Raw genomic sequence first — 115,343 nt, 5'->3', positions numbered from 1 at the left:
CGATCATCTTGACTATCACGGCACGTTTGAGGCCTACCGCGACGCCAAGGCGCTGCTTTTCAGCCGCCTTGTCCGCGAAGGTGGGGCAGCAGTCATCAATCTGGATGATCCGAACGGCGCGCATTTTCTCAAGGTCGCGCAGGATCGCGGCCTGACCTGCTATACGCTTGGCCATGCCGATGATGCGGATCTGGTGATCCGGTCAATTGATGTCCATGGATTTAGTCAGCATGTGTCCCTGTCGGGTGTTTGGGGCGATGTGACGTGTCATGTGCCTCTGGTTGGGGAATTTCAGGTCTCCAACGTGCTGGTGGCCGGCCTGATGGCCTATTCGGGCGGCCTGATGCCTGAGCCCATCCTTGCTGCCATCGGCCAGATCACGGGTGCATGCGGTCGGATGGAGCTGGTCGGGACTGCCGGTCCCGATACTGCTGTCTATATTGACTATTCCCACACACCGGACTCTCTTGAAGTGGCGCTGAAGGCCCTTCGACCCTTTGCCAAGGGGCGGTTGATTTCGGTCTTTGGCGCTGGCGGAGACAGGGACCCCGGAAAGCGTCCAATGATGGGCAAGGCGAGCAATGATTTTGCTGATTATTCTATCGTGACCGACGATAATCCACGTTCGGAAGATCCCGCCACTATTCGCGCCGCTGTCATGGAAGCCGTGACCAATGGCATGGAAGTGGCTGGCCGTCAGGAGGCCATCACGCTTGGGATTGAAATGCTGGCCCCTGGCGACGTTCTTCTTGTCGCGGGCAAAGGACATGAAAGAGGCCAGACCGTTGGTGATACTGTGCTGCCTTTCTCCGACCATGAAGCTGTGGCCAAGGCGCTGTCGCAAACGGGCAAGGGAGGTGTGGTGTGACCGCTCTCTGGACCGCTGCTGATTTTTCTCAAGCGATCGTACCGTCCCTGCAACCCGGCGGGATAGGAGATGTGTTCGGTATCTCCATCGACAGTCGCACGGTCGCAACCGGTGATGCCTTCTTTGCCATCGCAGGTGAGCGTTTTGACGGCCATGACTTTGCGCGTGTCGCGCTCGATGCTGGTGCCTCTGTCGTGGTGCTGGAGCAATCCCGGCAGCCCGACTTTTCCGATCTAACCGAGCGGGTGGTGTTCGTCGATGACCCGTTGAAAGGCCTTGAGCTGCTTGGGGTCGCGGCGCGCAGACGTGTGGCGGGCAAGGTCATTGCGGTGACCGGCTCTGTCGGCAAGACCAGCACCAAGGATGCCTTGCGAGCCGCCCTTGCTCCAAGCGGCAAGGTCCATGCAGCTGTTTCCTCGTTCAACAATCATTGGGGCGTGCCGTTGACGCTGGCGCGTATGCCGCGCGAGACGGATTTCGGTGTTTTCGAGATCGGCATGAACCATCCCGGAGAAATCCGCCATCTCGTCGGCATGGTCGCACCTGATCTTGCGATCATCACCACGGTGGTTGCGGCACACATCGGCAATTTCGAGAGCCTTGATCAGATTGCTGCGGCCAAGGCAGAGATTTTTGAAGGGGTTGTCGAGGGTGGTGCGGCCCTGATCAATGCAGACAATCCCTATGCTGATTATCTCTCAGGTGTGGCCCGGGAAAACGGCATCAAGACGGTGATGCGCTTCGGTCGGGCTGATGACGCCGACATCCATCTGGACGGGCTGACGCTCGGTGCAAATGGTTCAGACCTTTCGGTCTCGCTCATGGGAGACCGTCTCAAATGTCACCTTTCCGCTCCGGGTGAGCATCTTGCCCAGAATGCACTTGCTGTGCTTGGTGCGATCCGGTTTGTTGGCGGCGACATTGCTAAGGCGTGCGCGGTACTTGGTTCGCATGGGGCGACCAAGGGACGCGGCGCGCAGCATCGGCTCTCGATTAATGGCGGTTCGGTGCTTCTGACGGATGAGAGCTACAATGCCAATCCGTCATCGGTTGCCGCTGCGCTGGCTGTGCTCGGCCTTCACGAGGGGGGCGGGCGTAAAATAGCCGTATTGGGCGACATGTTGGAGCTAGGCGACGACAGCGCCGATCAGCACAAAGCGCTTCTTGGTCCCCTTGAAGCCGCAGGGATAGATATGGTCTATCTTTGCGGACCAATGATGGCGCACCTGTGGGAAATTCTGCCTATCGCGATGCGAGGCACCTATGCTAAGGCTTCCGCCGATCTTATAACACCCCTCAAAGCCAGTTTGCGCGATGGGGACACAGTGATGATAAAGGGATCTCACGGGTCCAAAATGGGCCCTGTGGTGATGGCGCTGCTGAAGAACTGATTGGGGCAGCGAGAGAAAGTCTTGCTGCCAGCTTGAAAGGTGATGAAACCAGATGTTGATGTATCTAGTTGAATTTTCAGATCAAATATCTGGATTTAACGTTTTCCGCTATCTCACCTTCCGCACCGCAGGGGCGATCATCACCGCCATGCTGATGGTGTTTCTGTTCGGTCCCGCGATCATTCGGGCCTTGCGTGTGCGACAGGGCAAGGGTCAGCCGATCCGCGAAGATGGGCCGCAAAGCCACCTTCTGACCAAGAAGGGGACGCCGACCATGGGCGGGCTGATGATCCTGACCGGTCTCATCCTTGCCACCCTATTGTGGGCGAACCTCGCCAACCCCTATGTCTGGATCGTTCTGTTCGTCACGGTCGGCTTCGGGCTGATCGGCTTTTATGACGATTATCTCAAGGTGTCCCGCTCGTCGCATCAGGGGTTTTCCGGGCGTGTCCGTCTCGCCATCGAAGCCCTGATCGCAGGGATGGCCTGTTTTGCTGTGGCACAGCTTGGTGAAACGTCCTTCTCCACCTCTGTCACATTCCCTTTCTTCAAGGATATCCTGCTTGACCTTGGCTGGTTCTTCATCCCCTTCGGCCTGTTTGTGATCGTCGGGTCCGGCAATGCGGTCAACCTGACGGACGGCCTTGATGGTCTGGCCATCGTGCCGGTAATGATTGCAAGCGCCACATTCGGGCTGATTGCCTATCTCTCCGGGAACGAGATCTTTGCCGACTATCTGCAGATCCACTATGTGCCCGGCACTGGTGAATTGCTGGTGCTGTGCGGCGCGCTGGTGGGCGCAGGTCTCGGCTTTCTTTGGTTCAACGTTCCACCTGCCGCTATTTTTATGGGCGACACGGGGTCGTTGGCGCTGGGCGGCATGCTTGGGTCCGTTGCCGTTGCGACCAAGCACGAGCTTGTGCTGGCGATCGTCGGCGGCTTGTTCGTGCTCGAAGCGGTTTCGGTGATCATTCAGGTCGCATCCTTCAAGCTGACAGGGCGGCGCGTGTTCCGGATGGCGCCCATTCATCACCATTTCGAGCACAAGGGCTGGACCGAGTCGCAAGTCGTGATCCGTTTCTGGATCATCGCTGTCATTCTGGCCTTGATCGGGCTTGCAACGCTGAAACTTCGCTAGACGCCTATATCTCCCTTGATGCCTTTAGCTGCATCCGCCCTATTTCACGGCCCGCTACGGGTTGCAATTGAGAGACTGACATGATCCCGATTACCATTTTCAAGGACCAGACGATTGCGGTTTTCGGGCTTGGTGGCAGTGGCATGGCGACGCTGGAGGCTCTGGCCGCTGGTGGTACCAAGGTGCTGGCCTATGATGACAATGAGGCCAGTCGCGAGAAGGCTGCCGCGATTGACGGGGTTGAGATCGCCGATCTTCATACTGCTGACTGGTCCGATATTGCTGCACTGGTGCTGGCCCCCGGTGTTCCGCTGACACACCCGGAGCCGCATTGGAGCGTTCAACGGGCCAGGGATGCCGGGGTTGAAATCATTGGCGATATCGAGCTCTTCTGCCGCCAGCGCCATGTAGATGGACCCAATTGCCCCTTCATCGCGATCACCGGCACCAATGGCAAATCCACAACAACCGCACTTGTGGCCCATCTTCTCAAAGAGGCGGGCATGGATGTGCAGATGGGCGGCAATATCGGAACGCCCATTCTTGCGCTTGAGCCGTTTGTCGATGACCGGATCTATGTCATCGAGGTGTCGTCCTATCAGATCGATCTGGCACCGGGCATCGATCCCAACATTGGCCTTCTGCTGAATATCTCGGCTGATCATCTCGACCGGCACGGCGATCTGTCCAACTATGCGCGCATCAAGGCGCGGCTTGTCGGTGCGTCCAATATGGCGGTTGTCGGTCTGGATGACCGTCTGACGGCCAACATCGCGTCGCAACTGCGGCTCAACGGACGGGCCGTTGCGACCATTTCGGGCTTTGGCAATGAGCGGGCGATGCTGTCGGCCCCGGATGGCGTGTTGCAGAGCATGGAAGGGGACTTCCTGTTCAATCTCGATCAGGCACGGGCCTTGCGTGGCACGCACAATGCGCAGAATGCTGCAGCCGCGGTGTCCGTCGTTCGCCAGTTGGATGTGCCGCCCGCCGTGCTGTCGCGCGGACTTATTTCCTTTGGTGGCCTTGAGCATCGCATGGAGGAAGTCGGCGAAAAAGACGGGCTTCTTTTTATCAACGATTCCAAGGCGACCAATGCGGATGCCGCATCGCGGGCGCTCAATTCCTTCCGTTCGATCCGATGGATCGCGGGTGGCCTTGCCAAGGAAGGCGGCATCGAGACGCTTGTCGACTATTTCGACCGCATCGAACATGCCTACCTTATCGGAGAGGCGGCGGCGGCCTTTGCCGATACGCTGAGCAAAGGCGGGGTGCCCTTCAGCCAGTGCGGTCATATGGATGTGGCGCTGGCCCGCGCCGTTGAAGATGCAAAAGAATCGAACAATGCTGGCAAGGAGCGGGTTATCCTCTTGTCGCCCGCCTGTGCCTCGTTCGACCAATTCCCCAATTTCATGCGTAGAGGCGATGTGTTCAGGGATGCTGTTCATGCCTACCTGAACAGCGGAACTGTGCCGGTCGACCCGGCGCATGCAAAGTGAGAGAGGCCTGAATGCGGCGCACGCGCAAGAACATGCTGACCGAATGGTGGTGGACAATCGACCGGCCCATGCTGCTGGCGCTTGCCCTGTTGCTGTTCACCGGTCTCGTGTTGTCGATGGCTGCGAGCCCAGCGGTTGCGGAGCGACTGGGGCTGGACTCCTTCCACTTCGTCAAACGGCATCTGTTTTTCATTCCCATCGCATTGGGGATCATGCTCGGCCTTACGTTTGTTGAGCCGCGAACGGTTCGCCGGATTGCGCTTTATGTGCTGATTGCTTCGATTGTCGGCATGGTGCTGACACTAGTGGTCGGGTTTTCGGCCAAGGGCGCACAGCGCTGGATCATCGTGGCCGGCTTTTCCATTCAGCCTTCGGAGTTCATGAAACCGGCCTTTGTGGTGCTTGCGGCATGGCTGTTTGCCGAAAATGACCGCAGACCGGAGATCCCGGGCAATCTCTTCTCGATCGTGCTGTTCATGATCATCATCGTGCTGCTCGTTGCCCAGCCCGATATCGGCCAGACCATTCTGATCAGCGTTGTTTGGGCGGGCCTGTTCTTCATGGCCGGGATGCCGCTGTTCTGGATCTTTTTGCTGGCCGGGTTGGGGGTCGGTGGGTTGACCGTTGCCTATTTCTTGGTGCCGCACGTGACGGGCCGTATCAACCGCTTTCTCGACCCCTCAACGGGCGACACTTTTCAGGTCGATACGGCGATGGATTCCATCGTTCGTGGTGGCTGGCTCGGTGTCGGGCCGGGCGAGGGCATGGTCAAACGGATCCTGCCCGACTCCCACACCGACTTTATTTTTGCGGTGCTGGCCGAGGAATTCGGGATTATCGTCTGCCTTCTGCTCGTGGGCGTCTACATGTTCATTGTCAGCCGGGCTCTTGCGCAGTCACTGAGGACGCAGGATCTGTTCAAAAGGCTCGCCATTGCCGGTCTTGCCCTGCTTTTCGGGCTTCAGGCGATCATCAATATCGCAGTGAACTTGCAACTGATGCCTGCCAAGGGTATGACGCTACCGTTTGTTTCCTATGGTGGGTCTTCACTTTTGTCCGTGGCGCTCGGAATGGGGTTCCTTCTGGCGTTGACGCGGCGTCGGCCCGAAGTGGGACTTGACCAGAGACCTTATTACGATCCGCACGCCTGAGAGCTGGCGGACGAGAAGAGGGAGACACCCTGATCAGGGGTGGAGTGCTCAATGTCAAAAGTTGCCTTGCTGACCGCCGGCGGAACCGGAGGCCATCTGTTTCCTGCGCAGGCTCTTGCCCATGCGCTGAATGAACGTGGCTGGGAAGTGCATCTGGCAACTGACGGCAGGGCCACGCAGTATGGCCATGACTTTCCGGCAGAGAGCATCCGGATCATTCCGTCCGCAACGCCTTCGGTCAAAAATCCGCTGCTGATGGTCAAGGCCGCGTTGAAACTGGCCAAGGGCTACTTCGTGGCGCGCAGCACGATCAAGGAACTCAAACCCGATGTCGTTGTCGGGTTTGGGGGCTATCCGACCGTGCCGCCGATGCTGGCTGCGCGGACGATGGGCGTGCCGTCGTGCCTTCATGAGCAGAATGGTGTGCTGGGTCGCGCCAACCGCTTTCTGGCCAAGGGTGCGAGTGCGATTGCTGCCAGTTTTCCCATTATCAAGGGCGCGGAAGGCCTCGAGAACAAGGTGACGCTCACGGGCAATCCCGTGCGTCCGATGGTCGAGCATGCAGCGAAACAGGCCTTCGAGCCCTTGCAAGATGAAGGTGAGATCCGGGTTGTGGTCTTTGGCGGATCGCAAGGGGCGCGCTTCTTCTCTGAATATATGCCCGGTGCGTTCGGGCGGCTGTCCAAAGAGTGGCGAGACCGTATTCGCCTTATCCAGCAGTGCCGCACCGAGGACCTGATGAAAGTCAAAGTCGGGTATCGCGAGCTGGGGCTTTCAGCGGAGCTGGCGCCGTTCTTTTCCGACATGCCGCAGAAGATCGCCAATGCGCACCTCGTGATTTGTCGATCTGGTGCCTCTTCGGTCAGCGAGTTGGCCGCCATCGGACGGCCCTCCATTCTGGTGCCCCTTCCCGGGGCTCTTGATCAGGACCAGAAGGCCAATGCCGATGTGCTCGTCAAGGCGGGCGGCGCCTGGGTGCTCGAGCAGCGCGGTCTCAAACCCAATGATATTTCCGACATCATGGAAGATTTGTTTGCCAATCCCGAAAAACTGACCTCTGCTGCCCAGGCCGCGCGCGCCGAAGGAAAGCTCGATGCCGCGGATCGTCTGGCCGATCTGGTCGTGGGACTGGCCAAAAATGCAGGAGACGTCTCATGAAGATGCCACAGAATATCGGTCCGGTGCATTTCGTCGGGATCGGCGGAATCGGGATGTCCGGCATTGCCGAGGTGCTTCTCAAGCTGGGCTATGAGGTGCAGGGCAGTGACATTTCCGAAAGCGCCAATGTTCAGCGCCTGCGCGACAAGGGCATCAAGGTCGCGATCGGCCATGCGGCGGAGAATATCGCAGGGGCCGAGGTGCTGGTGGTCTCCTCTGCCATCAAGTCGGACAATCCGGAACTGAAGGAAGCGCGGGCCAAGCTGTTGCCTGTCGTGCGGCGTGCCGAAATGCTGGCCGAGCTGATGCGGTTCAAATCTGCCATTGCGATTGGCGGTACGCACGGCAAAACCACCACGACGTCACTTGTGGCGGCGCTCTTGGATGCTGGTGGCAAGGACCCCACCGTGATCAATGGCGGCATCATCAATGCCTATGGCACCAATGCGCGCATGGGGGATGGCGACTGGATGGTCGTGGAGGCAGATGAGAGCGACGGCACTTTTGTCAAGCTTCCCGCCGACGTGGCCGTCGTTACCAATATCGATCCTGAGCATCTCGATCATTACGGTGATTTTGATGCGGTCAAGGCAGCCTTTGCCGCCTTTGTCGAGAATGTGCCCTTTTATGGGTTTGCCGCCATGTGTCTGGATCATCCCGAAGTGCAGGCGCTTGTCGGGCAAATCGAGGATCGCCGCATCATTACCTACGGCGCCAATCCGCAGGCCGATGTGCGCTACAAGGATTTGCGTTCCGAGGGCGGTATCAGCCGCTTCACCGTTGTGCTGCAAAATCGTCAGACCGGCGAGGTAGAGGAAATCTCCGGCCTGTCGCTGCCGATGCCGGGCGAGCACAATGTGGCGAACGCGACGGCTGCCATCACGGTGGCTTACGAGTTGGGCATTTCGGCTGATGACATCCGGCGCGGTCTGTCAGGGTTCGGCGGTGTCAAGCGTCGCTTCACGCGGGCGGGCAGCTGGAATGGCATTGAGATCATTGATGATTATGCGCATCACCCGGTTGAAATCGAAGCGGTCATGCGGGCTGCGCGGCAGGCCAGTCAGGGCAAGGTGATTGCCGTGATGCAGCCGCACCGCTACAGCCGGTTGCAGAATCACTTCGAGGATTTCTGCACCTGCATGAATGTCGCCGACACGGTTTTGGTGGCGGATGTCTACCCAGCAGGCGAGCAACCCATCGAGGGGATCGATTCACAGGCGCTCGTTGAGGGCTTGAAGAGCCATGGTCACCGCAATGCGGCAAGGCTTGGGCCTTCCGATGGGCTGGCCGCAAAGGTGCGCGAGATTGCCGAGCCGGGTGACTATGTGGTCTGCCTTGGTGCAGGCAGCATCACGACGTGGGCCAATTCTCTTGAAGCCAATCTCAAGGCGCTGGCAGGGGACTGATATGGCTTTTGGTGATCTTCTTGCCAAGCTTGGCGACTGGACGGGTAAGGTGCGCGGTCGCCTCCAGAGCAATTTCGACATTGCGCCCTACACGTGGTTTCGCGTTGGCGGGCCGGCCCAGCTCTTCTTCAATCCTGCGGATGAAGCCGATCTGGCATTCTTCCTTTCACATTTGCCAGCCGAGGTGCCGGTGACGGTCATCGGGCTAGGCTCGAACATGCTGGTGCGTGACGGCGGTGTCGAAGGTGTCGTCATTCGCCTGTCGGGCAAGGGATTCAGTGAGGTCACTGTGGCAGACGATCTAACGGTCACGGTAGGCAGCGCGATGCCGGATATGCGCTTTGCGACCCAGATGGCCAAGCAGGGGATTGCCGGTTTTGCTTTTTATAAGGGCATTCCGGGTGCCATCGGCGGCGCCTTGCGGATGAATGCGGGCGCCCATGGTGCTGAGACCAAAGACCGGCTCATCGGCGCGCGGGCGGTAGACCGTCAGGGCAAAATTCATGATCTCACGCCCGAAGCTCTTGGCCACGCCTATCGTTTCTGTGCAGCCCCTAACGACTTTATCTTTACCAAGGCGATCTATCGCGGCGAGCGGGGGGACCCCGATGCTCTGAAGGCGGAGATGAATGAAGTGTCTGCCTATCGCGAGGAAAATCAGCCCACCAAGGAACGCACGGGCGGCTCGACGTTTAAGAACCCCGACGGCATGAGCGCTTGGAAGCTGGTTGATGAAGCGGGACTTCGCGGCTTCAAGGTTGGCGGGGCGCAGGTGTCTGAGAAACACACCAACTTCCTGATCAACACAGGCGACGCCACGGCAGAAGACATCGAGCGGCTTGGCGAGACTGTGCGCGGTAAAGTGCGGGCTCAAACGGGTATTGAGCTCCATTGGGAAATCAAGCGCATCGGGCATTTCCCAGACGGGGTTGATGTGCCGCCGTTTCTTGATGTGTGATTTGTTCCTTTTTTGTTCCAATCCTTCTTTGCTTTTGCTAAAAAGCGTAGCGTTAAGCTGCTCGGGTTGCCTATGCTCCCGAACTGTTGAATGCGTAAAGACGTTTGCAAAGGGGGAACAGGATGCGCCAATCACTGCGTGAAAAGGCCATCGCTATTTGCGATGACAAGATTGCCAAAAAGGGGGAGGGTGTCGGTCTTTCCTTTTACGCCTTTTTTTCCAACAGGAATGATCAGCCGGATGTGCTGATGGAAGCCGCTGAATGGTGGATCAAGACCCATCAACTCGATCATTTCGAGAAAGCGGTTAAGGTTCGCGCATTGATCAGCTCCGGAAAATGACATTCTTCTGCCCGATGCGTTGGCAAAGTCTTTTCTTGAGGACTGAGACAGCCCTAATTTCTGTCGTTTTTTAGCCGCTTTTCCGCTTGGGTGAGTGGCTTTTTGTTTTCTTCAGTCCAAAAAAATCATTACTCCACAGCATGATTTCTCTCCGGACGCTTATGATTTGTTAGTCTTTTTTAACCATAAATAGAGGCACACTATGCAAATTGCATGACCTGCGAGAGCTGCCTCATCGAGGCCTTCGTGGCATGTGATTCTGCCCCGGATAGAGGGTTGAGGTTCGCAAAACCAACCCTTCCTCCGGACTGAAAGGTTGAATGAATGACAAAGCATGTCGCGGTTCTGATGGGGGGATGGTCGTCCGAACGACCCGTTTCCCTGAGCACAGGGGAAGAGTGCGCCAAGGCTCTTGAGACGTCCGGTTTCAAGGTGACGCGGGTCGACGTGAAGCGCGATGTGGCGACTGTTTTGATGGATTTGAAGCCTGATGTGGCCTTCAACGCGCTGCACGGTCCGTTCGGTGAGGATGGCTGTGTGCAAGGCGTGCTTGAGTTTCTGGGTATTCCCTACACCCACAGTGGCGTGCTTGCCTCTTCGCTTGCGATGAACAAAGAAAAAGCCAAGGAAATCATGAGGGCAGCGGGAATACCGGTGGCCGAATCCAGAGTTATGCACCGTCTGGATGCTGCGAAACAGCATCCCCTTCCGCCGCCTTATGTGGTCAAGCCTGTCAATGAAGGATCAAGCTTTGGGGTGTTGATCGTCAAGGAGGGGCAGGCGCACCCGCCGCAGGAGCTTTATGCTGCGGACTGGCCCTATGGGGATATGGTCATGGTGGAGCGCTATGCGCCCGGCCACGAATTGACTTGTGCAGCCATGGGTGATCGTGCGCTCGACATTATCGATATCGTTTCCAACAAGCCCGGTTTTTATGATTTTGATGCAAAATACGCGCAAGGCGGCTCAACTCACATTTTACCGGCGGCTCTTAAACCGAATGTTTACGAATATATACAATCGTTAACCCTAACAGCTCATTGCGCGCTTGGGTGTCGAGGCGTTTCCCGTGCCGACTTCCGATACGATGAAAGTGCAGGAGACGATGGGGAAGTCATCTGTCTGGAAGTGAATACACAGCCGGGCATGACACCAACCTCTCTGGTGCCGGATATGGCGGCGCGCATGGGTATGAGCTTTGAAGATTTGGTAACCTGGATGGTGGAGGACGCTTCGTGCGACCGATAATGGGCAAGTGGCTTAAACAAAAGGATGCAAAGGTTGGTGTGGCGGGACTGCCGGATCCGCTGGCGCCCCGTGCCTATGCCTATGAACAGCGTCGTTTGCCATTCTACCGCCGCATCATCCCCTTTGCGGAGACCTATTTGCCGCGCGGAACCGGGTGGGGCCTCAGTGTCGCCTTTCTTGCTGCAACATGCATGTATGGAGCGACCCTTGGTGGGGAAAACCAGACCGCTCTCGAGCGGGCTTCGTCTGTTTTTGGTCTCAAGGTCGATGCGGTGCTGATCACCGGTCAGAAAGAAGTGAGCGAAGCGGAGATCCTTCAGGTTCTGGGGATCAATGAAGACAGCTCCCTGCTGACCTTTGACGCCTATAAGGCGCGCAAGAGCCTTGAAGCCGTCAGCTGGATTTCCAAGGCTTCGGTGCAGAAGCTCTATCCGAACAAAATTCAGGTTTCGATCAAGGAGCAGGAGCCCTTTGCTCTGTGGCAGCGCGGCAACCTCATTTCGCTGATCTCCTATGACGGATCGATCCTGTCTGATCGCATTGATCCCGAATTCAGCGGACTGCCGCTCGTGGTGGGTAACGGAGCACAGCGCAAGGCGGCGCATCTGTTCGAAGTTCTGGCGCAATATCCTTCTCTGGCGCGCAAGACACGGGCTGTGGTCTATGTTTCGGAGCGGCGCTGGGATCTCTATTTCAAGAATGGCGTACAGGCCAAGTTGCCCGAAGTGGATGTCGAGGACTCGCTCGATAAGCTGTTGGCCTTTGATGAGGATGGGTCTTTGTCGCGCAAGGATATCACGATTGTCGACATGCGTTTGTCGGATCGCATCTTCGTTCGCATGAGCAAGGATGCTGCCCTTAGGCGCCGTGAGGCACTCAGAAATCTTGGTGCGGATGTCCCGAAAGAGGTGGAAACCTGATGAATTCACCTTTTAGCAAGCGGGAACGACGCATTCGCACGCTGACGCAGCGGCGGTCTTCTGTGATTACCATTCTCGATGTCGGCTCTACAAAAGTCTGCTGCGTGATCGCGCGTCTCGTGCCGCGTGCGCCAGGCGAGGCCCTTCGGCATCGCACCCACACCATTCAGGTGCTCGGTTTTGGCCTGCATCAGGCGCGTGGCATCAAGTCTGGCGTGGTCGTTGACCTTGATCAGGCGGAGAATTCCATTCGACTTGCGGTTGACGCAGCGGAGCGTCAGGCAGACATCACAGTGGAATCTCTGATCGTGAATGTCTCTTGCGGGCGCATCCACAGTGACACGCTCAGTGCCTCGGTGTCTCTCAATGGGCATGAGGTGGATCAGCAGGATATCCGGCGGGTTCTGCAGGCTGGTGCAAGTCATTTGCTAACAATGGATCGCACCGTCGTTCATTCGATGCCGATCGGCTATTCGCTGGATGGCGGAAACGGCATTCGCGATCCTCGCGGCATGCTGGGTGATGAACTGGCGGTCGACATGCATGTTGTCACTGCCCAGAGTGCGCCGATGAAGAATCTCGAGTTGTGCATCAAGCGGTGCCACCTCGATGTTGAGATGATGGTTGCGACCCCATATGCCTCCGGGCTGTCCTGTCTGGTTGATGATGAGGCCGAGCTCGGTGTTGCCTGTGTTGATCTGGGCGGCGGGACAACGTCGATTTCGATTTTTGTCGAGGGACAGTTTGTTCATTCCGATGCCATCGCCATGGGGGGGCATCATGTCACCATGGATCTGGCACGCGGATTGTCGACACGCCTTGCGGATGCCGAGCGCATCAAGACGCTTTATGGCAGTGCGCTTCTGTCTCTGTCGGACGATCAGGAACTGGTCGCTATTCCGCCCGTCGGAGATGACGATCGCGATCTGCTCAATCAGGTGCCTCAGGCATCGCTGACGCGGATCATTCGGCCTCGGGTCGAAGAAATTCTGGAAGTGGTTCGGGATCGCATCGTCGAGTCCGGCTTTTCCAATCATGTTGGCAAACGTGTGGTTTTGACCGGTGGAGGTAGCCAGCTCACCGGAATGGCGGAAACCGCGCGGCGGATTCTGAGCCGCAACGTGCGCCTTGGACGTCCTCTGGGCGTTGCTGGCATGCCGGAGGTGGGCAAAGGGCCTGCTTTTGCAACAGCAGTGGGCCTCCTGATCTATCCTCAGGTCGCCCAAATTGAGCAATTTGAACATGTAGCGGTCAAGCCAAGACTGACCGGTACGGATGGCTATCTGTCCCGAACGGTGCAGTGGCTAAAGGAGAGTTTCTGATCCCGATCAGATTTGTCGCGTGAAACATTTGTGAATCGTTGATCGGAATCAAGGGGTTGAGTTATATTGCTGAGAAGTGATTCGACTGCACCCCGATCAGAATGATGAGTGTAACTGGGCCGCCTGTGTGTTGACGCCCAAAGATGCGGATTGAGATCGGTAACAATTCGATCCATGCAGTGAAATGAGGGTACTATGTCCATCAATTTGAAGATGCCCGATATTACCGAATTGAAGCCGAGAATTACGGTATTCGGTGTCGGCGGTGCTGGCGGCAACGCCGTAAACAATATGATCGAAACCGGTCTGCTGGGTGTTGACTTTGTGGTCGCCAACACGGACGCTCAGGCCCTTTCGTTGTCACGGGCCGAGCGCATCGTTCAGATGGGCATCGCAGTGACCGAAGGACTCGGGGCCGGGTCCCAGCCAGAGGTTGGCCGTGCAGCAGCCGAAGAGGTGATCGATGAAATCAACGATCACCTGAGCGGCTCGCACATGGTCTTCATCACCGCGGGCATGGGCGGTGGTACCGGGACCGGTGCTGCTCCTGTGATTGCCCGAACGGCCCGGGATCAGGGAATACTTACGGTAGGTGTGGTCACCAAGCCGTTTCACTTCGAAGGACAGCGTCGCATGCGCCTCGCTGAATCCGGTATCGAAGAGCTGCAGAAGAATGTTGATACTCTGATCGTCATTCCGAACCAGAATCTGTTCCGCATCGCCAACGAGAAGACCACCTTCGCAGATGCCTTCTCCATGGCTGACGAAGTGCTTTACTCCGGTGTTGCCTGCATCACCGATCTGATGGTCAAGGAAGGTCTCATCAACCTCGACTTTGCTGATGTGCGCTCGGTCATGCGCGCCATGGGCAAAGCGATGATGGGAACGGGCGAAGCGTCCGGCGAAGGCCGCGCTCTGGCTGCTGCCGAAGCGGCGATTGCCAACCCGCTGCTTGATGATATCTCGATGAAAGGCGCTCAGGGTCTACTCATCTCCATCACTGGTGGTCAGGATCTGACCCTGTTTGAAGTTGACGAAGCTGCCACCCGGATCCGTGAAGAAGTCGATCCGGATGCCAACATCATTCTTGGTGCCACGTTTGATGAGAGCCTTGAAGGTGTGATCCGCGTGTCTGTCGTTGCCACCGGCATCGACCAGATCCTGACGGAAACCGTCGTGCCTGCCGAACAGCGCATGAAGGAACTGACCGAACGGCTTCGTACTGTCGCGGCTCCGACCTATGAAGACGAGCAGTCTTCCGAACCGATGGTTGCCAATGCCGAGCAGGATGGCCCGGCAGATCAGGCTGCAACGGAAGCGGTGGCTAATGCTCTTGGATCTGTTGAGCGGGAAATGGAAATTCCGGCTTTCAAGCAAGGGCGTCCTTCCGAACAGGATCCTGATGTCTCCATCGCTCCGTTCAAGCCAGCCGCTGTCAGCGAGCCGGTGGGCGAGGAAGAATTCGAAGCACCCAGGGCCTACACCGAAGAGCCGGTGAATGCACAGGCTCCGTTCATCCCGCCCGTTGCGGAAGTGCCGGAAAACCTGCACCGCCCAATGCCGAATGTCGATGAACTGCCGCCGATGATTCAGCGCGAGCTGGAAGCCCTGCGCAATCGCGAGAATTTTGATCATCAGGATGAGGACAATCGTCCGATGAGCCTGTTGAAACGTCTCGCCGCCGTTGGTCTTGGCCGCCGTGAAGACGAACATGATCACGAACAGGAAATGGGCCACGCACCGCAGCAGGCACCACAGGCTCAGCAGCCACAGCAGCCTCAGTATGCCGCTCCTCAGCAGCAGCGGGTTCAGCAACAGGCTCCGACACCGGTGATGCCTTCGATGAGTGCTCCGGCTTCGCCGCACGCTCCGGTATCATCCCAGCCGGGTATGCCCGCTGCCGGTTCTCCGCTCAACGAGTTCGCGCCTCGTCCGCAGCGTGCGCCTCAGCAGGCACCTCAGGCACCGATGTATCAGCCGCAGCAGGGCCAGCTCGATCCGCATGGTCGTGCCGTTCCGCAGCCGGCTCAGCAGTCAGCCCAGAGTCGCGAAGAAGAGCAGGTAGAGATTCCCGCATTCTTGCGTCGTCAGGCTCGATAACAGACTGTTACAGCCAACAGTATCCTGAACAATCCAAAGGCCGGATCCTCATAGGGTTCGGCCTTTATCTTATTGAAAAGACTGAGCGAACAAACTTTTATCAATTCTGAATTTAATTTATGGCATATCGTAACATTGGGTAAGAAAGCGTGATTTGGTAAACGCATTCCTACCACGCTATTGTGAGGCCAACAAAAAGGGTAGGCGTATCAAAAGTCACCGGAATTCGGAACCTGGAACCGTCTGGCGCGTTCCAATAGTTAAGGCCAATTCCTGACGACAACCGATACGATGTAAAGGCAATAAGTATGGCAAATTTGCGGAACGCTAAGCAAACCACTTTACGAGATCGTGTTGTGGTTTCAGGCATTGGCGTGCATAGCGGCAAACCCGTCGAGATGATTCTTCATCCAGCAGATGCGAACTCTGGCATTACATTCACCCGGTCTGATCGCGCGCTGGACGTCAAGGGTGTCTATTCGTCCGTTATCGATACGCGCCTGTGCACGATTATTGGCGATCCCGAGAAGGGCATGATTGCAACCATTGAACATCTGATGGCTGCGCTGGTCGGCTATGGCGTTGACAATGTGCTGGTCGAAGTGGATGCCGATGAAGTGCCTGTCATGGACGGCAGCTCCCGCGCCTATATCGATGCCATTGATCAAGTTGGTCTGAAAGACCTGTCCGCCCCGCGCCGGTATATCCGCGTGTTGAAGCCGGTGCGTGTTGAGAATGGTGATTCCGTTGGTGAATTGCTGCCCCATGAGGGTACGCGCTTCGATGTTACCATCGATTTCGATTGTGCCGCCATCGGTGTGCAGCGCTTTGATGAAGAGATGACTCCCAAGGTCTTCAAACGCGATCTCAGTCTGGCCCGGACCTTCGGCTTCATGTCCGATGTGGAGCGCCTCTGGGCAGCGGGTTATGCGCTCGGGTCGTCTCTGGAGAATTCCGTTGTCATTGACGACGAGCAGAAAATCGTCAATCCAGATGGATTGCGCTACACGGATGAATTCGTTCGCCACAAGACGCTCGATGCGGTTGGCGATCTGGCGCTCGCTGGGGCACAGCTTCTGGCGCATTATCGCTCCTACAAGGGCGGACACAAGCTCAATTTCAATGTTCTGGAAGCGCTGTTCGCGGATGACAGCAACTGGGAATGGGTGGAAAGTGTTCCGGCCAAGCGCAATTCGGCTCGGGTGTCTGTCAGTCAGGATCCGCCGGCCATACAGGCTGCCATGGGGCCGGAAACCAACTGATCCGTCCATTTTGCATTTGATGAGGCTGGGGTGACCGTTGGTCGCCCCTTTTCTTTATCCGGCCTCTTTGTCCGACCGGGGAGTGGTTTTCTGCCCTCAAAGAAAGACGGAACGACAGAGTATCTGGACAAATGATCGATGTTTCGGCAAATGTTGTGCAGTTGTGTCGATCTGGATTGTGTGGCATCACAATTTTTCCCAAATTGTCATGTCACTGTTGGCAAAATTGTCTGCTTTCGCGTAAAGACAGTGGCAAGGTGTTTTGAGTTGACGCGTTTCTTGCGAGACTGGATCCGCAAGAGAGGCACGTTATGAATAAATCAGAGATGCATTCGATACCACTTGGTGGGATGATCGGGATGTGTTTCAGGCGGAAGTCCGCTTCCTGATTGAAGGGTTTGTATGAAGATGGGGTTTCTTTTCGATAAGCGGAGCCGGGTCGGTTTTGTATTGGTGATGCTTACCGGGCTTGCTGCCTGCTCCAGCACTGACAAGTCCGAACTGGCGTTCGAGGAAGTTCCCGCAGAGAAACTCTATGCCGAGGGTCTTGTCGCGATGGAATCCGGCGACCGCAAGGAAGCCAAGAAGAAATTCGAGGAGCTCGATCGCCAGCATCCCTATTCGAACTACGCCCGCAAATCGATGATGCTCTCTGCCTATTCGCACTACAAGGGCGGAGAATTCACCGAGTGTATTTCGGATGCGAAGCGATTCTTGACCCTCTATCCCGGCGATGAAGATGCGCCCTATGCCTACTATCTGATCGGCCAGTCCTATTTCCGCCAGATCCCCGATGTGACGCGCGATCAGGAAGCCGCCGAACGCGCCATGAAGGCGATGAATGATCTCATCCAGCGCTACCCGGATTCGGAATATGCCAATGATGCCCGCCGCAAGATACGCATCACCATGGACCAGCTTGCCGGTAAGGAAATGCAGATCGGGCGCTACTATATGGAGCGCAAGGAATATATTGCTGCGGTGAACCGCTTCAAGGTGGTGGTGTCTGACTTCCAGAAAACCCGCCATGTCGAAGAGGGCTTGATGCGCCTTGCTGAGGCATATTTGGCCATGGGCATTACACATGAGGCGCAAGCCGCCGTGGCGGTTCTGGGGCATAACTTCCCTGACAGTGAGTGGTACAAGACTGCCTACAAGATGCTCAATAAAGATGGTCTTGATCCGAAGGCCGACAAGGGCTCCTGGGTTTCGCGTGTCTTCAGCTGATCGCCTGACGATCTTGGCATCAGCGCCCGTCTTCTTTGCCTGAGGCGAAATAAGCTGGGGAAATGATCACGCTTTGTTCATGTGTTTCGGGCAGTGCGCGATTGCTTTTGCCAGCGGTTTCAGCTTAGCATGACCCGCGAATCCGAGTAAGTGGAATGGCCGCTTTCGGCCATCCTGTTCATGAGGGACCAATGCTCGCCTCACTCTCTATTCGAGACATCGTATTGATTGACCGGCTGGATCTTGAATTCGCCGAAGGCATGACCGTGTTGACCGGTGAAACGGGCGCCGGCAAGTCTATCCTGCTGGATTCCCTGTCGCTTGCTCTGGGTGGGCGCGGTGATGGTGGTCTTGTCCGGGAAGGGCAGAAGCAGGGACAGGTGGTCGCCATGTTCGATCTCTTGCCTGATCACCCGGTGTTTTCTTTCATGAAAGAGCAGGGCCTTGACGGCGACGGGGAGCTGATCCTTCGGCGCGTCCAGAATGCTGATGGCCGGACCCGCGCCTTCGTCAATGATCAACCGGTCAGCGCAGGCATGATGCGGCAGCTAGGCGAGGGCTTGGTTGAAATTCATGGTCAGCATGATGATCGAGCCCTTGTGGACGCGTCCATCCATCGGGGATTGCTTGACGCCTTTGGCGGTCTTCAGAGCAAAGTGGAGACTGTCTCGACGCGCTACAAGACCTGGCGAAAGGCGCAAAAGGATCTTGCAGATCTGGAACGCAAAATAGAAGACGCCCGCAAGGAAGCTGACTATCTCACGGCCTCCGTTGGAGAGCTTTCGGCCTTTGGTCCGGTTGCGGGAGAAGAAGACGAACTGGCCGCACGCCGCACTGCGATGATGCAATCGGAGAAGATCGCCGGCGATCTCAGCGAAGCTTTTGAGACGCTGGATGGCAACGGGTCTCCCATTCCCACCCTTGCGAGCATGATGCGGCGTCTTGAGCGCAAGACCGAGCAGATGCCCGGTCTGCTGGATGAGACGCTGAGCCACCTGAATATTTCCCTCAATGCTCTTGAGGAAGCGCGCGGTAGCTTGGAAGAGGCGCAGCGGCAGACCGATTTTGACCCCCGAGAACTTGAGCAGACCGAAGAGCGGCTCTTTGCCCTGAGGGCCTTGTCACGCAAGCACAAGCTTCCAGCCGATGAATTGGTCGGGTTGCTTGACAAGATGCGCGGTGAGCTTGATGCGCTTGATCACGGCGAAGAGCGGCTTGTGGCCCTGCGCACTGCTGCGTCAGAAACCCGTGAAGCCTATGACAAGGCAGCCGAAAAGCTGAGCAAGGACCGCGCGACGACCTCCAAGGCGCTGATCAAGGCGGTGATGGCAGAATTGCCCTCGCTCAAGCTGGAAAGTGCGCAGTTTCTTGTCAATCAGTCCAGCGACGCCGAAGCGCGTGCTGCCGAAGGCATTGATCAGATCGAATTCTGGGTACAGACCAACCCGGGCACGCGCCCCGGCCCCATGATGAAAGTGGCCTCGGGGGGCGAGTTGTCCCGCTTTCTGCTCGCGCTCAAGGTGGCCATGGCAGACAAAGGCTCGGCCCCCACGCTGGTGTTTGACGAGATTGATACGGGTGTTGGCGGCGCTGTGGCTGATGCCATTGGGCGGCGTCTTGCGCGGCTTGCCACGAATGTTCAGGTGTTGTCTGTTACCCATGCGCCGCAGGTGGCGTCTCGTGCCGATGCGCACATGCGCATTGCCAAGAACGCGGTCAAGGGCGAGAAACGCGTTGCGACCGGTGTAACGATCATTGATGGCGATCACCGGGAAGAAGAAATTGCCCGCATGCTCGCTGGCGATGTTATTTCGGATGAGGCGCGCGCTGCTGCGCGCCGCCTGATTACCGGTGATAAGGTGAGGGCCTGAGATTGGATCGCGAGAGACTGAGAGAAAAGAAGGTCGACCAGCTTGATGCGACAGAAGCCAAGCAGGAACTGACTTACCTTGCCGAGGAAATTGCCGAGGCGGACAGGCTCTATCATACCGAAGATGCGCCGCTTCTCACTGATGGGCAATATGACGCTCTGCGCAGGCGCAATATGGCGCTGGAGCTTCGGTTCCCCGATCTTCGGCGGGAGGACAGCCCGACCAAACGGGTGGGAGGCGCACCATCTGAGAAATTTGCCAAGATCACCCATGCGGTGCCGATGCTCTCGCTGGACAATGCCTTCAGTGACGAAGACGTGGCAGAGTTTGCCAAACGGGTGCGACGCTTTCTGGGTATCGGGATTGAGGAAGGGTTGGCGATCACGGCGGAGCCTAAGATCGACGGCCTTTCGGCGTCTCTTCGCTATGAAAATGGCGTACTCATCTATGGCGTGACGCGCGGCGACGGATCGGTCGGTGAGGATATCACCGCCAATCTCAAGACCATCGATGCCATCCCGCACAAGCTGAAGGGGCAAGACATCCCCGCGGTTGTCGAAGTGCGCGGCGAGGTCTTCTTCCCGCGCTCCGAGTTTCTGGCGCTCAACAAACGGCAGGAAGAGACCGGCGGCAAGACCTTTGCCAACCCGCGCAATGCTGCAGCCGGGTCCTTGCGTCAGCTCGACGCCGAGATCACCCGATCCCGCAATCTGTCCTTCTTTGCCTATGCCTGGGGCGAGGTGAGCGAGGAGTTGGCTCCGACGCAATATGACGCCGTGCAGCGCATCGCCAGCTGGGGCTTTATTGTCAATGATCAGATGCAGCGTCATGAAACCATCGATGGGCTGCTTGAGCATTACGCCAGCATCGAGGCACAGCGCGCTTTGCTTGATTATGATATCGACGGTGTGGTCTACAAGGTGGACCGTCTCGATTATCAACGGCGGATGGGATTTGTCTCGCGCGCTCCGCGCTGGGCGATTGCGCACAAGTTCCCGGCCGAAAAAGCCAAGACGATCCTCAAGGATATCGAGATTCAGGTCGGCCGCACCGGTGCCCTGACCCCTGTCGCAAAGCTTGAGCCTGTCACAGTCGGTGGGGTGGTGGTTTCGAATGCCACGCTGCACAATGAGGGCGAAATTGAGCGCAAGGACGTGCGGATCGGTGACACGGTCATCGTCCAGCGAGCCGGGGACGTCATACCTCAGGTCGTGGGTGCCGTGATGGAATTGCGGCCCGAAAACACAGAGCCCTTTGTCTTTCCCGAAACGTGCCCCGTGTGTGGGTCCAATGCCGTGCGGGAGAAAAAGGAAAATGGCGAGCTGGATGCCATCCGGCGCTGCACTGGCGGGCTGATCTGTGCCGCGCAGGCAAAGGAACAGCTCAAGCACTTTGTCTCGCGCAATGCCATGGACATTGATGGGCTGGGCGAGAAGCAGGTCTCGGCTTTCTTTGAAGAGGGAATGATCCGCAACGCTGCAGATATTTTCCAACTGAGCAAGATCGATAAAGAAAAGGCGCGCGGGGACCGGCTGCGAGATCGAGACGGATGGGGCGCAACGTCAGCGCGCAACCTGTTCAATGCCATCGATGAGCGCCGCTCGGTTGAGCTCCACCGCTTTGTCTTTGCGCTGGGCATCCGCCATGTGGGCGAGACAACGGCCAAGCTGTTGGGTCGGCATTATGGCAGCTTTCCTGCCTTGCGCGAGGCGATGATCAAGGCAGGCGAGGGGGATAGCGACACTTGGCAGGATTTGCTCGACATCGACGGTATCGGCGCGATTGTTGCGCGATCTGTTGTTGATTTCTTCCGCGAGCAGCATAACGAGGACGTGCTCGACGCGCTACTGGCCGAGGTTACACCTCAAGAAGCGGAAGCTGTGCAGTCCGACAGCTCGGTGTCAGGCAAGACGGTTGTCTTTACTGGCAGTCTTGAGCGCCTGAGCCGAAGCGAAGCCAAGAATCAGGCAGAAAGCCTTGGGGCCAAGGTGTCCGGCTCGGTCTCCAAGAAGACCGACATTCTCGTTGCCGGTCCCGGAGCGGGGTCCAAGCTGAAGAAGGCTGAGGAGCTTGAGATCACAATCATGACCGAGGATGAATGGATCGCCCTCATTGCGGGGTGATCCACTCCTCTTGTTCTGTCCCACTCAATGCAGAGGCTTGGTGGCTTCGGCCAGCCATGCGCGGGTTTCTTCATCGAGATCTGCTGACAATTCGGCAAAAACGCGTTGATGATAATCGTTGAGCCAGTTTTTCTCCTCGGCCGTCAGGAGCTCTGTCGCGATCAGGCGTTGGTCGATCGGGCACAAGGTGAGGGTCTCAAAGGCATGCATCGCCTTTTCCCCACCGTCCGGGATTTTTGGCTCTGACAAGATAAGCAGATTTTCAATGCGAATTCCCCATGCGCCGGATTTGTAATAACCCGGTTCATTGGAGAGGATGTTGCCGGTTTCCAGTTTTGTGCGGCCAGCGGAGGAGATCCGATGCGGGCCTTCATGCACACAGAGGAACGAGCCGACGCCGTGGCCGGTGCCGTGGGCATAATCCAGCCCGGCCTGCCAGAGATGGAAGCGAGCGAGCGTGTCGAGCTGGGCTCCTGTCGTGCCCTCAGGGAACAGGGCCATGGAGAGGCCGATCATGCCCTTGAGCACGCGCGTGAATCGGTCCTTCATTTCATCATTCGGGGTTCCGATGGCCACCGTGCGCGTGATGTCGGTGGTGCCGTCTGGATATTGGGCACCGGAATCGACCAGATAAAGCGAGTTCTGCTCGAAGGTGCGATTGGTCGCCTCGGTCACGCGGTAATGCACGATTGCGCCGTTGGCGCCTGCGCCGGAAATGGTGTCGAAGGAAATATCCTTGAGGCAGCCGGACGCAGCGCGAAAGTCTTCCAGCGCCTTGGCAGCTGAGATCTCGTCAAGGTTGCCGCTTGGGGCCATTGTGTCGATCCAGTGGAAGAACTGGCAAAGCGCAATGCCGTCACGCTGGTGAGCGGTCCTCATGCCGGTGAGTTCTGCTTCGTTCTTTGCCGCTTTGGGCATGAGACACGGATCCGGTGCCTTGATGATGGCGCTCTTTGTCTCTTCGATCATCCTTTTGACCGCATATGGCACCAGATTTTCATCGAGTTGCCACGTTTTTTCGGGTCCGATGTCTTGCTTGATGATCGTCTCCAGATCAGCCTGCGGCTTGACGATCACATTGTCTGGCAGGTGATCTCGCACCGATGCATCCAGTTTGTCGGGATTGGTGAGCAGCCATGCGCGGCCATCGGCTGAGAGGATGGCGAAGGCAAGCGGGAGCGGCGCGCGGGGAACATCGGCACCGCGGATATTGAACAGCCATGCAATGCTGTCGCCTTGGGTGATGAAGGTCGCATCGGCCTCATCCCTGAAGGTTTTGGTGATTGCGGCGAGCTTGTCTTCAGCCGGCTCGCCTGCAAGGGACAGCGGATGCGGTGTGATCGGCTCGTCTGGCCGGTCTGGCTGATCCGTCCAGATGGCATCAATCGGGTTGGCCTCAATTGCGACCAATCGGGCACCGACCTTTTCGCAGGCCTTTTCCAGCCGTTTGACCGCAGCCTCCGTGTGAAGCCATGGGTCGAAGCCAATGATGTCATCTTTGGTGGCATTGTTCTTAATCCAGCCAGCAAGTGTATGCTGGGGAACCGAGACCGGTTCGAGCAGGTCCGTGTCCACCTGATCTGTGACTTGCAGTGTGTAGCGACCATCAATGAAAATGGCGGCCTTCGATTTCAAGATGACAGCGGTTCCTGCAGAGCCGGTAAAACCGGTCAGCCATGCGAGGCGCTCGGCATAGAGAGCGAGATTCTCGCCACCATATTCGTCAGCTCTTGGGACGATGAAACCGGTCAGGCCCTGCTCTTGAAGTTCTTCGCGCAACATCGGAATACGCACGCGGCCCTGATCGGGGCAGGCTTGATCGGAAAAGTCTTGATACATCGAAAATTCCCCTAAAGACAGTGGGTTGGCATTGATATCCAGCGTTTGGGCGGAGGGTTGTACGCCGGAGAGTGACAGGTTTGCCTGGCTGGGGCAAGCGGATGTGGGCGGGCATCGGTACAAGGCTCAGGGACACCGAGCGAGGAAAAACTCCATATAACACTGCTGAAAATGCATCGCTAAAAACCACGATATGCATTTTTGCATGGCTGGCGTGTTCATTCAGCGCTTTTATAACATGGTCGATGAGCCCATATTGAGGCTGTCCAGAGGGACAAGAAAGAAAACCAGAGAAAGGAAATCACAATGAACTTCTTTAACCGCGCATTCGACAAATATATCCAGGCTCGTGAAGCACAGGCTGAACGCTTCGTCAACGAATACATGGCTGACCGTGGTATCGATGGTCTTGACGGCCTGAACATCGACTCTCGCGACTAAGTTCGCGAGGGTTCCTCCGGAGCTTTGAAGACGCCCCCGATAATATGGCGCTCAAGGATCGAACCGGAGGACCGAAGACGGGAGGAACACCGTTTTCAAACTTTGTTCCAAAGAACAAGCGGGCCATGGCCCGCTTTTTTCTTGTCCAAATTCCAAAATCTCCGCACTGCATGAGCTATCAGGTTTTTGCTTGGCTGGATTGAGCAGCTGGCAATTGTGCCCAGATGCGTGCTGCATCATAGTCCCGCCAAACATCGGGTCACCGAGCAGACCCGTGATGAGAAGGATTCCCCATACAATGTTCATGTTCAGCCGTGCCTTTGAGCGCATGATACAGTCGCGCGAGCAAGAAGCACGCCGTCTGGTTTTGAGCCATCATTTCTACCCGATGGACCAAGATCTCATGTGCTCAGGTGATTCACACAATCAGACGACACGCTCCAAAGTCCTTTAACGTCCCGTTTCCCCGGACGGTTGACGAAGAAGCAAGGGTTGATCCCAGGATCATGCCCGTAGAGCCAACGAAAAAAGAGAAAGCAGGCATTCCTGCTTTCTCTTTTTTTGTCTGTGTTCTTCATTCTGCATCGAGAAGACACGCGGTTGGCTTGATTTAGCGCGCATTGAAGCGCTGGTTGTCGAGCCTAGCGTTTGAAGACCAGCACCAGCCATCCGTCCTGCGTAACCGTGCGCACAAGCCTCAAGCCTTGCGTGCGATAGGCCGCGATGATCCGCGCCCGTTGGTGAGGCAGAAGGCCGGAAAGAATGACCCGGCCTCCCCGCGCCGTGTGATGCGCAATGTCCGGTGCCATTTTGCACAGCGGTCCGGCCAGAATATTGGCGACGATCAGGTCAAAAGGCCCTTTTTCGCCAAACACTGGATGGCTGAAGCCAGCGGCAACAGCGGTCTTGACAAGCTGATGGACCTCGTTGATGCGCGTGTTCACGTTTGCTGTTTCGATGGAAATCGGATCGATATCGGTTGCCAGAATTTCCTGCTTGAGCAGTTTGGCCAGCGCAATGGCGAGAACAGCAGATCCGGTGCCAAGGTCGAGAATGCGCAAGGGATGAAAACCGCGCAGCTCTTCTGACAGCACCTTGAGGCACCCTGCTGTGGTTCCGTGGTGGCCGGTGCCAAAGGCTTGCCCTGCGTTGATCTGCACGGCGATGCGGCCGTCGGTGTTGAGCTTTCCTTTGTCATGCGATCCATGCACGACGAAACGACCTGCCTCGACGGGAACAAGTCCCTCAAGGGATTTGGTCACCCAGTCGATGTCCCCCAGTTCCTCGATCTTGAGGGGCAGCGCCATGGACAGGGATGAAAGCTCGGCCAAAGCAATCTTGTAGGTATCGCTTACCCCTTCTTCGGCCGGATAGAGCGACAGGGCCCAGAGACCGCGCTCCTCATCGATTTCGAAATTGGAGATGGCAAAGCCGTCTTCCTCGAATACGGCTTCCAGATGTTTGGCGGCGGCCTGAATTTCGTCGGCATTGCCTTCGGCATAGAGATATTGGGGCATAGATCAGCTCTCACTTGGCGTTATCCGCCTGTCGATAGCCTGTCCGGGCAACAAAGACAAGGTGTGACGGGGCTCAGTGCTTCTCGACAAAGGAATCCAGCACGCGCTTCACGCCGGTCTGGAACTGGATGGTCAGCTTGTTGCCCTCAACCGATTTCACTTCGCCATAGCCAAATTTAAGATGGAACACACGCTCGCCCACCTTGTAGCGGGCCGGGCCCTCGGACACGCTCTTGGCGACCAGTTCGCCCTCGATAACCGAAGACCCACGGCCCGGTTGGCGCGGGTTTTTCTCACGGCTGCGGTTGGCCTTGTTGGCCTGCATCCGTTTCCAACCCGGCGTCTCGTAGGAGCCTTCGAAGGGGTCGGAGGAACCAAACCGGCTTTTGCCATAGATCGAGCCGCCAACACCGGAGGCACCATAGCCGCCATAGGTGGATTGGCTCTCTTCGACATCCACATGCTTGATCGGCAATTCATCGAGAAAGCGCGAGGGGATGGAATTCTGCCACAGACCATGGATGCGCCTGTTGGAGGCGACATAGATCTTGGCCCGTTTCTTGGCGCGGGTGATGCCGACATAGGCCAGACGGCGTTCTTCTTCGAGGCCGCGTGTGCCGGATTCGTCCAAAGCGCGCTGATGGGGGAACAAGCCTTCTTCCCAGCCGGGCAGGAAGACGGTGTTGAATTCCAGCCCCTTGGCGGAATGGAGCGTCATGATCGAAACCGCATCGTTGCTTTCGCCTGCATCGCGATCCATGACGAGGGCAATATGCTCAAGGAAGCTGGGCAGGGAATCGAATTCCTCCATGGAACGAATGAGTTCCTTGAGGTTTTCGAGGCGTCCCGGTGCGTCGGGGGATTTGTCCTTTTGCCACATCTCTGTGTAGCCGGACTCGTCAAGAATGATCTCCGCCAGCTCGGTGTGTTTCATCGTCGGCAACTGGGTGCGCCAGTGGTTGAACTGGCCGAGCAGGGACTTCAGAGAATTGCGTGGGCGGGGTTTGAGATCCTCTGTGCCAACGATCTCGGTTGCCGCTTCCATCAGGGGGATTTCCTGATCGCGGGCAAGGGCATGGACTTGCCGCACGGTGGCGTCGCCGAGGCCACGACGGGGCGTGTTGACGATGCGCTCAAAGGCGAGATCATCAGCGGGCTGAACGAGCGCCCGGAAATAGGCGAGGGCATCGCGGATTTCGGCGCGTTCATAAAAGCGAGGGCCGCCGATGACACGGTAGTTGAGGCCCATGGTGATGAAACGGTCTTCGAACTCACGCATCTGGAAGGAGGCGCGCACGAGAATGGCGATTTCATTGAGCTCGTGCTGGCGCCGTTGCAGCGTTTCGATCTGATCACCGATGGAGCGAGCTTCTTCTTCCGAATCCCAGACGGAGGTGACGGTGACCTTTTCGGCTTCATCATCCTCGATCTGTGGATGCAGGGTCTTGCCCAGACGGCCTTCATTGTGCGTGATGAGATGCGAGGCGGCGGCAAGGATGTGGGCGGTTGAGCGATAATTGCGCTCAAGGCGGATCACCTTGGCTCCGGGGAAATCTTCCTCGAAGCGCAGGATGTTGTCGACCTCGGCGCCGCGCCAGCCATAGATCGACTGATCATCATCGCCGACACAGCAGATGTTGTGGTTTGATTGGGCCAACAGGCGCAGCCAGAGATATTGCGCCACGTTGGTGTCCTGATACTCGTCCACGAGGATATAGCGGAACTTGTTGTGGTAGCTTTTCAAGACGTCCGGATTTTCGCGAAACAGGCGCAAGCATTCGAGCAGCAGGTCGCCGAAATCGCAGGCGTTGAGGGTTTTGAGCCTCGCCTGATAGGCCGTATAGAGCTTGATTCCGTTGCCTTGGGCAAAGTGGAAGGCTTCGTCCTGTGGCACTTGATCGGGCGTGAGGCCCCGGTTTTTCCAGCCGTCGATCACAGTTGCGAGCTGGCGGGCGGGCCAGCGCTTTTCGTCGAGGCCATGCGCCTGAATGAGCTGTTTCATCAGGCGGATCTGGTCGTCCGAATCAAGAATGGTGAAATTGGACTTGAGGCCAACCAGTTCGGCGTGACGGCGCAGGATTTTGACGCCGATCGAATGGAACGTCCCCAGCCATTGCATACCCTCTACCGAACCGCCGATGAGCTTGCCGATGCGGTCTTTCATCTCGCGCGCGGCCTTGTTGGTGAAGGTCACCGACAGGATCTGCCAAGGTGCAGCGCGGCGCGTTGAGAGGATGTGTCCGATGCGGGTGGTCAACACCCGCGTCTTGCCTGTTCCCGCGCCAGCGAGCACCAGAAGGGGGCCGTCAAGGCTTTCCACGGCGTCCTTCTGTTCCGGATTGAGGCCATCCAGATAGGGTGTGGGCTGCATGCGCGCGAGCTTGGCGCGAATTCCTTCCTGATCATCTTCGTTCGATTCGAACGAGGGTGGCGGAGCTGGGGTGGCAAAGAGATCAGGCATATAGGGCGTTGGGTCCTGTTGGCGCAAAGAAGGGGATCGAGCCGGGTGAGCAGCGAATCCAATTGAAGAACATTATAGCAACAAATGTGGTTTGTCAGGGGCCAATCTGACGATTTTTCTCGTTGTTGGCATCTTCGCTTAGGACTTATCTGTGCTCTTCGACCTGAGAGTCAATGAGCATGTCGTTGAAAAACTTGAGGGCAGTCACCTGACGTGCCCAACCGATGATCCGTGTCTTGTCCAACGGGTCGAGAACGGCGAGATCCCCGCCTCCGGCCAGATCGAAGGCCTTGAGTGCCTGTTCGAGCGTGTCAAAATGGCTGATCGTGGGCGTGTCCTCGGCCAAGACACGGTCTTCCGGCGGGGCGTCCTGAGCGAGGGGCTCATAGAATTGTGAGACCGTGAGGGTCGAGACGAGATATTTGTGGGCTCCTTCATTGAGAAAAATGCCGCGCAATTCCAGTTGCCAGTGAAAGTATGAGCGGCCATGCAGGGCGATGGTGATGCCCGTGGCAATCGACACCGTAAGCAGAAGCGCGATGGAAAGCGCGTAGCCACCGGTCAATTCGAAGACCATCACAGTGGTGGAGACAGGGGCCCCGAGCACGGCGGCCGCAACGGCCCCCATGCCCAGAATGGCGTAAAGGCCGTGATCGGAGGCCATTTCCGGCCAGAACTGACCGGCGATCATGCCAAAGGCGCCGCCTGTCATGGCACCGATATAGAGGCTGGGCGAGAAAATGCCGCCGCCGAAACGGGAAGCCAGCGTCACGGCAGTAGCGACAGTCTTTGCGCCGATCAAAAGCAAAAGCAGGAGCAGCGGCAGCTGCTGTTTCAGCGCCATGTCCATGGCCTCATACCCCACACCGAGGACTTCAGGGAAGACGAGACCGATGCAGCCGACGATAAAACCGCCGATCACGGGGCGAATGATCAAGGGCATGCGGATGTTGCGGGCAATCCAGTCCGTGCCGATGAGGGCGAGCTGAAACAGCACCGCTGCGATTGCACAGACCAGACCGAGAAGGGCAAAGGCGGGCATTTCCCAATAGGACGTGATCTGGTAGCTGGGGATGATGAAGGCCGCGATGTCGCCAAAATAGAGGCGCGAAACCATGGTCCCGAAGGCAGAGGCAACCACGATGGGCACAAAGGCACTGAGGGCATAGTGGCCCAAAATCACTTCGTGAGCGAACAGGACGCCCGCGATGGGGGCATTGAACGACGCCGACACCGCACTTGCAACACCGCAGGCAAGCATGATTCTCTTGGCCGTTGGGGGCAGGTCAAAGCGCTCGCACAGGGTTGTTGCAAGGCTCGCGCCCAGATGGACGATTGGGCCCTCCCGTCCGGCGCTTGCGCCGCAGCCCAGAGAAACAATATTGACCGCAGCGCTGTCGAGCCCTTGCCAGAAACGCAAGCCCTTGCCGTGTTTGGCGCGGGCCTCGATCACATCGGACACGTTTTCTGGTCGTTTGCGGGGATGAACATATTGCAGGAATGCCCCGACAAAGAGGCCCCCCACGGTCGGTGCAAGAATGATCAGCCAGCCTGGCAAGTCACGCGCGGCCGAAGCGACATTCTCGCTCATGGTTCCGAGCCAGAGCATTTGGATGCCACCAATTCCAAGACGAAACAGAATGGCGGCGCACCCGACCATCAGGCCGATCACAATGGCCAGCACCCACATTTTCGACTGCCGGGTGGACCAGTGATACTTCAAGTTGGGTTCAATCCAACTCAGCGACAATTTGATCGGGTTCAGCCAACGCATGAATGTGCCATTCTCAAAGCCAGGAGCGAAACCAGCTTATGAGGGCTTTCATGCGTTTGGCAACATCTAGAATGGGCTAAGGGCCATGGACCAAAAGAGGCTTGCAAAAGGCGCTGTTTGATGCCTGTAGCAAGGCGGCTTGTCGTTATGCCTTGTCTGGCTTGTCCTGACTTTCGCCTTTGTCTCCGTCCGTATCCCTGTCAGAGGCGTCGCCTGTGGGCCCTTCTGTGGCCCCTTCTGCAGCACCGTCTGTGTCCTCACCCGGCTCAATTTCCGACTGCTCATTCTGGGCGCGCAGTCTCTCTTCCTCAGCTTCTGCAGCCAGTCTGGCATCTTCGGCTCGTTGGCGAGCAAAGGCCAGGAACTTGCCTGACTGGGCGTGATAGACGCCTTCCTTGCAGAGCAGTTTTGAGGAGCCGTTCGCGATCAGGGCGCAGGCCATGAGCGGCAGCATCATCTGGTGATTGTCGGTCATCTCCATGACGATGACAAAGGCGGTGATGGGGGCCTGAACCACGCCCGTGAAATAGGCCACCATGCCCAGCAGGATGATCACCCCGATGGGGACATTGGGAAACAGGGGTGCAAGATCAGCTCCGACGCCGGCACCGATGGACAGGGAAGGAGAGAAGATACCGCCGGGCAATCCGGCAATTGACGAGATCGTCGTGGCAAGGAATTTCAAGGGGGCATAAATCAGCGACAGCGAGGTGTCGTCGTGCAAGGCATCGCGGGCTGCTTCATACCCGGCGCCATTCACTGCCCCATGGCTGACCAGACTGGCCAGAGCTACAATCAGGCCACACAGAATGGCAAACAGCACAGGCCATTTCTTGATCAACTGTCCTGCACGGCCCGGCAGGCCGTATGTGAAGATAATGAGAATGCGGGAGAACAGACCACCGAGCAGGCCACCGGCGACGCCGATGACCGGAACCGCTATCCAGCCCATGCCGAACTGCATAACATCATGGGTGGTGCCGAAGTAGGTGTAGTTGCCGAAGATCGACATCGAGGTCAGACCGGCAAAGATCACTGTGCCCAGAATCATGCCGCTGGTGCGCATCTCGAAGGAGCGGCTCATTTCCTCGATCGCAAAGACGATCCCGGCGAGAGGCGTGTTGAAAGCACCGGCAACACCGGCGGCCGCGCCAGCCAGAATGAGACCGACCTGCCGTTTCGGTGCGATACGGCCCGTAAGAAACATGATGGCAGCACCGACTTGCACGGTCGGTCCTTCGCGCCCTGTCGACGCGCCAACGGCAAGGCCGAGCATGGTCATCAACACCTTGCCAACGGCGGTCCGGATGCCCACCAGATGGATGCGCTTGGCGGGGTGCTTGAGCTTGCGTGCCGCAATGGCCTGAGGAATACCCGATCCTTGTGTGCCGGGGAAATAGCGATTGGTGATCCAGACAACCAGACCAAATCCCAATGGGGTGACCGCGAGGCCCGAATAGGGATAGCGACGGATCATTTCCCGGAAGGCCTCCTGACAGGCGTCAGCGCCGATGGCGAGGCCGACCGCGGCCAGACCGACCATGAGGCCGCCGAGACCGAAAATGATGCGGCGTTGCCAAATAAGCTGTTGTGCGCGGACTTGACGATCCGACGGGAAATTGATGTTGAGTCTGTTTTGCATGTCTTTGGAGGACTGGTTCGGGTTTTAAAAGAGTGAGGCAAGTCTTTTGGCTTTGAGTCTCTCGCCTGCTGAAACCGGGTCATCCTCCCTGACGGATCCGGTTGATCGCACACAAGCTGCACCGTTAGCCATTCATGGAAAGACAATGCTGCAACTGCGATATCATTGGTTTTCGATCCGAATGATCCTTTTGTCAATGCGATTGATCATTTTGTGAAGTCTGTAAAATTCGTTCACCGGGTTTGACGGACACAATCTGCGGACAAAACTGCCCTTATAGTTCACGGAAAATAGCTGGAGAAGGCGTATTTCCATGCTTGATTGCTTGCATCGAGTGTGGGCAATGGCGCATAAAACGCTCAACATGTGTCCGATCATGACGTTATCGTCCGAACTGTCCGATTTCTATTCGGGCTCCGCTTTTTGATCGGTCGCAACCCTTCGCAATGCGCGATGCTGCTACAAGGCCTGTCAGATGACTTTTCGACCTCTGGTTGGATCGGACCTGACCTTGGTGAGTCGGGCAACCGAACACTCTGCCAGAAACCCAGAAGGAATTTTTTGATGGGAATTGAACCGCATTTCAGCCGTACCACCGATAAGGCCGCGATCAATCGCGTCTGCGACCGTCTCATGTCGCGTTTTGGCGAGCGTTTCATGACCGGACAATCGGTCCGCGAGCAGCACGGGCACACGACCACCTATCTGCCCGGCGAATGGCCCGATGGTGTGGTGATGGTCAACAGCACTGAAGAGGTGTCCGAGGTCGTGACAATTTGTCACGAGGAAAATGTACCGGTTATCCCCTTTGGGTCCGGTTCCTCGCTCGAAGGGCATCTTAATGCGCCCTATGGCGGTATTTCCGTTGACGTGAGCGGCATGAATGAAGTCCTCGCCGTTCATCCCGAGGATCTCAATTGTACGGTTCAGGCCGGTGTGACGCGCAGCCAGCTCAATGATTATTTGCGTGATACGGGGCTTTTCTTTCCCATCGATCCGGGTGCGGATGCCACCATCGGCGGCATGACGGCAACCCGCGCCTCGGGCACCAATGCCGTGCGCTACGGCACCATGCGCGAAACCGTGGTCTCACTGAAGGCCGTTATGTCCGATGGAACGATCATCGAAACGGCCAGCCATGCCAAGAAAAGCGCCGCCGGGTATGACCTGACGCGGTTGCTCGTCGGGTCGGAAGGCACGCTTGGGGTGATCACGGAGGTGACGCTCAAACTGTCGGGCATTCCGCAAGCCATCGCCGGGGGGATCTGCAATTTCGAGGATCTGGAAAGCGCCTGCAATGCCGTCATCATGACCATCCAGTGCGGCATTCCAATCGCCCGCATCGAGTTGCTGGACAGTGTTCAGGTCAAGGCCTGCAATCTCTATTCTAAGATGGATCTTGTCGAGCGCCCGACATTGCTTGTCGAGTTTCACGGCACGGACACCGGGGTTGCCGAGCAGATCGAATTGTTTGGTGATATCATCGCCGAGTATGGTGGCTCGGACTTTCAAGCCACGACCAAACCGGAAGACCGCACCAAATTGTGGACCGCGCGGCACAATGCTTTTTGGGCCGGTTGCGGATTGCGTCCCGGCTGCAAGGGCCTGTCGACGGATGCCTGCGTGCCGATCTCGCGCCTTGCGGAATGTGTGACCGAAACGCAGAAGGACATCGAGGACAGCGGCCTGATCGGCCCCATTGTCGGGCACGTCGGAGACGGCAATTTCCATGTGCTTCTGGTGCTTGATCCGGATGATCAGGCCGAGATCGACAATGCGGAAGCCTTCCTCAAGCGCCTTGCCGAGCGGTCGATTGGCATGGGCGGGACCTGCACGGGCGAGCACGGTGTCGGGCAGGGCAAGATGAAGTTTATGCGTGACGAATTTGGTCCGGCGCTGCGCTACATGGCCGCGATCAAGCAGGCCTTCGATCCGAACAACATCATGAACCCAGGCAAGATCGTGCCGAAACTGGACTGACAAGAACTTATAAGTCACTCACTTGGCTGATATTTTGCCAGCTGGATCACTCTTCACACCTTTGCGCGTTGGAAGATGGCGATTGCGGCAGCATATAGCATTGAAATTTGTTGCATTTTGCATTGCAATAGGGTTTCGATTTGCTTTAGGTCACATTGTAGCCGGTTCAACCTGATATAGGTTGAGATGAGCTCGGGGGTGGCCGGAGTGCTCGGTTTGGTGCGCGCGTCGATGTTTTGTCGATTGGGATCTCCATAGGGGGACTTGAGTTCTGAATAGTCTTTATTTCACCATCGGCGGTACGATTCTGCTGGCGCTGATCGTTGCGCTGGTTGGTCCGTTTTTTGTTGACTGGACATCCTATCGCGCTGCGTTCGAGCGGCAGGCGACGCAGGTGCTGGGGCAGCCCGTGCAGGTGCTCGGGGATGCCGACATGCAGATCCTGCCTATTCCGCGTCTGCATTTCGAAAGCGTCCATGTTGGCCCGGATGGTCAGGCACCGATTTTGGTGGTGGATGAATTCGACATTCGCATCGAGCTCCTCCCGCTGTTGCAGGGCAAGATCGAAGTGGTCGACATGACCCTGCAGTCTCCCGATCTCAAGCTGAAGATGGATGAAAAGGGACGGATCGCGTTTCGGCAGGATGGCGGCAAGCTATGGGAGCTTGATCTTGCGAACATCCGGCTCAATGATGTGCGCATCAAGGATGGCAGCATTTCGCTCGAAGACATGCCGACCGGCCGAAAAAAAGAGATCGAGTCTCTCAACGGCACGCTTCAGGCCCGCAGTCTGATCGGCCCCTACAAGATTGAAAGCTCCTTTCAGCTCGATGGTCAGCCCTATTCCCTGATGCTTTCAACCGGTTCGGCCGGTGAGGACGGCATGCGTGTGAAGAGCATGCTGACCCCCTATAATCTGCCAATCACGCTTTCCATCGATGGCAATGTCACGGCCAATGAGGATGGCCTTTATCATTATATCGGTGATACGCGCCTGACGAACCAGATCGAGGGTCTTGAAGGGGTGGTGCCATGGGAGCTGACCGGTGAAAGCAATCTCACCGTCTCGTCGCTGACCATGCCAACCTTCGAATTCACTCATGGCGATGTCGATCAGGCCTATCGTCTGGCTGGATCGGGCAGCATTGCCTTTGGCGAAAATCCAAGCTTTGACATTGCAGTCAATTCGCGTCAGCTCGATCTCGACAGGGCGCTGGGCGATGGGCCGGATGCGCCGATTGATCTTCATGCCGGCATTCAGAAAATGGCCGGGGTGCTCAGCGCTCTGCCCGCCCCGCCGATGCCGGGCAAGGTGAGCTTTGAAGTGCCGGGTGTCATTCTGGCTGGCGGGATCATGCGCAACCTTCTGCTCGAGGCGGACTATGCCGATAAGGGCTGGCAGGTCGAGACCCTTGAGGCCGATCTGCCCGGACAGACCCGCTTTGCGATCTCGGGATTGTTCTCTCGCGTTGCACAGGCCGGGGATGAGGGACAGGCCATATTTGGCCATACATTTGACGGATTGGCGCGCATCCGCTCGGATCAACCGACGGGGTTTGCCAAATGGTGGCTGAAGGACGGGGCCGATGTCGGTCGCCTCGTGCCGTTCGATCTCAGCGGCAAGCTTCTGGCCAAATCCGACGCGGTGTCCGTCTCCTCCATGATGCTCGACCTTGATGGCAATCAGGCGTCCGGTCGGATCGACTGGTCCCTTGCCAATGAAGACAAGGGCGACGTGGCGTCCCTGTCTCTGGATTTGAAGGCCGATCAGCTCGATCTGGATGCGGTGCAGGGGATTGGAGCGCTTTTGCTGAGCAATTCGCAAGGGCAGGCGCCACCACTTGGCGATATTCATCTCGACGTTGAAACCGACAAGGTTACTGCGGGCGATTTCCAAGGTGAGAAACTGGCGGCCAAGCTGAGCATTGCGGAAGGTGGGGTCGATATCAACCGTCTGGTGATTGAGGACTTTGCCGGTGCCTATCTGTCGATGACGGGGAGCCTTGATAATCTGGGCGGCACGCCGCGTGGGCAACTCCTCGGAGAGTTGCGGGCGGATGATCTGACCGGTCTTTCGAGCCTTGTTAAACGGCTTTTACCGGAACAAGCCGCGGCGCAGTGGTTTGAACGGGCAAGCCGTGGACTGTCTCCTGCCGATCTGTCCTTCTCAGTTGATGCCGGAGCTGAGGAAGGCGGGCTCAAGGGCAGTCTTTCAGGGCTCTTGGGAGGTGGAACCGTTGCCCTTGAGGCCCGCTCCAAGGGTGCCCTGTCGGAATGGTCCTCGGTGCCGATGTCCGCCGAATTGAAGCTCGACAATCCTGATGGCCGCAGGCTGTTCAATCTTGTCGGTTTGGGGCAAGGGTTGCTTGAGCTTCCCGCGCTTTCTTCGGAAATCTCGATTGACGGGACCTTGGATCAAGGGGCCAAGTTGGTTGCCCGCCTTGACCCGGAAAACGGCGCGCTCGTCTATGATGGCACGCTGACCTTCGCGGGGCGATCTGGATGGGCCAGCAAGGGGACGCTGTCGCTGACGGCGGATGACTTTTCGCCTTATTTGTTGGGCAGCGGTCTCTATTCGGGGGATTTTTCAAGGGATCTGCCCGTCAATCTCACCGCTGTCATCGATCATTCGCGAGATCTCACGCGCATTTCGAAGATCAAGGGACAATGGATCGGACAACCGGTTGTCGGGTCGCTTGACTACAAAGAAACCATCACGGATCGCGATATCTCGGGCCGGTTTGAAGTTGGTGATGTGGACGGTGTCTGGCTCGGGGAGACCGTGCTGGGAGCCGGGCGTCTGAGGGGCTCGGGCGATGCATGGTCCGACACAGCTTTTGTCGCCGGCGTGGATGCCGTTGGTGATCTGCCAATTAAACTGGCGCTTGATGTCAAGGCACGCAGCCTGACGTTCGATGAGCCTTACGTTTTTCAGCAACCCAGTTTTGAGCTGTTGTGGCGACCGGAGAGTCTCTCCGTCAGCAATTTCAAGGCGCTCATGGCGGGCGGAACCGCGACGGGCGGCCTGCAATTGGAAAATGTCGGAGGGGAAGGGGTTCTCAAGTCGCATCTGCGCGTGGATGGCGCAGCGCTGTCTCCCTTCATCTGGCAACGGGATGGACGCTCGGTCGCCAGCGGTCTGTTCGATGTCAATGTGAATGTCGAGAGTCAGGGGCGCTCTTTGGCTGGTCTTGTTTCTGGACTGTCTGGCAACGGCACCTTCACCATCCGCGATGCCGTGCTGCAATATATCAATCCGCAAGCTTTCGAGCAGGTGGTGCGCGCGGTAGATGCGGGGCTTGAGCTTAAAGAGGACAAGATCAGGCAGACCTTCGTGTCGCATATGGATGCCGGATCGACCCGTGTTTCGGAGCTGACCGGAACATTCAGCCTTGCAGGTGGCGCGCTGAGGGCGAGCAACATGGATGCGGAGGCCGAGATTCTTCAATCGCGCGGCAGTGTGACGATGGATCTGGCCGAGCAGACGATTGATGCGGACTGGTCGATCAAGGTTGAGCCAAACGAAGAAGATGCGGTGACCGGGGCGCAGCCGGAAGTCGGTCTGGTCTTTGCGGGCGATCTCTCTGCACCGCGGCGGATTGTTGATGTGGCGCCCTTCACCGGATATCTGAGCATTCGCGCCTTTGAGCGTGAAGTGGACCGGGTTGAGCGGATGCAAGCCGACATTCTGGAAAAGGAACGGATGCGGCGGCTGTTGCGGCTCTATCGCGAACGCGCCCGGCACCGGGAGGAAGCCGCAGAGGCGGCTGAACGTGACCGTCTGGCCGCGATCACGACCGAACAGCAAAAAGCCGAAGAAGCCAAACGCAAGGCGGCTGAAGATGCGGCAAAACGCGAGGCGGAAGCAGAGCGTAAGGCTGAAGAAGCCCGCAAAGCAGCAGAGGAAGCCAAGCGCCGTGAAGAAGAGGCCAGACGTGTGGCTGAGGAGCGGCGCAAAGCCGAAGAGGCCGCTCGTCTGAAAGCCGAGGCCGAAAGGCAGGCCGAAGAACAGCGGCTCGCCGCCGAAGAGGCTGCGCGCCGTGAAGCAGAAGCGCGCAGGGCAGAAGAAATTCGCAAGGCTGCTGAAGAGGCTGCGCGACAGGAAGTTGCCGCCCGTGTTGCCGAGGAACAAAGCAAACTGGATGAAGCCCGTAAAGCGGCAGAGGAGCGTGAGCGTCTTGCGCTGGAAGCTCAGAAACGGGCGGAAGAAGAAGCCGCTCGGGCCGAGGCTGCGCGTCTTGATGCCGTCAGGGGGGCCGAAGAAGCCCGCAAGGCCGCCCAAGAGGCGGAACAGTCAGCTGTCAACTCGGAAATGCGTCCGGGCGGGATCGAACTTCGTCCGCTGAATGATCTTGAGCTGCAACCCACCGAGCAAGTCGCAGAGCCTGAAGCTGACATTCCGCAAGAGGCCGATATTCCTCAAGAGGACGAGTCTTTCGTACCGCTGCCGGACGTTCTGACCATCCTGCCTCGGACGCGGCAGGCACCAGCGGCACCGCTCCAGTTGACCGTACCGGTGACCCCTATCGAGCCGACGATTCACAATGATCTGATTGAAGAGTTGCGTAGCTCACCAGACCGGATCATTCAGCTGGATTGATCGCGGCATCGGGATTGAGCGGGCGTTAGGGGGGGGATTAAGCAGATGGCGGTTGTCGCGCTTTTGGGGGCTTACCCATCCATCGATAGCCTGTGATCAGTGGTGTCCGCTTGGTTCTGGGGACGTCAGGCTTCAGGGATATCAGGTGTGTGGGATTTGCGACTTGTAGTGATCAAGCACGGTGAGGCGGATTGCCGAGGAGAGATTGTTCTGGCCGCGCTCCCGGTCGATCTGGCGAATGATATCTGCCAGAGATTTCTTTCGACTTTCTGCGACAACCTTCAGGCCCTGCCAGAATTCGTCTTCCAAAGAGATTGATGTGCGATGACCCGAAATGGTCACGGAATGCTTTTTCATGCTGCGGCCTGTTATGCCTTGTCCTCGGGAGACGGGGCCGCCCCAAGCTTGTGGCCGTCCAGATGCTGTTGCAGTTTTTCTGTGTCGTGTTTGTGCTGGTGCTTCTCGGCCTTGGTGCGGCCAAAAAGAGCCCGATTGCTTTCTGCCTTGCGCTCTTTGTCTACACGCGCCTTGTTCTTGCGCGCCTGACGCAGATTGATGATGTCAGCCATTGTTGTTTCGCTGCGGCCTCCGTTGTGCGAGGCTCTCCGTCGCTTTACTTCTTGCGAAAGGCATCCAGAGAGACCACTTCGGCCCCTTCGGTTTTGTCCGGATCGTCGCCGTCTTCTTCCTCTGTTTCGTCCTTCTGGCTCTGATCGTCCGCGCTTGCTTCCTGCTCGACGCTGTCAAGCAGGGCGTTGATCTCTTCAGCCGGATCAGCTGTGGGATCCATAACGGAGAGGACAATATCCTCATCAGACATCAAACTGGTGTCGAGGTCGGCGCTTTCTTCTTCCAGCGCCGTATCGATCTCGAACTGAAGCGAGAAATGAACGCTGGGGTCGATGAAGGTGACGATGGAGGTATAGGGAATGTAGAGCTTTTCCGGGATGCCGTCGAAGGACAACCCGATTTCGATGGCCTGATCATTGGCCTGCAGATCCCAAAACTGGTGCTGCAGCACAATGGTCATGTCTTCGGGGTACTTCTCGAGAAGCCTTGGCGATAGACGGACGCCCGGAGCTTGCGTGTTGAAGGTGATGTAAAAATGATGCTCGCCGGGAAGGCCCGTGCGGGCCACTTCGATCAGCACCGTTTTAACGACACCCCGCAAGGCATCCTGTGCAAGGATGTCATACCGGATCAGGTCTTCGCTCATGGGGCCTCCGAAAATTTGCTAGAATTTGACGACACCTTGTCCGAGGCGGATGCTTGGAGTCAAGCTAAGCCGGACCTAATCCCCTGATTGGGCAAGAGATATCAACCGTTGCCCAGACAGCCAATGCTGTTTTGAACGCGCGGGTTCATGGTGAGGGCTTCTGTTGCCAGGTGCCCCCGAACCCCGCCTAACCGAGCATACCGGCTAGGGCTTTAAGTGGCTAGTCGCACTGCTTAAGCAGCAGCGAGACGAGAGCCTGCATAGTTGTCGTTTGCAACTACAAAATTAGCCCGATAACGGTGGTACAATGCCGAGCAAAAACACAATCTTTACACCCTCGTCGATCCTATTTCGCCCCCAGCAAAAACATCGCTTCGCGTCATGCTCACGATGCGGTGCTTTTGGTGGAGGCGCCGGGTACCGCCCCCGGGTCCGATAGGCTTATTACAGAGGCCATTTATTGCCGTAGTCACAGAAGTGACATGCTGAATATAGGGACCGCGCGCAGGAATTTAAAGTAGGAAAAGTGAAAGGGGGAGTGTTCGCTGTGCATGGTTTTTCCCAGCAGCTGCGTTGCGGCAAAGCCTCACAGCAAAAGCGCTTCTGGCTGTGAGACAGAATCGTGTATCACACAGACCTAGCGTGACTGGATGCCGAGAAAGGAACCCCCATGCAGGCTTACCTCGATTTGATGCAGCATATTCTCGACAACGGCGTGGACAAAGGGGACCGAACCGGTACTGGCACGCGCTCGGTGTTCGGGCATCAGATGCGGTTTGATCTGTCCGCCGGATTTCCGCTCCTCACGACGAAAAAGCTGCATCTGCGCTCCATTATCCACGAGTTGCTGTGGTTCCTGTCCGGGGATACCAACATCGGCTATCTGAAAGCCAACAAGGTGCGAATCTGGGATGAATGGGCCGATGAAAACGGCGATCTGGGGCCTGTCTATGGGCATCAGTGGCGCTCGTGGCCAGCAAGAGATGGTTCGACGATCGACCAGATCAGCCAGTTGCTCGATCAGATTCGGGTCAATCCGGACAGTCGCAGGCTGATTGTCACCGCCTGGAACCCGGCCGATGTCGAGCGGATGGCTTTGCCACCCTGTCACTGCCTGTTCCAGTTCTATGTGGCGGACGGAAAACTTTCCTGCCAGCTTTACCAGCGCTCAGCCGATGTCTTTCTCGGCGTTCCTTTCAATATCGCCTCCTATGCGCTGCTGACCATGATGGTTGCGCAGGTGTGCGATTTGGAGCCGGGGGATTTCGTTCACAGCCTTGGCGATGCGCATCTCTATTCGAACCATTTTGAACAGGCCAAGCTTCAGCTCAGCCGCGAGACGCGGTCCCTACCAACCATGCGCCTCAATCCGGATCGCAAGGATCTGTTTGCCTTCACGTTCGATGATTTCACGCTTGAGGATTATGACCCGCATCCGCATATTGCCGGGCAGGTGGCGGTCTGAGAGTGCCGAAACGGATCGCAATTGATGTCTGTTACGCGGCTTTCAGGGACTGATTCCGGTTCTTATTGAGCCTTTTCTTTGCCCTTTTCTTGGATCTTCCCATTCTTGTCTGAGCTGTGCAGGCTGCTGGTGGAGTCTCTGACAATCAGTTCTGTCGGTAACGTGATTTGATGGAATGGCACTTCCAGACCTGAAATCATGGCGAGCAACATGTTGACGGCAGAGCGGCCCATCTGCTGAAGTGGCTGGTGGACGGTGGTCAGAGCCGGGTGCATCTGTTGTGACAGTGTAATATCATCGAAACCAACGAGAGATATGTCTTCTGGCACAGAAAGCCCCGCTTCGCGGATGGCTGAAAGGGCACCAAGAGCGCTGATGTCATTGGAGGCAAAGATTGCGGTGGGGCGGTCCTTGATGGCGAGCAGTTCCTGGGCTGCGTCGAAGCCGCCCAGCTGCATGTAGTCACCCTCACAAATCAGGCCCGGATCATTGTCCAGTCCATATTGTTCCACCATATCCTTGTAGGCTTTGAGACGACTGCGCGCCGATAGCAGTTTGAGGTTGCCCGTGATGAAGCCGATCCGTCTGTGTCCCAACTCTATCAAATGGGTCATCGCTTGCCTGCCGCCCAGATATCCGTCCGTTATCACGGAGGGAAAGACGGGCTCGTCAAGAACCGTTTCCACAGTCACCACGGGCAGCGATGCTTCCTGTAGCTGTTCCAGATAGTCTGCCTCGTAAGGCAGCAGCACGATAATGCCATCTGCAACTTGCTGGAGCAGATTGACAACACTGGAGGGTGGCTGGGTATCATTGTCGGGCAAAGAGTAGACCAGCATTTCGTATCCGGCTCCGCGAATTGTGCCGCCGATGCCCATAATCATTTCGCCGGTGTATGAGGTGTGGAGCTGGGCAATCACGCCAATTATGTGGGTGCGCCCATTTGACAGCTTTTGGGCCAAAGGATTGGCCACATAGCCCATCTCGCTGGCGATGCGCAGAATGTCTTCCCGCGTCTTGTCGGACACGCCGGGCTTGTCATTAAGAGCGCGCGATGCCGTCATGCGAGAGACGCCCGCAACTTTTGCAACATCGGCGAGGGTGGGACGTGGCATTTTTGCTTGTACCTATCTCTTTAAAGCCCATTTCGTTCAAGCGCATTCTGTAACGATACTTGTAACGTTACAGGTGTTTGCGAGGCGCCCGGTTGTTGAGTGTTGACCGTACGTTCCGCCTGCAATGAGGCGCCGGCTTGTTGACAATTTTTTTGGCCAATTGGCTTTGCGATCGTCAAAAAATGCCTGATCGCCGCAAGATTGTCGCTCTCGATACACGATTATATGTCCTACATACAGTCTTTTTGCGAAGATTCAAAGCCATTGACACAAAGAAACGTTACCGGTAACGTTCGTAGGGTAAACTTGTCGGATCAGACATGATCCATTCAAGTCATGAACAATGGGAGGACAAGATGCACTCAATGCTGTCTAAACGTATTACCAACCTTCTTTGCGGTGTCGCTGTCGCCGGACTTCTGCCAATTGCGGCAGCTTCGGCAGACGATACCAAAGTCATCACATCATGGGACCTGCAGACGCAGGAGCGCACCGTTGCGACCATTCGCGACGCTGCTGACCGTTTCGAAGCCGCTAATCCCGGCTTCAAGGTCGAGGATGCCCACATTGCAAACGATGCCTACAAGACCAAGCTGAAAATCGCGTTTGGTGCCAATGAGGCTCCTTGTGTCTTCACCACGTGGGGTGGTGGCCCTCTGCGTGAATATATCAAGGCCGGCAAAGTGACGAACCTGACGCCGTATCTGGAAGAGCACAAGGAATTCGCCGATCGTTTCCTGCCTGCTGGCTTCTCAGCTGTCAAATATGATGGTGACATCTATGGCCTGCCTGTTATGACCACCGCAGTTGCCGTGGTTCTCTATAACAAGGAAATCTTCGAGAAACTCGACATTACTCCTCCCAAGACCTGGTCAGAGCTGATGGACGTGGTCAAAGTTCTCAACGAGAACAAGATCGCTCCGTTTGCTCTGGCCAATAAGGCAAAATGGCCTGGGTCTATGTTCTTTGTCTATCTTGCTGATCGCATTGGCGGACCGGAAGTCTTCCAAAAAGCTGCTGATCGCGAGCCGGGTGGCAGTTTTGAAGATCCAGCCTTCATCAAGGCAGGCAAGCTGCTTCAAGATCTGGTCAAGGCGGATGGTTTTGCACGTGGCTACAATGGTCTGGATTACGACATCGGCGGGTCTCGCCGGTTGCTCTATTCCGGCCGCGCAGCCATGGAGTTGATGGGCAGCTGGGAATTCGGTTCCATTGAGAATGAAAATCCTGATTTTGCCAAGAATATCAGCTTCTTCACCTTCCCTGCAGTGGAAGGGGGCAAAGGCGATCCCAACAATGCCATCGGCACCATGGGTGATAATTTCATCTCCATCAACGCCGATTGCCCTTATCAGGATGAAGCGTTTGATCTTCTGATGCACCAGACAGATGATCGGGCTGCAGAGCTGAAGATGGAAGACAACAAGATCCTTCCGGTCAAAGGCGTTAAAGTCGATGATCCTTATCTGGCCGAGGTGATGAAGGCCGTTTCGAAGGCTCCAAGCATCCAGCTCTGGTATGATCAGGAACTGGCTCCATCTCTTGCTGAAGTCCACAAGGATACGACTCAGCAACTGCTTGGTCTTTCCATAACGCCTGAAGAAGCAGCTGCAAAAATGGAAGCTGCCGCTCAGGAACTTGCCGACAAATAGTCTCTCTTGAGGGACCTTTCATCGACATTGTGATCGATCTTTCCGGCCGCTGTCTTTCAGAGGCAACGGCCGGTTTTTGCCAAATGAAGGGATGCTTCTCATGTCTGGTGGATCTCAACCATCCATGACCCTCCGTTCAAGACAATCCTATCGGAGAGCACAAAAGATAGCCCCTCTGGTCTTTCTTGCTCCGGCGATCATCTTGCTTTCGGTCTTTCTGCTCTACCCGTTGATCTACAGCTTCCAACTCTCCTTTCTTGACTGGAACGGGCTTGGTGACAACGCGCGTTTCACTGGTCTTGCCAACTGGGAAAGACTGATAAGCGACGGGATTTTCTGGCAATCGGCGCTGAACAACATCTATCTTGCGGTGTTCTCCGTCGTGATCCAGCTGCCCATTGCCGTTCTTCTTGCTGTGGTGCTGGACGAAGCGTCCAAAGGCTCACGGATCCTGAAAATCCTCTATTTCATCCCGCTTTTGATGTCGAGTGTGGCTCTGGGCGTGTTGTTCAAGAATATCTTCGACCCCAACTTCGGGCCGATCAACTCCATCCTTACCGAGTTCGGTCTTTATGACTTGACCCAGGATTGGCTGGGAGACCCGGATCTGGCACTAGGTTCGGTCATTGCCGTTGTCTGCTGGCAGAATGTGCCCTTCTACATGGTGCTGTTTCTGGCTGCTCTGTCCTCCTTCCCCCGAGAGGTCGTTGAAGCGGCAAATCTGGATGGCGCAAGTCAGTCCACCATCTTCTGGCGTCTCAAGTTGCCACATCTGCAAGGCACGTTCCGTACCGCGGTGCTGCTCGCTGTGATCGGCTCGATGCGCTACTTCGATCTTGTCTATGTGATGACGGATGGCGGCCCCGAGCATTCGTCGGAAATGATGGCCACCTACATGTATCACACGGTCTTCAACTCCTTCGAGATGGGCTATGGCAGCACCATTGCCTCGGCGATGTTCATCATCATCACCGTGATAGCGAGCATCTCCATGCGCGTGTCCAAACGCTTCGAAACGGAGGTCTGAGCGATGAGCAAGAAACCATTCAAGATATCAAAAGTCGCTTTTCCCGTGCTGGGCCTGTTCTGGCTGTTGGTCACCACGCTGCCCTTCATCTTCGTGGCTTTCACCAGCTTCAAGAGCCTGCAGGAAACCTACTCCAATCCGGTCTGGATGCCGCCCGAAACCTGGAATTTCGACAACTACCTCCAGTTGCTCAATGGATCGTTCCTTACCTATTTGCGCAACTCGGTGTTCGTCATCTCCATTTCGGTGATCCTCATCGTTCTGGTCAGTTCCATGGCGGCCTATGCCTTGGCGCGGCTCAAGTTCCGCTTCAACAATGCGCTGTTCGGTCTGATCGTGGCGGGCATGATCGTGCCTCTGCATGTGACGCTGGTGCCGGTCTATCTGATGATCAAGAATATGGGGCTGTATGACACCATGTTCGCGCTTATCGGCCCCTATGTGGCGTGCAGTCTGCCGATCTCGGTGTTCATTCTCACCGAATTCATGCGTCAGGTGCCCAAAGAGCTGGAAGAAGCGGCCTTCCTCGATGGCTGCGGTCCGTTCAAGATCTTCTTCAAGATCTTTTTTCCCCTCTCGGGACCGGGTATTTCAACGGTCGCCATCTACAACGGCATCATGCTGTGGAACGAGTTTGTGTTTGCCTATGTGTTGACCAGCTCGCCGAGCACGCGGACGCTGCCGCTCGCTGTGTGGGACTTTCAGGGTCAGTATGCTGCGGACATTCCTGCGATCCTCGCCGTGGTCACGCTCAGTACGCTGCCTTTGATCATCGTTTATGCCATCGGTCAGGAAAAAATCGTCAACGGCATGATGGCCGGGTCCCTGAAAGGTTGAACCATGACAGAGCATAGGCACAACCATTCGACCCAAGCTTTCCCATTCCCAAGCTCGATCGCACCCGTTTTGGACGGTGCGTCGCGGCCGGACAAAGACATCTCTGCAAAGAGGACCTCTCAGTCATGACAAGCATTACCCTTGAAAATGCAGCGAAACGGTTTGGCCGCGCTACCGTTCTGAATAAAATCGATCTTAAAATCGAGGATGGTCAGTTCTGCGTCTTCCTTGGTCCATCGGGCTGCGGCAAATCCACCTTGCTGCGGATGATCGCAGGGATCGAAACCCTGACAGACGGTGAGCTGCGGATCGGGGATCAGCGCATGAACGAAGCGCTGCCCGCTGAACGCCGTGTTGCCATGGTTTTCCAGAACTATGCGCTGTATCCGCATATGTCGGTCTATGAAAACATGGCCTTTGGCCTCAAGCAGGCCAAGACGCCAAAGGACAAGATTACCGAGCGAGTCAATGAAGCTGCCCGCATTCTGCAGATCGAGCCTTTGTTGGAGCGCAAGCCCAAGGAGCTTTCCGGTGGTCAGCGCCAGCGCGTGGCCATTGGTCGGGCGATCGTGCGCCAGCCGGCGGTGTTCCTGTTCGATGAACCGCTGTCCAACCTCGATGCCGCGTTGCGTGTGCATATGCGCACCGAGATTGCCAATCTGCATCGCAAGTTCCCAGAAGCCAGCATGGTTTATGTGACCCATGACCAGACCGAAGCGATGGCACTGGCCGACAAGATCGTTTTGCTGCGCGCAGGCGATGACGTGCTCAAAAAGGGATCCATTGCCCAGATTGGCACGCCGCTCGAGCTTTATCACCGGCCGCAAAACCTCTTCGTGGCGGGCTTCCTCGGGTCACCGGCCATGAATTTCCTTCCGGTGAAGCTGCTTGAGGCCACATCTGTTGGGGCGCGTGTTGCGCTCGACAGTGGTGAAACGTTGTTTGTCCCTGTTTCGGCTGATCAACTGGCCGTTGGCACCAAACTCACGCTGGGTGTCCGTCCAGAGCACATGCTGCCTGTTGGCGAAGAGGTGACCGAACAGGTCTTCACCCGATCTCTTAATGCCGTTGAGAATTTCGGCGAATACAGCTTCCTCTATCTATCGGAAAACGTTGACAACCCGATGATCGCGAAGGTCTCGGATGATGCCGTTGTGACCAGTCGTGGGGCGGTTCGTTTCCAAGTCAAACCCGAACTTTGTCATCTGTTCGACGAGGCTGGAGACGCGCTCACGCATCTCAATCCGGCTCCCAAATCTCTCAGCTTTGATGCCGCGTCACTCTGAAGCGCGCTTTTAAGGAATAAGACAATGACAGAACTCTACAAAGACGCCACTCAAAGCCCCGAAACCCGTGCTGACGATCTGATTTCTCGCATGACACTGGAGGAAAAGATCGGGCAGATGCACGCGGTCTGGCTGTTCCTGAACGAAAATGGCGAACACCAAGTCCGCAGCGATCAATTCACCGGTGAGAGCAACGCCGACACGCTGCGGCAGATGCTGTCGTGCGGGCTGGGTCAGATAACGCGACCGCTCGGCACCCGCAGCATTGATCCCGCCCAAGGGGTTCGGGCCCTCAACGCCTTGCAGAAATTCATGCTCGAAGAGACCCGCCTTGGTATTCCGGTGATGTCGCATGAGGAATGCCTCTCTGGCCTGATGATCAAGGGCGCGACGCTGTTTCCCTCCTCGCTCAACTATGGCGCCACATGGAACCCGGACCTCATCAAAGAGGTGGGCGCGCAAATTGGTGAAGAGGCCCGTATGGTCGGTTGTCATCAGGGGCTCGCTCCGGTGCTTGACGTGGCGCGCGATGCCCGCTGGGGCCGGACCGAAGAAACCTTTGGCGAGGATCCCTATCTGTGCGGGCTGATGGCCACGCAATATGTCAAAGGGCTGCAGGGTGAAGCGCGCGACCTCCTGGCAACGCTGAAGCACTTTGCGGGCCATTCGGCCAGTGAAGGCGGACGCAACCATGCGCCTGTGCATATGGGATGGCGCGAGCTGAGCGACATGTTCCTGTTGCCGTTCGAGATGGCGGTCAAGTTGGGCAATGCAGGCTCGATCATGCCAGCCTATCACGATATCGACAATGAACCCGTGCACGCTTCACACCATCTGATGACCAAGGTTCTGCGCGAGGATTGGGGCTTTGATGGTCTGATCGTAGCCGACTATGTCGGGGTTTCCCTCCTTTACCAGCATCACGGCATCGCTGCCAACGAGGCGGAAGCCGCCGCTCTTTCCTTCAATGCCGGTCTCGATGTCGAATTGCCGGGCGATGATTGTGCCAAAGATCTTGGTGAGGCCGTCAAGCGTGGCCTCATCACGGAAGAGACGGTTGATGCGATCGTTCGGCGGGTGCTGCTCGAAAAATTCCGTATCGGTCTGTTCGAGAAGCCCTATGCCGATGATGCGGCCATCGTGCTGCAGTCGGATCGGTCCGTGGATGTGGCGCGCCAAGTCGCCGAGCAATCCGTCGTCATCCTGTCGAATAACGGCATCTTGCCGCTGTCGAACCTGAAAAACATTGTCGTTATCGGTCCGACGGCTGATGATCCGCTGGCCCTTCTGGGGGACTATAGTTTCCCTGTCCATCTCATTCAGAATAACGAGGCGGAGGAAGTTGCCAACGTGGTGACGCCACTTGCTGGCCTTAAGCAGAAGCTTGGCGATTCAACTTCGATCACCTATGCGCGCGGGTGCAATATTCTGGACGAGCGCAAGGCAGGGGCTCCGGTCTTTCCCGGTGACGTGGATGACAGCTCAAGCCTTGAACAGGCCTCTTCGTTGTCGATGCGTCTCGACATGATCCCAGAGGCTGTGGCGGCAGCTAAGGCGGCCGATGCCGCCATCGTCTGTGTGGGCGATTTGTCCGGCATTTTCCAGACCGGCACGGTGGGCGAGGGGTCGGATGTTGATTCCCTGCGGCTCCCCGGCGTCCAGCAGGAGCTTTTGGAAGCCGTTGTTGCAACGGGCAAGCCTGTGATCGTCGTGCTTTCAAGCGGTCGCCCTTACAATCTGGGTGGCCTTGAAGACAAACTGGCCGCGCAGGTCATGACCTTCTTTGCGGGGCAACAAGGGGGCTCGGCTCTGGCCGACGTTCTCACCGGTGCGGTAGAACCCTCTGGCCGCCTGACCTTGTCGATCCCGAAAAGTGCTGGTGCTGCACCTTATTTCTACAATCACAACTTCAAGAGTTCGGGCACGCCGATTGCTCGGCATTTCGGATCTCTTTATCCGTTTGGTCATGGCCTCGGATACACGGAGTTTGCCTATTCCGATGTTGCCTTGGCTGAAGAAGAGGTTGACTGCCAGACTGGCGAGGTTCGATTGTCGTTCACGGTGAGCAATAAGGGCGACCGCGCTGGCGTTGCCGTGCCGCAGCTTTATGTGCGCGATGAACTGGCCAGTGTCGTCCGTCCTGTCAAGGAGCTGAAAGCCTTCGCGCGGGTGCCGCTCGAGGTTGGTCAGAGCCGCAAGGTCACATTCGTCGTGCCGACCGATATGCTGAACTTCACCGGAGCCGAAGGGCACCGGATCGTCGAGCCAGGACATTTCTCCCTGATGGTTGGTGCCTCCAGTGCGGATATCCAGCTGCAGACCCGCGTCACACTGAAGGGGGATGTGCACAAGCTTGGCAAGACTTGGCGCATGCTCAGTGATGCAACGGTCGAATAGCAACGTTTGCTAGAGCCACCTGCCGCAAGGCCGCTTGTCGGTCTTGCGGCTTTTTTGGTTTTGATGGTCGTGAATGATGGCATCTTCTTAAAACTGACCTGCGACTGTCTGATGACGTGATCATTTTTCTTATTCTGCTGCTGTTGCTGCGGGTGACGTATCTAAAGATTGATGATACCAAGCCGGGTGTTTTCTCGAAGCATGATCTGCGTCCCTGCCCAAAGGGATCAAACGCAGGATGAAGGGCGATATGACAACAAGTGGCGAGCCAAAGCTGGTGTTTCATTATGCGGTCGCTGACAATGGCGTAATTGGCATGAACAATGCCATGCCGTGGCATGTCTCGACCGACCTCAGGCGGTTCAAAGAGATGACGATGGGCAAGCCGCTCGTGATGGGGCGGCGGACCTATCAGTCCATCGGGCGGCCTTTGCCGGGCCGTGCCAATATCGTTGTTACCCGCGATGAGGCCTTCAATCCGGAGGGCGTGATCGTTGTCGCGTCGCTCGAGGCTGCGCTTGACGTGGCACGCGCGCGTGCTCTGGCGGATCAGGTGGATGAAATCGCCGTGATCGGTGGCGGCACGATCTACAATGCCCTATGGGATCAGGCGGATCGCCTCTATGTCACCCATATACACGCGGCGCCTGAAGGCGACACGTTTCTTCCTGCAATTGATCCGGCCATGTGGTACACAGTCAGCAGTGAGGCTGATGTTCAGGGAGAACAGGACAGCGCGCCGATGTCTTTTGCTGTTTACGAGCGGATCGAAACACAAGGCTGATCTGACGCTCTGGCGAGCGTAGGCCTTTGCATCTCATCAGACAGAGGTTCGGTGCTTAAAGTGCGACGATCTGTACGCACCAACCAGCTTTTCGCGTCAAAAGCGGAATAGAGCGGGGAAATGGGCAGTTAAGTCTTGATTTTAGGCGATACCCTTCCCACCTTGTCACGAAAGTCGACTTTGCAAGTTGGACTGACAATTCCATATCTCAAGCATGACTTGTTAAAGGTCATGTCACGATTTATGGGCTAAGGACAGCTCAACGGGTTCTGAACATAAGGAAAAAGTATGCCTTGGAGCAATCAGAATGGTGGCGGTAGCGGTGGCCCTTGGGGCAGCGGTGGCGGTGGCAAAAATGGTGGTCCCTGGGGGCAAGGCCCTCAAAATCAGGGACCAAAGCCACCCGATCTGGAGGAAATGATCCGCAAAGGCCAAGAACGTCTCAAGCAAGTCTTCCCTGGTGGGGGCGGTTCGGGCGGTGGATCGCTCGGTGTCAAGGGTGTCGGCCTTCTTGCCGGTGCGGCTCTTGTCATCTGGATGGCCACTGGCTTTTACACCATTAAAGAAGGTGAACTGGGGGTCGAGTTGATCCTTGGCGAGCCGATGGCTGTGTCCACCTCCGGTCTGAACTACAACCTGCCTTATCCGATTGGACGCACTGAGACGGTCAACGTCGACCAGATCCGTGACGTCACCATCGGGGTGCGGGAATTCAATACCCAGCGCGGTTCGGTTCGGTCGCAGGATGTCCCGGAAGAAAGTTTGATGCTGACCGGTGATGAAAACATCATTGATGTCGACTTCAAGGTTCAATGGAACATCAAGGATCCTGAACAATATCTGTTCAATGTCGACAGTCCTGAAATTGCCGTCAAGCAGGTCGCTGAATCCGCCATGCGCGAAGTGGTTGGTCGCAACACCATGGACGAAATCCAGACCGGTGACCGTGTTGCGCGCCAGGTTGCCGCACGTGATCTGACGCAGCATATGCTCGACAAATACAAGGCCGGTATCCGGATCATTCAGGTCCAGCTGCAGGGTGTTGAACCGCCAGTGCAGGTGATTGATGCCTTCCGCGATGTGCAGGCCGCCAAGGCGGACAACGTTCGCATGCAGAACGAAGCTCAAGCCTATGCCAACAAGGTCGTGCCTGAAGCCGAAGGTCAGGCTGCCCAGATTCTGGAAGCTGCCAATGCTTATCGCGAGCAGACCGTTGCAGAAGCCCGTGGTCAGGCCGATCGCTTCAGCAAGGTTCTGAGCGAATATGAAAAGGCGCCTGAAATTACCCGCAAGCGCCTCTATCTCGAAACCATGGAAAAGGTTATGGGCCAGTCCGAAAAAATTATTATGGACAGCAATGGAGAGGGCAGCGGTGTTGTTCCTTATCTGCCGCTCAATGAACTGACCAAGAAAGCGGGGAACTGATCATGTCTGCAAAAGGAATTTTCGCACTGGTCGCCGCAGCCTTCGTCGCGGTTCTGCTTTATGGATCGATTTATGTGGTCTATCCGAGTGAGCAGGCTATCGTCACCCAGTTTGGCCGAATTGAACGGGCAACGCGTGATGCCGGGTTCTATTTCAAGGTTCCCTTCATCCAGAGCGTTGAATATCTCGACAAGCGTGCGCGCTATCTCGAGCAGTCCGAACGTGAGGTCATTGCATCGGACAAGAAACGCCTGATCATTGACTCCTTCGTGCGCTACCGGATCGTTGATCCGCTCGTTTTCAAACGTCAGGCCAAATTCCTGTCGAACTTCGAGAACCAGTTGAACGGCTTCATGGGATCGTCTCTTCGTGACGTGGTGGCCGATTTCGGTTTCCGCGAGATCGTGCGAGACAAGCGTGATGAGCTGGTTGAACTGATCCGCAAGAGTGTGAATGAAAAGACCATGCGGCTTGGTGTCGAAGTCGTTGACTATCGCATTCGTCGCGCCGATCTGCCGGAAGAAAACTCCGCTGCTGTCTATCGCCAGATGCAGACGGAACGTCAGCAGGAAGCCAACGGTATTCGCGCCGACGGTGAGAAGCTGGCCCAGCAGATCCGCTCGGTTGCTGATCGTAATGCGACCGTGATCGTCGCAAACGCTCGCCGTGATTCAGAAATCACGCGTGGTGAGGGGGATGCCCAGCGGAACAACATTTTCGCGCAAGCCTACGGCAAAAACCCGTCCTTCTTCGAGTTCTACCGCTCGATGCAGGCCTACGAGCGCAGTCTGGCCAACGGGGATACCCGTCTGGTACTGAGCCCGACGGGCGAGTTCTTCGGCTACTTCTCCGGTGCAGACGATCCGAACCCGGGAGCGGTACCTGCTGCCACGGGTCCGATTTCCGATCCGTCGGTTGAAGATGCTTCGGCACCAGCGAGAGTGGAAATTCCGGAAACAGTGGCTCCGGCCAATCCGGATGAGCCTGTTGCGGCTGAATAAATAGACAATCCCCGAGCCAAAACCGGCTCGGGGATTTTCGCATTCGCGTCTCTTTTCCAAGATCCTGAGGATTTCATGTCGGATTTCATCGCTGCATTCGGGCTGGTGCTGGTCATTGAAGGGCTGCTTTACGCCGTAGCTCCCGACAGCATGAAGCACATGATGCAACAGGTGATGGAGATGCCGGGCAATGCCTTGCGGATTGGTGGAGTGGTTGCGATGATTGCCGGGGTTTTTGTTGTCTGGCTGGCGCGCGGCTGACACCAAACCTCATGACAGATCCAGAAACTGCCATGCTTCTTTGTCACACAATGCAAAGAGGCTTTTTTTATGCTTAAAGGGCGCGATAAGATGCGCCCAAGAGTCGGAGTGGATGTGTGCCCGATGATGGCATGCTGAATTGTGGAAGGAACGCCCGCCATGTTGATGCGATCCAAAGTGATATGTTTTGCATTTGCCTTTTTGATGGGCGGCTTTCTTGCCGTTTCTGGCGGTCCTGCTGCCGCGCACGAGACCGAGCATGGCCCCAGAAGCGTTGCCGATCTGGCCGAGCGCTTGATGCCAGCGGTGGTGAATATCTCAACCCGCTCGCTCGTCGAGGCCAAAGGGCGCATTCCCATCCCGAAAGTGCCTGAGGGTTCGCCCTTTGAGGAGTTTTTCGAGGATTTCTTCGACAAGAACCAACCTTCAGGCGAGCGACAGAGGGCCGTTCAGTCGCTGGGGTCCGGCTTCGTCGTGGATGCTTCCGGCCTGATCGTGACCAACAACCATGTGATTTCCGGGGCTGACCGCATCACCGCCACCTTTGCCGATGGCATGGAGCTTGATGCCGAGGTTGTCGGACGCGACACCAAAACCGATCTGGCTTTGCTCAAGGTCGAGGCTGCCGAACCGCTCACCACGGTGGATTTTGCCACGGAAAAAGAGGTGCGGGTTGGGGATTGGGTGATGGCGATTGGCAATCCGTTCGGTCTTGGCGGGTCGGTTTCCATCGGAATCGTCTCTGCGCGCAACCGCGATATCAACACCGGACCCTATGACAGCTTCATACAGACCGATGCATCGATCAACCGGGGCAATTCGGGCGGGCCTCTGTTTGACATGCATGGCAATGTGGTCGGCGTGAACACGGCCATCATCTCACAGAGCGGTGCCTCCATCGGGCTCGGGTTTGCCATTCCTTCCAGCATTGCTGGCAAGGTTGTTGATCAACTGCAAACCTATGGCGAGACGCGGCGCGGCTGGCTCGGCATTCGCATTCAGCAGATTTCCGATGATTTGGCAGAAGGGCTTGGTCTTGGCGAGGCCAGTGGTGTTCTGGTCTCGTGGGTGAACGAGGACGGACCGGCTGAAGTCGCAGGGCTGAAGCCCGGAGATGTGATCGTTGGTTACAATGGTCAGGCGATCAAGGAAGTGCGTGATCTGACCCGTTCAGTTGCCGATACAGCGGTCGGCGAGACCGCCAAGGTCGAGATCCTGCGCAAGGGCGAGGCGATGGAAATCTTAGTTGTGGTGGGGCATCTGGAGACGAGTGAGATCGATTTGCCCACCAGCTCGGATTCCCAACAGAAGGAGCTGCCGGAGCTTTTCGGAATGCACATTACGAAGCTGACACCAGCGGAGCGCAAGAAACACAATCTGGGTGACAGTGTCGAAGGTGTGGTCATTCATGCTGTCCGGCCCGGCAGTTCTGCCGATGCGCGCGGCATCAAGGAGGGGATGGTCATCGTGGAGATGGACCAGACAATTGTCTCGACACCTCAGGACCTTATAGACAAGCTTGACTTGAAGCGGGAGCAGGGCAAGAAGACCGTGGTGTTCCTCATGGCGACGCCGGATGGTGGAGAATTCACCTTCGTACCGATGAAGATTGAATAGGCGCCCTCAAGCCAGAGGGTGAGTGCGCCCTTGGTGTTAGCTGTCGGCAAGCCCCAGAACCACCGGCAGCATCGACAGCACAAGCAACGTGGCCATGATCAGGTTGAACAGGAAGAAGGATCGCCTGCTGTGAAGCAGTCTGCGCATCTGTTGGCCCAGAATAACCCACAAGCCGCATGAAGGCAGATTGACCAGCGCAAAAATCAACCCTGCAAGGGCGATTGCGATATAGGTCTGTTCCTGAATGTAGGCGGTTGTTGTCGTGATCGCCATGGCAATGGCCTTGGGGTTGACCCATTGGAAGGCCGCGGCTTCGATAAAGCGCATGGGACGGCCTTGCGCACTCTGCGGGTTATCCGGTGGGGTGGCATTGACGATCCGCCAAGCCAGATAGAGTACAAACACCATGCAGACGACTTGCAGGCCCTTTGACAGCAACGCGTTGGAGGTCAGGAATTCGCTCAGACCGGCACCGACGATTGATGTCATGAAGACAAAGCCAAGGGACACTCCGAGGAGATGCGGCAAGCTTCTGACCAGTCCGAAATTGGCCCCTGATGCCATCAGCATCAGGTTGTTCGGCCCCGGCGTGATGGAGGTGGCAAAGGCAAACAGGATGAGGGCAAGTGCGTTTTCATAAGTCATGCACGCATAATACCTGCAATATGGAGCCTGATTTGCGCAAAATTCATTGGAACACCAGCATATTTTGCATATAATCGTCGTCATGGATCAATTTGACGACAAAATTTTGCATGAATTGCGAGCGGATGGGCGGATCACCCATACCGAGCTTGGCAAACGGGTTGGCCTGTCTCCTTCTGCTACCATGCGGCGGGTGCAGGAGTTGGAGCGCACGGGCGTGATTGCCGGATACCGCGCCGTTATCAATCCTCAAAAGATCGGCAACGCCTTCACGGCCATGATCGGGGTTGGTCTCAATGATCACTCGAAAGCGGCGCAGCAGAGTTTCGAACGTTCGATCTCCGCCTCAAGCGCGGTTGTCGAATGCCATAATGTGACGGGAACGATCGAATATATCCTCAGGGTCGAAGTGCCCGACCTTGCCGCCTACAAGCATTTCCACACCGAGATTCTGGGCTCCCTGCCGCAGGTCTCGACGCTGACGACCTACGCGATCCTGTCGTCGCCCAAAGATATGCGTGCCTAAAGAATATGCGTGTCTAGCCCAGAATGAAGTCTTCTGCCTTGTAGCCCTGAAGGAACAGGAGCGCGGTGAGGTCGCCGTGGTTGATGACATGCTGCGCCTGAGCGGCCACGGCTGGTTTGGCATGAAGGGCAACGCCCGCCCCGGCATCCATGATCATGGCAAGATCGTTGGCCCCGTCACCGACCGCTATGGTCTGTGAAAAGTCGAGCTTCAATTCCTTGACCAATTCATGCAGACGGGACCGCTTGGCATCCTTGCCAAGGATCGGCAGGCCAACCTCGCCGGTCAGCTTGCCGTTTTCTTCGATGAGCAGGTTGGCGCGATCCTCGTCAAAGCCCAGATCGGCCCGGACGCGGGCGGTGAAATGGGTGAAGCCGCCAGAGACCAGAGCGCAATAGGCCCCGTTTGCCTTCATGGTCTGGACGAGTGCCTTGCCGCCGGGCGTAAAGGTGATGCGCTCGGCAAACAGCTTGTCGACGATGGAAAGGTCAAGACCCCTTAGCAGGCCCACACGTTCCTTCAGCGCTGGCTCGAAGTCGATTTCGCCGCGCATGGCACGGGCGGTGATGTCCGAGACCCGCCCTTTCAGGCCGACTTCATCGGCGAGCTCGTCGATGCATTCCTGCTGGATCATGGTGGAATCCATGTCCGCCATCAGCAGCTGCTTGCGGCGCCCTTCCGAGGGCTGAAGCACAACATCCACCGCCCGGCTTTCCAGAGCGGGAGCGATGTCCTGCCTGATCGCGTCTTCATCAATCGCATCTGAGAAAACAAAATCACAGGCGACCCCTTCCATCAGCCAGACAATGTCTGTATCGAGCTTGAGGCGAGAGCGGACATCAGCCACGAGTTCGACGCTAACGGCCGGCTTGGCAGGCGCGCTGATGAGTGTCAAAGTGACGGACATGGAAACCCCGCTTGATTGGGGCCGCCCAGGGCGGCAATGGATGAATGAGCATGGACGGTACAGAAACCTTTTGCGCACCGACAGCGGTGTTGATAGCCGGGCCAACGGCCAGCGGCAAGTCTTCTCTTGCTGTCCGCTTGGCCGAAATGGTGGATGGTGTCGTTATCAACGCTGATTCCATGCAGATTTATGATCAGATGTCCATCCTGTCTGCGCGTCCGACGCCGGAGGAAATGGGCTCGGTTGAACACCTTCTTTATGGCTATGTCAGTCCTTCGGAGCGCTATTCGGTGGGCCACTGGCTCGATGATGCAGTCGAAGCAATCGCAAAGGTGCGCGCCAAAGGGCAATGTCCGATCCTCGTTGGCGGGACCGGACTCTATTTCAAGGCACTGACAGAGGGGCTCAATGCACTGCCCGATGTGCCTGATGATTTGAAGGCCTATTGGCAGGGGGAGCTTGAACGCCTAGGAGAACCAGAGGCCCTGCACACGATCCTTGCCTGCCGTGACCCTCAGATGGCGCATCAGCTCGAACCTGCAGACGGGCAGAGAATCCTTCGGGCGCTTGAGGTACTGGACGCGACGGGTAAATCGCTTCTGGAATGGCAGGCGAGCAACGACCTGCGGCACGATCCGGCTGTCACAGACGGGGCTGTCAAACTGGCGCTCTGCCCACCACGCGAGCTTGTCTATGAAAAGATCGAGATGCGTTTTGATCAGATGGTCGAGCTGGGGGGTGTCAAGGAGGCAGCGCATCTTGCCGCGATGGGGCTATCCCCGGACCTGCCAGCCATGAAGGCCATCGGCGTTGCCTATCTTGCCGCCTATGACCGCGGCGAAATGGCGTTTGACGAGGCCATCCGCCTGTGCAAGCGTGATACCCGCCGTTATGCCAAGCGGCAGATGACATGGATCCGCAATCAGATGGGGCACTGGGCCCAGTTCGAGAGCGGAGAGGATGCGGTGAGTGGATTCAAGAGCCTGATCGGGGACAGCTGGACCCCCGTTTGAGCCATGCGTTTGCCTAAATTTTGATAGAAATGGAAATATTGAAGGGTAAATGCGGAAAAAAGTTGCGTGCGGGGTAAAGAAAGCTGTTCATATCCGCTTGACCTGCCAAAAGGGAGCGACTAACTTTCCACGCGAAACGAACGGAAAAGCTATGTTGATTTTGCGAAACAATATTGTGGTGCTAGTGGGTAAGCGTACTGCTGTGATGGTTTAAGAACCTTCGCAAACGGCGGTGCGCATCCGGGTCCTTCTGAGGGCCCTTTTTTATTGCTGCAACAAGCAAAATCACAGGCTACAACATCAAAAGGTTCGTTTAACAGGACCAAAGTTCAGTTTAAGGAATGGAAACATGACCCGGCAGATGACAGGCGCTGAAATGGTTATTCAGGCTCTGAAAGATCAGGGTGTTGACCATATTTTTGGCTATCCTGGAGGCGCTGTCCTCCCGATCTATGACGAGATTTTCCAACAGGAAGACGTTAAGCATATTCTTGTGCGCCACGAACAGGGAGCAGGCCATGCGGCAGAGGGCTATGCCCGCTCGACCGGCAAGGTCGGTGTGCTTCTGGTGACTTCGGGCCCGGGGGCCACCAATGCCGTGACCGCCCTGACCGATGCGCTTCTGGATTCCATTCCGCTGGTCTGCATTTGCGGTCAGGTGCCCACACCGTTGATCGGCTCGGACGCCTTTCAGGAGTGTGACACGTCTGGCATCACCCGCCCGTGCACGAAGCACAATTATCTCGTTCGCTCGGTCGATGATCTGCCGCGCGTTCTGCATGAAGCCTTCTATGTCGCCCGTTCGGGACGTCCGGGACCGGTTGTTGTCGATATTCCCAAGGATGTGCAGTTCGCCGAGGGCATCTATCACGGGCCTTCAAATGTCACCCACAAGTCCTATCATCCGCAGGTCAAGGGCGATCTCGACTCCATTCGTCAGGTTGTCGACATGCTGGTCAATGCCAAGCGGCCCGTTTTTTATACGGGTGGCGGGGTCATCAACTCCGGCCCGGAAGCCTGTCAGATGTTGCGCGAGCTGATCGCCCTGACCGGCTATCCCATCACCTCGACCCTGATGGGGTTGGGAGCCTATCCTGCATCGGGCAAGGAATGGCTTGGGATGCTGGGGATGCACGGCACCTACGAGGCGAACATGGCGATGCATGAATGCGATCTCATGATCTGCATCGGCGCGCGGTTCGATGACCGCATCACCGGTCGGCTTGATGCCTTCTCGCCCAATTCGAAAAAGGTCCATATCGATATCGATGCCTCCTCGATCAACAAGATCGTTCGGGTCGATCTCGGGATTGTCGGCGATGTCGGGCATGTCCTTGAAGACATGGTTCGGATCTGGCGTGCCAGCACTCAGCAGGCTGACAAACAGGCAATTGCTACCTGGTGGGAGCAGATCAAGATCTGGCGCAAGCGCAACTGTCTTGCCTATCGTCCCAATGACGATGTGATCATGCCGCAATATGCCCTCGAGCGCCTCAATGAAAAGCTGAAGGGCAAGGACTTCTACATCACGACCGAAGTTGGTCAGCACCAGATGTGGGCGGCGCAGTATCTGGGCTTTGACGAGCCCAACCGCTGGATGACATCGGGGGGACTGGGCACTATGGGGTATGGCCTGCCTGCAGCCCTTGGGGCACAGGTCGCGCACCCGGATAGCATCGTTGTCGATATCGCCGGGGATGGTTCTGTACAGATGAACATTCAGGAGATGGCGACGGCGATCCAGCACAATCTGCCCATCAAGGTGATGATCCTGAACAACGAATATCTTGGCATGGTGCGCCAGTGGCAGCAGTTGCTGCATGGCAACCGCCTGTCGAACTCGTATGTCGAAGCAATGCCCGATTTTGTCAAACTGGCCGAGGCCTATGGGGCCAAGGGGATTTACTGCAACAAGCCGGCTGATCTGGACGATGCAATTGACGAAATGCTGGCCTACGACGGTCCGGTGATCTTTGATTGCCGTGTTGCCAAGCTGGCCAACTGCTTCCCGATGATCCCGTCGGGCCGGGCACACAATGACATGCTGCTCTCGGAAGAGGCCGAGGACGAGGAAAAAATTGCGACCGCGATCGGAGAAGCCGGCAAGAAGCTGGTTTGATTTTCCACCCGCGTGTTCCAAACCCAAATGACAAGAAGGAACGGCAAGATGCAAAAAGGATCTGCCTATTTCATTGAAGAAGTCACCAGTGCTGTAGAGACGCATACGCTGTCGGTTCTGGTTGACAACGAGCCGGGCGTGCTAGCACGGGTTATCGGTCTGTTTTCCGGTCGCGGCTATAACATCGACTCTCTGACAGTCTCAGAAACCTCGCATGAAGAGCATATCTCGCGCATTACCATTGTGACGACGGCAACGCCGCAGGTCATTCAGCAGATCCGCACGCAACTGGGACGTCTCGTTCCGGTGCATGAAGTGGCGGACCTGTCGCTCAGCGAGATCAAGCCGCTGGAGCGGGAGTTGGCCCTGATCAAGGTGGCGGGAACCGGTGAAAAGCGTGTCGAGGCCCTGCGCCTTGCCGACGCTTTCCGGGCGACCGTGATCGATGCGACGGCTGAGCATTTCATTTTTGAGATGACCGGACGTCAGCAGAAGATCGAGCAGTTCATCACCATCATGCAGCCGCTTGGCCTAGTCGAAGTGTGCCGCACCGGGGTTATCGCCCTGAAGCGCGGACAGGATAAGACCTGAGGCGCGCAAGGATCTCAAAAAGAGCCTTTCCTGCGATGTTCCGGGGGGGGCTCAATCATTTTTCGGTTGAAGTGGGCCGCTGTGGAATGGCATTGCTGTTGGCGCAGGCCGGTCTGATCATGAACCGGACTGCGACAAGAACGGTTCAAGGGAAATGCGAGCGATGAAGACGCGACTGAGTGTGAATGTGAATGCGGTGGCTGCGCTGCGCAATCGGCGCGACCTGCCATGGCCGAGTGTGACGGGAATGTCCCGGATTGCGCTTGATGCGGGTGCCAAGGGGATTACCGTGCATCCGCGGCCTGACGAGCGTCACATTCGGCGCAAGGATGTACGCGATCTGGTCGATATGCTCCGCAAGGACTATCCGGGCAAGGAATTGTGCCTTGAAGGCTATCCGGACAATCGCTTCATGGCGCTTTGCGAAGAGATCAAGCCCGATCAGGTGCTGTTCGTGCCGGACCTTCCCGGTCAGACCACCTCGGATCATGGCTGGGATTTTGCAGCCAATGATGCGCTTTTGCGCGGTGTCATCGAGGTGATCAAGCGCTCGGGCAGCCGGGTGTCGCTGTTCGTTGATCCCGATCCCGCCCAGCCAGCCAAAGCCGCTGCTGTCGGAGCCGACAGGATCGAGATCTACACCGGACCTTACGGGGCCTGCCACTCTGACGCTGATCTGGAGAAGACGCGGCTCGCCGAGGTGGTTGCCACAGCCCATGCAGCCAAGGAAGCCGGGTTGGGGGTCAATGCCGGTCATGACCTGACACCGGACAATCTGCCGGCACTGATTGCCGAGGTGCCATTCATCCGCGAAGTCTCGATCGGGCATGGCTTTGTTGCCGATGCTCTCATTCATGGATTTGCAAAGAGCGTTGAACGCTTTCAAGCAGCCATGGGCGAACGCTAGAGCCAATACTTTTTGCGCACCTTACCCGGGGCGCTGTTCCATCGTTTGGACTTGACCTTCTGAAGTGGTTTCTTTAGGGCAGGTACAAATATTTCGGTTTCGACCATTTAAAAAGCTGTTCGGGAACAATTCGTAACCGACAGCGAGGAAAAGGGAAGATATAATGCGCGTATATTATGATCGCGATGCAGATATCAATCTGATCAAAGGCAAGAATGTTGCCATCGTTGGCTATGGTTCCCAGGGCCACGCCCATGCTCTGAACCTGCGCGACTCCGGCGTTGCCAATCTGGCCATTGCCCTGCGTGAAGGCTCTTCTTCTGCCAAGAAGGCAGAGGGCGAAGGCCTGAAAGTGATGACCGTTGCCGAGGCATCCAAATGGGCCGACGTGGTCATGATGCTGACCCCCGATGAGCTGCAGGCTGACATCTACTATGCCGAAATGCACGAGAACCTGAAAGAGAACGCGCTTCTGCTGTTCGCTCATGGTCTCAACGTGCACTTCAACCTGATCGAGCCGCGCGCTGACCTTGACGTTGCCATGGTTGCTCCAAAGGGCCCGGGCCACACGGTGCGTGGCGAATATCAGCGCGGCGCTGGCGTTCCGACCCTGATCGCGATTGCTCAGGATGCAACTGGCAATGCCCATGACCTGGCACTGTCCTATGCTTCTGCCAACGGCGGTGGCCGTGCTGGCGTGATCGAAACCACCTTCAAGGAAGAGTGCGAGACCGACCTCTTCGGTGAACAAGCTGTTCTGTGTGGCGGTGCTGTCGAGCTGATGCGTGCTGGCTTCGAAACCCTCGTGGAAGCTGGTTATGCTCCGGAAATGGCCTACTTCGAGTGCGTTCACGAAATGAAGCTGATTGTCGACCTGATCTATGAAGGCGGCATCGCAAACATGAACTACTCCATCTCCAACACCGCTGAATATGGTGAGTATGTCACTGGCCCGCGCGTCATCACGCCGGACACCAAAGCAGAGATGAAAAAGGTTCTGACCGACATTCAGGACGGCACCTTTGTGCGCAACTGGATGCTGGAAAACAAGGTCAACCAGACCTCGTTCAAGGCGGTCCGCGCGCGCAACGACGCCCATCAGGTCGAAGAAGTCGGAGCAAAGCTGCGCGGCATGATGCCATGGATCAAAGAAAAGGCCATGGTCGACAAGTCGAAAAACTAAGCGCTTCGTGCTCTGTTTTATCAAAAGAGAACCCGGCCTGTCGGTCGGGTTTTTTCATTTCAGACTTCATTAAGCCTTCAGGGTTTAAGACGGTCATTTGCGCTTTGCACGCACTCGTAAGTCTTGGAGCAGGATGCTGTTGGCCTTATACTGACCCGTCTGCGTTCCCTCTGTTCTTCATCAGGAGAAGATAACTCATGTCCAGAACTGATCGCCGCTATTTCATTCTTGATGTCTTTGCCGACAAGATCTTTACGGGCAATCCGCTGGCGGTGGTGCTGGATAGCGAGGGGTTATCCGACGAGGACATGCAAAGGATCGCAAGAGAATTCAACCTGTCCGAGACCGTTTTCGTGATGCCTCCTGAAAACAAGGCTTTCAACGCGGCTTTGAGGATCTTCACCCCTGCCATCGAGCTGCCCTTTGCGGGTCACCCTACCGTCGGCACGGCTGTCCTGTTGGGACTTCAACGCTTCCCCGATCTGGATGCGAGCATGGACAGCGTGATGATGCTGGAGGAGAAGGTCGGTTCCATTCAGGCGCGGCTCAAGCTGAAGCCGGGGAATGTCGGCGACGCGGTGTTTGATGTGCCCAAGAACGCGGAGATGGTTGAAACGCAACTGGGCTCCAAGGATGAGATCGCAGCGGCTCTGGGGCTGCACATTCAGGACATCGGTTTTGAAAACCATGTGCCGTGCGCCTATTCTGCCGGTGTGCCGTTTGCCATGATCCCGATCCGCAATCTCGACGCCATGCGGCGTGCGCGCCCTGTGATGCCGAGCTGGAACACGGCCTTCGGCGGTCATATGCACAATGATGCCTATCTTTATACGCGCGAGACTGTGCGACATGGTTCAAGCTTCCATACCCGGATGTTTGCACCCGGTATGGGGCTGATCGAGGATCCCGCGACGGGATCTGCGGCAGCGGCCTTTGCCGGTGTGATCTGTCAGTTCGACAAGCCCGGGCAGGGCAGCCATAAATATGTCATTGAGCAGGGCTTCGAGATTGAGCGCCCGTCGATTATCGAGCTGGAAATGGACATCGTGGACGGCCGCCTCAAGGAAGAGCGCATCGGGGGCAGCGCTCTGGTTGTTGCGTCCGGCACCCTGATGACCTGAGGGTTCGGCTCTGCGTTGAAGGAACTTTTGGCCCGGGTCTCTCGTTCATTCCTTGAGAAAGGAGAGACCAGTGTCTATGTCTTCCAATGCCAAAAAGGCTGTGCTTTACCGCATCGTCTCTGATGATCATATCTGTCCCTTCGGTGTCAAATCGCGAGACCTGCTTAAGCGCAAGGGCTATGACATCGAGGATCACAAGTTCACAAGCCGTGATGAAACCGAGGCCTTCATGGAAGAGCAGGGGGTGGAGACTACGCCCCAGACCTTCATTGATGGCGTGCGCATCGGTGGCTATGACGAGCTTGCCGACTATTTCGACGAGAGCACCGGTAAACAGACCGGCACCACCTATCAGCCAGTCATTGCCGTGTTTGCGACGACCTTGCTGATGGCGCTTGCGGCCAGTTGGGCCGTGGCCGGGGCGATTGTGCCCATGACCGTGCTCGTCTGGTTTGTTGGTCTGAGCATGTGCATGCTGGCGATCCTCAAGCTGCGGGATCTGTTTTCCTTCACCAACCAGTTCATCACCTATGACCTCGCCGGGATGCGCTGGGTGCGCTATGCTTACATCTATCCATTTGCGGAGGCGCTTGCCGGTATCGGCATGATCGCCGGGATCCTGATGCCCCTGTTCGGAGCCATCGCCTTTATCATCGGGTCGATCGGGGCTGTTTCTGTCATTAAGGCGGTGTATGTTGACAAGCGCGAACTGAAATGCGCCTGTGTTGGCGGTGGCAGCAACGTCCCGCTGGGAGCCATCTCTCTTACGGAGAATCTGATGATGGTGGTCATGGGCGCCCTGATGGTGGCTGGCATCGTTTGATGGTGATCCCTCGTCGGCCCGGCGCTGTCATGACTGTGTCAGGCAGGGTTGCTAACAAGCTGAGTTGATATCAATAAGCATTGCGGGCGGAGGATCTCCCTGTCCGCTTTCTCATTTCCATTCTCCGCAACAGATGAGTTGGCCATGTCCTTTTCCTTTCTTCACAGCGCCAACAGCAATATCGCGCTTTTTTCCAAGGCGCTCGAGGGCGCCGGAGTGGAACCGCAACAGCATGTGGTGCGCAACGACCTTCTCCTCGAGGTGACGGCCAAGGGCCAGATCGACGCGCCTTTGTCTGAAGCGATTTCTGCGGCGATCACGACAACCGCCAAGGATGTGGATCTTGTGCTGTTGACCTGTTCGAGCCTCAGCCCGGTTGCTGACACGCTCAAGGCCGATGGGGTGCCGGTTGAGCGCACCGATGGGCTTCTGGCTCGTGCGGTCCTTGGCGATGCTCTTGCAAAAGGCGAGGGGAGCAAACTGGTGATACTGGTTGCTGCCCCGACCACTACCGGGCTGACACGCAGCCTTTTCGAGCGCTGTCGCGCTGAGATGGGAGCGGATCGTGTGCCGCTCGAAGTCGAGTTGTTGCCGAATGTTTGGGACATCTTTCTGTCTGGCGATGTCGAGGGATACAAGAGCGCGCTCACCAAGGCGCTTGATCGCTTTCTTGCGACCTCGGATGCCAGCCATATTGCTCTGGGACAGGCATCCATGGGACCTGCGCTTGACGGATGCTCCGATCCCAAGGCTGCTGCTGTCTGGACCGTGGCTGGTGCGACCCGTGACTTTCTCACCGCATCCGATCAGGCCTTATAAAGCGCGGCAGGCCAAATGAAAAACGACGGGTTTGAGGCCCGCCGTTTTCAAATTTCTTCATGTCAGTCTATGTCATGCGGCCTGAATGTCCTTGAGGAACCCTTCGATCCGTGCGCGCAGCTTTTCCGCCTGCTCGGCGGCGGCGCTGGACGCTGTGAGAACGTTTCCGGCTGACGTGTGGGTGTCTTCGGCTGAATTGTTGACGCTGCCAAGGCGTTCTTCCACTTCCTGCGTGCCTTCGGACGCCCGCACCACATTGTGGCTGATTTCCTTGGTGGCGGCGCCCTGTTGCTCGACAGCGGCTGCGATGGCGTTGGTGTATTCATTCACTTCGTGCATCGTTTCGGAAATCTTGGCGATGGCAGCGACTGCCTCGTTGGATGAGTGCTGAATGTCTCCGATCTGGGCCGAGATTTCTTCCGTTGCCTTGGAGGTCTGATTTGCAAGCTCCTTCACTTCAGCTGCGACGACGGCAAAGCCCTTGCCTGCTTCGCCGGCTCTTGCGGATTCGATGGTGGCGTTGAGGGCCAAAAGGTTGGTCTGCTCGGCAATGTCCTGAATGAGATTGACGACCTCGCCGATCTTCTGGGCGGCCTTGTCGAGGCTGGCGACCTTCTCATTGGTCGACACTGCTTCTTCGGTCGCATGAAGGACAACCGTGCGCGTCTGGCCCAACTGGCCGGAGATTTCACTGATGGATGCCGACAGCTCCTCTGAGGCCGATGCAACGGAATGTACGTTGTTCGCGGCTTCATGAGAGACGCCGGCAGCGCTCGTGGTCTGTTCAGCCGTCGTCTCGGCGATCTTGGTTAGATCCTGAGCGGTGTCTTCCAGTGTCTGGGTGTTGCTGCTCACCTGATCAAGGAAGGACTGCACATCGGCATCGAACTGCTTGATGGTGGCAAGCATGGTTTCTTCGCGTGCAGCGCGTTCCTTGTCGGAGCGTGTTTTCTGTTGCTCCAGCGCGAGCCGCTGCTTGTTGTTGCCATTGAGCACGTCGATGGCCTCTGCCATGTCGCCGATCTCATCGCGCCGATCCCTATAGGGAATGGATTCGATGTTGGTGTCCTTGGCGATCGCGGAAAGAATTCCGGTCATGACAGGTAGCGGTTTCATCATGCGTCTGGTGATGAAGAAAGCAGCGGTCAGTATGATCAGCGCCACGATGAGAGCCGAGATCAGCAATTGAAGGGAGATGTCGTTGAGGATGGCGTCGACGTTGGCTTTCTCGATGCCGACATAAAGGATGCCGATGACGTCGTTGGAGGGCGAGTAGATTGGCTGGTAAAGCGTGTAATAGGGGATCGACAGAATGACGGCCTGACCCACGAAGGTCTCACCTTGGGTCACAACCGGATAAACAGCGCCGCCTTGACCCAACTCGGTGCCAACAGCCCGTTTCCCGTCGCCTTTTTTGATGTTGGTTGTTTTGCGCCAGAAGTCTTTGGTCTTGTCATCCCAGATGAAAACTGTGGCCGTCTCGCCGGTGATCTCTCCGATCCGGTCAATCATGTCATGGTTTTCAAAGGTCGGGACGGATGCCATGGTTATGCGTTTGACATTGCCATCAGATGACCGGTCGACCGTTACGCCTTCAATGCTTGTCTCAAGGACGTTGGCGGCCACACGGATGCTGGAGGACTGTTGGACAATCACATCCTCACGGACTTTGTTGCTAAGCGAACTCCAGGTCACGGCGAAAAGTGACACCATTGCAATGATGACAGAGGCGATTGTTAGTAGTGTTACTTTTTGCGTCAACTTAAAATTATAAAGCAATTTCATTGCGGCTGTCCCATAGTTGGCTTCCGACATCTAAATCGAGGAACTTAAAATGCAAATCCTCCTCCGATTATGGTTATCTTTGATCTGTTAAATTTCGTTAAATAGCTGTATTTCTACTTACGGTTTTGTTTTTTTGTTTTTCTCATTTCTGGGATTGCTAAACAGGTGCGACAATTTGCTAAGTAATCGCAATTCAGGACATTCTCGTCAGAAGTATGCAATTCTGAGTGCAGTCCGAGCTGCATGCGTACAACTTCTTATTGAGAGCGATAAAAATTCTGCGGATTGGTCTTGTGAAACGGTTTGTGATCCGGTAATGAATTTGTAGCATCATGGGTGCGGCAATGCTGCCGCCCTGATTGACGTGAGAGAGATACTATGATTGCTCGCTTGAGCACCATTGATCTGATTGCCCCGGTAGAGCCTCAGGCTCCCGCTGCACTTGCACGTCTAGAATCCGCTCTTCTCCTACTTATCTGCCCCTGAACATCGACAGGCATCGGCTTCGGCTGCTGGCGGATCTTCAGGGGATGACACACAGGCTGAAAAGATTATTCCAGCCGCAGTCCAGCTGTATTTCTAGGGATGGTTGAGCTGGCGCGGTGCAAATCAGGACAAATTCCATGACTGACAATATCATTATCTTCGACACCACTTTGCGCGATGGAGAGCAATCTCCCGGGGCTTCCATGACATTGGAAGAAAAATTGCAGGTGGCTGAATTGCTCGACGAAATGGGTGTCGACGTGATCGAGGCCGGGTTCCCGATCGCATCCAATGGCGACTTTGAAGCCGTGTCCGAGATCGCCAAGGTGGTGAAGAATTCCACCGTCTGCGGTCTGGCCCGCGCCGGGAACAAGGATATCGATCGGGCAGGCGAGGCAATTAAACACGCCGAGAAGCGCCGCATTCATACGTTCATTTCAACGAGCCCTCTGCACATGAAGTTCAAACTGCAGATGGAGCCTGATCGGGTTTACGAGAAGGTGATCGAGTCTGTCTCTCGGGCGCGGCAGTGGACTGACGATGTGGAATGGTCCTGCGAAGATGGCACGCGCACCGAGTTCGACTTCATGTGCCGCTGTGTCGAGGCCGCGATCAATGCTGGCGCAACAACGATCAACATTCCCGATACTGTCGGTTACACCTCTCCAGACGAAATCACGAGCCTGTTCCGGCGCGTCATCGAGACCGTGCCCAATTCCGACAAGGCTGTCTTCTCGACCCATTGTCACAATGATTTGGGGATGGCGGTCGCCAACTCGCTGGCTGCGGCCAAGGGCGGGGCGCGTCAGGTCGAGTGCACCATCAACGGTCTGGGGGAACGCGCGGGCAATGCGGCGCTGGAAGAAATCGTCATGGCGATCCGCACACGCAACGATATCTTTCCCTACACAACAGGCATTAACAGCAAATTGCTGACCCGTGCCTCCAAGCTGGTGTCTGCTGTGTCGGCCTTCCCCGTGCAGTATAACAAGGCGATCGTCGGCAAGAATGCCTTTGCGCACGAAAGCGGGATCCATCAGGACGGTATGCTGAAAAATGCCGAAACCTATGAGATCATGAAGCCTGAAGATGTCGGGGTTGGTGGTACCGATCTGGTGATGGGTAAGCATTCGGGCCGTCATGCCTTCAAGGACAAGCTGAAGGAGTTGGGCTACGAGTTGGGCGACAATGCGCTGCAGCAGGCCTTTGAGCGCTTCAAGGCGCTGGCCGACAAGAAGAAGCACATCTTTGATGAAGACATCGAAGCTCTGGTCGATGATCAGGTCGGGGCACAGGGCGACAAGATCAGTGTCATAGCCATGACCGTCATCGCAGGCACGGGCGGCACCCAGAAGGCTGTTGTAACCCTCGATGTGGATGGTACGCATGTCACCGAGGAAGCAACAGGCGATGGTCCGGTCGATGCGACCTTCAATGCCATCAAGCAGATCATTCCGCACAATGCTCGTCTGCAGCTCTATCAGGTCAGTGCCGTTACCGCTGGCACCGATGCGCAGGCCGAAGTGTCTTGCCGGTTGAGCGAAGACGGCACGACGGTCACCGGACGATCCGCAGACACGGACACCATGGTCTCGTCGGCAAGGGCCTATGTCTCGGCACTCAACAAGCTGATGGTGCGGCGTCAAAAGGACGTGCAGAACGCCCAGACCAGCGCCGCCGAATAGGGGGGCGTCTGTCAGCCGTTTGAAACAAAGGGGAGGTAGCTTTGGCTGTCTCCCTTTTTGATGAGAGAATGAGCAATGCAAGAGCCGATCGAAGGCCGCGTGCTGGCGGTGTGCCGTGATGACAAGCACGCCTTTTCGAAAGACCCCCAAGAAGTCATAACCCTGATAGAAGGACTGGGCGTGGATGGTGACGCCCACAAGGGAGCGCTTGTGCAACATCGCTCGCGGGTGCGGGCCAATCCGAACCAGCCAAACCTGCGGCAGGTGCATCTTATGCATTCAGAGCTTTTTGACGAAGTTGCCGAGCAGGGTTTTGCCGTCAAGGCTGGTGATCTTGGTGAAAACATCACCACGCGAGGTGTTGATCTTCTGTCCCTTCCGACAGGTGCCATCCTTCATCTTGGCGACAGCGCACGGGTCGAGATTACCGGCCTGAGGAATCCCTGCGCCCAGATTGAATCCTGGCAACCGGGCTTGCTCGGTGCCGTTCTGGTCAAGGGGGCGAACGGAAGCCTGCAGCGTAAGGCTGGTATCATGGGGGTGGTGCTTGCGGGTGGTGTCGTGCGTCCCGGCGACAGCATTTCGGTGACCTTGCCGCCCGAGCCACACACACCGCTTGAGAGGGTTTGAGTGCCCGTGGCTGTCAATGGATCAATAATCGAAACCTAGAAAATGGCTGGTGCAGTGTTTGCAATCGCTGCTGCCAAAGCCGGGCAGGGCGTGATGGGTGGCGGCGTTCTGTTCCAGAACGCGGATCATGTCGCATTCGGTTCCCGATATCCAACCCCAGGCGAAGCGGTCAACAGAGGCGTTCGTGGTGAGTTGATCGATATGCCAGCGCGGCTTTTTGTCCTGTGCCAGATGGCGGGCCAAACGGGAGCGAAGGCCGCCCGGTCCCCTTGCCGTTCCGGAATAGGCATAAAGGCCTGCGGGCACTTGCACCGGTTTGGGACGAGCGATGTCAATCGGCTGCGAGAGCCTCAGGCCCAGAATGTAAACTCCCGGCCCTGTCGGGCAGGCATCGATGGACAGTAGGTCACCGGAAAAGACAGGGGATTGGGGCAGAGATTGAACGAGATGTGCGATCTGTGCAAAATGCATAGCTGCCCTGTATGATGCGGTCGTGGACATGCTCAAACAAATATCCTAACCAATACGGTTAATAATTATTTATGCGTTGAATTGATCTGCTTCAAGGTCTGGCAATGTCACCGGTTGCACACTGGAGGTTGTAGTCAGAGGGAGTGAAAGCAATGTACCACGAAACGCATATGCTTCGGGAGGAGTTTCCTCAGGAAGTCGATAAGCTGCAAACCTTGATGCTCGATGATGAAGAGTTTCTCAAATTGGCGGCTGAGTATACGGAGGTGAACCGGAAAATCCTCCAGATCGAGCATGAAGAGAGACATGCTTCTGATTTCCATCTTGAGGAACTCAAAAAGCTGCGATTGGCTTTGAAGGATCAGGTGGCTGCACGATTGCAGCACTGATCCTTTTTTAATGGCCTCCAGTTGGGTCCCTGAGGTGCCGCCTTGATGTGTGGACGTTCCCAAGCCCGTTCCCTGTCAGATTTCTGATGGGCGGACGGGTTTTTTCTTGAGCTTGGCTTCGCGGCGCATGATGTAGAAGGTGGACGCGAAGATGATCGCTGCGCCGATCCAGGTATAATGATCGGGCCATTCGCCGAAAATGTACCAGCCCAGGGCGGTTGCGAAAATGAGCCTGAGGTAGTCAAAGGGAGCTAGCACCGTTGCTGGTGTGAGTTTGAAAGACGTGACCATCAGCCATTGCGAGATGCTCGCTACGACAGCGACCAGAGCGATCAAGACCCATTGTTCGGCAGTCGGATCCTTCCAGTGCATATAGGCGAGCGGGATCATGGCCAATCCCACCAGCACCGCCTGGCCAACAACAATCACTGTCGGGCGGTTGTTGCGAGACTGGATGCGGACAATGATCTGGTTGAGTGCCAGACAGGCCGCCGCGACAAGAGAGAGCACAATATTGAAGTCGAAACCGGCGGGCCCCACAGTCAACAATTCGACCGGACGTGCAACGACCAGAACCCCCAGAAAACCGACTAGCAGAGCTCCAAGGCGTCTCGGTCCGACAACCTCCTTGAGAATGAAAATGGCAAAGACCGTGATAAAGAAGGTTCTGGTGAAACTCAGGGTGGTTGATGTTGCGAGTGGCAGGTGAATGATGGCGGTGATGTTCGCCAGCATGCTGAAGAACATCAGGACCGCCCGGACCATAAACAGATCGAAGCGATTGATCTTGCGATCTTCGGGTTTGGTTTTGATCAGGGCAGGGATGAAGATCAGCACCATCATGGGCTGACGCAGGGCGATGATCTGGGCGGGGTGCAAGTCTTGCCCCAGATGTTTGAACATCGCGCCCATGGTGCTGAAGCCAACCATGGCTAGAATTGCGACCAGGATGCCCTGAAGATGTTTCGGCAGGGCAAGAAATGTCTCGACTTTGTTGGCGATGGCGTCGCGGACTTGTTTCATGGTGGTTTATCGGTTTTGACAGGCAGGTGGCTGGTGGCACGAGACGGAATGAAAGGGGGGACGCGATCGTGCGTTGGCGAGCCGTCGAGAGGTTCGGGGGAATTTGTGGTTGGATAGGTATAAAACGGTAGTCGTTTGTCCGGTCGTTGTAAACAGAGCACACGACTTCAAGTGGGTTGGTACGCTCATTCATCCTACGTCAGAGCGCTCGGGCATGACAAGTGCGGTTAATTTGTTGCCTGCTATGATGATCCGGGGTTGCAAACACCGGACTTTCATGGACTACTGAGACATTCGTGTTGTCCCTCATATCGTGCTTCTCTGGATCGTTGTTGCCGGAAGAGTTGCCATGATCTCCCTGTCTATTTGCCGTTCGTGCTCGAAGAGATCGCCTGTCTGCGTCTCGTCCATGTTATGATCCTTCGGGGTGGTTGAATTCGGAAAGTGTAACGAAATGAATTCTTTGGTCGGTGTCGGTTTCAAGATTCTCGCGACCGTCCTGTTCGCCATCATGTTGGCGATGATCAAATATGCTTCGCAAACGGTTCCGACCGGACAGGTGGTGTTTGCGCGCTGTTTCTTTGCCCTTATTCCTCTTGCTGTTTTCTCCATGGTACAGGGCAACTGGCGTGACTGCGTTCGCACGCAGCAGCCGTGGCTGCATCTGCGCCGTTCGATCGTGGGGGCCATGGCCATGTTTCTATGGTTCGCGGCCGTGAGCATGCTGCCCTTGCCTGAAGCGACAGCGATCTCCTTTCTCTCGCCTCTGATGATGGTGGCGTTGGCTGCGATCCTGCTCAAGGAGACAGTGCGCGCCTATCGCTGGAGTGCGGTTGCTGTCGGCTTCGTTGGCGTGATGATCATCCTGTCTCCCCGTCTGGCGCAATCTTCCGGCGAGGTTCAGACGCTTGGAGCGATTCTGGCTGTCGTATCGACCGTATTCATGGCATTGGCGGCCATCCTCATTCGGCACATGACCAAAACGGAAAAGAATGCTGCGATCATCTTCTACTTCTTTACTGCCACATCAATCTTTTCGCTCGTGACGCTCTATTGGGGATGGGTGATCCCTGAATGGGATGTCATGGTGGCTCTGGTTCTTTCGGGGATCTTTGGCGGGCTTGGGCAAATTGCTGTAACGCAAGCCTACCGGATGACCGAGGCCTCACTTCTGGCACCGTTCGACTATGTGAATATGGTCTGGGTGGTTCTGATCGCCATGGTTCTGTTTGACGAATATCCCAGCCGGGAAGTTATCATTGGCGGCTTTGTCGTGATCGTTGCCGGTCTGTTTGTCGTCTATCGCGAGCACAAGCTGGGGCTGGCTCGGAGGGCAGAACGCAGGATCGAGCGTATCTAGCGCGCTTATCCGTTCGGCGGCGAGAGAGGCAAGGCGGGGCTATGACTCGTCCTTTTTTGCGGTATGGCGGCCCGTGCGCTGTTGCTGCGGCCCTGTTTGCTGCCAGTTATCCCCTGATTTTATTCAATATTTTAGTTGTATTGCTTCCCCAAAGGAATTCCGTTGCGGAACCTTTCCGGTTTGACCGTCTGTGCAAAGCCTTTGGGTTTCGGTAAGTCCATGGACTATAGGGTCAAATTGGGTGCGCACTGAAAGGTTAGAAAATTATGCTAATGAACAGTTGTTAGTTTCTTTGTTCTGGCTCTGCGATTTTACGCAGTCATTTTGTCACATAGCCATGGATGAGGTCGCGCGCAGGGGTTGATTCCCGGGATTTTGCCATGAGAGGCTTGGTCAAAATTGCCTTAATTCAAGGCTGTTGCCTGAGTTTTGTGCGGGAGGTTTCGCGGCTAAGGGAGGAACGCGTGAACATGTCAATGAGTATTCGTGGTCTGAAGACGGGGGTGGCGACGGCAGCCATCATGACATGCAGCTGTGTGATGGTTGTCACCAGTGCGCAAGCTGGCGGTTTTGCCCTGCGCGAGCAGAGTTCGGTGGGGCAGGGGGCATCCTTTGCCGGTGTGGCGGCAGGCACGAGCCTGTCGTCGGTCTATTGGAACCCCTCGACGCTGACCGGGGTCTCGGGCGTCAATACCGAGAGTGTGTTCACCGGTGTTATTCCGCATACTGATGTGAAAGATATCCAGACCACGCCTGCCGCCTATTCGGGTCTTGGCAACCCTGGCGATGTGGGCCTTGATGCCTTCATTCCATCTTCATATAGCGGCATGCAGCTCACGGAGGATCTGTTCGTTGGGCTTTCAGTCAATGCTCCGTTCGGCATGGCGACCAAGGCTGAGAACCCGTCCGCGACGAGCTTTCATGCGGCCACGGCGGAGATTTTCACCACCGATGTCAAGGCCAATGTTGCCTATCGGATCAACAAGGTCTTCAGTGTCGGCTTCGGAGTGGGCGCGACCTATGGCAAGGTGCGCATGACATCCGCGCCCGGTGGCAACGGACTTGAGCTGAAGGGTGACGCCTGGGCTCCCACCTTCAGTGCTGGTGTGACCATTACGCCATTCGAGGGAACGATTATCGGTATTGGTTACCGGTCCGAAACACAACTCGATCTTGATGGCACGGAGTATTATTCCCCTCTTGGCCGCACGCCGATCACCGCTGATCTCGATCTGCCGCAAAGTGTGACCATCGGTCTGAGGCAGACCGTCACTGATCGCTTGACCTTTTTGGCCGGATTTGAATGGGCTGGCTGGAGTTCCGTCAAGGATCCTATCATCATTCAGGGCAGTGCCCTGAATAACCAACTGCATCTGGGCTACGAGGATAGCTGGTTTGCCTCTGTCGGCGGCGAATATCAATTCAATGACAATTTGACCGTCCGAAGCGGCTTAGGCTTTGAAAAGTCGCCCATTCCTACGGAGCACCGCAATCTTCGACTTCCGGATGCTGATCGTGTCTGGGCCAGCTTTGGTGCATCCTACAATGTGAATGATCGTTTCGGAATCGACGTCGGCTATAGCCACCTGTTTATCAAAGATGATGTGAGTGTCTCGGGCAGCAACGCCGCCGGTGCTTATACCGCTGTGGCTGACTCCAGTGCCGACATCGTTTCTGCGTCCTTGCGCTACCAGTGGCAGCCTGAGCCGCTGTTCGAGAATGATGAGCCTTTTGATCGTCAATATTGATCCGAGTCTCTTTCCGTCCGATCACATTTCGCAAGGGAGGGCCAGTGGCCCTCCTTTTGTTATGGGCGGATAGACTTATGAAAGTCATTTTCTTTCTTTGTCACAAAAGTGAGACAGGGCCTACTTACAAGGAGCCGAGCAAAGACGACATCAGTGATTCAGAGCAAACCCATGAACCAGTTCAGTGATGAAGGGCTTTTCAAGCATAGAGCGCTCTTTCTTTCCGACATTCATCTCGGTACCCGCGGTTGTCAGGCCGAGATGCTGCTTGACTTCCTGAAGTATCACGACGCAGAGACGATCTATCTTGTCGGCGATGTTGTCGACGGATGGCGTCTGCAGCATAAATGGTATTGGCCGCAGACACACAATGATGTGGTGCAGAAGCTGCTCCGCAAGGGGCGCAAAGGGGCCCGCATCATTTATGTTCCCGGCAATCATGACGAATTTTTGCGCAACTATTATGGCGCCCATTTCGGCGGCGTCGAAGTTGCCGAGCACTATATTCACGAAACGGCGGATGGTCGCCGCATGCTGGTCATTCACGGCGATCAGTATGACATGGTTGTCAGGCATGCCAAATGGCTGGCCTTCCTTGGTGACTGGGCCTATGTGACTGCCCTCAACATCAATACGGTCTTTAACTGGGTACGCCGAAAACTGGGCTTTCAATATTGGTCCCTGTCTGCATGGGCCAAGATGAAAGTGAAGAATGCCGTCAATTTCATTGGGACATTTGAAGAGACACTCTCTTCGGAAGCCAAGAAGTTTGATGTCGATGGTGTGATTTGCGGCCACATCCATCATGCCGAGATGCACGACAAGTTCGGCATCGACTATTTCAACACGGGTGACTGGGTCGAAAGCTGCACCGCGATCATCGAGCATGATGATGGTCGGTTCGAGTTGATCCGCTGGAGCGAGGAAACGAGGCTCTTGCCACAGATTGCCGCGCCCCAACCTTCCAAGGCTCTTGCATGAGTGTCATTTTAATTGTTACCGACGCCTGGCACCCTCAGGTCAATGGTGTTGTTCGTTCTCTCGATCGGCTTGGTAAAGAGCTGACAAAGCTGGGACATGAGGTTCATTACCTGACGCCGCAGTCTTTCAAGACGGTTCCGTGCCCCACCTATCCCGAAATCCGCCTGTCGCTGACCCTTGGTGGTTCTGTTGCGCGGCGCATTGAGGAAATCCAACCGGACTTCATTCACATCTCCACCGAAGGGCCGCTCGGCTTTTGGGCTTCTAACTATTGCCGCAAACACAAGCGCGCTTTCTCGACCTCCTACCATACGCGCTTTCCGGAGTATCTGGCCGCCCGCTTTCCGATCCCTGCGTCCTGGACCTACCGGGTTCTGCGCTGGTTCCACAATCGCGGCTCCAGCTGTATGGTAGCGACGCCCAGCCTCAAGCGCGACCTTGAAGCGCGCGGTTTCAAGAACCTTCATTATTGGGGACGCGGCGTCGATCTTGCGTTGTTTCACCCGCGCACGGAGAATGACGAGGCGCTGGACTTCGCTCATCCCCGGATGCTCTATGTCGGACGGGTGTCAGTCGAGAAGAATATCAGCGCTTTTCTGGAGCTGAAGGTGGATGGCACCAAGATCGTCGTCGGCGAGGGACCACAAAAGGCCGCGCTTGAGAAGCAATATCCGGACGTTCAGCTTCTGGGGCTGAAGGAAGGCGAAGAGCTTGCCGCGATCTATGCCGCGTGCGATGTGTTCGTCTTCCCGTCCAAAACCGATACATTCGGCATTGTTCTGCTCGAAGCCTTGGCGTCGGGCCTTCCGGTCGCTGCCTATCCGGTCATGGGGCCTCTGGATGTTATTGGCGACAGCGGTGTTGGTGTGCTTGGCGAGGATCTTGCGGCATCGGTGCGCGCGGCTCTGACAATTGATCCTGAAGCCTGTCTTGCCTATGCCTCCAAATATAGCTGGGAAGCAAGTGCGAAGCAGTTCTTTGGCAATCTGGAACACTGACTGAGCGCTTGAGCGCTCGAGTGTCGCTCGGATGCGGATGTTTGATGCAAGGCACTGGCCACATTTGGGGCCGGTGCCTTTTTGCATTCGCGGCTGTCAAAAGGACGCTTGGGGGGATGTTTGAAGGATGCAGATCAGATGCTGTGAGGGCCGTGTGAGCGCTCTAGATTGTTTTGAGAACCCAGACCAGCAGTTGGCGCAGAACGCTATCAAGAGCAACGTCGAGTGAGGCCACGGCCTTTTTGGTGTTGGCAAGGCTCGCCGGGGCGGTGGCTGTGAACAGACGTGAGGCACGAACCCGCCCGGTGCGATCGTTGATGATCTTGACCGACAGGGATACGCGGGCAATGCTGCCTTTGTCGTTAACCAGTTCGAACGCACGGATTGTCGTTGCGATCTTGTAGTCGACCACAACACCGTCGCCCGGTTTGACAACGGAGCGGACGCGATTGGAATTCTCGAGGGTCCGGATGATCTTGTCTTGCAGCAGCACGGGCAGCTTGTCATTCCATTGGCCATCGCCGAAATAGGTGATCTCTGCACCGCCGGGGCGTACGACGATCATTTCGCTGTCAAGAGACTTCAGAGCCGTGGGAATCGATACCAGCAGTTGGGCATTGGTCTGGCCACTGATTTCGGCAAAGCTGGTCGGTGCCGAAAGGTCGTAGGTTGCGAGTTCCTTCTTGCCAACGACTGCCGCACATGACGCAGTCAGAAGGCAAAGGCTCACAATCGCCAAATGACGCATATAAGTCCGCAAACCAATCACATTCCCACCTTGGGTGAACAAACTATCACGCGCTCACTTTAATCAGTTCAACGATGATGCCAAATGGTTTTTGGCACCGGGCCGGTAAATCGGAGCGAACCAAGCCTTTTTGCCACAAATGCGAGGGCATTTTGCAACGCAGTGTTTGACTAGTCATACCCTGCCTTGAGGCTGGCATCAATGGCGACGGTTATAGGTCTTGACCTTATTGCCGCCGAATATGAGGCTAGAGGGGTCATTTTCCAGCTTTTCGACCGCACTTTCAAGGCGGCGCATGGTTCTGCGCGCATCCCCGACCATGCTCTCGACGTCTCTCAGGCCTTTGCCCGAGAAGCGAGCCAGACCATCCGCAATTCCGTCGGCGCGGGATTCGAAGCTTTCAGACAGGCGCCGAATCGAGCGGGCGGCCAATGTCACTTCCTCGACGACACCCTTGCCGCCATCCTCGTTGCTCAGGACACCGTCAACCTTGTTGAGCAATCCGTCGACACGCTCGGACGCGACACGCAGGCGGCCCGATATCTCCTTGGCATCGGTGATGATCTGATTGAAATCATCGGTGCGCGCGTTCAGCGTCTTGGAGAAGTCGTTGACATTGCCGGCTGCCTGTTTGGCCTCATTGACGATCTCTCCGATGTCATCGGAGGACTCGTCAAGAGATGCTGCAAAGGTCTGGAGTGAGGCAACAGCCTTGCGGACCGTTGCCGGGTCGACGCTTTCAACCAGCGTGTCGACCTTGCCCAATGAGGTGGAGAGGTTGGCCGAGAAATCGTTGATGCCCTTGGCGGCTTCCGAGACGTCCTTGACGACGCCGTCGAACTGACCGGAGGCGCTGGCCAGCTTGTCGCTGAAGGTCTCGATGTTGGCGACGCTGTTTCGCACGCTTTCGGGGTTAACAGCTTCCATCAGCTTTTCGGCCCGGCCGCTGAGCGTCTCCAGTTTAGCCGATAGGCTGGTCAGGCCCTTGGCTGCGCCGGAGGCGTCCGCGAGAAAGGTGTCGATGTTGCCTGTGTTGTTTTTCAGCGCATTGGTAAAGGCCTCGACATTCTCGATGGAGTTGCTGATACGGCCTTCATTGGTGTCGACGACGCCCTCAACCTTCTTTAGCACGGAGTCTGCACGGGCAAGGATCTGTCTGGCTCCAGACATAAGATCCTGCAGTGCTGAGGTGCTGGCGGTGAGTTCGGGTGTGCCCGGCTGATCCAGCAAATCCGGTAAGTCGGCACTGCCACCCTTGATTTCGACGGTTCCAACACCGGTGAGACCCTGAAAGGATAGCTCGATGCGGCTGTCTTTTTTCAGCGGAATCTCGGAATCGACATCGAGATAGGCGCGCACATATTGGGGATTGTCCGGGTCATAGTTGAGGCCTTTGACATCGCCAACCTTGATGCCGTTGAACATGACCTGTCCACCTTTGATCAGACCGGCAACGGACCCTTCGAAGCGCACGACGACTTCGCGCATGGGTTTGACATCATCAAAGCGGGCAATCCAGTAGATGAAGCCGAAACCAACAGCCGTCAGGATCAGTGTGAAGAGGCCAATGGCAACGTAATTGGCTTTGGTTTCCATCTATCAACTCCTGTCCTACTGCCGGATGGCGCGCTTGCCGTTGAAATAGCGGCGGATCCAGGGATGATCGTGACCCTGAAGTTCCTGCATGGTTCCTGTCACCAATATCTTGCGTTCGGCAAGGACGGCAATCCGATCGCACGCCTGACTAAGGCTGTCGAGGTCATGGGTTACCATAAAAACGGTGAGTCCCAAAGTGTTTCTGAGCGTCGAAATAAGTTCATCGAACTCTTCGGCACTGATGGGATCGAGACCGGATGTGGGTTCATCAAGCAAAACAAGATCCGGGTCAAGGGCAAGCGCGCGCGCGAGTGCTGCGCGCTTGATCATGCCGCCGGACAATTCGGAAGGATATTGATGGGCGGCATCCGGCGACAGGCCGACCAGTTCGAGCTTGGATATCGCCAATTCATCCATCAGCCTTTGCGGCAGCGACAGATACTCGCGCATTGGCACCTGAATATTCTGAAGGACTGTCAGAGAGGAAAAAAGTGCACCATGCTGGAACAAGACGCCGAGCTTGCGTTCAATGACAAGGCGCTCCTCTGGCGACAGGTGATTGGTGTCCGAGCCGAACAGGATGAATTGTCCTTCCTGTTTGGGCACCAATCCCAGAACGGCGCGCAACAACACGGACTTGCCGGTGCCCGACGCGCCCACAATGCCGATGATTTCGCCGCTGAACACATCAAGATCGAGATCTTCAAGAATGAGTTTATTCGCAAAGCCCACGGACAGGCCGCGAACCGACAGAAGAATGTCGCGGTTCTGATCCATGCCTTCCTTGTGCTGTTCGGTGTTCATGCCTTGGCTCCTAATATCCGACTGCAGCAAAGAAGATGGCAAAAATACCGTCCACCAGCACCATCAGGAAGATTGACTTCACCACGGCAGCGGTGGTCCTTCGCCCTAGGGATTCGGCGCTACCTCCGACCTGAAGCCCTTCCGAGCAGGAAATAAGCGCAATGATCAGGGCCATGAAGGGCGCCTTGATCACACCGACCATGAAGGTGTTCACCGCAATCGCCTGCCGCAGCCAACTGATGTAGGACGCGGGGGTGATGTCGGAATAGAACCACACCACCATGCCGCCGCCGCTGAGTGCAGCAACGTTGGCGACCATGCCCAAAAGAGGCAGGGCGATGACGAGCGCGATCACACGGGGTGTAATCAGGACCTCGATGACGTCGAGGCCCATCACCCGCATGGCGTCCACTTCCTCGCGCATGCGCATGGAGCCCAATTCGGCCGTGAAGGCGCTGCCCGAGCGGCCTGCTACCATGATTGCGGTCAACAGGATGCCGACTTCGCGCAGCACCAGAATTCCCACCAGATCGATGACGAAGGGTTCCGCACCGAACTTGCGCAACTGGAATGCGCCCTGCTGGGCCACGATCGCGCCGACGAGAAAGGACATGAAGGCAACGATCGGAACGGCTTTCAATCCGGTCTGTTCAAGGTGGTGCACGATCGATGTGAAGCGGATCCGTCTGGGATGAAGAAAGGCCGAACCAAGGCTTGCCAAAACGCCGCCCATCAGGTGGGCCAGTATCTTGATGTCCCAATAGATCTCGACGACACCTTTCCCGGTCTGTTCGGCGATGTTGACGAGATAGCCGGCCTGTTTTTCTTCCTGCGGTTTAACCTTGTTGGTTTCCCAGACCGCCTCGAAGAGGGTTTTGTGACGCGGACGGATCGAGCGAAGTGCGCTTTCATCCAGCCCCAGACCTCGCATCAGTCTGACGATCACCCAGGCCCCGGATGTATCAAGCGAAGACAGGTTTTGAAGATCGATCTGTTCCGGGCGCTTCGCAGTCTCAAGACTATCGGAGACAAGCTTGTCCGCTTCCTTGACGGTTTCGAGGGTCCAGTCCCCATCAAGCTGCATGACGCCGGGCTCTGCCGTTGCTGAGTCACTCAGCCTCGGTGGTTGCGCAGTCTTGGCGATGTCGATCCCCTGATCGGTCATGTCATACTCTCTGGTCCCAGGTCTTGCCGGTTGGGTGACCGGCCCACGCCGATGATCGCCCGTTCGCCCCCGATCTTGGATGAAGGCAGCTTGGATAGAAAGACCTTTGTTTGCAAGTCTTGTGCCTTATTTTGGTGATCGGATACAAGCGTTTCTGAAGGATTTCGCTAAATTTAGCCAGCGCTTTGCTGTCGCCCATCAGGCTGTCCCGGGGTCCTTGTGCGTTGCGCCGATCTTGCCAACGGGAAACAGGCGAGACATAAGCAGCACAAAAAACGATAAGAGGCCCGTGGCTGCCATGAAATAGAAAGCATCGCCTTGCCATTGGGCAAAAAAGACACCCGACAACAGGGTCGCGACGGCTGTGATCAGGCCGTTCATCATGGTGTAGAGGCCTTGTGCCGTTCCCGATACGCTGTCATCGACGGTTTCGGAGATGAAGAACATGACGCCAAGGTGCGAGGAGGCAAAGGTGCCAGCATGGAAAAGCTGCAGGATCAGATATCCATATTCGGGTAGATGCATGGGCATGATCGTCCAGCGCACAGTGGCCATGATCGCGCCGATCATCAGCATGGTTCGCCAAGAGATGAAGCCGAGAATGCGTTTGGAAAAATATAGCAATATAACTTCAGAGGCGACGGAGACCGACCAGAAGATACCAGTCATATTGGCAGAAATGCCAATGTCGCGCCAATAGATAGTGCCAAAAGCATACAGGAGGCTGTGGGAGGCCTGAATCGCAGACGCCGACAGAAGGATCAACCAGAATCCGGGCTGCACAAATTCGCGCAATTGTGACCACTCGAGCCGTGGTGCCTTGCCTAGCCTCTTGTTGTCGATGCGGCGTGGATCAACCGGCAGGATGAAGGAAGCGGTGGTGTGCAGAAGGTTGCCGATCACCAGAATCCAGATGATGCTGCTGGCGCCAAGCGCGTCGAGAAAGACACCCCCCACGAGGTTGGATGCCATGAAGGCGATCGAGCCCCAGCTGCGCATCTTGCCGTAGTCCAGACCGTAACGCCGAGTCCCGGCTAACGCTAGGGAATCACTCACCGGAACGATGGCACTATGGGCAATGTAGGAAATGGTCATGATGCTTGCGACCCAGACAAGGCTGTCATCCAGAAGGATCAGTCCGAATGTCATGGTGTAGAAGCCGCAATAGAGAATCAGTGCAAGCTTTCGGTCTCCCAATCGATCCGAGAACCCGGCCATGATTGGCGTGCAGAAGACACGGGTGATCATGGGGATGGTCAGCAGGAATCCGATTTCCTCCGCGCTCATTCCAAGGTCTTCCAGCCAGACGCCGAAATATGGTAAATAAATTCCAAAGGGGAAAAAGAACGCGGCATAGAATATGGAGATTCTTGTTGCATATCCTCGATGTTCGGGTGTCATCATGGCGGTTCTTCTCGAATAACGGTAAACTAGCGTTAAGGATTCGGATGTAGCATCGACGTGTCACTACGTATTTTTAGCAGTGAATCGTGCCGTTCAATTAAGGAATTTGGTCTGAACCATGAGCAAGCCAATGCCACCAACGCCCCTAAGACAAGAGGACTATCTGGCCATTGAAGCCGCCGTGATGGAGACCGCGCGAGGTCGGTGGTTTCTGTCCGAATATGCGAGGCGCAATCGCAATGCCGATACAGATACTCTATTAAACGCCATAGATAAACTGGAAAAAACGGTGGTCCGTGAACAGGCCCCGTCGTCACTCATGCATCGGGTGAAGTTGGATCTGGCGGACATGGCTGCAGCGATCGAGAAGACCAAAAAGGAAATCGCTCAGATCAAGCACGAGGACAACGACGGCGCCGAACGATTCGAGCGTGCTTCTAGCGAACTCGATGCAATCGTTTCCCAGACCGAGACAGCGACCAGTGACATTCTTGGCGCTGCAGAAAAAATTCAGGAATTCGCCTGGACCTTTCGCGAGCAGGGTGTTGAAGAGGCCAAGTGCGACGCACTGGATATGGAAGCGACCAACATCTATATGGCTTGCTCCTTCCAGGATCTGACCGGGCAACGCATCCGCAAGATCGTTGATGCCATGCGCTATGTGGAGAGTCGCATCAATTCCATGGTCGATATCTGGGGCTTCGAGGCCAAAGATGTCGATATCGATCATTCCCATGCCAAGGCGCATGACACGCGTCCGGATCGGCATTTGCTCAATGGCCCGGCTCTGGCCGGGGAAGGCGTTGAACAGGATGATGTCGACGCCCTGATGACGCATGCGGGCGATGAACTGGAGTCCAATCAGGATGATGTGGACGCCCTTTTCAACAATATGGGGTCTGCTGAAGATTCAGAAACGTTGGATGCGGACAATTTCGAAGCGGTTGCCGCTGATGACTTTGATGCCGTGTCTGCGGATGATTTCGAAGCGGTTTCCGCCGAGGTCGAGACTTCGGTTGATGACAGCGCCGAGACCGGCGCCGATGACTTTGATGCCGTGTCTGCGGATGATTTCGAAGCGGTTTCCGCTGAGGCCGAGACTTCGGTTGATGACAGCGCCGACGCTGCACCTGCAGACGCCGAAGTGGAGTCCGTGAGTGAAGACGAATATATGGAGCTCGACAGCCTGTCCTGGGCAGAAGATTCTGACGGGGCAGAGGCCGCTGGCGAAGCAGAGAGTGCTGAGGCTTCTGAAGTTTCTGATGCGTCTGCGTCCGCTGCTGAGCCGGAACTGACCGCCGATGTCTTCGAAACAGATGATGCCGACAAAACGGCTGAGGAACTCGTCGCTGAGATCGATGCCGATATCTTTGCCTCGGCAGCCGATGCGGAAGAGGCCGATGTCTTCGCGCGTTCCGACTTGTCGGAAGACGATGCTGAAGAGGCTGCATCCGAAGAGGCCGATCTGGTCGACCGTGTCGCTCAGTTCAGCTAGGTCTTGGACGCTTGGTCTGAGTGGCTCAGTTGGGCGAGGATGAACGTTTTAGGCGTTGATGGTTGTTGAAACCACCTCCCCAGATCGGTGGACTACAGAAATCTGCATTGATAATCGCATAAAAAAGGGTGCCAAAAGGCACCCTTTTTTGTTGTCTTTGTCGCCGTTCACCGCTCCATCGGTTTCACCGGTTGGCTCACCCGGTTTTAACCGAGGCGTCCGCTTGCATGGGCCAACATGGTGTAGACCTTGCCTGTTTCCGACGTCAGATAGTCCATGGTGGCGGTGCCGTCGCGATCTTTCCGGGAAATATCGTCGAGGATCCGCTCGTAGTCTGCCACATAGCGGTTGACCGTCGTGCGGAAGTCGTTGTCCCGCTGATAGCGCATCCGCACATCCTCGAAGGTCTGCTGACCCTTGAGGGTGTAGAGGCGACGGGTGAAGCTTCCACCTTCGCCGCGGCGATAGCTTTCCCAGGCCATGGCCTGATTGTTGTCGTCGATGCCGCGGACGATGTCACGCGAGAGCGGCTCGAGTGCGGCTGCGTCGCCCGGCTGAGGCAGGTTATCCTGCGGCTGGGAAGCCCGACGGAGCAGGTCAGAGACCCATCCGCCAGAGCGATGGTCATCATCGTCGTGGGCTTCGGGAGCTGAATAGCTGCTGCTCATCGATGCGTTCGACTGAGGCTGCTCGGGCTGACGCATGGGCTGCTGTACGGGTGGCAGCGGTCGCGGTGCCGGAGCGGGTGCCTGTGCTTGCTGAGTGGGCTGGGACGGAGCCGGAGCAGAATTGCGGCTGCTTGAGCGTTCAGCGGGGATGGTGTCGAACGTGTTGCCATGACGCTGAACGACGCGGGACAGTTCCTTTAGGGCATCGATCTGCTCGGAAACCACGCGGCGCATGGCGCCGGTTGCTTCGCGGGTTTCGCCCGGCAACTCGTTGAGGCCCTGTTTCAATTCCTCGCGGGTGATGTCCAGATCGCGCTTGATTTCCTGCGTGATGGCACGGATGTCCTTGGTTGCCTGCTCGAAGCGGGAATTGGCATCGGCCATGGACTGGGCCATCTCTTCGCTCATTTCATGCTGAACTGCACGGATGGACTCGGCTGCCCGACGCCCTTCGGACGCTGCATTGATGCGCAATTGCTCGAGCTGGTCCATGACCTCCTTGGAGACACCTTCCGTGCTCTGGCTGAGCAACATGCCCACATCGCGGGCGCGCCCTTCGGCCGTGCTCAGGGTGCTGGCGATGATCGAGGTGAAGTTGTTCAGCACATTCTCGATTGATTCCGTGCGCTGGGACAGTTCATCGGTCATGCTGGCAAGCATTGCGCGGCGCTCATCGACTGTGCCTTCGAAGCGGTTGTTGGTTGCTTCCATGGCGCGTGTCGAGTTGACGAGGGCAGTTGCCTGTTCCTCGAACTTACCGGTCAGTGAGGCGACCTGATCGAGGATATTGCCTGAGACATCGCGCAGATCGTGGACTTGGCCGGTGAGCTGCTGGGTTGAGCTGCCGGCTTCATTGACCACGGTTTCCACAACATCGCGGAACTGGGCCGTCTGTGCAGAAAGGCTCGTTTCGATGGTGGAGAGGCTGTGGCCTGCATTGAGCAGCAGTTCGGACAGCGTGTCGTTGGCATTTTTCAGACGTTCGACGATCTCGGTACCATCATTGCGCAGCAACTCGTTTGTGTTGCTCATGGACTGAGAGGCTTCTTCCGATGCCGTTCGGATCGCTTCAATCAGGCGCTTGTTGGAGCTGTCGAGATTGTAGATGGCATCGTGACTGCTCTGGGCGATGGCCTGAACGAGGCTGCTCGAAGAGGTATCAAGAGCGCTACGGGCCTGTTCGGAGCTGATGTTGAGGGCTTCCACCGTGCGGGTGGAGCTCTCTTCCATCGCGGCGAGGGTGCCGCTGGTGCTTTCGGTGAAGGCTTCGGCGGCTTGACGGGCACTGTTGGACAGGGACGTCTGGGTTCTGGTGGTGCTGTCTTCCAGAGCCTGAATGGCCTGCTGGGAGCTTGCGACCATGGTCTGGGCCGCACGGTCCGTGGATGTCGTCAGGGAATTGACAGAGCGATCCGAGCTTTCTGTGATGGCCTGAACGGCTCGGCTTGCACTTTCATCCAGTGTTTCGGTTGCGCGCGTGCTGTTTTCCGAAATTGCGGAGACGAGGGTTTCCCCGGTCTGGGCAAGGGTTCGGGATGCTCTGGCGCTTTCCTCTGCGACTGCCTTGGCGATTTCGCCGCCTCGGCTCGAGAGGGCATGAATGATGCTCTCGCCGGCTTTCTGGAATGTGTTGGTGATGTTGGCAGACCGGCTGTCCAGAGCCATGACGACGGCATTGCCTTTCTCGTCAAGGATAGAGGAGAGCTCCTGCGAACGCGAGCCGAGCACCGCGTTGAAGTTCTCGGTTTTCTCGGTGATTTCGACACTCGCGGTGGTGAGGGTCTCGGCCAGGGAATCCCTTGCCTTTGCGCTTTCCGTTGCGAAGCTGGTCGAAATCGCATTCATGCGATCATTGAGGATGGCCTCGATCTGTGCCGAACGGCTGTCGAGGGTCTCTGCCACTTCGAAGACCTTGCTGCCAAGGGAGACATTGATCTCGGCGACGCGATCCGACAGGGTTTCGGTGAGTTCGTGCGCCTGACGGGAGAGGGTTTCGCCAACCATTGTGAGGCGATTGTCCATGCTCTCGTTGATGTCCTGCTGCCCCTTGGAGTAGGCCGTCGCGATGTCGCGTGTGCGGTCGAGCAGGGTGTCGTTGATCTGACGTGCACGGCTGTCGAGTGTGTCGTCCAGCTTGGTTGTGCGTTCTTCGAGCGTGATGTTGAGTGTGTCCGCCTTGGAGGCGAAGTTGGTGGTCAGGCTTGAAATGCTTTGTTCGAACCCGCTCAGGCGCTGGCCGATATCCCGTTCGAACCCTTCGGTGCGAGCGGTGAGGGCAATTGCGACTTCTTCGGTCTTGTTGGAAACACTGGTGGAGAAGCCATCAAGCCGCGTGTCGAGCATCGACTCGATCTCACTGGCACGCGCAAACAGGGTCTGGTCGAGTGTGTTGATGCGCTGGTCCATGGATTGGCTGAGGCCGTCGAGGCGATCGCCCAGATGGCTGACAAGATTGGTGCCCTGGACGCTGACCACTTCGTCGAACGCCTTGACACGTTCTTCCATGGCGAGGCGGATGCTTTCGCTCTGGCCTTCGAGAGCCTGAGTGAGTTCGCCACCGGCACTCTCGAACAGGTCCTTGACCTTGGCACCGCGCTGGGCAATGACCTTGGCAATTTCGGTTCCGACCATGGCGAGCCGTTCGGTGACTTCCATGGAGCGGGAGTTGAGCGCATCGCTGGCGCGTCCGGCAGCATCGTCGAGACGTTCGGTAAAGGATTGGGACTGGGTTTCCAGCATAGAGCCGAGAGACTGGGACCGCTCTGCGAGCATGTCGCCCAGATTGCTTGAATGGTTTTCAAGTTGCCCGGTGAGCTCACCACCCTTGACCACGACGGAGTTGTGAACGCGTTCTGCGGTCTCGTCGAGTTTGTTGGTGAGATTGAGACCTTCGCTAGACAAGGTGTCGGCGATCCGGTTGCCGGTCTCGGACATGTTATGGGTGAGGTTGTCGCCGGTGCTGGTGATGGTCTGGGCAATGTTGGAGCCCGTCTCATCCAGTTTTTCGTTGATCTCATGACCGCGCAGCGACAGATCGACCAGAAGGGCATCGCCAGTGCCTTTGAGGGCCTCGGAGACCTCGGTAGAGCGTTCGGTGATCGCGGTGACGATCTGATTGCCCTGTGTGTTGATGGTCTCGGCGACGGCAGAGCCGGTTTCCGACATGGACTGGGTCATGTTGGAACTGATCTCGGTCATGCTGACGGTGACGTTGTTGCCGATGTCTCTCAATTCGCTGGTCAGAGCACCGCCGGTGTTGGACAGGTTCGCGGTGACTTCCGAGCCGATCGTGCGCAATTCGTTGGACAGGGTCGAACCGGTGCTCGACAGGTTCTCGGTAACCTCGGTGCCGATTGTGCGCAGCTCTGTGGTCAGGCTGCCGCCGGTGTGGGCAAGGTTCTCGGTAACCTCGGTGCCGATCGTGCGTAGCTCTGTGGTCAGGCTGCCGCCGGTGTTGGCAAGGTTCTCGGTAACCTCGGTGCCAATGGAGCGCAGCTCTGTGGTTAGGCTGCCGCCCGTGTTGGCAAGGTTCTCGGTTACCTCGTTGCCAATGGAGCGCAGCTCTGTGGTCAAGTTGCCGCCGGTGGAGGCAAGGTTCGCGGTGACTTCCGAGCCGATGGAGCGCAGGTTTGTATTGAGGCCCTCGCCAACTTCGGCGACATTCTGGGCCACGATGTTGCCCGTGTCGGACAGGGTCATCGTCAGTTCCTGACCGGCACCGACAAAGCGTTCGGTGACTTCATTGCCAATGCTGGCCAGTTGGCTGGTCAGATCACTACCGGTGATTTCAAGCTTTTGCGAAATGTCGTTGCCCGACATGCTCAGCTGGTTGGTGATGCTTTGCCCGGCGTCGCTAAGGGACTCGGTGACGTTGGAGCCGGTCGAAGACAGGCGTTCAACCAGATCGGAGCCGCGGTTGGACAGCACATTGACCATGGTCTCGCCAGCATTGGCAAGAGCGATGGTGATCTGCTCGCCTTTTTCTGCCAGCGACAGGGTCACACGGGAGCCAGCTTCCGACACGCTCTTGGAAATGGAATCGCTGGTGGTGGTGAGTTCATCGGTGAGGCTGGTGTGGGCACCCGAGATCGAGGCGCGAACCCGTTCGGAGTTCGTCACGATTGCCTCGCGCTGGGTAATCAGTTCCTCGATCAGCGAGCGAATGCGCAGTTCGTTTTCGGAATAGGCACGCTCCAGAGAGGAAACTTCGTTGTGCACCATCACTTCGAGTTCGGACGCGCGGGCGAGTGCCCGTTCGATGCCGTCACTCATGGAGGCGACTTCGCGGCGGATCGCCTGCCCGACATTGACGACGGATTCCTTGGCCACATTCTCCGGCTCAACCATACGCATGGCGACCTCGGTCATGGCATAGGAAACCTGGCGCATCTCATGGGAGCGCACGACGATGTAGGCCATCATAAAGAACAGCACCACTGGCAGCACGATGCCCGCGATGGTGGCAAGCGCCGCTGGTGTCTCCAGGATACCCTGAAAACCGCCTGAGGCGATTTCCGGACCGAAGCCATAATAGAAAGACAAGCTCCCCATAGCGATCCAGATTGCTGACAGGATGGTTGCGAACCAGTATGGAGCAGAGCTTACCGGTTGCTGAAGGGCCTGCAACATGTGGCCGACTGTCCGGGTGTCATCATTGGCTGGGCGCGGCTTGTTCTTGCCGCGACTATCGGATCGCGATGTCGTCAGGTCGCCCCTTGAGCTTCGGTCGTCGGCTGAACGGTCGCGAAATTCGCCCTCATCGCCGGATTTCGGTTCCAGATTTTCATCTGTTACGTCGAAATCCAGTTTCAAAGCATCTTCAACCGCCGACAGCGCCGCTTCTGTCGGATCCTGGATCTTTGGAGACTTTCTTGACATGTCTGTACCAGCCTTGTCTTACTCTATACTCGTCATGCAGCCGTTTTCATCTCACCTGCTAAGGTGAGGGGTGCCTCTTGAAAACAGCCAAGCCACCCTGACGGGCCATGAAATTCCTTCGAAATCGCCAATAGCGTCAGGCCCGCGTTCCGGCTTGGTCCATTGTCCAGAAGCCGATTGTTTGGTGGGGTCTGTCACAGTCGTTTTGAGCGTTCGATATATCGGTCTGCATCGTACTAGCTGTGGAAGTGCTAGGGAACAATAATTTTCCGTGGCTTGCTTCAATTTGTTAACCAAATCTGTTCACCACGCTGATTCCCTTTTTGGACCACTTTCGCAAGAGCAGGGTAAGTGATGGAAAAATATAATTGAATCCTGATAGCACATGAACGTGTGCAGGCCCTTAACAGGACTGCAAAATTGAGTCCGGAAATCTATCCCCGCACTGGTCAAAAGCGGCGATTATGGTTAACAAAAGCAGCCGGCTTTTGACGAGGAACGATTCTGCGCCGGGTGCTGAGGGGAGAACAAACGATGGCTGAAGCAGATGGTGACGTGATCGATCTATCGCATCTTGATCGCCAAACCATGGGGGATGTGTCCCTCCAGGTTGAGGTTCTCAAACTCTTCGCCCAGCAGATACAAGGCAAGGCCGAGGGACTGGATGCAGGGCGTTCGGATCTACGTGATTTCGCGCATAGCATCAAGGGAGCCGCCCGCGGGATCGGTGCCTTGCGCGTGGCAAGAGCCGCCGAAGCGCTGGAACAGTGTGAGGGAGATGCCGCCGCGTTGATCGAAGCTCTCAAACAAGAGATGAGGCTGGCTGTTGTTGAGGTCGAGACGATTTTGGCAGCCCGTGGTGCGGGTGTGTGATACGCGATTACACTTTGGGACCGACATGGTGCAATCCGTAACTTTGCCTTGACAGCAAATTGCTTTATAGCGAAGCAGGGAATTGATCGAACAGACCAGATTGAGAAGAGCAAGACAGATGGCAAAGATTACCTATGTGGCGCATGATGGAGCCAAGTATGAAGTGGATGCCCCCGCAGGCATGTCCGTGATGGAAGCTGCCGTGAAGAATGGCGTTCCGGGCATTGAGGCTGAATGCGGCGGTGCCTGTTCCTGCGCCACTTGCCATGTCTATGTGGATGAGGCCTGGACCGAGAAGACGGGCGACCCGCAGGCCATGGAAGAAGATATGCTGGATTTTGCGCAGGATGCCAACGAGACCAGCCGTCTGTCCTGCCAGATCGTCATGCGCGAGGATCTGGACGGTCTGGTTGTCAAAATTCCAGAATTTCAGGCCTGATTGTTGTTTCTGAAGACAGCCCCGGACGATCCGGGGCTTGTCGAAGTGGCATTTCGTGCCTATTTCTTTTAAATTCGAAAGTTTGAATTTAAGGGGGCGGAATGACGGAAAGCTGTGCGACCTGCAGGCCAGAGCGAAGCAAAGCCCGCCTGATGCCATTTGGCGTTCATGTGGTGTGCGGCCTTCCTGTGGTGACGCGTCAGCGGCAGAAGATCGTACCAATGGCCTTTGGGGATGTGGTCGAGATCGGCTTCGGCTCGGGCCTCAATCTTCCTCACTATGACAGCAGCAACGTGCGCCATGTGATCGGCGTCAATCCCGATGACGGCTTGCCTCAGCTTGGTCGGCGCGCGATAGATCGGCATGAGGTGTCAGCCGAGTTGCTGGTCGAGAGCGCCGAGGCGATGTCCCTGCCATCTCAAAACGCGGACTCGGTGGTCGTCACTTATTCCCTTTGTTCCATTCCCGATGTCGAGGCGGCTCTCGGTGAGGCGCGCCGGATTCTCAAGCCGCATGGGCGTTTGTTCTTTTGCGAGCATGGGCGTTCTCCATCCGCCCACGTGGCAAAATGGCAGGATCGGCTGACGCCGCCATGGCGTGCGGTTGCTGCGGGATGCCATCTCAACCGGGACACGGGCGCCTTGCTGCGTGATGCGGGATTTGCGCTCGAGCAGCATGACGTGTTCGATCTGGGTCTGGGCACACGCATTCTGGGCACGCACCATATGGGCGTTGCCACGGTGCGCTGACTATTCTGCGGCCTGTGGTGCGCCTGTGTGACGACCGACCCATTCGTTGCCTTCCACGGGATCACGCGGCACCAGTCGGGCGAGCACCAGAGACCCAAAGGCCATGGCTGCTCCGATATAGAAAACAGCCGAAGGATTGACCAGCCAGATCAGCCCGAACAGGGCCGGAATGACCACGGCTGCAATGTGGTTGATGGTGAAGGCCACACCTGCAGTCGGTGCGATGTCTGTCGGATCGGCGATTTTCTGGAAGTAGGTCTTCATGGCAATCGCCATGGCAAAGAAGGCATGGTCGATGACGTAGAGGCCCGCTGCGATCCAAGGGTTTGTGACCAGCGCGTAGCTGACAAAGACAATGATCAGCCCGATATATTCGATGGTCAACATCCGCCGTTCGCCAAACTTACCGATGAACTTGCCGATGTAGGGTGCGCAGACCAGGTTGAACAGGCAATTGATGATGAAGAGCGCGGAAATCTCGTCTACTTCATAGCCGAAGCGCTGGACCATCATGAAGCCGGCAAACACGGTGAAGATCTGTCGGCGGGCACCACCCATGAAAGTGAGCGCATAATAGAGCCAATAGCGCGAGCGCAGCACCAGCTTCTTGCGCTGAGGGTGGGGGGCCGTAAAGTGCGGGAAGGTGAAGGCCAGAAAGGTCACCATGGTGATCGTCATGGCCCCGGCGATGCCAAACACCAGCGCGAAGGACAGGTTGAAGCTTTTCCATGTGACGAAAATGACGCTATAGGCGACGAGCTGGGCCATCGCGGCGACCGACAGGATGCGGCCCATCTGGGCTGGCGCTGTTTCCTTCGGCAACCATTGCAGAGACAGGGACTGATTGGTCGTCTCATAATAATGAAAGCCAATCGACATGATGATCGTCGTGAAATAGAGCCCATAGACCGACGGCAACAGCCCGGTGATACCGACGCCGACACCAAGGAACAGAAGCGCCAGCAGCGCCAATGTCTGCTCGCGCATGATCAGCAGAACGAAAACGGCAGTGAAGGCCAGAAAGCCCGGAATCTCGCGGATCGATTGCTGGATACCGATCTCCCGACCCGTATAGCCAACTTCGTTGACGGCGAAGTTGTTGAGCAGGTTCCACCAACTGGCAAAGCCGAGCTGGTTGGCCGCAGCCATGAGCATCAGCAGGACAAATGGGGTGCGCCAGCTGCTGGCGCCTGTCGAACGGGCTAACATGTGCGGAGATCCATGCAATCGAAATCGGAAAGTATGACGCTATCCATAGCCGATGGGTGGTTTGGAAACAATCCCGCTTTGCAGATATGCCTCAAGGCTGCGGTCATGACCGGATGGGCATTGATACCGATTAGCGCATCAGGGCTCTCATGGCTCCGTCGATGCCCTCCAGCGTGAGCGGGAACATTTTACCTTCCATCAGATCGTTGATCATAGTGGTGGAATGGGAGAACCGCCAGTGAGACTGCGGTGTTGGGTTGAGCCAGACAATATGGTCGTAGGTGTCGCGCACGCGGTTTAGCCAAACGTGGCCGGGTTCCTCGTTCCAGTGCTCAACCGACCCTCCCGGGTGGGAAATCTCATAAGGTGACATGGAGGCGTCGCCAACAAAAACGACCTTGTAGTCCGGACCGAAACGGTTGAGCAGATCCTGCGTTGACAGGCGTTCGGAGAAGCGGCGGCTGTTGGTCTTCCAAGCATATTCATACAGGCAATTGTGGAAGTAGAAATGCTCCAGATGCTTGAACTCGGTCCGCACGGCAGAGAAAAGCTCTTCGCAAATGCGGATATGATCATCCATGGAGCCGCCGATGTCGAAGAACAGAAGCAGCTTGACTGCATTGTGTCGTTCCGGGCGCATCTTGATGTCGAGATAGCCTTTGTGAGCCGTGTTGCGAATGGTGCCGGACAGGTCAAGCTCATCAGCGCTGCCCGTGCGAGCGAACTGGCGCAGGCGGCGAAGGGCGATCTTGATGTTGCGGGTGCCCAGTTCCCTGTCTCCGTCCAGATCACGAAAATTGCGTTTGTCCCAGACCTTGACGGCGCGTCTGTGGCGGCTCTCGTGCTGGCCGATACGGACGCCCTCGGGATTGTAGCCATAAGCCCCGAACGGAGAGGTGCCAGCGGTGCCGATCCATTTGTTGCCGCCCTGATGGCGGTCTTTCTGTTCCTCAAGGCGCTGTTTGAGTGTTTCCATCAGGGCCTCGAAGCCGCCAAGGCTCTCGATTTGCTTTTTCTCGTCTTCGGTGAGGAATTTCTCCGCCAGCTTTTTCAACCACTCCTCGGGAATGGGGGCTTCCTCAACGGCATCAGCGAGGCTGTCGAGACCTTTGAAGACCGTGCCGAAGACCTGATCGAATTTGTCGAGGTTGCTCTCGTCCTTCACCAGCGCTGCGCGGGACAGGTAGTAGAAGTCTTCCACCCGCTTGTCGGAAAGGTCAGCGTCGAGGGCTTCCATGAGCATGAGATATTCGCGCAAGGAAACCGGCACGCGTGCGGCGCGCAACTCGGCAAAGAAGTGAATGAACATGACGGTCGCCCCTTGCTTGATGGTTCTCTGTATCAATAAAGGATAGGCGAGGGAGTGGGGTCAAGTCGTCCATGGGAAGGGGCGGTCCGGTCACCGGCCGGATTGCCTGCGCTGTGTTTGCACCTCGTGGGGTGTTGTCCCTAGTCCTTTTCAGGCTGGTCGGTTTTGCCTTCCATCTCATCGGTTTGAGCGCGGAGCGTTCGGATCACCGCACCGAGCCGGGGCTGGGCCTCGGTGGTGAAGGGCATCGGGCGGCAAAGCGCGATGGTGGCAAGGCCGATGCGGGCGGTCAGGATGCCATTGAGCACGCCCTCTCCGAGTTTGGCCGAGAGGCGGGCCGCAAGGCCGTGCCCGATGATTTGCTGGAACAGGGTTTCGCCTGCCGCCATGCCGCCGGTAACGGCAAGGTGCCCAGCGATATGGCCGGTCAGTCGCAGCATGGAGACAAAGCCGGGGCGGTTGCCGTAGGCTTCGGCAATGGCCCTGATCATGCGTACGGTCTCGATTAGAACGACAACAATGTCGAACAGGGCGCGGGGGCTCAGAGCCGTGACGACCGCGACGCGCTTTGCCGCCTGATGCACGCGGTGGGTTGCCAACTGGTCAATGGGCGGCATCAAGGTTTGCTCTGTCTGGGCCAGAATATCCTCTGGATCGAACAGGTGCGGCAGGTCCTGTTTGAGGGCCTGACGAGCGCGGAAGAGGGAGGGCTGTTCCGCATAGAGATCGAGCAGATCACGCGCCACACGGGTGGCTTCCTTGCGGTCGCCTTTCTCATAAAGAGATGCAACCTTGTCGCGAAGGTGGTCAAGGCGAGATAGCCGTCTGAGGGCCAGGAGCTCGCGCCCGATGAAGACGAAAAGCGCCATGATCGCGATGGCGACGAGGCCCAGTCCGACCCAGCCCAGATAGTCCCAACGGGCAAAAAGGGATCGCACGAGATTGTCGAGCCAGAGCCCCAATGCCAACATGAAGACGCCGCTGAGGGCGCTCCAGAACAGGGCGCCGACAGTCCAGCCTCTTTTCTTCACGGGGTGGTAGATGGGTTCGGCGGGCTCGTTGATCTGATCGAAATAGTCGCCACCCTCATCGCCGTAGTCGGTACTGATCGAGAGGGTCGCACCGGTCGCCGGTGTTGGCTGGGCAACATCGTCACCATAGGCACCGCGGTCAAGGCGTACCGCTCTGGGGGAGCGGTTGCGCGGATTGCTGGAGGCTTCCTGCTTGGGTCGGTCTTTGGTCATTTCAGGATGTCTCCGAGCAGATATTGAAGGGCGCGGTCAAGGCGGATTTGCGGCAGCGACAGGGCCGTGCCATCGGCGCTGCGCTCAAGTTCGGGCGGGCGGAACCGCACGAAGCACAAGGGGTCCTCAAAATGGACGGGCGCTTGAGATGCTGATTCAGCTTCGGGGCTTTGTTCTTCACCTTCTGATTCAATGTCGGGGCTAGAAAGTGATTCAACTGGTTTGAAAACTGATTCAGCTATCTTGGGTAAGTCACCGGGAAATAATGCGAATTCGGACACGCCGTCAAATTCATCTTCACCCAGAGATTCACCTGCCATAGGGATGCCGACGAGGGATGGCAATTCCTCACCTTCCACATTAAGTGTGGCTTCCCGTGTTGCCCTGATCGCCGCGATGGCCATGGTCTCATAGTCGGCACCGGAGCTTTCGAGCCTTTGCGCCGCACGTTCAACGAGACGCGCCAGAATGGCTTCGAGCCGGTCGTGGGAGGTGTGGTGCAGGTGGTCCGCCTTGGTAGCGGCGAAGAGGATTTTGTCGATGCGCCGCGAGATCAGATTGCGCAGCCAGAAACGGGATCCGGGACGGAAGGCGCGAAGGATCTCGGTGATGGTTTCCTCCAGCTCGGCCAGTGTCTCGGGGCCTTCATTGAGCGCGGCCAGTAGATCAATCAGAACAATCTGCCGATCCAGCCGGGCGAAGTGATCGCGATAGAATGGCAGCACGATGGAGTGCTTGTAGGCCTCGAATAGACGCTCCATACGGGCCCATAGGCTCGTGCGGTCCTTGCTGTAAAAACGGTCGGGAAGGGGGGCAAAGGAGAGGGCGGGGCTGTCTTCCAGATCGCCGGGCATGAGGAAGCGTCCGGGGGTGAGAAGCGCATAGGCACCGCGTGCCTTTTTGGCCTTTGTCAAATACCCGGTAAAGTTGCTAGCTGTTTTTCGGGCGATGGGCTCGATGGTTGGCTCGTCGCCCTCTTGAGGATTATCGAGGAGCGTTTCGAGGCTGTCGGTGAACGCCAGCCATGCCTCCGCATAGGGGCGATAGAGGGGGCGGTTTGCCTGCTCGAAACTGCGGCGTGACCAGCTGCGATAGTCCTGTTCCATCATGGTCAGGTCGAGCAGCCATTCGCCGGGATAGTCGACGATATCAATCGCCAGTCGATCCGAGCGGAAGGTCCGCTTGAGGCTGTCCCGGGACTGGTAACGCATCGACAGGCGGACCTGACTGGTGCGGCTGGTGGAGGACGGCCAGACGCGCTCATTGGTCAGGTCGGCAACGTGATCCTCATAGCGGAAGCGCGGGATCATGGTGTCTGGCTGCGGTGCGATTTCCGAGTTGCCGATGCGGCCTGTCGCATGGGCGTCGAAGCGGGGCAGACGTCCACCATGAATGATGTTGTGAAGGCTGGACGAGATGAAAATGGTCTTGCCGGACCGGGCCAGCCCCGTCACGCCAAGGCGCACCGATGGTTCGGTCATGTCGCTTGCGAAGTCGCCAAGATTGGCTGCAGCGATTCTTACCTCTTCGAAAATGTTCATTCCTTGCCGCTTTCTGCTTCACCCGGCCCGTTTGCGATTGGACGCATGGCCTGCCTAAGCATGTAGGCAGGTCCGGACGAGAATTCAAACAGCAATTGAGCTGGAGCGGGGGAGGTTCAGCGCCGAAAGAAGGTCGGGGCCGGGTTTTCGACGATGAGATCCTCAAGATCGGTGGGGATGTCGCGCGGCCGGATGAAGTCGACCAGTTGACCGCTGCCCGGTTCTATATCGTCCCATTGCTGACAGGGGAAATCGATCACGGCAAGCGCCGCGGTGGGGTATTTTTTCTCCATTGAGGCGATCATCTTTTTGTCGCCCGAACCGATGAGCCGCAACGCGGTCTCCTGCAGGCCGGTGTTGTGGCCCACCAATAGCAGCTGTCTGGCATTCTTGGCATTTGACTTGATCTGGGCGAGATAGTCAGGGGCGTTGGCCTCATAGAGCGCATCCATGAGATGAAGGCTCACCTCGCCCGTAAGGGCGGGAATGAAGCCGGCCAAGGTCTCCTTGGTGCGTTGGGCCGACGAGCACAGGATCCGGTCGGGATGATATCCCCGCTCGCGCATCACTGAGGCCACTTTCGGTGCGTCGCTGAGGCCGCGCTTGTTCAAAGGGCGGTCAAAGTCGTGCAGCGATGGATCCGACCAGGAGGATTTGGCGTGGCGCAGCAAGAATAGTCTGAGCATGGTGTATCTCCTTGATTTCCGATCCCCGGCAATGGGTATCACAGCCGTCTTCAGGCACCGGGCTGTGAAAACCGTGCGAATTGCTTCTGGGCGGGCTGGATCGACGCGGCCCTCAAGCATAACGTGAATGGTGTGCTTGCTGACCATTCGCTTCAGCCGGATTCTGCAAGTGGGGCCATTCTAGCGCGACAGGCTACAATAACATGACAGTTCGTGACTATATCGACAGCTATTACAAGGATTCAAAGGTAGAATCCGATTCCTTTCCACCCGTAGCGGATCATGTGGAGTGCGAGGTGGCGATAATCGGCGGGGGACTTGCTGGTCTGACCGCTGCGCGCGAGCTGCTGAAACTGGGCAAGCATGTCGTCCTGATCGAGGAAAACCGCGTCGGCTGGGGCGCATCGGGCCGCAATGGCGGATTTGTCTCGGACGGCTACGCGGAAGGGCTGGGCAAGTTGGAAGACTGGCTGGGTCTGGAACAAGCAAAGGCGCTTTTCTCCCTTTCGCGGCAAGGCACAGACTATGTGCGCCATACGATTGATGAGCTAAAGGCACCCGGGGTTTCTGTCGAGGATGGCTGGTTGCGTGTTTTGCGCCATGACGATGCGGCGGGCCTTGAGGCGCGCGTGACTGAAACCAACGAGCGCTTTGGCACCAGTTACAGCTATTGGCCAACCGAGAGGGTGCGCGAGGTCCTCTCTAGCGGGCGCTATTTCCAAGGGATGGACGATCCAAGGGCCTTTCATATCCAGCCGCTCAATTATGCGTTGGCGCTCGCTCGGGACATCAAACGCCTCGGCGGGGCAATCTGCGAGCATTCCAAGGCCCGATGTCTGATAAAGGAAGCCGGTTCATGGCGGATCGAAACGGACGATGGCGGGTCCGTCAGGGCCGGTGCTGTGCTGCTTTGTGGCAGCGCTTACATGAAGGATCTTTATCCCCGACTGGAGCGGGCGGTTCTGCCGGTCGCGACCTATGTCATCACCTCCGAGCCCATGGGGGAGCGGTTGTCTGACGCCATTCGCTATCGCGGCTGCATCGGGGATACGCGAAGGGCGGGAGACTATTACCGGCTGGTCGATGGCGGCGAACGCCTGTTGTGGGGTGGCCGCATGACGACCCGCCGCTCCGAGCCTGCCAAACTGGCGCAAATGCTCAAAAGGGACATTGTGAGCATCTATCCGCAGTTGGGGGACTTCGAGGTGACCCACGCGTGGGCGGGCCTGATGGGCTATTGCTTGCACAAGATGCCGATCCTCAAAGAACTGGAGCCGGGGATCTGGGCAGCGACCGCGACCGGTGGGCATGGACTCAATGCGACCGCGAGCATCGGCATGGCCGCCGCGCAAGGCATTGCCGGGGTGTCCGATCACTACAAGCTGTTCGCACCGTTCAAGGCGCGCTGGGGTGGCGGCCCGGTCGGGCGCGTCGGCACGCAGATGGTCTATTGGGGCCTTCAGGCGATGGATTGGTGGGAAGAGCGGCGCTCTCACCACCCGTGAGCTTTGAGGGGCGTGCGTCAGCGCTGGCCGCGTGCCATGAAGGCAAGGCGCTGGAACAGGTGGACATCCTGCTCGTTCTTTAGAAGTGCGCCATGTAGTGGCGGAATCACCTTGGTGGGATCGGCCTCGCGCAGGGTTTCAAGATCGATATCTTCATTGAGCAACAGCTTGATCCAGTCGAGAAGTTCCGAGGTTGAGGGTTTCTTCTTAAGGCCTGCCACCTCGCGTACGGCGAAAAAGATGCCAAGGGCCTGATTGAGCAGTCGCTGCTTGATGCCCGGATAATGCACCTCGACGATGGCGCGCATCGTCTCTTCATCGGGAAACTGGATGTAATGGAAGAAGCAGCGGCGCAAAAAGGCGTCGGGCAGCTCCTTTTCATTGTTGGAGGTGATCAGGATGATCGGTCGCTGCCGCGCCTTGACCATCTCGCCGGTTTCATAGACGTGGAATTCCATGCGGTCGAGTTCCTGCAGCAAGTCGTTGGGAAACTCGATGTCGGCTTTGTCGATCTCGTCGATCAGCAGGACGGGGCGCGTCTCGGAGGCAAAGGCTTCCCAGATTTTGCCGCGACGAATATAGTTGGCTATGTCCCTGACGCGCTCGTCCCCCAGTTGGCTGTCTCTGAGGCGGGACACGGCATCATATTCGTAAAGCCCTTGTTGGGCCTTGGTGGTCGACTTGATGCTCCATTCGATCAGAGGCGCGCCGAGGGCGGTTGCTATCTCCTTGGCCAGCACGGTCTTGCCCGTTCCCGGCTCTCCTTTGACGAGCAGAGGACGTTCCAGAGTCACCGCAGCGTTGACCGCAATGCGCAGGTCTTCGGTCGCTACATAATCGGATGTGCCTTCAAATCGCATCTGGTTCCTCTTTCCCGCTTTGTTTCGTTGCCATCTTAAGGGCGATCGCTCGTACCGACTATATTGAGGCGATCTCCTGTTGCAATGCAAACTTGGTTGAAGGCAAGCCCGGGACTGTTTGCCAATGCTCCGCATTTTTGTGGAGGGGCGGAAATACATGGACATACAAAACAGGGAAATTTTTTCCGATTGTTTCTGGAATGTGGCCATTCTTTCCTGCTTAACAAAGAGTAAATATTTTTAAGTAATTGAAATTTATAGATAAATTTTAGCAGGCAAAATGGCCCGCTTTTTGCTCTTAGACCTGTAATTAGATTTGTATCCGGTCAAAGGGGTGTAACATGAGTCTCTATTCGGCGCTTACAACGTCAGTTTCCGGCCTGAGTGCGCAGTCATCTGCAATGCAGAATATCTCGGGCAACATTGCCAACACGTCCACGGTGGGCTTCAAGAGGGTCGATACCGCCTTCGTCGATCTGGTCAGCAACTATACGTCCAACAAGAACTCCCAGACTTCCGGTTCGGTTCTGACCAACTCGCGGCAGACCAACACGGTGGCTGGTCCTGTCGGGTCTTCCGATACCTCAACGCACATGTCGATTTCGGGCGATGGCTATTTCGTCGTCTACGAGAAGATCGGCGAAGTTGACGGGCAGCCGGTGTTTGACGGAACCCCGCTTTACACCCGTCGCGGTGACTTCACGCAGGATGAAGACGGGTATTTCGTCAACGAGGCCGGGTATTATCTCGCGGTGATCGAACTTGATGATGCGACCGGAAACCCGGTAAGCTCGGTGCCCAAGCCGACAACCTTCAAAGAAGGCTTCATGGCTGCCGAGGCGACAACGACCATCACCTACGAAGGCAACCTGCCTGCAGTGCCTTCGACCACAGATACTGCTGGTTCCTTGGTCACTCCGGGTACAGGTTACACGGTCGATCCGACCGTTTCCGGCACCGGGGTTGTTCAGGCGCAGGATGAGACACAGTTCCTGTCCCAGACGATTTCGGGTGGTGCCATCACGACCTATGTGGCCAACGGCGAGAATGCCAGTGTGCAGCTTCGTTGGGGTAAGGTCTCTGATGCGCCGGACACCTGGAACCTGTTCTACAAATCTGATTCCACCGCGACCGGCACTGCGACCAAATGGACCAACGTGGGGACCGACTATGTGTTCGATTCCTCCGGTGGGATGACTGCGCCGACGTCTTCGGTGACTGTGACCGGCATGACGGTGGATGGTATCGCGCTTGGCAACATCACGCTTGATCATGGTGGTGACGGCATCACGGCCTACGCCACCCAGACCGGTGTAGCCAACATGAACCTGTCACAGGATGGGGCTGCAGCCGGTGAGCAGAACAGCATTTCCATCGATAATTCGGGCGCGATTGTCGCGAACTATTCCAATGGCAAGTCAAGCTCGATGGCCGAGATCATTGTTGCGTCTTTCGATGGTGACAACTATCTGGCGCGCGAAAGTGGCGGTGCCTTCCGGGCGACCGAGGATTCCGGTGAGGCCATTCTTGGGGCAACCGGTTCCATTCGCGGTTCCTCGCTGGAAGCGGCCAACGTGGATATAGCCGAAGAATTCTCGAAAATGATCATATCGCAGCAGGCCTATTCGGCCAACACGCGTGTGCTGACGACCGCACGGGACATGTTGTCCGAGGTCATGCAGGTGATCCGTTAGGATCGCTGAACAATTCTCCTTCCCGCCTCCTTGGTCTTTGGTGGCGGGTGGGGTGATCCGAAGGGGATCTCATGGCGCTTAAAACTGCATTGTCGATTGCGCAATCGGGTTTGCGAACCACAAACCGCGAGCTTGAGATTGTTGCGTCCAACGTCACCAATGCCAATACGGTGGGCTATACACGCAAGGTGGTCAACCGTGAGGAGATTGTCCTCAACGGTGACGTCACGAGTGTGCTCAACACCGATGTGCGCCGGTCTTTGGATTTGGTGGCGCAAAAGCAGTATTGGACGGAAACTGCAGCGACAAACTATACTGGGACGATCAACAATTTCCTGCAGCAGGTCGATGCGGTGTTTGGAACGCCGGGCGATGGCAATGCACTCGATTCTCTGGTGAATGATTTTGCCGGATCGTTGCAGGCCTTGCAGACCACGCCTGATGATGCCTCCTCGCGGCTTGAAGTCCTCAACAGCGCCAACGTTCTCACCCAGCGCATGAATGAAGCATCGCAGACCCTGCAGGAGCTCCGGCAAAATGCGGAGATGGGGATCAGTGATGCCATCGATCAGCTCAACAGCTACCTCACGGATATCCAGACGCTGGACAAACAGATCCAGACCTTCACGCAGGAGGGCGATAATCCGGCAGGCCTGATGGATCAGCGCGACCAGTTGATCACCCGGATGGCGGAGCTGGTTCCCGTTCGGGTCCAGCACGGCAAGGACAATTCGGTCAGTATCTCGCTTGGCAATGGCCTGACAGTTTATGATCAGGCGGCTGCGGAGTTTGAGTTCACCGCCAACGGCGCGGTTGCACCGCAGACCGAATGGGACAGCGATCCGGCTATTAGTGAGTTGGGTTCGATCTATCTCAAGAGCAACACCGGTGCGCTTTATGACGTGACCAAGTCGAGTGATTTCACCAGTGGCGAAATCGGCGCTTTGCTCGAACTGCGCGATGATCTGCTGGTCGAAGCGCAAAACCAGCTCGACAATCTCGCCGACGGAATGGCGGATGCCTTCAGCAAATATGATGTTGAGGGGACGGCGGCAACATCCGGGTTGCAAGCCGGGTTTGACGTCGACCTCGGAGCCATGCAGTCGGGCGACGAGATTACGCTATCCTATGAGGATGTCGGGACGGGTCAAACGCATGTTGTGACATTCGTGCGGGTGGATTCCGCAACCTCCTTGCCCCTTGGCGATGATGTCACGGCGCGCAACGACGATACGGTTTACGGGATTGATTTCTCGGGCGGTATGGCGAGCGTTGCTGCGCAGATCCAGACCGCGCTGGGCGGTGCCTTCACCGCCAGTAACCCGTCGGGCAATAGTCTTCAAATCCTTGATGATGGCGCCGCCAATACGGTCAATGTTCTGGCTCTGGATGCAAGCGTTACGGCAACGGGCTTGCAGGACCGGGCCGATGCGCTACCGTTCTTTGTTGATGGTGGAGAAGGGCCGGGGCTTTATACTGGCAGTGTTGATGGACAGCGGCAGCAGACCGGCTTTGCCGGACGCATCTCTGTGAACCCTGACCTGATTATCGATCAATCGCTGCTCGTCAAATATGGCAGCGGCATCGGGGAGGCAGATCAGACCCGCCCCGAAGCGCTCTACAACGCCATGACCGACGAGGCGATGACGTTTGGATATCAGACGGGTGGCGCGCCGATTACGATGACCGTGGATGAATATGCACGGCAATTCATAACCTATCAGGCAGAACAGGCAAGCGCTGCCCAGACCCGCCATTCCGGTCAGGAAATCGTGATGAACAATGTTCAAGCACGTTTCGAGGACGGGGCCAAGGTGGATGTCGATACCGAGCTTGCCAATTTGCTCGAATTGCAAACGGCCTATTCGGCCAATGCTCGCGTCATGACGGCCGTCAAGGAAATGATGGACGCCTTGCTGCGGATTTAAGCTGGAGAACGTAACACATGATCAACGCACTTAATGGATATTCGTCAACGATCCTGATGAATGTGTTGTCCAGCAACAGAGACAACCTCGAGGATCTATCGATCCAGCTGGCGACCGGCAAGCGATCGCAGAATTACAGTGGCCTTGGCTCCGTGGTCAGCCAGTCGCTGGATCTCCGTGCCCAGATCAGCTCGATCTCGGGTTATCGTTCGTCTATCGAGCAGGCCCAGTTGCAGATTTCCGTGATGAATGTCGCGATGGAGCGCTTCGTGGAAATCGGCTCCGATGTCAGTGGTTCGGCTACTGCCACGGAATTCAGCATGACGTCCGAGAACCGGTCTGTCGGACAGGCAATCTCGGAGACCTATGCGCGCGAGATGCTCGGGCTGCTCGATTCGGAAGTTGCGGGCAACTTCGTCTTTTCCGGCACCACGTCAGAGACCCAGCCCACGGTGAATTTTGATGAAATTCTCTACGGGATCTCAGGCCAAGAAGGCTTGGTTGCCGTTACCGACGAGCGCATTCTTGCCGATGCTGGCGCGGACGGACGGGGGCGACTTGCCCTCTCGACTGTCGGCTCGACGGTGACGCTTTCGGAAGAAGCGACGGATTTTGGCTATAAGATCGATGCGGTGACAAGCACATTAAGCAATGCGACGGTCACGGGACCGGCGGGCGTTCCGCCAAGTGTTGACGTGGCCCTGACCGGGGCGCCGTCGCAAGGCGAGGTTCTCAGCTTTACCCTCTCCTTGCCGGATGGGTCCTCGGAAGTCATGCGGCTGACGGGGGTCAATGGCACTGGCGATCCCAATGAGGGCACCTTCTCGATCAATGGCACGCCGAGCTCGATTGCGACCGAAATCGAAACCCTGCTGGCGCACAAGATCGAAGAAAGTGTTCAGGTCGAGGGCGAGGCCGCGTCGCGCATTCAGGCGTCTCTCGATTTCTTCCTCACATCAGGCAATGGAGAACCCAAGCGGGTTGTAGGCCCTGATCCGGCAACGGCAACAACGCTGGATACGGCCACAGCCGCTGGTAAGCCGACGGTCAACTGGTATGTTGGCGACAACAACGCCAATGACTCGCGCGACACCGCGAAGGTGCTTATCGATAACAACCTTCAGGTCTCTTATGGCGCTCGCGCCAATGAGGACAGCCTGGCGCGTCAACTGGCCTATATTTCGGCCTTTTCAATACCGACTTATGATCAAGACAGTCCTCTGGACAAAAACCGCTATACTGTCTTTGCAGATTCTATCTCGACCAAGCTTTCGAGTGTTCAGCAGGATGATGTGGTCAAGACGATCCAGACGGAGATTGCCGTTGCGCACAAGATGATGTCTGACGCCGATGCGCGGCACATCACGAAAAACAGCGTGCTGCAGACGGCATCTGACGGCATCGTCGGGGTCAATGATGATGAGGTGGCGGCCAAGATCATGACGCTGAAAAACACCATCGAGGCGTCCTATCAGGCGGCCTCCATGATGTATCAGCTCACGTTGACGAACTTCATCTGATGGCGGGGTATGTAAAGTCTGCTGTGCGAATTGGGTGTTTCCGGATCCGGTGGGCAGGGTCCGGGACGTGTCACCAAACCAAGGCCCCACTGTGTTCTGGCGTGGCCGTTCAAGACAATCCACCCAGACTTATGAAAGCTGTTTCGTGATGAGAGCTCAAATTGCCAAAAAGTGGGTTGAGACGCCGGACAATGACTTCGGGGCATTGATTGAACGCCGCGTGTCCGAGCATCAGGCGGTCATCGAAAATATTGCGAGCGCGCATCGTGAGACGATCGTGCGCATGGCCAAGGTTCTCACCCATTGTCTGAAAAACGGCCATTGCATCTTCTGGTTCGGCAATGGGGGCAGTGCTTCGGACAGCCAGCATCTGGCGGCGGAATTCGTCGGACGGTTTGTCTCGGATCGGCGTGCCTTGCGCTCGGTGGCTTTGACCACCGACACCTCTATCCTGACGAGCGTGGGCAATGACTTCGGCTTCGATCAGATCTTTTCGCGTCAGATTGAGGCTCTTGGCAGGCCGGGTGATGTTGCCGTCGGGCTGTCGACGTCGGGCAATAGCGACAATGTAATCAATGGCATCTGTGCGGCCCGTGAGGCCGGGCTGCGCACTATGACGCTTCTGGGCAAGTGTGGCGGGCAGATGCGTGATCAGGCCGATATCTCGCTCATCATCGACGACCCCGTGACGGCGCGGATTCAGGAGGCGCATATTTTTGTGGGCCATCTGTTGTGCGAACTGGTGGAAACGGATCTTGACCTTGTCGAGTGAACCCATGCCCTCCCTTAAAGCGGTCCACACCATCGTTTTCGATTTCGATGGGGTGTTCACGGACAACAAGGTTTCTGTCGATCAGGAGGGGCGGGAGACGGTTCGCTGCGACCGGGGTGACGGGCTGGCGTTCGATCTCGTCCGGGCCTTCATCGCGGCCGGATGGTTGAACGCGGAGCTTTTCGTTTTGTCCAAGGAGAGCAATCCGGTGGTGCAAGCCCGGTGCCGGAAGCTGAAAATCGAATGCAAACAATCGATCGGCGATAAGCTTTCATTTCTTGAAGGCTATTTTGCCGATCGGATGCCGGATGCGACGTCCCCCTTTGAGGGGCTTGTGTATCTGGGGAACGATCTAAATGACCTCCCGGTCATGCGACGGGCAGGCTGCGCCATAGCGCCCAGCGATGCCCATCCGCGCGTCATCAGGGTGGCGCATCATGTCTTGCCGCAACAGGGTGGCAATGGGTTTGTTCGAGCCACCATCGAGCGCCTGCTCGGGATCGATAACCTGTCAGAGGAGAAATTGGATGAGCTTGTATCTCATTGCTGAAATCGGCATCAATCACAACGGCGATATGGATATTGCGAAACAGCTCATTGACGCTGCCGCTGCGGCGGGGTTCGATGCGGTCAAGTTTCAAAAGCGCACGGTGGAGGATGTCTACACCAAGGACTATCTGGATAGCCCACGCGAAAGCCCCTGGGGCACGACCCAGCGCGAGCAGAAAATGGGGCTGGAGTTCACCGCCGAGGACTATGCGGAAATCGATGCCTATTGCAAGGCAAAGGGGATCGTCTGGAGTGCGTCGGCATGGGATGTGAAGGCACAGCAGTTTCTGCGGCAGTTCGATCTCCCCTTCAACAAGGTCGCCTCGGCCATGCTCGGCCACAAGCCGCTGCTGAAGGCAATCGCGTCGGAAAAACGCAAGACCTTTATTTCGACGGGCATGGCGACGCTCGAGGAGATCGACGAAGTGGTTGGGATGTTCAAGGCTGCCGATTGTCCGTTAGAGCTGATGCATTGCAACAGCACCTATCCAATGAAAGAAGAGGCCGCAAACCTGCGCTGCATTCCGATGCTACGCGAACGTTATAGCTGTCCGGTTGGTTATTCCGGCCATGAAACTTCGCTGGTCAAGGTCTGTGTTGCTGCAGTCGTTCTGGGGGCCACCTCGCTTGAGCGCCACATCACGCTTGATCGTGCCATGTATGGGTCGGATCAGGCTGCGTCCATCGAGGCGCGCGCCCTTGTCAGTTTCGTCAACAGTGTCCGGGCTGTGCAATCCATGTTGGGGTCCGGTGAAAAGCACGTTTCCGAAGCGGAGATGGCCATTCGTGACAAGCTGCGTGTTGATGTAGCGGACTGAGCCTTGTTGTTCAGAGCCTTGTTGTTCAGAGCCATGATTCTCAAAGCACCGAGCGGATGCGTTCGAAGTTCCGCTCGGTTTCCTGCCAGCACGCTGTTTGTGCGGATGCCAATTTGGCCCGGATATCCTCCGGGTCTTTCTGTAATCCTGATAGAAACGCAAGGATACGGTCACCCAAGGCAGGGTCGGTAATCTCTGCGCCCCATTCGGGATGGCCGATATCCTGAAGAAAATAGGCCATCTTGTCATGGCTGATGATGGAAAAGATCGGTCGCCTGAGACCAAAGGGGATCAACTGGGCATGGCCGCGCATGCCGATGGCGGCATCGACGGACGCATAGAAGGCCATGATGCCTCCAGGTGAGAGATTGGTGATGTCCGTGCGCTGGAAATCAACGCCGGCCCGCTTGAGATGGGGTTCGAACTGCTGATCAAGATCCTTGTGGCAGACATTCAAGATGGCCCAACCCTGATCTTGTGCCTTTTTCATGGCCTCGGCCAGCCGGTCCAGCTCCAAGTCCTGATCTGCACCGAACCTGAGATGGGGGCGATCAAACGCGGCGTTGACGGCAAGGCGCCGCTGGCCGCTGCTGTCATAGCCCTCTGCCATGGCGCGGTGTCGGGGATAAAGTTGCCAGATGAGGGTTGTGGGGCAAAATTGCCGCCGCACCTCCCGGTTCGGGCATGGGTCAAGATAGCGCTCGATGGCCCGCATCGATCCCGTGTTTCGAAGGCTGAAGAAGGGGGCCTTCTCATAGACGGCGTTGATATGGGACGTGAAAACCGGCGGGAAATCCTCTTGACCGCGAAAGCGATTGTAGCCGGTGGCGTAAAGGATGATCGGAACGGAGATGGCCTTAACGGCAGCTATGGTGCTGTTCCACTGCCAGCCGCTGTTCTGAATGTCAGCACCGGCCTGATCGCGCAGGAAGACACCGCCGCCGCCAATCACGATGCCGTCGAAATCTGCATTGATTTTTTGCGCGGTTTCTTCATCGAAGATCTGCCATTGCTGGTGGAGCAGCCACTCGATGGGCCCCAGAGCCTGTTCGAAGGCACGTCGCGTTACCTCATAGAGCAGGGTATCGCCTGCGTTCTTGTTGGCCGCGTCATGAACGCCGATATGGACCAGTCTGCTTGTCATGTCATGCCTTCTGGTTGTTTGGATCAGGCTTCGAATTTGCCCCAGACGTCCAAGTGCTTTTGCAAGAAACGCGCATAGGATAGATCGTCTTTGCTATTGATGTCGATCGAGTTGATAGCATGCATCTCGTAGCCGACAGCTCCGGGCATATGGAACGAACCCGCTTGGAGCAGAGCGTCGGTGCGTGCGATATAGATCGAGCCATTCACCGCATAGAGACGCTTCAATCCCTGCCTCTGGGCGTTGACATTCTCGCTGCTGTCGACCGGCACGATTGCTCCATCCTCCAGATATCGAAGGTTGGTCATGTATTTGCCGGTGTCAAAGGTGCTGATAACGGCGGGGGCCTGCGTCTGTTTGAAAAGAGCCACGGCCTCGCGAAGGTTGTCCGGGGTGCGGAAGGGGCTCGTGGGCAGCAGCATCATGACGTTGTCTGGTCTCGTGCCTTCTTCCCTTTCGAGCCAATTGGCAAGATCCATGACGACGTGGACAGAATGGACATGGTCCTGAGAAAGATCAGTCGGGCGCATATAAGGCACTTCGGCTCCGGCAGAACGGGCGCTGTCTGCAATCGCCTCGCTCTCGGTGGAGACGATGATGCGGTCGATCACGCCTGACTGCTTGGCGGCCTTGATGGTCCAGTGCAACAGCGGTTTGCCGCCCAGATCAACCAGATTCTTGTTCTCGATGCCCTTGGAGTTGCCGCGGGCAGGGATGATGCAGACGATTTTGTCGGAGGTGTTGGTCATTGCGAAGGTGTTCACATCGCTGAAGTGGTGGCCTTGTCCGGCCCGGAAGACATGAATGCCAGCAGGTCAGGCTATTTCGACTCGGTTGCTTTTTCCATGTTCGCGAGAACACCGAGAATTTGGTCGAAATGCTTGCTCTTGTCGATGACTTCTGCATGAACCAACTTGAACTGATGCCGTTTGAACATGTTGTCCAGCTCAGACGCATTCCAGTGCGTGAGCCAGCGGAACTTTGTTCTTTGCTGGATCATCTGTTCCGAAGTGTCGTTGCTCATGCAATAGGAAAAGATGACCTTTTTGGCCTGTTGGCGCAGTTTATCGAGAATGAAATCGATGTTCGGTGTGTATTCCCAAACGCCAAGCACGAGCACCGCATCAAATTGTCCTTCGGGGAATTCACCATTGTTGAGGTCGCAGACAATCGTGTCGGGCGTGCGCTGGGAGATATCGCAAGGGGTGTAACTGCAGGCGGGTTCCAGAAAGGGCCGGGACAACTGATAGCCGCAGCCCAGATCAAGGACGCGCTCGCCGGGACGAACGAACATGCAGGCGCGTTTGGCCCTTGGGAGCCAACGATCTTTCTGGAGGAGGGTTTCGTCCTGCCAGTTTTCGCGATTGTCTTCTAAGGAAATAAGGGCCATGTCTCTCGCGCTCTTTGTTTGATTCTACTTTATAATACTATTATTTTTCTTCATTTTATAGCTTTCAGTGTCTTCTTTTTTGCTGTTTTAAGTGCTGATTATATCAAGCACGGAAAGTGATGGATTTTTGAATTTCGTTTTATTGACTTTTTGAGTTATTTCAGGATTTTTAACCAAAATATTCTTCGGAATATCAAAAAGGCTCAGCAACGTGAAAGTTCTGAGCCTTGTACTCGGATAGAATGAACAGCTGGAGCATGCCTTGCTCTCGCGCTTTAGCGGGTGAGGCCGTTGGGCCGGATCAACCTGCAGATCAGGTCTTGCCGCGCAGGCCTTCGGCGATACTGCGGTTTATGTTGATCAGGGCGTCAACGCCGGTGCTGCGTGGCTCGCCTATGATGCGCAGGGTCTGATTGAAGGTGAAAATACCGAGATTTACGATATTCTGACGAATCTCAGCTGGCATTTCGTGGTTGTCATCCATGAGTTCACCTACAATGAACGTCCAGACGTTGCGATTGAAGGACAGGGCATGATCCCAGTCTTCGCGTGTCGACGTCTCTGCCTTTGCGCGCTGTAAAAATGCGGCCGCCTTAAGAAACATTGCAGCCTCTTTTTCTCTCGGGCTGCCTCCAATGTTACCAGCTTGCTGGTAAGCCTTAGCCGCGGACTGGTTGTACATTCCGGAGTAACTCCTCTTCGTACTGGATGAGAGCTTTTGCTTCCTTCAAGGCAGAGTAGAGCGAATTCGTTAAGATTTTGCTATTTATGCTGTCTACAATCCTTAACGAACTTGGTGCTGCTTGAATAAAGTCGTTAACAAGTTCGAAGTAGGCATCCTTGTGCTTGGCCAGATCTTGATCAAGATACATCAATTGTATGCACAGATAGATCCGTTTTGCCGGACTATTGGCTGACTGGCTGGTGAGAATGTCTTTCTCGCGCAAAATCGGAGAGCTTCCATCCACATAAAATTTAGTTCTAGTATCGCCGTTGGTAATCACGCTGCTACCAATGATGATACGTTCGCCCGGTTTCAGTTCTATTTTAAGTGGCATTTTTGTACACCAGTATTGAGAGTGGATCTGTTTTGATCTTGCTTGTCTAATACAGCCGTTTGATTGCCCAGTCAAAGAAATGCAGAAAAAACTGTCAAGTTCAAGTCGATTGGAAGACGCCGGTTGCAAAGCGCGTTCCGACATCTGTCCGGATAGTTCGGCACCAATCTATAAGACTTGATATAACGCTTTTACCGAAGCGTTTGCGACAGAAAAAAAGGCGGGCCCGGCCCGCCTTCTTCAAATGTTGCTCGAAATGATCGATTAGGCCCGGAGGAACTGGGTAACCGCCTGGTCTGCCTGGGAAGCCAGAGACAGGGCGGTGGTCGACAGCTGCTGACGCGTTTGCAGAGCCAGCATGTTGGCGCCTTCCTCGTTGGAGTCTGCGAGAACCAGGTTATCCGCACCGGTCTGCAGGGTATTGATCATTTTTGTCGTGTAGTCATCACGGATCTGAACCGTTGAGAGGTTGGAACCGAAGGCCGAAGCCTGAGAGCGCAGTGTGACAAGTGCGTCGGCCAGAGCGTCGAGCTTGAGGTTGGCTTCCTCATCACTCAAGGTGTTGGCATCGGTCAGGGACAGGCCGGTTGCGGTCAAATCGGCAGATTTGATCTGCAGTTCGGACTTTTTCTCGTCGCGATGTTCGTTGAAGGCTACCGTCAAGTCTTCACCAAGACCATTGATCAGGTTGATACCGTTGTAGCTGGCGTCACGTGCCAACTCATCGATCTGATCGAGGATCTCGTTGTACTGGTCAACAAGTTCGTTGTTGTCAGCGTCGGTGTTGGTTGCCTGGTTGACTATGTTCAGGATGTCAACATCGCCGGCGGTCGCGCCGTCGGTCCAGGTAACGTCCGTACCACCAGAATCACCCAGCGTACCGGTCGAGCCATCATTGAGCTTGCCAAGGACGTCAGCAGAGGTGCCGAAGCCGAAGGATTCTGCAATCGATGTACCGACGGTGCCATTCTGAGAGGTGGCGTCAGTGGCATCAGCATCCGAAATGCGCAGCTGAAGCGTCGAGTTACCATTGACCTGAAGGTCCAGACGACCGTCAGCGGTGATGCTTGCCGTTGCGACGCCCGAAGCGTTGATGTCTTCCACCAGATCCTTGACGGTGTAATCATCGGTCGAAGCAGAGGCAGAGCCGTCACCGTCGGCCAGGCTTTCACCCGTAGAGGCGAAGTGGTCGAGCAGATCAAATTCACTGGTCACGCCGTTCGTCGAGGTCGAGATGATCTCGATATTGGACGTGGCAAGGTCAAAGCCAAGGTTGGTCAGGGTCTGGTTTTCAACGGTTTCCTTGATGGTGTCACCAACCGTTGCACTGCCGGTGTCGATAGAGCGAGCGCCCTGAATGTGGGTGCCGTCCGTCTCATTGTTGGCAGCCTGTGCCTGACGAACCGTGGACTGGGCGCTCTCGACCAGATCAGTGATGGCCGAAATACCGTTGTCCGCAGCTTCGAGGGTTTTGATCGAGTTGGAAATGCCGTCCAGAAGGTTGCTCAAGTCGTTCGCGCGGCTAGACAGTGTTTCCGAGGTGAAGAAGTTGGTTGGATTATCCAACGCAGAGTTAACTTTTTTACCTGTCGCCAGACGGTTCTGCGTGAGTGACATCAGGTCCGCAGTATTCTGGAGAGACAGCAGGTTCTGGCGCACGCCAGCAGAGAGAGTGATATCCGAAGACATTGGGTTACCTTTCTGGGTACTCGAATACAAATCTTTTTAGTCCGGTCTCTTTCTGAGACTTGCTGGAAATGATGGCGTGTAAAAACTAATTTAAGGTTAATCAAACGTGTCCTGTTAACCTAAACAGAGTGTTGCAACTGGCGCGTTTTTCCTCCTGCCGGACGCGGTTAAAATCTTGTAATTACAATGAGGAAGGGGATTTTGGGCTTTGGAGGCTGGCTTCGTGATTGTTCGAGTTTTTGATGTGTTAACCCGGACGTTTTTTCGAGGCCAAAAAAAACGGGACCCGAAGGCCCCGTTTCCAATTGTTTCTATTTGCTTCTGAATTAACGCAGGAAGCTGAGCACTGCCTGGTCGGCCTGAGAGGCCAGCGACAGGGAGGTGGTGGACAGAGACTGACGGGTTTGCAGGGCCAGCATGTTGGCGCCTTCCTCGTTGGTATCTGCCAGCACCAGATCGTCGGCACCGGTCTGCAGGGTGTTGATCGTCGCTTTGGTGAATTCCTCGCGGATCGTCACCGTGTTCAGGTTCGAACCAAAAGTCGATGCCTGAGAGCGAAGGGTGTTCAGAGCTTCGGACAAGGAGTCGAGCGCTGTTTCAGCTTCGCTTGAGCTCAGGGTCGAAGAGTCGCTGAGTTTGAGGCCCGAAGAGCTCATGTCAGCCGAAGCGATCGTCAGTTCGGATTTGTTGCTGTCACGCTTCTCGTTGAAGGCCACTGTCAGGTCGTCGCCAAGGCCGTTGATCAGGTTGATGCCGTTGAAGCTGGAGTCACGTGCCAACTCATCGATCTGATCAAGGATCTCGTTGAACTGGGTGACAAGCTCGTTGTTGTCGGCATCGGTGCTGGTTGCCTGATTGACGAGGGTCAGTACGTCGACGTCACCTGCGGTTGCGCCATCGGTGAAGGTCACGGAGGTGCCGCCTGCGTCGCCAACGGTACCTGTGGAGCCATCCGCCAGCTTGCCGAGAACATCGGCAGAGGTGCCGAAGCCGAAGGATTTTGCGATGGACGTACCGGTGGTGCCATTCTGTGTGGTGGCGTCGGTGGCGTCGGCGTCGGTGATGCGAACTTCAAGCTGCGCATTGCCGTCAACTTCGATGTTCAGGCGACCATCTTCGGTGATCGATGCCGTTGCCACGCCAGAGGCGTTGATGTCTTTAACCAGATCGCCAACGCTGTAAGCATCGGTAGATGCCGATGCTGCGCCGTCGTTATCGGTCAGGGTCTGGCCTGTCGAGCTGAAGTGTGCGAGCAAGTCGAATTCGCTGGTCACGCCGCTGTCAGAGGTCGAGATGATCTCGACGTTGGACGTGGCGCCGAAGCCTAGGTTCGACAAGGTCTGGTTTTCAACCGTTTCCTTGACGGAAGAGCCCGCGGTTGCACCGGCAGTGTCAATCGATGCTGCACCAAGAACCTGCGTGCCGTTCGCTTCGGAGTTGGCAGCCTGTGCCTGACGAACCGTAGACTGAGCACTCTCAACCAGATCGGTGATAGCGGAAATACCGTTGTCAGCAGCTTCAAGAACCTTGGTTGCGTTGCCGATGGAGTCCATCAGGTTGCTCAAATCGCCCGCGCGAGTGTTCAAGCTCTGAGAGGTGAAAAAGTTGGTGGCGTTATCAAGCGCTGAGTTGACTTTCTTCCCCGTCGAAAGCCGGTTCTGCGTTGCTGCCATGAGATCTGCTGTCTGCTGCAGAGAGAGGAGGTTGGACCGCACACCTGCGGAAAGAGTAATATCTGACATTTCCCCGAAAACCTTTCTGGTTAGTACTCGTCGATCCATGTTCGGATCACGACCGTCCGTGGTCAGGGGAAGAATGGCTTTGAAAGCGGAATCATTCGTAAAATTATATGGTTAACCGGCGTCACGGTTAATTTTGCCTTGCTGTCGCAGTCGCATGGTAAAGGGAGTCTTACAAAGCTGAACAAAAAGTCCAAATCTCTCTGATTCGCAGGTGTTTAGCCGGCGCCCGTCATGACGCCCGACGAGACTCATCGCTGCATTCTGCTCCAATGGACTTTGGCAGTATTGTTAATAGCGGTGCGAAATCCGCAAAAAGGCTGTTAAATTCCTAAAATGACTCCAGAAAATTGATTTAAAGAGCGCCTGAAATGCGGTTTTGAAACGTAGTCTTGCTCTGGTTTGAGCTGCTGGTTGGGTATTTGAAGGGTTGTGAGGTGGTGCTGGCGGGGGAAAATGTCTGTTGTTGGGTGCTGGCAGCTGTGCAGCCCGCACTTATACCAACGGCATTTAATTCTGACCTTCTTGAGCCCATTTTCTCATACCTATTGAATGGATGATGGTTGGGTTGGCGGAGAGGCTCTTCCATGCTTGGCAACCAGCATCAAGAATGGCGGCATAGTCTTCGAAGACCCGATTGGACAGGAAGGTACCGCGCAGATACTGCCAAATATTCTCAACTGGGTTCAGTTCCGGTGATTTGGAAGGCAACAGGAGGATGGTGATATTCTTGGGCACGTTGAGTCTGCTTGTCGTATGCCATCCGGCACGATCCATCAGCACCACGGCATGAGCGCCGCGCGCCACTGTCCTTGAGACTTCTTCGAGGTGCATTTGCATGGCCTGTGTATTTGCAAAAGGCATCATCAATCCCGCGCCAACGCCACGCGCTGGACATATTGCACCGAACAGATAGGCATTTTTATATCGCTGATCGGCTGGCAGACGTGGTCTGGTTCCCTTTTTTGCCCATAGTCGGGCCAGTCCATTCTTCTGACCAAGCCTAGCCTCATCTTGCCACCAAATCTCGATGGGCTTGTTCTTTGGCAAATGGCCTACATGCGCTGCCAACGTTGCGGAGAAGTTTTTTTGAAAGCATCAATGACTTCAGGCTTTTGTTCTGGATGTTGAGGTCGACCAGATATGCGCACATACCCCATGCGGCGCAAAAGATCCCGTACTCCACGTTCCTTGTAGGAGACCCCAAACCGCTCTTGGATCACACGCACCAGATCCTGGCTACGCCAGACAGAGACGCCGTCCTTCTCAGGATCAGGACCGGTTTCAACGATAGCAACAAACTCTTCGAGCTGTTCTGGGCTCAAGCGCATGGGAGCGCCGG

At 56.5% G+C, this 115,343-nt stretch carries 92 protein-coding genes and 1 other RNA gene (2 of these 93 only partly in view); 58 read left to right on the top strand and 35 right to left on the bottom strand.

Features of this window, described 5'->3' with window-relative positions:
• From CPH65_RS23355 to ligA, 17 genes are all read left to right on the top strand, one after another.
• Positions 1 to 868, top strand: partial view of a UDP-N-acetylmuramoyl-L-alanyl-D-glutamate--2,6-diaminopimelate ligase gene (locus tag CPH65_RS23355; protein WP_096176090.1) — the 3' portion only. 629 nt of this gene lie to the left of the window's left edge; the window shows 868 of its 1,497 coding nt (coding positions 630-1,497); its start codon lies off the left edge, out of view; its stop codon occupies positions 866 to 868.
• The gene (locus CPH65_RS23350; RefSeq protein ID WP_096176089.1) at positions 865 to 2,259 is read left to right on the top strand and encodes a UDP-N-acetylmuramoylalanyl-D-glutamyl-2,6-diaminopimelate--D-alanyl-D-alanine ligase; all 1,395 of its coding nucleotides are present in this window, start codon (positions 865 to 867) and stop codon (positions 2,257 to 2,259) included. The genes CPH65_RS23355 and CPH65_RS23350 overlap by 4 nt, the downstream gene beginning before the upstream one ends.
• A gap of 52 nt (positions 2,260 to 2,311) precedes the next feature.
• Complete coding sequence (gene mraY / locus CPH65_RS23345; protein WP_096176088.1) at positions 2,312 to 3,397, top strand: phospho-N-acetylmuramoyl-pentapeptide-transferase; 1,086 nt, start codon at positions 2,312 to 2,314, stop codon at positions 3,395 to 3,397.
• Between the two features lie 80 nt (positions 3,398 to 3,477).
• Complete coding sequence (gene murD, locus CPH65_RS23340) at positions 3,478 to 4,893, top strand: UDP-N-acetylmuramoyl-L-alanine--D-glutamate ligase (protein WP_096176087.1); 1,416 nt, start codon at positions 3,478 to 3,480, stop codon at positions 4,891 to 4,893.
• Between the two features lie 11 nt (positions 4,894 to 4,904).
• Positions 4,905 to 6,044: a putative lipid II flippase FtsW gene (gene ftsW, locus CPH65_RS23335; RefSeq protein WP_096176086.1), complete on the top strand. Its 1,140-nt coding sequence runs from the start codon at positions 4,905 to 4,907 to the stop codon at positions 6,042 to 6,044.
• Positions 6,045 to 6,095: 51 nt separating this feature from the next.
• Positions 6,096 to 7,202: an undecaprenyldiphospho-muramoylpentapeptide beta-N-acetylglucosaminyltransferase gene (gene murG, locus CPH65_RS23330; protein WP_096176085.1), complete on the top strand. Its 1,107-nt coding sequence runs from the start codon at positions 6,096 to 6,098 to the stop codon at positions 7,200 to 7,202.
• Complete coding sequence (gene murC / locus CPH65_RS23325) at positions 7,199 to 8,608, top strand: UDP-N-acetylmuramate--L-alanine ligase (RefSeq protein ID WP_096176084.1); 1,410 nt, start codon at positions 7,199 to 7,201, stop codon at positions 8,606 to 8,608. The genes murG and murC overlap by 4 nt, the downstream gene beginning before the upstream one ends.
• A gap of 1 nt (position 8,609) precedes the next feature.
• Positions 8,610 to 9,566 carry a UDP-N-acetylmuramate dehydrogenase gene (gene murB / locus CPH65_RS23320; protein ID WP_096176083.1) on the top strand — a complete coding sequence of 319 codons (957 nt, stop codon included), beginning with the start codon at positions 8,610 to 8,612 and terminating at the stop codon, positions 9,564 to 9,566.
• 122 nt (positions 9,567 to 9,688) lie between these two features.
• Entirely contained in the window at positions 9,689 to 9,907 is a 219-nt protein-coding gene (locus tag CPH65_RS23315) for a DUF6500 family protein (RefSeq protein WP_096176082.1), read from the top strand.
• A 324-nt stretch (positions 9,908 to 10,231) separates the two neighbouring features.
• Complete coding sequence (locus tag CPH65_RS23310) at positions 10,232 to 11,155, top strand: D-alanine--D-alanine ligase (RefSeq protein ID WP_096176081.1); 924 nt, start codon at positions 10,232 to 10,234, stop codon at positions 11,153 to 11,155.
• Entirely contained in the window at positions 11,143 to 12,075 is a 933-nt protein-coding gene (locus CPH65_RS23305) for a cell division protein FtsQ/DivIB (RefSeq protein WP_157747870.1), read from the top strand. The genes CPH65_RS23310 and CPH65_RS23305 overlap by 13 nt, the downstream gene beginning before the upstream one ends.
• A complete protein-coding gene (gene ftsA, locus CPH65_RS23300) occupies positions 12,075 to 13,397 on the top strand; it encodes a cell division protein FtsA (RefSeq protein ID WP_096176079.1) in 1,323 nt (440 codons plus the stop codon). The genes CPH65_RS23305 and ftsA overlap by 1 nt, the downstream gene beginning before the upstream one ends.
• Positions 13,398 to 13,592: 195 nt before the next feature.
• Complete coding sequence (ftsZ, locus tag CPH65_RS23295) at positions 13,593 to 15,497, top strand: cell division protein FtsZ (protein WP_096176078.1); 1,905 nt, start codon at positions 13,593 to 13,595, stop codon at positions 15,495 to 15,497.
• Between the two features lie 308 nt (positions 15,498 to 15,805).
• The gene (lpxC, locus tag CPH65_RS23290) at positions 15,806 to 16,759 is read left to right on the top strand and encodes a UDP-3-O-acyl-N-acetylglucosamine deacetylase (RefSeq protein WP_096176077.1); all 954 of its coding nucleotides are present in this window, start codon (positions 15,806 to 15,808) and stop codon (positions 16,757 to 16,759) included.
• Between the two features lie 402 nt (positions 16,760 to 17,161).
• Entirely contained in the window at positions 17,162 to 17,986 is an 825-nt protein-coding gene (locus tag CPH65_RS23285; protein WP_096176076.1) for an outer membrane protein assembly factor BamD, read from the top strand.
• A 191-nt stretch (positions 17,987 to 18,177) separates the two neighbouring features.
• Positions 18,178 to 19,857, top strand: coding sequence for a DNA repair protein RecN (recN, locus tag CPH65_RS23280; RefSeq protein WP_096176593.1), 1,680 nt, complete (start codon positions 18,178 to 18,180; stop codon positions 19,855 to 19,857).
• Between the two features lie 2 nt (positions 19,858 to 19,859).
• Entirely contained in the window at positions 19,860 to 21,980 is a 2,121-nt protein-coding gene (ligA, locus tag CPH65_RS23275; RefSeq protein WP_096176075.1) for an NAD-dependent DNA ligase LigA, read from the top strand.
• 24 nt (positions 21,981 to 22,004) lie between these two features.
• Here the strand turns inward: ligA and CPH65_RS23270 are convergent, their stop codons facing one another.
• Positions 22,005 to 23,819 (bottom strand): aminopeptidase P family protein, encoded by a 1,815-nt coding sequence (locus CPH65_RS23270; protein WP_096176074.1) that lies wholly within the window; start codon positions 23,817 to 23,819, stop codon positions 22,005 to 22,007.
• A 306-nt stretch (positions 23,820 to 24,125) separates the two neighbouring features.
• Here CPH65_RS23270 and CPH65_RS24865 point away from each other — a divergent pair, with 306 nt between their 5' ends.
• A complete protein-coding gene (locus tag CPH65_RS24865) occupies positions 24,126 to 24,260 on the top strand; it encodes a hypothetical protein (protein WP_256385204.1) in 135 nt (44 codons plus the stop codon).
• A gap of 641 nt (positions 24,261 to 24,901) precedes the next feature.
• Here the strand turns inward: CPH65_RS24865 and CPH65_RS23265 are convergent.
• The 4 genes from CPH65_RS23265 to CPH65_RS23250 form a co-directional block, all read right to left on the bottom strand.
• Positions 24,902 to 25,777: a 50S ribosomal protein L11 methyltransferase gene (locus CPH65_RS23265; RefSeq protein ID WP_096176073.1), complete on the bottom strand. Its 876-nt coding sequence runs from the start codon at positions 25,775 to 25,777 to the stop codon at positions 24,902 to 24,904.
• A gap of 73 nt (positions 25,778 to 25,850) precedes the next feature.
• Complete coding sequence (locus CPH65_RS23260) at positions 25,851 to 28,238, bottom strand: ATP-dependent helicase (protein ID WP_096176072.1); 2,388 nt, start codon at positions 28,236 to 28,238, stop codon at positions 25,851 to 25,853.
• A gap of 145 nt (positions 28,239 to 28,383) precedes the next feature.
• On the bottom strand, positions 28,384 to 30,012 hold the full coding sequence (locus CPH65_RS23255) for a chloride channel protein (RefSeq protein ID WP_096176071.1): 1,629 nt from the start codon (positions 30,010 to 30,012) through the stop codon (positions 28,384 to 28,386).
• Between the two features lie 145 nt (positions 30,013 to 30,157).
• Positions 30,158 to 31,654 carry a chloride channel protein gene (locus CPH65_RS23250; protein ID WP_096176070.1) on the bottom strand — a complete coding sequence of 499 codons (1,497 nt, stop codon included), beginning with the start codon at positions 31,652 to 31,654 and terminating at the stop codon, positions 30,158 to 30,160.
• Positions 31,655 to 32,218: 564 nt separating this feature from the next.
• Between CPH65_RS23250 and CPH65_RS23245 the strand changes: the two genes are divergently transcribed.
• Both CPH65_RS23245 and CPH65_RS23240 read left to right on the top strand, forming a co-directional pair.
• Positions 32,219 to 33,634, top strand: coding sequence for an FAD-binding oxidoreductase (locus tag CPH65_RS23245; protein WP_096176069.1), 1,416 nt, complete (start codon positions 32,219 to 32,221; stop codon positions 33,632 to 33,634).
• Positions 33,635 to 33,905: 271 nt separating this feature from the next.
• On the top strand, positions 33,906 to 38,234 hold the full coding sequence (locus CPH65_RS23240; protein ID WP_371359470.1) for an AsmA family protein: 4,329 nt from the start codon (positions 33,906 to 33,908) through the stop codon (positions 38,232 to 38,234).
• Between the two features lie 141 nt (positions 38,235 to 38,375).
• On the opposite strand, the gene CPH65_RS23235 is transcribed toward CPH65_RS23240, so the two are convergent.
• The 4 genes from CPH65_RS23235 to ssrA form a co-directional block, all read right to left on the bottom strand.
• Positions 38,376 to 38,591 (bottom strand): ribbon-helix-helix domain-containing protein, encoded by a 216-nt coding sequence (locus CPH65_RS23235; RefSeq protein ID WP_096176067.1) that lies wholly within the window; start codon positions 38,589 to 38,591, stop codon positions 38,376 to 38,378.
• A gap of 11 nt (positions 38,592 to 38,602) precedes the next feature.
• A complete protein-coding gene (locus tag CPH65_RS23230; RefSeq protein WP_096176066.1) occupies positions 38,603 to 38,803 on the bottom strand; it encodes a DUF4169 family protein in 201 nt (66 codons plus the stop codon).
• 44 nt (positions 38,804 to 38,847) lie between these two features.
• Positions 38,848 to 39,450, bottom strand: coding sequence for an SspB family protein (locus CPH65_RS23225; RefSeq protein WP_096176065.1), 603 nt, complete (start codon positions 39,448 to 39,450; stop codon positions 38,848 to 38,850).
• A gap of 149 nt (positions 39,451 to 39,599) precedes the next feature.
• Positions 39,600 to 39,971, bottom strand: a transfer-messenger RNA (tmRNA) gene (gene ssrA / locus CPH65_RS23220).
• 149 nt (positions 39,972 to 40,120) lie between these two features.
• On the opposite strand from ssrA, the gene CPH65_RS23215 reads away from it, so the two are divergent.
• Positions 40,121 to 40,915 (top strand): thymidylate synthase, encoded by a 795-nt coding sequence (locus tag CPH65_RS23215; RefSeq protein ID WP_096176064.1) that lies wholly within the window; start codon positions 40,121 to 40,123, stop codon positions 40,913 to 40,915.
• A gap of 62 nt (positions 40,916 to 40,977) precedes the next feature.
• Here CPH65_RS23215 and CPH65_RS23210 read toward each other — a convergent pair whose 3' ends face one another.
• Positions 40,978 to 42,030, bottom strand: coding sequence for a LacI family DNA-binding transcriptional regulator (locus CPH65_RS23210; protein ID WP_096176063.1), 1,053 nt, complete (start codon positions 42,028 to 42,030; stop codon positions 40,978 to 40,980).
• A gap of 365 nt (positions 42,031 to 42,395) precedes the next feature.
• Here CPH65_RS23210 and CPH65_RS23205 point away from each other — a divergent pair, with 365 nt between their 5' ends.
• The 10 genes from CPH65_RS23205 (at position 42,396) to CPH65_RS23160 (ending at position 54,317) form a co-directional block, all read left to right on the top strand.
• Complete coding sequence (locus CPH65_RS23205; RefSeq protein WP_096176592.1) at positions 42,396 to 43,682, top strand: extracellular solute-binding protein; 1,287 nt, start codon at positions 42,396 to 42,398, stop codon at positions 43,680 to 43,682.
• A gap of 100 nt (positions 43,683 to 43,782) precedes the next feature.
• Positions 43,783 to 44,709 carry a carbohydrate ABC transporter permease gene (locus tag CPH65_RS23200; RefSeq protein WP_197703912.1) on the top strand — a complete coding sequence of 309 codons (927 nt, stop codon included), beginning with the start codon at positions 43,783 to 43,785 and terminating at the stop codon, positions 44,707 to 44,709.
• A 3-nt stretch (positions 44,710 to 44,712) separates the two neighbouring features.
• Positions 44,713 to 45,546 carry a carbohydrate ABC transporter permease gene (locus tag CPH65_RS23195; protein ID WP_096176062.1) on the top strand — a complete coding sequence of 278 codons (834 nt, stop codon included), beginning with the start codon at positions 44,713 to 44,715 and terminating at the stop codon, positions 45,544 to 45,546.
• Between the two features lie 125 nt (positions 45,547 to 45,671).
• Entirely contained in the window at positions 45,672 to 46,832 is a 1,161-nt protein-coding gene (locus CPH65_RS23190; RefSeq protein WP_096176061.1) for an ABC transporter ATP-binding protein, read from the top strand.
• Between the two features lie 24 nt (positions 46,833 to 46,856).
• Positions 46,857 to 49,229 (top strand): glycoside hydrolase family 3 N-terminal domain-containing protein, encoded by a 2,373-nt coding sequence (locus CPH65_RS23185; RefSeq protein WP_096176060.1) that lies wholly within the window; start codon positions 46,857 to 46,859, stop codon positions 49,227 to 49,229.
• Between the two features lie 250 nt (positions 49,230 to 49,479).
• Complete coding sequence (locus CPH65_RS23180) at positions 49,480 to 50,013, top strand: dihydrofolate reductase (RefSeq protein WP_096176590.1); 534 nt, start codon at positions 49,480 to 49,482, stop codon at positions 50,011 to 50,013.
• 288 nt (positions 50,014 to 50,301) lie between these two features.
• Positions 50,302 to 51,438 (top strand): FtsH protease activity modulator HflK, encoded by a 1,137-nt coding sequence (gene hflK / locus CPH65_RS23175; protein WP_096176059.1) that lies wholly within the window; start codon positions 50,302 to 50,304, stop codon positions 51,436 to 51,438.
• A 2-nt stretch (positions 51,439 to 51,440) separates the two neighbouring features.
• The gene (gene hflC / locus CPH65_RS23170; protein ID WP_096176058.1) at positions 51,441 to 52,439 is read left to right on the top strand and encodes a protease modulator HflC; all 999 of its coding nucleotides are present in this window, start codon (positions 51,441 to 51,443) and stop codon (positions 52,437 to 52,439) included.
• Positions 52,440 to 52,514: 75 nt separating this feature from the next.
• Entirely contained in the window at positions 52,515 to 52,700 is a 186-nt protein-coding gene (locus CPH65_RS23165; RefSeq protein WP_096176057.1) for a DUF2065 domain-containing protein, read from the top strand.
• A 165-nt stretch (positions 52,701 to 52,865) separates the two neighbouring features.
• Positions 52,866 to 54,317 carry a Do family serine endopeptidase gene (locus CPH65_RS23160; RefSeq protein ID WP_096176589.1) on the top strand — a complete coding sequence of 484 codons (1,452 nt, stop codon included), beginning with the start codon at positions 52,866 to 52,868 and terminating at the stop codon, positions 54,315 to 54,317.
• A gap of 36 nt (positions 54,318 to 54,353) precedes the next feature.
• On the opposite strand, the gene CPH65_RS23155 is transcribed toward CPH65_RS23160, so the two are convergent.
• Positions 54,354 to 54,962, bottom strand: a complete 609-nt coding sequence (locus tag CPH65_RS23155) for a LysE family translocator (protein ID WP_096176056.1) — start codon at positions 54,960 to 54,962, stop codon at positions 54,354 to 54,356.
• 82 nt (positions 54,963 to 55,044) lie between these two features.
• On the opposite strand from CPH65_RS23155, the gene CPH65_RS23150 reads away from it, so the two are divergent.
• Entirely contained in the window at positions 55,045 to 55,488 is a 444-nt protein-coding gene (locus CPH65_RS23150) for an Lrp/AsnC family transcriptional regulator (protein WP_172891572.1), read from the top strand.
• A 13-nt stretch (positions 55,489 to 55,501) separates the two neighbouring features.
• Here CPH65_RS23150 and serB read toward each other — a convergent pair whose 3' ends face one another.
• A complete protein-coding gene (serB, locus tag CPH65_RS23145; RefSeq protein WP_096176055.1) occupies positions 55,502 to 56,395 on the bottom strand; it encodes a phosphoserine phosphatase SerB in 894 nt (297 codons plus the stop codon).
• Positions 56,396 to 56,445: 50 nt separating this feature from the next.
• On the opposite strand from serB, the gene miaA reads away from it, so the two are divergent.
• From miaA to CPH65_RS23105, 8 genes are all read left to right on the top strand, one after another.
• Complete coding sequence (gene miaA / locus CPH65_RS23140; RefSeq protein WP_244574484.1) at positions 56,446 to 57,408, top strand: tRNA (adenosine(37)-N6)-dimethylallyltransferase MiaA; 963 nt, start codon at positions 56,446 to 56,448, stop codon at positions 57,406 to 57,408.
• Positions 57,409 to 57,757: 349 nt separating this feature from the next.
• A complete protein-coding gene (locus tag CPH65_RS23135) occupies positions 57,758 to 59,527 on the top strand; it encodes an acetolactate synthase 3 large subunit (RefSeq protein ID WP_096176053.1) in 1,770 nt (589 codons plus the stop codon).
• 48 nt (positions 59,528 to 59,575) lie between these two features.
• Complete coding sequence (ilvN, locus tag CPH65_RS23130; RefSeq protein ID WP_096176052.1) at positions 59,576 to 60,118, top strand: acetolactate synthase small subunit; 543 nt, start codon at positions 59,576 to 59,578, stop codon at positions 60,116 to 60,118.
• A 163-nt stretch (positions 60,119 to 60,281) separates the two neighbouring features.
• Positions 60,282 to 61,025, top strand: coding sequence for a pyridoxine 5'-phosphate synthase (locus CPH65_RS23125; RefSeq protein WP_096176051.1), 744 nt, complete (start codon positions 60,282 to 60,284; stop codon positions 61,023 to 61,025).
• A gap of 163 nt (positions 61,026 to 61,188) precedes the next feature.
• On the top strand, positions 61,189 to 62,208 hold the full coding sequence (gene ilvC, locus CPH65_RS23120; protein ID WP_096176050.1) for a ketol-acid reductoisomerase: 1,020 nt from the start codon (positions 61,189 to 61,191) through the stop codon (positions 62,206 to 62,208).
• A 197-nt stretch (positions 62,209 to 62,405) separates the two neighbouring features.
• The gene (locus CPH65_RS23115) at positions 62,406 to 63,329 is read left to right on the top strand and encodes a PhzF family phenazine biosynthesis protein (protein ID WP_096176049.1); all 924 of its coding nucleotides are present in this window, start codon (positions 62,406 to 62,408) and stop codon (positions 63,327 to 63,329) included.
• A gap of 76 nt (positions 63,330 to 63,405) precedes the next feature.
• The gene (locus CPH65_RS23110; protein WP_096176048.1) at positions 63,406 to 64,152 is read left to right on the top strand and encodes a MauE/DoxX family redox-associated membrane protein; all 747 of its coding nucleotides are present in this window, start codon (positions 63,406 to 63,408) and stop codon (positions 64,150 to 64,152) included.
• Positions 64,153 to 64,296: 144 nt separating this feature from the next.
• Positions 64,297 to 64,971: a hypothetical protein gene (locus CPH65_RS23105; RefSeq protein WP_096176047.1), complete on the top strand. Its 675-nt coding sequence runs from the start codon at positions 64,297 to 64,299 to the stop codon at positions 64,969 to 64,971.
• Positions 64,972 to 65,043: 72 nt separating this feature from the next.
• Here CPH65_RS23105 and CPH65_RS23100 read toward each other — a convergent pair whose 3' ends face one another.
• On the bottom strand, positions 65,044 to 66,684 hold the full coding sequence (locus CPH65_RS23100; RefSeq protein WP_172891571.1) for a methyl-accepting chemotaxis protein: 1,641 nt from the start codon (positions 66,682 to 66,684) through the stop codon (positions 65,044 to 65,046).
• A gap of 695 nt (positions 66,685 to 67,379) precedes the next feature.
• On the opposite strand from CPH65_RS23100, the gene CPH65_RS23095 reads away from it, so the two are divergent.
• Together CPH65_RS23095 and CPH65_RS23090 are read left to right on the top strand one after the other, a co-directional pair.
• On the top strand, positions 67,380 to 68,927 hold the full coding sequence (locus tag CPH65_RS23095) for a 2-isopropylmalate synthase (protein ID WP_096176045.1): 1,548 nt from the start codon (positions 67,380 to 67,382) through the stop codon (positions 68,925 to 68,927).
• Positions 68,928 to 69,002: 75 nt separating this feature from the next.
• A complete protein-coding gene (locus CPH65_RS23090; protein ID WP_096176044.1) occupies positions 69,003 to 69,557 on the top strand; it encodes an MOSC domain-containing protein in 555 nt (184 codons plus the stop codon).
• Between the two features lie 21 nt (positions 69,558 to 69,578).
• Here CPH65_RS23090 and CPH65_RS23085 read toward each other — a convergent pair whose 3' ends face one another.
• Positions 69,579 to 70,028, bottom strand: coding sequence for a DUF123 domain-containing protein (locus CPH65_RS23085; RefSeq protein ID WP_157747869.1), 450 nt, complete (start codon positions 70,026 to 70,028; stop codon positions 69,579 to 69,581).
• Between the two features lie 152 nt (positions 70,029 to 70,180).
• Here CPH65_RS23085 and CPH65_RS23080 point away from each other — a divergent pair, with 152 nt between their 5' ends.
• Complete coding sequence (locus tag CPH65_RS23080; protein WP_096176042.1) at positions 70,181 to 70,417, top strand: YdcH family protein; 237 nt, start codon at positions 70,181 to 70,183, stop codon at positions 70,415 to 70,417.
• Between the two features lie 75 nt (positions 70,418 to 70,492).
• On the opposite strand, the gene CPH65_RS23075 is transcribed toward CPH65_RS23080, so the two are convergent.
• The gene (locus CPH65_RS23075) at positions 70,493 to 71,440 is read right to left on the bottom strand and encodes a DMT family transporter (protein WP_096176041.1); all 948 of its coding nucleotides are present in this window, start codon (positions 71,438 to 71,440) and stop codon (positions 70,493 to 70,495) included.
• Positions 71,441 to 71,894: 454 nt separating this feature from the next.
• On the opposite strand from CPH65_RS23075, the gene CPH65_RS23070 reads away from it, so the two are divergent.
• The 4 genes from CPH65_RS23070 to CPH65_RS23055 all read left to right on the top strand — a co-directional run bounded on the left by CPH65_RS23070 (position 71,895) and on the right by CPH65_RS23055 (position 76,527).
• Positions 71,895 to 72,800, top strand: coding sequence for a DMT family transporter (locus CPH65_RS23070; RefSeq protein WP_096176040.1), 906 nt, complete (start codon positions 71,895 to 71,897; stop codon positions 72,798 to 72,800).
• A 476-nt stretch (positions 72,801 to 73,276) separates the two neighbouring features.
• Positions 73,277 to 74,548, top strand: a complete 1,272-nt coding sequence (locus tag CPH65_RS23065; protein WP_157747868.1) for an OmpP1/FadL family transporter — start codon at positions 73,277 to 73,279, stop codon at positions 74,546 to 74,548.
• Positions 74,549 to 74,719: 171 nt separating this feature from the next.
• Positions 74,720 to 75,529, top strand: a complete 810-nt coding sequence (locus CPH65_RS23060; RefSeq protein WP_096176038.1) for a UDP-2,3-diacylglucosamine diphosphatase — start codon at positions 74,720 to 74,722, stop codon at positions 75,527 to 75,529.
• On the top strand, positions 75,526 to 76,527 hold the full coding sequence (locus CPH65_RS23055; protein WP_096176037.1) for a glycosyltransferase family 1 protein: 1,002 nt from the start codon (positions 75,526 to 75,528) through the stop codon (positions 76,525 to 76,527). The genes CPH65_RS23060 and CPH65_RS23055 overlap by 4 nt, the downstream gene beginning before the upstream one ends.
• A 163-nt stretch (positions 76,528 to 76,690) precedes the next feature.
• Here CPH65_RS23055 and CPH65_RS23050 read toward each other — a convergent pair whose 3' ends face one another.
• The 5 genes from CPH65_RS23050 to CPH65_RS23030 all read right to left on the bottom strand — a co-directional run bounded on the left by CPH65_RS23050 (position 76,691) and on the right by CPH65_RS23030 (position 82,241).
• Positions 76,691 to 77,275 (bottom strand): ABC-type transport auxiliary lipoprotein family protein, encoded by a 585-nt coding sequence (locus CPH65_RS23050; RefSeq protein ID WP_096176036.1) that lies wholly within the window; start codon positions 77,273 to 77,275, stop codon positions 76,691 to 76,693.
• A gap of 198 nt (positions 77,276 to 77,473) precedes the next feature.
• Positions 77,474 to 78,871, bottom strand: a complete 1,398-nt coding sequence (locus CPH65_RS23045; protein ID WP_096176035.1) for an MlaD family protein — start codon at positions 78,869 to 78,871, stop codon at positions 77,474 to 77,476.
• Positions 78,872 to 78,886: 15 nt separating this feature from the next.
• Positions 78,887 to 79,675, bottom strand: a complete 789-nt coding sequence (locus CPH65_RS23040) for an ABC transporter ATP-binding protein (RefSeq protein WP_096176034.1) — start codon at positions 79,673 to 79,675, stop codon at positions 78,887 to 78,889.
• A gap of 10 nt (positions 79,676 to 79,685) precedes the next feature.
• Complete coding sequence (locus CPH65_RS23035; protein ID WP_096176033.1) at positions 79,686 to 80,840, bottom strand: ABC transporter permease; 1,155 nt, start codon at positions 80,838 to 80,840, stop codon at positions 79,686 to 79,688.
• Between the two features lie 198 nt (positions 80,841 to 81,038).
• Positions 81,039 to 82,241: an MFS transporter gene (locus tag CPH65_RS23030; RefSeq protein ID WP_244574672.1), complete on the bottom strand. Its 1,203-nt coding sequence runs from the start codon at positions 82,239 to 82,241 to the stop codon at positions 81,039 to 81,041.
• A gap of 133 nt (positions 82,242 to 82,374) precedes the next feature.
• Here CPH65_RS23030 and CPH65_RS23025 point away from each other — a divergent pair, with 133 nt between their 5' ends.
• Positions 82,375 to 83,739: a protein phosphatase CheZ gene (locus CPH65_RS23025; RefSeq protein ID WP_172891570.1), complete on the top strand. Its 1,365-nt coding sequence runs from the start codon at positions 82,375 to 82,377 to the stop codon at positions 83,737 to 83,739.
• 206 nt (positions 83,740 to 83,945) lie between these two features.
• Here the strand turns inward: CPH65_RS23025 and CPH65_RS23020 are convergent, their stop codons facing one another.
• Positions 83,946 to 89,285 carry a hypothetical protein gene (locus CPH65_RS23020; RefSeq protein WP_096176030.1) on the bottom strand — a complete coding sequence of 1,780 codons (5,340 nt, stop codon included), beginning with the start codon at positions 89,283 to 89,285 and terminating at the stop codon, positions 83,946 to 83,948.
• 534 nt (positions 89,286 to 89,819) lie between these two features.
• Between CPH65_RS23020 and CPH65_RS23015 the strand changes: the two genes are divergently transcribed.
• The 3 genes from CPH65_RS23015 to CPH65_RS23005 all read left to right on the top strand — a co-directional run bounded on the left by CPH65_RS23015 (position 89,820) and on the right by CPH65_RS23005 (position 91,346).
• Positions 89,820 to 90,158, top strand: a complete 339-nt coding sequence (locus CPH65_RS23015) for an Hpt domain-containing protein (protein ID WP_096176029.1) — start codon at positions 89,820 to 89,822, stop codon at positions 90,156 to 90,158.
• Positions 90,159 to 90,276: 118 nt separating this feature from the next.
• On the top strand, positions 90,277 to 90,597 hold the full coding sequence (locus tag CPH65_RS23010; RefSeq protein ID WP_096176028.1) for a 2Fe-2S iron-sulfur cluster-binding protein: 321 nt from the start codon (positions 90,277 to 90,279) through the stop codon (positions 90,595 to 90,597).
• A gap of 101 nt (positions 90,598 to 90,698) precedes the next feature.
• Entirely contained in the window at positions 90,699 to 91,346 is a 648-nt protein-coding gene (locus tag CPH65_RS23005) for a class I SAM-dependent methyltransferase (RefSeq protein ID WP_096176027.1), read from the top strand.
• On the opposite strand, the gene CPH65_RS23000 is transcribed toward CPH65_RS23005, so the two are convergent.
• From CPH65_RS23000 to CPH65_RS22980, 5 genes are all read right to left on the bottom strand, one after another.
• Positions 91,347 to 92,555 carry an MFS transporter gene (locus tag CPH65_RS23000; protein ID WP_197703910.1) on the bottom strand — a complete coding sequence of 403 codons (1,209 nt, stop codon included), beginning with the start codon at positions 92,553 to 92,555 and terminating at the stop codon, positions 91,347 to 91,349.
• A gap of 130 nt (positions 92,556 to 92,685) precedes the next feature.
• Entirely contained in the window at positions 92,686 to 93,864 is a 1,179-nt protein-coding gene (locus CPH65_RS22995; protein WP_096176026.1) for a VWA domain-containing protein, read from the bottom strand.
• Positions 93,865 to 94,004: 140 nt separating this feature from the next.
• Positions 94,005 to 95,108 carry a YcjF family protein gene (locus CPH65_RS22990; protein WP_096176025.1) on the bottom strand — a complete coding sequence of 368 codons (1,104 nt, stop codon included), beginning with the start codon at positions 95,106 to 95,108 and terminating at the stop codon, positions 94,005 to 94,007.
• A complete protein-coding gene (locus CPH65_RS22985) occupies positions 95,105 to 96,649 on the bottom strand; it encodes a YcjX family protein (RefSeq protein WP_096176024.1) in 1,545 nt (514 codons plus the stop codon). Before CPH65_RS22985 ends, CPH65_RS22990 begins: the two co-directional genes overlap by 4 nt.
• 116 nt (positions 96,650 to 96,765) lie before the next feature.
• Positions 96,766 to 97,335, bottom strand: coding sequence for a histidine phosphatase family protein (locus CPH65_RS22980; RefSeq protein WP_157747867.1), 570 nt, complete (start codon positions 97,333 to 97,335; stop codon positions 96,766 to 96,768).
• Between the two features lie 203 nt (positions 97,336 to 97,538).
• Between CPH65_RS22980 and CPH65_RS22975 the strand changes: the two genes are divergently transcribed.
• A complete protein-coding gene (locus tag CPH65_RS22975; RefSeq protein WP_096176022.1) occupies positions 97,539 to 98,840 on the top strand; it encodes an FAD-binding oxidoreductase in 1,302 nt (433 codons plus the stop codon).
• Between the two features lie 17 nt (positions 98,841 to 98,857).
• Here the strand turns inward: CPH65_RS22975 and CPH65_RS22970 are convergent, their stop codons facing one another.
• The gene (locus CPH65_RS22970; RefSeq protein WP_096176021.1) at positions 98,858 to 99,700 is read right to left on the bottom strand and encodes a MoxR family ATPase; all 843 of its coding nucleotides are present in this window, start codon (positions 99,698 to 99,700) and stop codon (positions 98,858 to 98,860) included.
• 341 nt (positions 99,701 to 100,041) lie between these two features.
• Here CPH65_RS22970 and CPH65_RS22965 point away from each other — a divergent pair, with 341 nt between their 5' ends.
• The 6 genes from CPH65_RS22965 (at position 100,042) to CPH65_RS22940 (ending at position 106,981) form a co-directional block, all read left to right on the top strand.
• Positions 100,042 to 101,394 (top strand): flagellar hook protein FlgE, encoded by a 1,353-nt coding sequence (locus tag CPH65_RS22965; RefSeq protein WP_096176020.1) that lies wholly within the window; start codon positions 100,042 to 100,044, stop codon positions 101,392 to 101,394.
• Positions 101,395 to 101,465: 71 nt separating this feature from the next.
• Positions 101,466 to 103,322: a flagellar hook-associated protein FlgK gene (flgK, locus tag CPH65_RS22960; RefSeq protein WP_096176019.1), complete on the top strand. Its 1,857-nt coding sequence runs from the start codon at positions 101,466 to 101,468 to the stop codon at positions 103,320 to 103,322.
• Between the two features lie 17 nt (positions 103,323 to 103,339).
• The gene (locus CPH65_RS22955) at positions 103,340 to 104,842 is read left to right on the top strand and encodes a flagellin (protein ID WP_096176018.1); all 1,503 of its coding nucleotides are present in this window, start codon (positions 103,340 to 103,342) and stop codon (positions 104,840 to 104,842) included.
• A gap of 148 nt (positions 104,843 to 104,990) precedes the next feature.
• Complete coding sequence (locus CPH65_RS22950) at positions 104,991 to 105,614, top strand: SIS domain-containing protein (protein ID WP_096176017.1); 624 nt, start codon at positions 104,991 to 104,993, stop codon at positions 105,612 to 105,614.
• Positions 105,615 to 105,618: 4 nt separating this feature from the next.
• Positions 105,619 to 106,164 (top strand): HAD family hydrolase, encoded by a 546-nt coding sequence (locus tag CPH65_RS22945; RefSeq protein WP_096176016.1) that lies wholly within the window; start codon positions 105,619 to 105,621, stop codon positions 106,162 to 106,164.
• Positions 106,142 to 106,981, top strand: a complete 840-nt coding sequence (locus CPH65_RS22940) for an N-acetylneuraminate synthase family protein (protein ID WP_096176015.1) — start codon at positions 106,142 to 106,144, stop codon at positions 106,979 to 106,981. Before CPH65_RS22945 ends, CPH65_RS22940 begins: the two co-directional genes overlap by 23 nt.
• A 40-nt stretch (positions 106,982 to 107,021) precedes the next feature.
• Here CPH65_RS22940 and CPH65_RS22935 read toward each other — a convergent pair whose 3' ends face one another.
• The 8 genes from CPH65_RS22935 to CPH65_RS22900 all read right to left on the bottom strand — a co-directional run.
• Positions 107,022 to 108,125, bottom strand: coding sequence for a polysaccharide pyruvyl transferase family protein (locus CPH65_RS22935; RefSeq protein ID WP_096176014.1), 1,104 nt, complete (start codon positions 108,123 to 108,125; stop codon positions 107,022 to 107,024).
• Positions 108,126 to 108,148: 23 nt separating this feature from the next.
• A complete protein-coding gene (locus CPH65_RS22930; RefSeq protein WP_096176013.1) occupies positions 108,149 to 108,874 on the bottom strand; it encodes a cytidylyltransferase domain-containing protein in 726 nt (241 codons plus the stop codon).
• Between the two features lie 71 nt (positions 108,875 to 108,945).
• Positions 108,946 to 109,515 (bottom strand): bifunctional 2-polyprenyl-6-hydroxyphenol methylase/3-demethylubiquinol 3-O-methyltransferase UbiG, encoded by a 570-nt coding sequence (locus tag CPH65_RS22925; RefSeq protein WP_096176012.1) that lies wholly within the window; start codon positions 109,513 to 109,515, stop codon positions 108,946 to 108,948.
• Between the two features lie 313 nt (positions 109,516 to 109,828).
• A complete protein-coding gene (flaF, locus tag CPH65_RS22920; RefSeq protein ID WP_096176011.1) occupies positions 109,829 to 110,197 on the bottom strand; it encodes a flagellar biosynthesis regulator FlaF in 369 nt (122 codons plus the stop codon).
• Entirely contained in the window at positions 110,175 to 110,573 is a 399-nt protein-coding gene (gene flbT / locus CPH65_RS22915) for a flagellar biosynthesis repressor FlbT (protein ID WP_096176010.1), read from the bottom strand. Before flbT ends, flaF begins: the two co-directional genes overlap by 23 nt.
• A gap of 264 nt (positions 110,574 to 110,837) precedes the next feature.
• Positions 110,838 to 112,262, bottom strand: coding sequence for a flagellin (locus tag CPH65_RS22910; RefSeq protein ID WP_096176009.1), 1,425 nt, complete (start codon positions 112,260 to 112,262; stop codon positions 110,838 to 110,840).
• A gap of 326 nt (positions 112,263 to 112,588) precedes the next feature.
• Positions 112,589 to 114,004 carry a flagellin gene (locus tag CPH65_RS22905; protein ID WP_172891569.1) on the bottom strand — a complete coding sequence of 472 codons (1,416 nt, stop codon included), beginning with the start codon at positions 114,002 to 114,004 and terminating at the stop codon, positions 112,589 to 112,591.
• 507 nt (positions 114,005 to 114,511) lie between these two features.
• Positions 114,512 to 115,343 (bottom strand): IS630 family transposase gene (locus CPH65_RS22900; RefSeq protein ID WP_096171592.1). Its coding sequence is split into 2 segments (ribosomal slippage): positions 114,512 to 115,074 and positions 115,074 to 115,343, totalling 1,068 coding nucleotides (it continues 235 nt past the right edge of the window); the frame shifts between segments, so codons are not numbered across the junction.

The sequence above is a fragment of the Cohaesibacter sp. ES.047 genome (genome assembly GCF_900215505.1).
GTDB lineage: Bacteria > Pseudomonadota > Alphaproteobacteria > Rhizobiales > Cohaesibacteraceae > Cohaesibacter.
Note: the sequence above shows the minus strand (reverse complement) of the source record. Positions and strands in the feature narration are given on the sequence as shown.

Excerpts from the sequence above, each read along its gene's own strand:
- mraY (WP_096176088.1), top strand. The coding sequence starts at position 2,312 with ATGTTGATGTATCTAGTTGAATTTTCAGATCAAATATCTGGATTTAAC.
- murD (WP_096176087.1), top strand. The coding sequence starts at position 3,478 with ATGATCCCGATTACCATTTTCAAGGACCAGACGATTGCGGTTTTCGGG.
- ftsW (WP_096176086.1), top strand. The coding sequence starts at position 4,905 with ATGCGGCGCACGCGCAAGAACATGCTGACCGAATGGTGGTGGACAATC.
- murG (WP_096176085.1), top strand. The coding sequence starts at position 6,096 with ATGTCAAAAGTTGCCTTGCTGACCGCCGGCGGAACCGGAGGCCATCTG.
- murC (WP_096176084.1), top strand. The coding sequence starts at position 7,199 with ATGAAGATGCCACAGAATATCGGTCCGGTGCATTTCGTCGGGATCGGC.
- murB (WP_096176083.1), top strand. The coding sequence starts at position 8,610 with ATGGCTTTTGGTGATCTTCTTGCCAAGCTTGGCGACTGGACGGGTAAG.
- CPH65_RS23315 (WP_096176082.1), top strand. The coding sequence starts at position 9,689 with ATGCGCCAATCACTGCGTGAAAAGGCCATCGCTATTTGCGATGACAAG.
- CPH65_RS23310 (WP_096176081.1), top strand. The coding sequence starts at position 10,232 with ATGACAAAGCATGTCGCGGTTCTGATGGGGGGATGGTCGTCCGAACGA.
- ftsA (WP_096176079.1), top strand. The coding sequence starts at position 12,075 with ATGAATTCACCTTTTAGCAAGCGGGAACGACGCATTCGCACGCTGACG.
- ftsZ (WP_096176078.1), top strand. The coding sequence starts at position 13,593 with ATGTCCATCAATTTGAAGATGCCCGATATTACCGAATTGAAGCCGAGA.
- lpxC (WP_096176077.1), top strand. The coding sequence starts at position 15,806 with ATGGCAAATTTGCGGAACGCTAAGCAAACCACTTTACGAGATCGTGTT.
- CPH65_RS23285 (WP_096176076.1), top strand. The coding sequence starts at position 17,162 with ATGAAGATGGGGTTTCTTTTCGATAAGCGGAGCCGGGTCGGTTTTGTA.
- recN (WP_096176593.1), top strand. The coding sequence starts at position 18,178 with ATGCTCGCCTCACTCTCTATTCGAGACATCGTATTGATTGACCGGCTG.
- CPH65_RS23270 (WP_096176074.1), bottom strand. The coding sequence starts at position 23,819 with ATGTATCAAGACTTTTCCGATCAAGCCTGCCCCGATCAGGGCCGCGTG.
- CPH65_RS24865 (WP_256385204.1), top strand. The coding sequence starts at position 24,126 with ATGAACTTCTTTAACCGCGCATTCGACAAATATATCCAGGCTCGTGAA.
- CPH65_RS23265 (WP_096176073.1), bottom strand. The coding sequence starts at position 25,777 with ATGCCCCAATATCTCTATGCCGAAGGCAATGCCGACGAAATTCAGGCC.
- CPH65_RS23260 (WP_096176072.1), bottom strand. The coding sequence starts at position 28,238 with ATGCCTGATCTCTTTGCCACCCCAGCTCCGCCACCCTCGTTCGAATCG.
- CPH65_RS23255 (WP_096176071.1), bottom strand. The coding sequence starts at position 30,012 with ATGCGTTGGCTGAACCCGATCAAATTGTCGCTGAGTTGGATTGAACCC.
- CPH65_RS23250 (WP_096176070.1), bottom strand. The coding sequence starts at position 31,654 with ATGCAAAACAGACTCAACATCAATTTCCCGTCGGATCGTCAAGTCCGC.
- CPH65_RS23245 (WP_096176069.1), top strand. The coding sequence starts at position 32,219 with ATGGGAATTGAACCGCATTTCAGCCGTACCACCGATAAGGCCGCGATC.
- CPH65_RS23235 (WP_096176067.1), bottom strand. The coding sequence starts at position 38,591 with ATGAAAAAGCATTCCGTGACCATTTCGGGTCATCGCACATCAATCTCT.
- CPH65_RS23230 (WP_096176066.1), bottom strand. The coding sequence starts at position 38,803 with ATGGCTGACATCATCAATCTGCGTCAGGCGCGCAAGAACAAGGCGCGT.
- CPH65_RS23225 (WP_096176065.1), bottom strand. The coding sequence starts at position 39,450 with ATGAGCGAAGACCTGATCCGGTATGACATCCTTGCACAGGATGCCTTG.
- CPH65_RS23215 (WP_096176064.1), top strand. The coding sequence starts at position 40,121 with ATGCAGGCTTACCTCGATTTGATGCAGCATATTCTCGACAACGGCGTG.
- CPH65_RS23210 (WP_096176063.1), bottom strand. The coding sequence starts at position 42,030 with ATGCCACGTCCCACCCTCGCCGATGTTGCAAAAGTTGCGGGCGTCTCT.
- CPH65_RS23205 (WP_096176592.1), top strand. The coding sequence starts at position 42,396 with ATGCTGTCTAAACGTATTACCAACCTTCTTTGCGGTGTCGCTGTCGCC.
- CPH65_RS23200 (WP_197703912.1), top strand. The coding sequence starts at position 43,783 with ATGTCTGGTGGATCTCAACCATCCATGACCCTCCGTTCAAGACAATCC.
- CPH65_RS23195 (WP_096176062.1), top strand. The coding sequence starts at position 44,713 with ATGAGCAAGAAACCATTCAAGATATCAAAAGTCGCTTTTCCCGTGCTG.
- CPH65_RS23190 (WP_096176061.1), top strand. The coding sequence starts at position 45,672 with ATGACAAGCATTACCCTTGAAAATGCAGCGAAACGGTTTGGCCGCGCT.
- CPH65_RS23185 (WP_096176060.1), top strand. The coding sequence starts at position 46,857 with ATGACAGAACTCTACAAAGACGCCACTCAAAGCCCCGAAACCCGTGCT.
- CPH65_RS23180 (WP_096176590.1), top strand. The coding sequence starts at position 49,480 with ATGACAACAAGTGGCGAGCCAAAGCTGGTGTTTCATTATGCGGTCGCT.
- hflK (WP_096176059.1), top strand. The coding sequence starts at position 50,302 with ATGCCTTGGAGCAATCAGAATGGTGGCGGTAGCGGTGGCCCTTGGGGC.
- hflC (WP_096176058.1), top strand. The coding sequence starts at position 51,441 with ATGTCTGCAAAAGGAATTTTCGCACTGGTCGCCGCAGCCTTCGTCGCG.
- CPH65_RS23165 (WP_096176057.1), top strand. The coding sequence starts at position 52,515 with ATGTCGGATTTCATCGCTGCATTCGGGCTGGTGCTGGTCATTGAAGGG.
- CPH65_RS23160 (WP_096176589.1), top strand. The coding sequence starts at position 52,866 with ATGCGATCCAAAGTGATATGTTTTGCATTTGCCTTTTTGATGGGCGGC.
- CPH65_RS23155 (WP_096176056.1), bottom strand. The coding sequence starts at position 54,962 with ATGACTTATGAAAACGCACTTGCCCTCATCCTGTTTGCCTTTGCCACC.
- CPH65_RS23150 (WP_172891572.1), top strand. The coding sequence starts at position 55,045 with ATGGATCAATTTGACGACAAAATTTTGCATGAATTGCGAGCGGATGGG.
- serB (WP_096176055.1), bottom strand. The coding sequence starts at position 56,395 with ATGTCCGTCACTTTGACACTCATCAGCGCGCCTGCCAAGCCGGCCGTT.
- miaA (WP_244574484.1), top strand. The coding sequence starts at position 56,446 with ATGGACGGTACAGAAACCTTTTGCGCACCGACAGCGGTGTTGATAGCC.
- CPH65_RS23135 (WP_096176053.1), top strand. The coding sequence starts at position 57,758 with ATGACCCGGCAGATGACAGGCGCTGAAATGGTTATTCAGGCTCTGAAA.
- ilvN (WP_096176052.1), top strand. The coding sequence starts at position 59,576 with ATGCAAAAAGGATCTGCCTATTTCATTGAAGAAGTCACCAGTGCTGTA.
- CPH65_RS23125 (WP_096176051.1), top strand. The coding sequence starts at position 60,282 with ATGAAGACGCGACTGAGTGTGAATGTGAATGCGGTGGCTGCGCTGCGC.
- ilvC (WP_096176050.1), top strand. The coding sequence starts at position 61,189 with ATGCGCGTATATTATGATCGCGATGCAGATATCAATCTGATCAAAGGC.
- CPH65_RS23115 (WP_096176049.1), top strand. The coding sequence starts at position 62,406 with ATGTCCAGAACTGATCGCCGCTATTTCATTCTTGATGTCTTTGCCGAC.
- CPH65_RS23110 (WP_096176048.1), top strand. The coding sequence starts at position 63,406 with ATGTCTTCCAATGCCAAAAAGGCTGTGCTTTACCGCATCGTCTCTGAT.
- CPH65_RS23105 (WP_096176047.1), top strand. The coding sequence starts at position 64,297 with ATGTCCTTTTCCTTTCTTCACAGCGCCAACAGCAATATCGCGCTTTTT.
- CPH65_RS23100 (WP_172891571.1), bottom strand. The coding sequence starts at position 66,684 with ATGGTGTCACTTTTCGCCGTGACCTGGAGTTCGCTTAGCAACAAAGTC.
- CPH65_RS23095 (WP_096176045.1), top strand. The coding sequence starts at position 67,380 with ATGACTGACAATATCATTATCTTCGACACCACTTTGCGCGATGGAGAG.
- CPH65_RS23090 (WP_096176044.1), top strand. The coding sequence starts at position 69,003 with ATGCAAGAGCCGATCGAAGGCCGCGTGCTGGCGGTGTGCCGTGATGAC.
- CPH65_RS23085 (WP_157747869.1), bottom strand. The coding sequence starts at position 70,028 with ATGCATTTTGCACAGATCGCACATCTCGTTCAATCTCTGCCCCAATCC.
- CPH65_RS23080 (WP_096176042.1), top strand. The coding sequence starts at position 70,181 with ATGTACCACGAAACGCATATGCTTCGGGAGGAGTTTCCTCAGGAAGTC.
- CPH65_RS23075 (WP_096176041.1), bottom strand. The coding sequence starts at position 71,440 with ATGAAACAAGTCCGCGACGCCATCGCCAACAAAGTCGAGACATTTCTT.
- CPH65_RS23070 (WP_096176040.1), top strand. The coding sequence starts at position 71,895 with ATGAATTCTTTGGTCGGTGTCGGTTTCAAGATTCTCGCGACCGTCCTG.
- CPH65_RS23065 (WP_157747868.1), top strand. The coding sequence starts at position 73,277 with ATGAGTATTCGTGGTCTGAAGACGGGGGTGGCGACGGCAGCCATCATG.
- CPH65_RS23060 (WP_096176038.1), top strand. The coding sequence starts at position 74,720 with ATGAACCAGTTCAGTGATGAAGGGCTTTTCAAGCATAGAGCGCTCTTT.
- CPH65_RS23055 (WP_096176037.1), top strand. The coding sequence starts at position 75,526 with ATGAGTGTCATTTTAATTGTTACCGACGCCTGGCACCCTCAGGTCAAT.
- CPH65_RS23050 (WP_096176036.1), bottom strand. The coding sequence starts at position 77,275 with ATGCGTCATTTGGCGATTGTGAGCCTTTGCCTTCTGACTGCGTCATGT.
- CPH65_RS23045 (WP_096176035.1), bottom strand. The coding sequence starts at position 78,871 with ATGGAAACCAAAGCCAATTACGTTGCCATTGGCCTCTTCACACTGATC.
- CPH65_RS23040 (WP_096176034.1), bottom strand. The coding sequence starts at position 79,675 with ATGAACACCGAACAGCACAAGGAAGGCATGGATCAGAACCGCGACATT.
- CPH65_RS23035 (WP_096176033.1), bottom strand. The coding sequence starts at position 80,840 with ATGACCGATCAGGGGATCGACATCGCCAAGACTGCGCAACCACCGAGG.
- CPH65_RS23030 (WP_244574672.1), bottom strand. The coding sequence starts at position 82,241 with ATGACACCCGAACATCGAGGATATGCAACAAGAATCTCCATATTCTAT.
- CPH65_RS23025 (WP_172891570.1), top strand. The coding sequence starts at position 82,375 with ATGCCACCAACGCCCCTAAGACAAGAGGACTATCTGGCCATTGAAGCC.
- CPH65_RS23020 (WP_096176030.1), bottom strand. The coding sequence starts at position 89,285 with ATGTCAAGAAAGTCTCCAAAGATCCAGGATCCGACAGAAGCGGCGCTG.
- CPH65_RS23015 (WP_096176029.1), top strand. The coding sequence starts at position 89,820 with ATGGCTGAAGCAGATGGTGACGTGATCGATCTATCGCATCTTGATCGC.
- CPH65_RS23010 (WP_096176028.1), top strand. The coding sequence starts at position 90,277 with ATGGCAAAGATTACCTATGTGGCGCATGATGGAGCCAAGTATGAAGTG.
- CPH65_RS23005 (WP_096176027.1), top strand. The coding sequence starts at position 90,699 with ATGACGGAAAGCTGTGCGACCTGCAGGCCAGAGCGAAGCAAAGCCCGC.
- CPH65_RS23000 (WP_197703910.1), bottom strand. The coding sequence starts at position 92,555 with ATGTTAGCCCGTTCGACAGGCGCCAGCAGCTGGCGCACCCCATTTGTC.
- CPH65_RS22995 (WP_096176026.1), bottom strand. The coding sequence starts at position 93,864 with ATGTTCATTCACTTCTTTGCCGAGTTGCGCGCCGCACGCGTGCCGGTT.
- CPH65_RS22990 (WP_096176025.1), bottom strand. The coding sequence starts at position 95,108 with ATGACCAAAGACCGACCCAAGCAGGAAGCCTCCAGCAATCCGCGCAAC.
- CPH65_RS22985 (WP_096176024.1), bottom strand. The coding sequence starts at position 96,649 with ATGAACATTTTCGAAGAGGTAAGAATCGCTGCAGCCAATCTTGGCGAC.
- CPH65_RS22980 (WP_157747867.1), bottom strand. The coding sequence starts at position 97,335 with ATGCTCAGACTATTCTTGCTGCGCCACGCCAAATCCTCCTGGTCGGAT.
- CPH65_RS22975 (WP_096176022.1), top strand. The coding sequence starts at position 97,539 with ATGACAGTTCGTGACTATATCGACAGCTATTACAAGGATTCAAAGGTA.
- CPH65_RS22970 (WP_096176021.1), bottom strand. The coding sequence starts at position 99,700 with ATGCGATTTGAAGGCACATCCGATTATGTAGCGACCGAAGACCTGCGC.
- CPH65_RS22965 (WP_096176020.1), top strand. The coding sequence starts at position 100,042 with ATGAGTCTCTATTCGGCGCTTACAACGTCAGTTTCCGGCCTGAGTGCG.
- flgK (WP_096176019.1), top strand. The coding sequence starts at position 101,466 with ATGGCGCTTAAAACTGCATTGTCGATTGCGCAATCGGGTTTGCGAACC.
- CPH65_RS22955 (WP_096176018.1), top strand. The coding sequence starts at position 103,340 with ATGATCAACGCACTTAATGGATATTCGTCAACGATCCTGATGAATGTG.
- CPH65_RS22950 (WP_096176017.1), top strand. The coding sequence starts at position 104,991 with ATGAGAGCTCAAATTGCCAAAAAGTGGGTTGAGACGCCGGACAATGAC.
- CPH65_RS22945 (WP_096176016.1), top strand. The coding sequence starts at position 105,619 with ATGCCCTCCCTTAAAGCGGTCCACACCATCGTTTTCGATTTCGATGGG.
- CPH65_RS22940 (WP_096176015.1), top strand. The coding sequence starts at position 106,142 with ATGAGCTTGTATCTCATTGCTGAAATCGGCATCAATCACAACGGCGAT.
- CPH65_RS22935 (WP_096176014.1), bottom strand. The coding sequence starts at position 108,125 with ATGACAAGCAGACTGGTCCATATCGGCGTTCATGACGCGGCCAACAAG.
- CPH65_RS22930 (WP_096176013.1), bottom strand. The coding sequence starts at position 108,874 with ATGACCAACACCTCCGACAAAATCGTCTGCATCATCCCTGCCCGCGGC.
- CPH65_RS22925 (WP_096176012.1), bottom strand. The coding sequence starts at position 109,515 with ATGGCCCTTATTTCCTTAGAAGACAATCGCGAAAACTGGCAGGACGAA.
- flaF (WP_096176011.1), bottom strand. The coding sequence starts at position 110,197 with ATGTACAACCAGTCCGCGGCTAAGGCTTACCAGCAAGCTGGTAACATT.
- flbT (WP_096176010.1), bottom strand. The coding sequence starts at position 110,573 with ATGCCACTTAAAATAGAACTGAAACCGGGCGAACGTATCATCATTGGT.
- CPH65_RS22910 (WP_096176009.1), bottom strand. The coding sequence starts at position 112,262 with ATGTCTTCGGATATCACTCTCTCTGCTGGCGTGCGCCAGAACCTGCTG.
- CPH65_RS22905 (WP_172891569.1), bottom strand. The coding sequence starts at position 114,004 with ATGTCAGATATTACTCTTTCCGCAGGTGTGCGGTCCAACCTCCTCTCT.